The sequence below is a fragment of the Curtobacterium sp. MEB011 genome, from assembly GCF_030209655.1.
GTDB classification, from domain to species: Bacteria; Actinomycetota; Actinomycetes; order Actinomycetales; family Microbacteriaceae; genus Curtobacterium; species Curtobacterium poinsettiae.
On record NZ_JARVRN010000003.1, the window covers coordinates 57410 to 171723 of the forward strand.

Here is a 114314-nt window from a genome sequence, read left to right on the forward strand (position 1 = left end):
GATCACGTTCCGCCGGGCGGCGTTGTCGCGGTGGTGGTCCGGCGTCGACAGGTCCCGTCGTTCCGGCCACTGCACGATCGCGATGAGCGACGCCGCCTCGGCCGGGGTCAGGTCGCTCGCCGACTTGCCGTAGTAGTGCTGCGCCGCCGACTGCACGCCGTAGGTCTGGTCGCCGAAGTAGGCGATGTTCAGGTACGCCGCCAGGATCTGCCGCTTCGTGTACTGCTTCGCCAGGCTGATCGCGAGCTTCATCTCGGCGAGCTTGCGCTGCGGCGTCCGCCGGGTCGCCTCCTCGTACCCGGCCTCGCGCTCCTCGGCCGTGGGCAGTTCGCTGGCCTGCTGGATCTTGATGTTCCGCACGAGCTGCATCGTCAGGGTCGAACCACCCGACCCGCCCTCGGTCCCGGACGTGGCGACGCTCACGAGCGACCGGACGACGGACGTCGCGTCGACACCGCCGGTCTCGTAGAACCGCTTGTCCTCGCCGTCCACCGCGGCGTGCTCCAGGTGGTCGCTGATCTGCTCGAGCGTGAGCTCCTGGCGGTCCTGGTCCCACACGTTCGCCAGGTGCACCGGCTCGCCGCCGCGGTACGCCCAGATCTGGTTGCGCTGCGGGAGCTGCCCGATCTCGATGTCCTCCGGCAACGACTCGAACACCCCGATCGCCGAGGTCGTGCCGACGCCGGCGACCGCGATCACCGGCGTCACCCCGACGCTCACCAGCAACCCGGCGAGCACACTGCCACCCACGAAGCCGAGCGCGGCTCCCCCTGCACGTCGCATCGTCATGTCGTTCCCCCTCGTCCGCGCCACCGTCGGCGCGGTCCCGAGAGGCTCGCAGTCCTGCTCGGGTGGCCGCCGGGACTTCCCCGCGGAACACCGTCGTGTCCGCTGGGAAAGTGCCGGGGTCGGTCGCCGCTCGGCGCTCGCCGCCCGTGCGGAGCATGATCGGCGCATGGAGTACTCGACGGCGATGCTCACCGAGGAGACGTGGCCCGACTTCGCCGCGCTCGTCACCCGCAGCAATGGCGTGTGGGGCGGGTGCTGGTGCATCGGCTTCCACCCGGACGGCCCGCGCGGCAAACCGGACCCCACGGTGTCCCACCAGGAGGCGAAGCACCGGCACGTGCGCAACGGCACGAACCACCAGGTGCTCGTCTACGCCGACGGCTCGGCGGTCGGCTGGTGCCAGTTCGGACGCCCGGCCGAGCTGCCGACGATCCTGAACCCCGGCGCCTACGCACGCGACGCCTCGACCCCGCCGGACTGGCGGATCGGCTGCGTGTTCGTGGAGTCCCGGCACCGCGGCCACGGTGTCGCACGTGCCGCGGTCACCACGGCCCTGGACGAGATCCGCCGGGCGGGCGGCGGGACGGTCGAGGCCTACCCGGAGCAGACGGTCGAGCGGAAACCGCAGCGCGGGGCGTACCTGCACACCGGACCGGAAGAACTGTTCACGCAGTTCGGGTTCGTGCGCGACCGCCGCATCGCGAAGTGGCGGTGGGTGATGCGCGCCACCGTGTGACCGATCGTCCCTGCTCGCTCCGCACCACCGGCCGCGCACGCGTACCCTGGGTGCCGTGACACGCACCGCTCCGGTACGACCGCACCGCCTCGCCCTGATCGGCGCCGCCGTGGCCCTGGTGATCGGGGTCGGACTGCTCGTCTCCCCCTGGGACGGGCCGGTCATCGTGCTCGCCTGGGCGCTCATCGTCGCCGCGGTCGTCCTCGGCGCCATCACGCTGTTCTTCGTCCGGGCGCCAAGCAGCTAGTCCCCGCCGCCGGGGCACTTGTCCCCTTTTCTCCCGACTGTCCGAGCGCGGCAACGGGTCTACGGTCTGTCCCGTGCGGCAACGACGCCGCACGATGACGAATCGAGCATCATGCAACGACGGATGAAGCGGATCCTCGCGCTCGCCCTGAGCGTCGGAGTCGTGGGGGCACTGGCTCCGGCGATCTCGGCCCGGGCAGTCGCCACGAGCGACACCCCGGACTTCGGCAGCAACGTGAAGGTCTACGACCCCACGGTGCCGGCGTCGACCATCCAGGCCGACGTCGACGCGGCGTTCACCAGCCAGCTCCGGAGCACGACGGCGCAGTTCGGCACGCAGCGGCACGTCTTCCTGTTCAAGCCCGGCAGCTACGGCCGCATCTGGGCGAACCTCGGCTTCTACACGTCGGTCGCCGGGCTCGGCAAGAACCCCGACGACGTCACGATCAACGGCGCGGTGAACGTCGACTCCGGGTGGAACGCCGGCGACGAGAAGAACGCGACACAGAACTTCTGGCGGTCGGTCGAGAACGTGGCGATCGCGCCCGAGAGCGGAACCGACCGGTGGGCGGTGTCCCAGGCCGCCCCGATGCGCCGGGTCCACGTGAAGGGCAACCTGACGATGGGTCCGTCGAACCAGGATGGTGGACAGGGGTACTCGTCCGGCGGCTACATCGCCGACACGAAGGTGGACGGCACGGTGACCTCGGGGTCCCAGCAGCAGTGGTACACGCGGAACTCGACGATCGGGGCGTGGCAGGGCGGCAACTGGAACATGACCTTCTCAGGGGTCCAAGGCGCCCCGGCGAACGACTTCTCGAAGAGCTACACGACGCTCGCCACCACGCCGACCACACGGGAGAAGCCGTACCTGTACGTGGACTCGTCGAACAAGTACCACGTGTTCGTCCCCTCGCTCAAGCAGAACGCGAGCGGTGTCACGTGGCCGAACACCGCCGGCACCGACCTCCCGATGCGGAACTTCTACGTCGCGCACCCGGGCGACTCGGCCGCCACGATCAACGCCGCACTCGCACAGGGACTGAACCTGTTCTTCACGCCGGGCACGTACGAGCTCGACTCGCCGATCGCCGTCACCAGGGCGGACACCGTCGTGACGGGAATCGGCTTCCCCACCCTCGTTCCCACCAGGGGCAACGCCGTTCTGACGTCGACGGACGTCGCCGGGGTGAACGTGTCGAACCTCGTCGTGGACGCCGGTGCGCAGAACAGTGCACAGCTCGTCCGCCTCGGCAGCGCTGGGTCGCACGTCGACCACGCGGGAGATCCGCAGAGCATCCAGGACGTCTTCTTCCGCGTCGGTTCGAGCGTGCAGGGCAAGGCGACGACCACCCTGCAGGTGAACGCCGACGACACACTGGTCGACCACATCTGGGCCTGGCGAGCCGACCACGGCGGCGCACCGACGGGCTGGAACGTCAACACCGGCGCGACCGGGGTCGAGGTGAACGGCAACGACGTGCTCGCCACCGGGCTCTTCGTCGAGCACTACCAGAAGTACGAAGTGCTCTGGAACGGTGAGAACGGCAGGACGATCTTCTTCCAGAACGAGATGCCGTACGACGTGCCGGACAACGCCTCCTGGCAGAGCCCGACCGGCTCGGGCTACGCGGCCTACAAGGTGGCGTCCTCGGTCACGAAGCACGAGATCTGGGGCGGCGGCGTCTACGCCTTCTTCAACACGAACCCGTCCGTGCACGCCGACCGGGCGTTCGAGGTCCCGCAGACCGCTGGCGTCCGCGCCCACGGGCTCGTCACCGTCTCGCTCGGCGACACGGGCACCATCTCGAGCATCATCAACGGCGTCGGCGGCGCGGTTCCCACACCGGCCGGCAACACCGCACCGAACCGACTCGCGTCGTACAACTGATCGGGGTCTGAGGGAGCGGGTGGTCCTGGCCGGGTGACGGCCGCACGCCCCCGCACCAGCACCGCCCGCACCGGCGCCGGATACGCTCGGCGCATGACGGACCAGGGGTGGCACGAGGACGTGCTCGGAGCACCGTACGAGCGGCTCGAACTGCCGCTCGGCACCGACTCCGAGGGCCCCGTCGTCGCCACCCTGGTCCGCCGACGGCACACCCCGACGGACCTGCTGCTGCACGGTCGCGGGCCCCTGCACGGGGTCGATGTGCTCTACGTGCACGGCTGGTCGGACTACTTCTTCCAGGTCGAGCTCGCCAAACGCCTGGAGCGGCTCGGCGCCCGGTTCCACGCGCTGGACCTGCGGAAGTACGGTCGGAGTCTGCGTCCGCACCAGACCCCGGGCATGGTCGACGACCTGGCCGTGTACGACGAGGACATCGCCGCAGCGCTCGACGCGATCTCGGCCGAGCACCCCGGCTCGGACCGCCGCAAGCTCGTGCCGATGGGCCACTCCACGGGCGGCCTGACCCTGTCGCTCTGGGCGGCCCGGCACCCGGAGCTCGTGCACGGTCTCGTGCTGAACAGCCCGTGGCTCGAGTTCCAGGCCACCGCGGTGGGGCGGGCCATCGTCGCACCGGTCATCAGGCTCGGCGCGCGCCGGAACCCGCTCGCGCCGATGCCCGCCGTCGACCCCGGCTTCTACACGCGCACCGTCTCGGCCGAGGGTGAGGGATCGTGGACCTACGAGCAGCAGTGGCGGCCGGAGCGCGGCTTCCCCCTGCACCCCGGGTGGCTCGCCGCGGTCTTCGACGGTCAGGCAGAGGTCGAGAAGGGGCTCGGCATCACGGTCCCGACCCTGGTGATGCTGAGCGACAAGAGCATGCTCCAGCCGCGGTGGGACCCGGGGATGGCGCGGGCCGACGTCGCCCTGAACGTCGACACGGTGGCGCACCGTGCGCTCTCCCTCGGTGACGAGGTCACGGTCCGCCGACTCGCGGGGGCCCTGCACGACGTCGTCCTGTCCGCGCCGGACGTCCGGGAACGGGCGTACGACACCATCGGGCGCTGGGCGAGCACACTCCGGTAGTCCCGCGACGCTCCGCGAGGCGTGCGGCTCAGCCGGTCAGCCCGGCCACCGCGGCCCGGGTCGCCGCGGCGACCAGTGCATCCGACGGTTCCGCGGCGGCATCGGCCCGGCTCGTCATCACCACCAGCACGATCGGTGCTCGTCCCGGCGGCGTCACGACCGCGATGTCGTTCCGGACCCCGTAGGACGCCGTGCCGGTCTTGTCGGCGACCCGCCACGACGGGTCCACCCCGGCACGGATCGTCGCGTCCCCGGTCGTGTTGCCGAGCATCGCGTCGCGGAGCACCCGCCGGTCGGCAGCGTCGAGGACGTCCCCGAGCAGCACCGCCCGCAGGTCGGCCGCGAACCGCTCCGGCGTCGTCGTGTCACGCCGGTCGCCCGGCGTCGCCTGGTTCAGGTCGGGTTCGACCCGGTCGACGCTCGTCGTCCGGTCCCCGATGCCGCGCAGCCACCGCTCGACGGCGTCCGGGCCGCCGAGCCGCTCCACGAGCAGGTTGGCCGCGGTGTTGTCGCTGGACCGGAGCGCCGCGTCGATGAGCTCCCGGACCGTCATCCCGGTGTCGACGTGCTCGCTCGTCACGGGCGCGTACTCGAGCAGGTCACCGCGGTCGTAGTGCACGACCGTCGCCAGGTCGGCGTCGGACGAGCCGTCGAGGACCGCCGCCGCGATGAACACCTTCACCGTCGACGCGAACGCGAACCGCTCCCCTGCACGGTGCACGAGGGTCCGGCCGCTGCCGGTGTCGACCGCGGCGACGCCGAGCCGAGCGTCGTACCGCCGCTCGAGCGACGCGAAGGCCCGCGCGGTTGCGGGGTCGGTCGCCGGGTCGGTCGCCGGCGCCGCTGCACCCGGAGCAGACGCAGCGGCAGAAGCAGGAGCCGACGCACCGCCCGGCTCGCCGGAACACCCCACCAGTCCGACCAGCACCAGGGCCGTCAGGGCTGTGGTCGTCGTCCCCGTCCCACCTCGCACGCCCCGAGCCTGCCCGACGACCGTGCAACTACCCTGAGCGGCATGCCAGCTCCTGCCGTCCGACTCACGCGCCTGGACCCCACCGGCACCGACCGCCAGGAGCTGCTCGCGTTCCTGACGTCCGAGGAGTTCCCGTTCCACGTCCGACGGCGCATCAGCGCGGCCGACGCGGCGAGCGCCGTCGACTCCGGCGCCTACCGCGACGACGAGCACGACACGTCCTGGCTCGACCACGACGAGCTCGGACGCATCGGGCTGGTCCGCCTCGAGGACCTCGCCGACCCCGTCCCCCTGTTCGACCTGCGCCTGGCAGGTCGGTTCCGGGGCCGCGGCCTCGGGGTGCCCGCCCTGCGTGCGGTGACCGACCACGTGTTCACGACGATGCCGGCGATCACGCGCTTCGAGGGCCAGACCCGCGAGGACAACACCGCCATGCGCCGGGTCTTCGTCCGTGCCGGCTGGGTGCAGGAGGCCCACTACCGCGAGGCGTGGCCCGTCGACGGCGGCCCAGCCGTCGGGTCGGTCGGTTACGGCGTGCTGCGTCGCGACTGGGAGACGGGCGAGACCACTCCGGTGCCGTGGGACGACGTCGCGCGGTGAGCGTCTGACGGCAGCCGCCAGCAGGCGGACGGGAGGCCCGTGGCGGCGCCGCCACGGGCCTCCCGTCCGTTCGTCGGTCGCGTCTCAGGACCGCGACAGGCGCGTGACGGTGGCGTGCGCGCCGTCCGCGATGAGCCCGTCCAGGGCGTCGCGGTAGGCGGCGACGAACCGTTCGTCGTCGACCAGGTCGCCGAAGACCTGGCGGTTCGCGATGAAGGCGAGGCGGTCCTCGCGCTGGGTCAGGGCGATGCGGTGCAGGGGCTCGGCGAGCCGGTCGACGATCTCGATGGGCTCGCCGGACTCGTCGGTGCCCTCGTCGTAGCGGGCCCACGACGCGACGATGCCGGCGGACAGCGTGACGGGCCGACCGGCGGCCAGGTTCTCGCGCACGACGGGGAGCAGCCACTTCGGGATCCGGTCGCTCGACTCGGCGCAGAGCCGGGCGAGGGTGTCGCGCACCTCGGGGTTCTGGAAGCGCTCGATCAGGGTCGACTCGTACTCATCGAGGTCGATGCCGGGCACCGGGTGCAGCGTCGGTGCGCCCTCTTCGTCCATGTAGCGGCGCAGGAAGGTCGCGATCGCCGGGTCCTGTGTGGCCTCGTGCGCGTAGCGGTAGCCGGACAGGTACCCGAAGTAGCAGAGCCCCTGGTGGCTGGCGTTGAGGAGCCGGAGCTTCATGAGTTCGTACGGCTCGACGTCCTCGACGATCTGCACGTCGGCGTCCTGGTAGGGCGGCCGGCCCGCGGGGTGGTCGTCCTCGAGCACCCACTGGAAGAACGGTTCGGCGACGACGGGCCAGGCGTCGTCGATGCCGAGCTCGTCGCGGACCCAGGCGCGGTCCTCGTCGGCCGTGACCGGGGTGATGCGGTCGACCATCGAGTTCGGGAACGCCACGTGCTCGTCCATCCAGTCGGCGAAGGCCGGGTCCTGCAGCCGGGCGTAGGCGGTGAACATCGACCGGGCGACGTGCCCGTTGCCCTGGATGTTGTCGCAGGACATCACCGTGAAGGGTTCCAGCCCGCGGTCCTTACGCCGCTGCAACGCCGCCACGACCAGTCCGAAGACGGTGCTGGGCGGGCCGTCGCCGCGCAGGTCGGCGGCGACACCCGGCTCGTCCGCGACGAACTCGCCCGTGACGTGGTCGAAGTTGTAGCCGCCCTCGGTGATGGTCAGGCTGACGATCTTCGTGTCCGGGTGCGCCATCTTCTCGACGACGGCGTCGGGGTCGTCGACGGCGAGCAGGTACTCGACGATGCTGCCGACGACGCGGGACTCGCGGGTGCCGTCCGGGTGCTTGAGGACGAGCGTGTACAGGCCGCCCTGCTCGGCCATGGCGGTCGCCATCCGGCGGTCCTGCTCGAGCACGCCGACGCCGCAGATGCCGTACTCGCGGGCCTCGCCCTGCTGCAGGAGCCGGTCGATCACCATCGCCTGGTGCGCGCGGTGGAACCCGCCGACGCCGAAGTGGACGATGCCGGCGGTGATCCCGGCGCGGTCGTAGGTGGGGACGGCGACACCGCTCGCGGCGATCTCGTCGAGGGTCTCCGGGGACAGGCGGACGGGCATCGGGTACTCCTTCGTACGACGGTGGTTCGTCGGTCCAGTCTGGCACCGGACGCCTCCGCCTGAACACCGGTGCAGCACAGACGTTCCGCGCCGGGGGACGAACCTGGGGAAGCACCGAGCCTCATTGCACCGAGTGCATCGATGCACCTAGTGTTCCCTCTCGTGACCATCGTGACCGACCGCCGTGCCGCCCTCAAGGCGAAGCACCGCGCGGCGATCCTGCAGGCCGCCCGCGACCTGATCGACGAGCGCGGCGGACGCGACTTCAGCGTGGACGACCTCGCCGCCCGGGCCGACATCGCCCGGCGCACCGTGTTCAACCACTTCGCCTCGCTCGACGAGGTCCTGTTGGCCGTCTGCGAGCAGGAGCTCTCCGTCATCATCGACCGGTTCCTCGCCGACATGGCCCGGACGCCGGTGGGCGACGGCAGCCGGGCGTCGATGTTCGACGAGCTCGAGTCCGCGGCCCGCGGCGCCGACCTGGCCCCGGCGATCGCCGGCATGTACCGGATCCTCGGCGACCCCGGCAAGGACGACCCGAAGGCCGCGGTCCTGACCCAGACGGCGTTCTCACGCGTGACCGAACGGCTCCGGCACGAGGTCGCCCGTCGCTACCCGGCCGCCGACCCCCTCGATGCAGCGCTGCTCGTCGAAGGCCTCATGAGCGGCATCGTCGTCATCGCGGAGCACTGGCTGGCGACGTCCGGCCCCGACCTCGACCAGCCCGCCCTCGACGCGTGGGACGACCTGCTCGCCCGACTCGTGCACAGCGTCCGCAGCGGCTACATGGCCGACGACTGACACCACCCCACCTCCTCGTCCCCCAGGGGTCCACCGGCGCACCCCGCACCACCAGCACCTGACAACGAAAGGACCGCAGGCACTCCGCATGGCCGGTCTCCTCTACCGTCTCGGACGGTTCTCCGCACGACGCCACTGGCTCGTGATCATCACCTGGGTCGTGATCATGGCCGTCGCGGGCGTCACGTACACGCTCTTCGCCGGGACGATCTCGTCGTCGATCACCATCCCGAACACCAAGACCAGTCAGGTGCAGGACCAGCTCGCCGACAAGTTCCCGTCGGCGAACGGCGGCAACGGCACGATCGTCTTCGAGACGAAGGACGGCAAGGCGTTCTCGTCCTCGCAGCAGTCCGAGATCGACGACTTCCTGACCAGCCTCGAGAAGCTCGACGGCGTCAAGGACACGACGAGCGGCTTCGCGACGCAGGACCGGCTCGACGACCAGCGGCAGAAGATCGTCGACGGTCGCGACCAGATCGAGTCCGGCCGCGCGAAGATCGAGACCGGCCAGGACCAGCTCGACGCGCAGAAGGCGCAGCTGGAGTCCGGCAAGCAGAAGATCGCGGACGCGCAGGCACAGCTCGACGCGCAGAAGGCCCAGGCGCAGGCAGCCGGCGGCGCAGCCGTCCCCGCCGCGCAGGCGCAGGCCGCAGCGGCCCAGCTCCAGCAGGCCCAGGCGCAGATCGACGCCCAGCAGGCCCAGATCGACGCCGGCGAGCAGCAGATCGCCGACGCCCAGAAGAAGATCGACACGAACAAGCAGAAGCTCGACGACAACGAGCAGGAGCTCGAACAGGGCTCGGACCTGCTCGACCTGTCGAAGGACATCCGCTTCGTGTCGGACAACGGCAGCGCCGCGATCGGCACCGTCCAGTTCACGACGTCGACCTACGAGGTCCCCGCCGACACCAAGACCGCCATCGCGGACGACGCCGAGTCGGCCGACATCCGGGGCGTCAACGTGTACGTCTCGAACGACATCGCGCAGGGTGTGCCGTCGATCCTCGGACCGGGTGAGATCGGTGGTGTCATCATCGCCGCGATCGTGCTGCTCCTGATGCTCCGCACGGTCATCGGCGCCGCGGTCCCGCTCGTCAGTGCCGTCCTGGGCGTGGGCGTCGCCTCGCTCACCGCCCTGTCGTTCTCGAGCGTGGTCGAGTTCATCTCGGTCACGCCGGTGCTGGGGGTGATGCTGGGCCTGGCGGTCGGCATCGACTACTCGCTGTTCATCCTGAACCGGCACCGGACCCAGCTGAAGCAGGGCATGCAGGTGCACGAGTCGATCGGGCTCGCGAACGGCACCTCGGGCAACGCCGTGGTGTTCGCCGGTGCGACCGTCATCGTCGCGCTGCTCGCCCTGAACATCACCGGCATCCCGTTCCTCGGCCTGATGGGCACGGTCGGTGCGGTCGCGGTGCTCTTCGCGATCCTCATCGCGACGTCCTTCACGCCGGCCCTGCTGTCGCTGATCGGCATGCGGATCCTGCGGAAGAAGGAGCGCGCGAAGATCGGCAACACCGACTCCACGCGGATCCCGAACAAGCCCATGTCGAGCTGGCGCGCGGTCATCACGCTCGTCCTCGGCGTCGCGGTGCTCGGCACCATCGCGTTGCCGGCGACCCAGATGCGCCTCGGCCTGCCGAGCGGATCGTCCGAGGCCGTCGATTCCAGCCAGTACAAGGCCTACAAGACGCTCGAGAAGGAGTTCGGCGCCGGCCAGAACGGCCCGCTGCTCGTCGTGGCGACCCTGCCGGAGTCGATCAGCAAGAGCGACGTCACCGCGACCGAGGTCACCATCGGCCAGGCGATCGCGAAGAACGACGACGTCGAGGCCGTGCTGCCCATCGGTGCGTCGAAGGACCGTGACATCGTCGCGTTCCAGGTGAAGCCCTCGGGCGGCCCGGACAGCGTCTCGACCGAGAACGTCGTGAAGGACCTGCGCGAGCAGACCGTCTCCACCGACGACGGCAAGGTCACGCTCGGCGTCGCGGGCAACGCGTCGGCGAACATCGACGTGTCCGAGAAGCTGTCGAACGTGCTGCCGCTCTACCTCGTGGTGGTCGTCGGACTGTCGCTGATCATCCTGATCATCGTGTTCCGGTCGTTCCTCGTGCCGATCACCGCCACCGCCGGGTTCATCCTGTCCGTGCTGGCGTCGTTCGGTGGTCTGACCGCGATCTACCAGTTCGGCTGGCTCGGCTCGGTCTTCGGTGTGCACGACCCGGCACCGATCCTGAGCTTCCTGCCCATCATCGAGATCGGCATCCTGTTCGGTCTGGCGATGGACTACCAGCTGTTCCTGGTGTCCGGCATGCGTGAGGCCTACGCCCACGGCGCGAGCGCGAAGGTGGCCGTCCAGCGCGGTCTGCACGCGGGTCGCGCGGTGGTCACGGCAGCGGCGATCATCATGATCTCGGTGTTCGCGGGCTTCATCTTCTCGGACTCGTCCACCATCAAGCCGATCGGCTTCGGGCTGGCGTTCGGTGTGCTGATCGACGCCTTCGTCGTCCGCATGCTGCTCATCCCGTCGGCGATGCACCTGCTCGGCAAGAGCGCCTGGTGGTTCCCGAAGTGGCTCGACCGCATCGTGCCGGACGTCGACGTGGAGGGCGCGAAGCTCGAGCGCTCCCACCCGGTCGCCGGGCACGAGGGCACGCACACCGGCACCCACGCACTCCCCGTGGAGCCGGACGCGACGACGCACGACTCGGGGCACCCGCCCGCGCACCGCGCGTAGTCGACGCACCAGCGCAACCACCCTGGAGGCCCGGTGCCGGTCCACGAGACCGGCACCGGGCCTCCAGGCCGTTGCGCCCACCGCCCCGACGCATGCGTCCGCACCTGATGCGTCCGCAACGCGACAGAACACGCGTCGATCGACTGGTGTCCTGTCGATACCTGTCCCTGCATGAACGCGCCACCACCGCGCCTCAGACCACTTCGTGCACGAACGAAGTACCCTGGGCGCATGACCCAGACCGCACCGGACCCGCTCGCGCTCGACCGGCAGCTCTGCTTCGCGTTGGCGGCGACGAGCCGCAGCGTCATCGGGCTGTACCGCGACCTGCTCGAACCGATGGGCCTGACCCACCCGCAGTACCTCGTGATGCTCGCCCTGTGGGAGCGGGACCCGCGGTCGGTGCGCGAGATCGCCGGCGAGCTGCGACTCGACTCCGCGACGCTGAGCCCACTGCTCAAGCGGCTGGAGGCCTCCGGCTACGTCCGCCGCACGCGCAGTGCCGCCGACGAACGCCAGCTCGAGGTCTCGCTGACCACCGCCGGACACGCCCTGCGCGACCGCGCCCAGGCGGTGCCGCTGGCCATCGCCGACCGGCTCGGGTGGCCACTCGCTCGCCTGGAGTCCCTGAAGGACGAACTGACCGAGCTGCTGGAACGCGTCGACCAGGTGTGATCCGCGACCATCAGTGCCATAATAGTTCGTGCACGAACGAAAGGATGCACCGTGGGACGCTTCGGCCAGTGGTACGAACGATGGAACACGACGCTCATCGACAAGATGGGCCCCTCGCAGATCGGCGCCGGCCGCCCCGAGGGCATCGACGACCGGACGATCGACCGGGGCTGCCCCCTGTGCGGCAAGCCCCTCTCCCAGCACCAGGTGATCCGGCCAGAGGGTCAGGTGCGCTCGTCGACGCTGGTGTGCCCGCGCGACTGACGGCGCTGCCTGAAGAACTGCTCCGAGACGGAATTGCATCGGACAACTCGTCGTTCCCCCTGACGTGAAGCTCTTCGAACCCACCAACATCGGTGCCCTGTCCCTGTCGAACCGCGTCGTCATGGCCCCGCTCACCCGCACCCGCGCCGGTGAGCACGGCGTCCCGAACGACCTGCTCGTCGAGCACTACCGGCAGCGCGCCGGCCTCGGCATGATCATCACCGAGGGCACCTGGCCCGTGCAGGAGGGCCGTTCCTACCCCGGCCAGCCCGGCATCGAGACCGACGACCAGATCGCCGGCTGGCGCCGCGTGACCGACGCCGTGCACGCCGCAGGCGGCACGATCGTGATGCAGCTCATGCACGGTGGCCGCGTCTCGCACACCGACATCTCGCAGACGCCGCGCATCGTCGGCCCGTCCGCCGTCGCCGCTCCCGGCCAGACGCACCTGGCCGACGGCTCGAAGGCCGACATGCCCGTCCCGCACGCGCTGACCACCGCCGAGGTGCAGGAGGCCGTGCAGGGCTTCGTGCAGGCCGCCCGCAACGCGATCGCCGCCGGGCTCGACGGGGTCGAGGTCCACGGTGCCAACGGCTACCTGGTGCACGAGTTCATGTCGCCGGTGTCGAACACCCGCACCGACCAGTACGGCGGCTCCCCGGAGAACCGCGCGCGCTTCGCGATCGAGGTCACCACGGCCATCGCCGAGGCCATCGGCGCCGAGCGCACCGGCATCCGCCTGTCGCCCGAGCACGGGATCCAGGGCGTCATCGAGGACGACGCCGACGACGTCCGCGCCACCTACACGGCCGTCGCCGAGGGCCTCGCGCCGCTCGGGCTCGCCTTCGTCGACGTCCTGCACGCCGAGCCGACCGGCGACCTGGTGCAGCACATCCGCCGGACCACCGGCGCCCCGTTCATCGTGAACTCCGGCTTCTCGTCGCTCACCACCCGCGACGAGGCCATCACGCTCGTCGACGGCGACCACGCCGACGCCGTCGCCGTGGGCCGCGCCGCGATCGCCAACCCGGACCTCGCGCACCGCTGGGAGCACGACGCCGAGCTCAACGAGCCGCGTCCGGAGCTCTTCTACGGCGCGACCGCCGAGGGCTACACGGACTACCCGTCGCTCGCCGAGGCGCGCGCGACCGTCGCGTAGTCGACGCACCGACAGAACGGACGGAACGGACGGGAGGCCCGTGGCGAAATCGCCACGGGCCTCCCGTCCGTTCTGTCGGACTGAGCGCTTCATCAGTCGATCGTCTGTCGAAATGCAGGACCGTCCCAAGTTGAGGGACGAAGTTGCTCGGACCATGCCGCAGCCATCAGCATCGCACAGCGTGATCGGTGGCCAGCGGACGCTCGAGGCAACTGAAGGGGCACCCCCGTGCACATCTCGCGCCGAACTGCGCTCATCGGCATCACCGCCGCCGTCCCGCTCGTCACGACCACGCTCGCGGCCCCGGCCGACGCGGCGACCCCCTCCGGCTCGGCCGGCTCCCCCGGGTCGACCGGCTCTTCCGGCTCGGCCGACGCGGGTGTCCTGGCCGTCCAGCGCTGGCTCAACAAGACCTTCGGGCACGTGCACGGGTGGGTGCAGGTGGACGAGGACGGACTGACCGGCAGCGGCACCGTGCTCGGGATCGTGCAGGCTACCCAGTCGCTCCTCGGCATCTCCCCCGTCGTCGCGACGTTCGGTCCGACGACACGGCAGAAACTCGAGCAGCACGGGGACGTCGGCGCCGAGACGGGCGACGACGCCGAGACCTGGCGCCGGCTCGTCCAGGCGGGACTCATCTGCAAGGGCGCGTCGACCGTCTCGCTCACCGGCGAGTTCGACGCGGCCACCGTCGCGGCCGCCGAGGCCCTGCGGTCCGACCTGGGCGCAGCTCCCGGCGGGCTCCCGCTGTCGGCCCACCTGTTCGGCGCACTCCTGACCGTCGACCCGGTGCGGCTCGCCTCCGGCGGGTCCCGATCGGTCCGCACCGTCCAGCAGTACCTCAACCGCACGTACGCCGAGGCGGTCGGCGGCGCGTACGGCAGCACGAGCGGAGTCGTCGACACGAGCACGTACGCGGCAGCGATCCGCGCCGTGCAGGTCGCGGTCGGCGTCACGGTCGACGGAGCCTGGGGTCCGGGGACGGCTGCTGCGCTCCGCGCCGCGGGACCGAGCGTCGTCGGCGTGGGGGCCACCGGCGCCTGGGTGCTGCTCGTCAAGGCGCTCCTGGTGCTGAACGGTGAGCGCGTCGTGTTCAGCAGCGCCTACTCGGCGGCGGACGCTGCGGTGGTCCGTGCGTTCCAGCAGTTCCAGGCGTTCCCGCCCGCCGAGCAGACCGGGACGTGCGACGCCGGCACGTGGGCGGCGCTGGCAGCGAGCACGGGCGACCCCGACCGGGCCACGACCGGGGCCGACACCGCCGTGCGCCTCGACGACGCGCGCGCTGCAGCCGTCCGTGCATCCGGTGCCACCGGCGTCGGCCGCTACCTGACGAACCACCAGCGGTCGGGGGCGCTCGACAAGGCCCTGACGCCCGACGAGCTGCGCGTGATGGCGAGCGCCGGGCTCGGGCTGTGGCCGATCTTCGAGGAGGGCGGGTTCGCCGCCTCGTGGTTCACCGAGGAGCAGGGTGTCAAGGACGCCCACCGCGCCCACGACGCCGCTCGGGAACTCGGGATCCCCAAGCAGACCACCATCTACTTCGCCGCCGACTTCGACGCCACCGCCGCACAGGACGAGTCGCTCGTGGTGCCGTACTTCCGCGGCGTCGCAGCCGGCCTGCGGGACCGGGGGAACCTGTACAAGCAGGGCGTCTACGGATCCCGTGCCACGTGCACCGCAGTGAGCAGTTCCGGACTCGCGCACTTCTCGTTCGTCGCCGGGATGTCGCCGGCGTGGGCGGGCAACCAGCTCGAGCCCCTGCCGGGCAACTGGGCGCTCAACCAGATCCAGAACCGCACGGTCGGGTCGGGGAACGGGTCCACCGAGATCGACGCCGTGGTGGTCTCCGGGCGCGACCCGGGCGTCCCCGCGGCACGCCTGGCCGGCTGACGACTGCTGACCGGGATCGAGCACCGCCGTGACCACCACGACCCCGCGTGACGACGAACCGCACGCAGTGTTCCCGCACCGTGCCACCTACGTCTTCTCGAACTTCGAGGAGGCCATCTCGATGGACTGCTACTGCGACGAGGGCGCCGACCACTTCGGCGTCTACCCGTTCTACGACGAGGTCATCAAACCGATCATCGACGATCTGACCCGACGCTTCCGGCGCCGGTTCGGGAAGGAAACCCCGTGAACACCGCACACCCCACCACCTCGACCTCCGCCCCTCAGCGCGCCCGCCGGAGCGCCGCGACCGCGCTCGCCCTCGGCCTGCTCGCAGCGGGCATCGCACTGCCCACGTCGGTGGCGAACGCCGACACCCTGTCCACCTCGGCTGAACCGACGGGTTCCACGATGACCATCTCCCACGACGGTTCCGGTCCCGCGGCGTCGACGGCGCAGCTCGACACCCTCGGCGCGCTCATCCTGCGTCGACTCGAGCTCGCCGACCCGGTGGCCGAGTCGAAGTGGCTGAGCGGCAAGCCGGTCGCCGACCCGGTGCGCGAACAGGCCGTCGTCGACGAAGCGGTGACCCTGGCGGAGCAGCAGGGCGTCGACCCCGTCCTGGTGACCCGGGTGGTCCGCGCACAGATCGCCGCGAGCAAGGTCGTCCAGCGCGGCCTCATCAACCACTGGACGCACAACCCGTGGACCGCACCGACGACGGCACCGGACCTGGCGACCATCCGGCCCCAGCTCGACGCGATCGACACCGACCTGGTGACCGCGCTCGGCCAGGTGCAGACCGTGGCCCAGGACCACCGGTGCGCGCACCTGGTGGACGCGGAGCGGAAGCACCTCGACGTCGGACTCGACTCGCTGCACCGGAAGGGGATCGACGTGGCGTGGAACACGTTCTGCGCCGCCTGACCCGAACGGGGTGACGGGCCGCAGGAGTGAGCGGCCCTAGGATGTGGTGTTCACTGACCGCTCGATCCCGGGCGAGGAAGGACACCGCGCCAGATGAACCAGCGGCAGCTCGCCATGGAGGCGTCTCGACGAGCCATCATCGACGCCGCAGGACAACAGTTCGCGGCCTTCGGCTACGAGGCGACCACGTTCTCCCGCGTGGCCGAGGCCATGGGCAAGCCGAAGTCGGCGATCGGGTACCACCTGTTCCCGTCGAAGAAGGACCTGGCGACGGCGGTCATCGAGCTGCAGCAGCAGCGCTGGCGTGAACTGTTCGACGCGCTGCCCGCCGAGCCCGGGCTCGAGCGCCTGACGGTGTTCCTCCTGACCACCGGGATCGACGTCCGCAGGGGCTCGGTCGCGGGCGGCGCCGTGCGGCTCCTGCACGAACTCGGCAAGGCCGGCGTGCCGGTGCCGCGCGGCTTCGACTGGTTCGAGATGACGCGCGGCGAGCTCGTCAGCGCCGGAGTGGCGGCCGCTGACGTCGACGCGGCCGAGGTCCAGCCGTCGGTCCTGCTGCTCCTCAACACGACACTGGGCATGGTGGACGGTTCGACACAGCTGACCGACGACGAACTCGTCGCGCAGCTCAAGGCCCTGTGGTCGCCGCTCTTCACGTCGTTCGGCATCGAGCGCGCCCCGGAGATCATCGACGCGGCCCGGCCGTACTCGCCCGGTTCCTGAGCGGTCGTCCCGTCCGGCGCACCCGTGGTCGGCCTGCACCGTACAGTGCACCATGACCGAAACAGCGCCAGCGAACCAGTTGCTCCACCTCGGGGTGCTCGCCGACTCCCGGAAGGCCGACGAGCGCCGCCTGCCGATCCACCCGGCCCACCTCGAGCGCATCGATCCGGACCTTCGCCGAGCGATGACGCTCGAGCGCGGGTACGGCGCTCGCTTCGGCGTGCCGGACGACCAGCTCGAACCACTCGTCGGCGCGATGGCCGACCGTGACGAGGTCATCGCGACCGCGGACGTCGTCCTCCTACCCAAGCCCATGCCGTCCGACCTGGCGGACCTGCGTGACGGTCAGGTGCTCTGGGGGTGGCCGCACTGCGTGCAGGACCGGGAACTCACGCAGCTCGCCGTCGACAAACGACTGACGCTGATCGCGTGGGAGGCGATGAACCACTGGCGTGACGACGGCGGCTTCGGCCTGCACGTGTTCCACAAGAACAACGAACTCGCCGGCTACTGCTCGGTGATCCACGCACTGCAGCTCTGCGGGTCGACGGGCGACTACGGGCGCCGGCTCACCGCGGTCGTCATCGGGTTCGGTGCCACGGCCCGCGGTGCGGTGACCGCCCTGAACGCACACGGCATCCACGACGTCCGCGTCCTGACCAACCGGGACATCGCGGCCGTCGGTTCACCCATCCCCTCCGTCGACATCCTGCACTTCGGGCAGACCGACGTACCGCCGTTCGACAGCGTGGTCAGCACCCCGGACGGGCCGGTCCCGCTCGCGCCGTACCTGGCCGAGAACGACATCGTCGTGAACTGCACGCTCCAGGACCCCAACGCGCCCCTGGTGTTCCTGCGCACCGAGGACCTGGCGGCCTTCCGTCCGGGGAGCCTCGTCGTCGACGTCTCCGTCGACGAGGGGATGGGGTTCAGCTGGGCGCACCCGACGTCCTTCGCACAACCGATGACCACCGTCGGCGGCACCACCAACTACTACGCGGTCGACCACAGCCCGTCGATGCTCTGGAACTCGTCGACCTGGGAGATCAGCGAGGCGCTGCTGCCGTTCCTGCGGACCGTGATGTCGGGCGCCGACGCCTGGGCCGGGTCGGAGACGATCCGCCGGGCGATCGAGATCGGGGACGGACACATCCGCAACCCGGCGATCCTGGCGTTCCAGGGCCGCTCCGCCGAGTACCCGCACCACGCCGCGGGCTGACCCTCGCCGAGATCTGGCCCTCGCCGACCGGAACAGAGAAGGGCCCCGGTGGTGTCCACCGGGGCCCTTCTTCGTACTGTGCGCTCGAAGGGACTCGAACCCCCAACCTTCTGATCCGTAGTCAGATGCTCTATCCATTGAGCTACGAGCGCGTGGCCTTGCGGCCGTGGAAGACTCTACAACAGGTGCGGCCCGGGCGCCAATCGAGGCGCTCCGGCCCCCGTGCCCGGCGTGTCGCGAGCAGCCTCCGACGGCCGCGCGGTCACCGTGCCGCGGGCTCCTCGTCGAACACCTCGGCCAGGAACACCCGGAGCGCCTGCCACGACCGGCGGTCGGCGCGCTCCTGGTACTGCGCACCGTGGTCCGGGGCGTCGGTGCCGGGCACCGCGAACGCGTGCATCGCGCCCGAGTACGTCACGACCTGCCAGTCGACGTCCGGCGCAGCCCGCATCTCGTCCTGCCACGCGTGCACGGCCTCGTCGGGCACCACGGGGTCGGCGCCCCCGGTGAGGACGAGCAGCTTCGCCCGGATGTCGGCGGCGTCCGAGGGGTCGTGCGCGATGAGCCCGCCGTGGAACGACACGGCACCGACCAGGTCGGCCCCGGTCCGTGCGAGTTCGAGTGCGGTCGAGCCGCCGAAGCAGTACCCCATGACGACGACGCGGGCGGGGTCGACGTCCGGGTCGGCGAGCAGTCGCTCGAGTCCGGCGGTGGCGCGGGCCCGCAGCAGCGGCAGGTCCTGGTAGAAACCGCCGGCGACCTGGGCCGCGGTGTCGTCCCCGGGGCGGACGCCCGCACCGTAGACGTCCGCGCCGAACGCGACGTAGCCCAGTCGGGCGAGCATGGTCACCCGGGCTTCGACGTGCTCGTTCACGCCGTGCCAGTCGTGCACGACGAGGACGGCCGGACGACGGCCCGCGATCGCGGCGTCCTTCGCGAGCACACCGAGCAGTTCGGTGCCCTCGTGGTCGTAGGAGACGTCGTCGACACGGATGTCGGCGCCGGCGGGTTCGGGAACGGTCTGCAGGACGTCGTCGGTGGTGTTCACGTCGCCCGACGCTACGCCGCCCGTCGGGCTCAGGCCTCGATGTTGTCCCAGCCGTCGGGGCCGACCGATCCCGCTGCGTACTCGTCGAGGGGCGCCTTGCCGGCCTTCCACGCGTCGAGGAACGGCCCGACGACCTTCCAGCCCTGCACGGCGCTGTCGCCGCGGACCGACAGCGTCGCGTCACCCTCGAGCACGCCGGCCAGCACCTCGCCGTAGGCACTCAGGCGCCCGGGGTTGAAGGTCACTTCGAGGCTCGTGTGGTCGATCGTGTACGGGTCGCCGGCGCCGTTGACGTTGAGCTCGAGCTGCATCTCGTCCGGGGCGATCCAGATGCGCAGCCGGTCGGGCAGTTCGGTGCCGGTGAGTCCCTCGGGCACGTGCGGGGAGTCCTTGAACGTGATGACGATCTCGCGGCGCTGTGCGGCGAGCGCCTTGCCGGAGCGCAGGGTGAACGGGACGCCGGCCCAGCGCCAGTTCGCGATCTCCAGGGTGAGCTGGGCGAGGGTCTCGGTGCCGAGCGACGGGTCCACGCCGTCCTCGTCGACGTACGACGGCAGCTGGCGGTCGCCGACGGTGCCGGCGGTGTACCGGGCGCGCTTGCCCGCGGTGACGACGTCGCCTCCCCAGGGCCGGACGGCCCGCAGCACGAGCTCCTTCTGGGTGCGCAGGTCGTCGGCCTTGATCGAGGCGGGGGCCTCCATCGCGACGACGGCCATCACCTGCAGCAGGTGGCTCTGGATCATGTCGGTGAGCGCGCCGGCCTTGTCGTAGTAGCGCGCGCGACCCTCGAGCCCGAGGGTCTCGTCGTAGACGATGTCGACGCGCTCGACGTGCTGCGACGACAGCAGGGGCTCGATGATGCGGTTGGCGAAGCGCAGCCCGAGCAGGTTGAGCACGGTGGAGCGTCCGAGGAAGTGGTCGACCCGGTGGATCCGTTCCTCGGGGATGAACGAGTGCAGCAGGTCGTTGAGCTTCGAGGCGCTGTCGGCGTCGGTGCCGAACGGCTTCTCGAGCGCCAGCCGGGTGCGGGCGGGCAGGTCGAGGTGGGCGAGCTGCTCGCAGCTCTTCTCGGTGACGGCCGGCGGCAGCGCGAAGTAGATCGCCGGGTCGTGGTCGCACACTTCGAGCAGTGCCCGCAGGTCGTCCGGGTCGGTGACGTCGGCCTTCCGGTAGGTGGAGGCGTCGACCACGGCCTGCAGTCGCTCCGGCAGCGCCGTGTCGCCGGAAGCGCCCTCGTCCTCCTCGTTCTTCGACGCCTGCGCGTTCTCGAAGGACTCGCGCACCTGCGCCTTCCAGTCGGCGTCGGACAGGTCCTCGACACCGGCCCCGACGAGCTGGACGTCCCAGTCGTCCTTCACCTGGAGCAGGGTCGCGAGGCCGGGCAGGAGCAGGCGCTTGGACAGGTCGCCGCTGGCTCCGAGGATGAGCAGGCTGGTCTGGAGGCTCGACATGCTGCAGACGGTACTCATCGGCCCCGGTGGATGACCGGGCCGCTACGGTGGTGTCATTCCGGCGCGAGGGAGCACCATGAGCAATGGGTACGAAGGGCGACGCCTCCGTGTCGCCGTGGTCGGGACGGGCATGATCGCCGGCGTCCACGCCCGGGCGGCCCGGGCCTCCGGTGCCGAGGTCCTGGGTGTCCTCGGGCGGAACGCCACCCGCTCCGAGCAGGTGGCTTCGCAGCTCGACCTGCCCCGTGGCTACGCCTCGCTCGACGAGGTCATCGCCGACGCCCCCGACGTCGTGCACATCTGCACCCCGAACGACCAGCACCACCCGCAGGCGCTCGCGGTGATCGCGGCCGGCATCAACGTCGTGTGCGAGAAGCCCCTGGCGATCGACCCCGCCCAGGCCGCCGAGCTCGTCGCCGCCGCTGCCGACGCCGGTGTCGTGGCCACGGTGCCGTTCGTGTACCGCTACCACCCGATGGTCCGCGAGATCCGGGCGCGCATCGCCGACGGGGAGCTCGGCCGGCTGCTCGCGGTGCACGGCCACTACCTGCAGGACTGGATGCTCGACGAGGACGCCTCGAGCTGGCGGGTCGACCCGACCTCGAGCGGGCTGTCCCGCGCGTTCGCCGACATCGGCTCGCACTGGTGCGACCTGGTCGAGTTCGTCACGGGTGAGCGCTTCGCCTCGGTGTCCGCGGCGACCGACATCGTCTACCCCACCCGGCCTGCGGCGTCCGGTCCGTCGTTCTCCGGCTCCCCCGACCCGGACCCGGTGGCGGACGCGGCGGAGCGTGCCGAGGTCACCACCGAGGACACCGCCGTGGCGACCTTCCGCACCGCCACGGGCCGCATCGGCAACGTCGTGATCTCGCAGGTCGCGTCGGGCCGCAAGAACCGCCTGTGGTTCGAGGTCGACGGCACCCGTGGCAGCGCGGCGTTCGACCAGGAGCAGCCCGAGTCCGCGTGGTTCGGCAACGAGCGCGGCGCGCAGATCGTCGTGCGCGACCCCTCGCAGGGGTACCCGGACCAGCGCCGGCTGGCGATCGTGCCGGCCGGACACCCGCAGGGGTACCTCGACGCGTTCGCGGCCTTCGTCGCCGACACCTACACCGCGGCCCGCACCGGGGTGGCACCAGACGGACTGCCGACCTTCGCGGACGGCGCCCGCTCCGCCGACATCATCGAGGCCGTGATCGGCAGCGCGGCCGAGACGACCTGGCGGGAGATCCGCTGAAGCTCGGCATGGTGGATGTGAACGTCGTGTGACGAGTTGCGACGGGGTCTGGCGAGTCGCCTGTGCGTCTTCGTAGGTTCGACGGCGATGAACACTTCCCACACCACCGGATCCGCCGGTGCGACGACCCGACGGCGCCTCGGCGCCGGCGCGGCCCTCGCCACCGCCGGGGTCCTGGTCGCACTGTCCGTCCCGTCCGCAGCCGTCGCCGCCGAGGGCGACACGACGATCGACATCATCGACGTCAACGACTTCCACGGTCGCATCGAGTCCGAGGGCACCGCAGCCGACAAGGCCGCGGGCGCCGCGAAGCTCGCCGGCGTCGTGCAGTCGTACCGCGAGGCCAACCCGAACACGATCTTCGCCAGCGTCGGCGACAACGTCGGGGCCTCGACCTTCACGTCGCTCATCCAGCAGGACGCCCCGACGATCGACGCCCTGAACGCCATGGACCTCGATGTCAGCGCGATCGGCAACCACGAGCTCGACAAGGGCCAGAGCGACCTGACCGGCCGCATCGAGGACCGCGCCGAGTGGCCCTACGTCTCGGCGAACATCGTCAAGGCCGGCACCACGGACCCCGCGTTCACGCCGTACTCCATCGTGGAGAAGGGCGGCGTGAAGATCGGCTTCATCGGCGCCACCACCGAGGACCTCATCCCCGGGCTCGTCAGCCCCGGCGGTGTCGAGGGCCTCGCGATGGCCCCGATCGTCAGCCAGGTCAACAAGTACGCCGAGCAGCTCACCGACGGCAAGGACGACAACGACGAGGCCGACGTGCTCGTCCTGCTCGTCCACGAGGGCGCACCGACGAACGTCCTCGCCGACGCGACGGGCTCTGGTGTGTTCGGCGAGATCACCTCGGGTGTCTCGTCGAAGGTCTCCGCCATCGTCTCGGCGCACACCCACGCGACGTACAACCACTCGATCGCGGGCCCCGACGGCACGAAGCGTCCGGTGATCCAGGCCGGGTCCTACGGCGTGGCCTTCGGGCACCTGCAGCTCACGGTGGACGCCGACAAGCAGCTCACCGGCATCACGAGCGAGGTCAAGTCGGTCAACGGCGAGACCCGTGTGCCGACCGACCCCACCTCGGTGAACGCGGTGGCCGACATCGTGACCGCCGCGAAGGCCGTCGCCGACGTCGAGGGCAGCAAGAAGCTCGGCACGATCACGGGTGACCTGCGTCGCGCCGTGCAGTCCGACCGCACGACCGAGAACCGCGGTGGCGAATCCGTCCTGGGCAACTACATCGCCGAGGTCCAGCGCAGCGCCACCGAGCGCAACGGCTCACAGGTCGCCTTCATGAACCCCGGCGGACTCCGCACCGACATGATCGCCGCGTCGAGCGGCGCCGGCGACCCGGACGGCACCGTCACCTACAAGGAAGCCGCGCTCGTCCAGCCGTTCGCGAACACCCTGGTCACCGAGGACATGACGGGCCAGCAGATCAAGAACGCCCTCGAGCAGCAGTGGCAGCCGGACGGTCTGCCGCGTCCGTTCCTGAAGCTCGGCGTCTCGGACGGCTTCGCGTACACCTACGACCCGTCGAAGGGCCGTGGCGACCGCATCACCGGGATGACCCTCGACGGCGAGCCGATCGCGCTGACCGACACCCTCAAGGTGACCGTCAACTCGTTCCTGTCGACCGGTGGTGACAACTTCGGCGCCTTCGCGACCGGCACGAACATCGCCGACTCGGGCCAGGTCGACCTGCAGGCCCAGGTGGACTACTTCCTCGCCAACCCGACGGTCACGCCCCCGACCGACCAGCGCGCCGTCGGGGTCACGGTCACGCCGACCCCGTCCGACGGGTTCCAGCCCGGCGACGAGATCGAGCTCGACCTGTCGTCGCTCGTGTTCAGCAGCGAGGACCCCGCGAAGGCCGGCACCGTCTCGGTCAGCGCGGACGGCAAGGAGCTCGCGTCGGCCGCCATCGACCCGACGATCATCGACACGAACGACGAGCAGGGTCGCGCGACCCTGACCGTCACGGTCCCCGACATCGAGGCGCCGGCTGCACGCGCTGCCGCCCGCACCGCCGGGTCCGTTTCGCTCGCCGCCGTGGCGGAGCCGGTCGCCACGACCGACGCACCGCTCGTGGTCTCCCTGCCGGGTGATCAGACCGTCACCCTCGCCGTGACGATCCCGGTCGCCGCGGCGGTCGACCCCACCGATCCGACGGACCCGACCGACCCCACGAACCCGACGGACCCGGCTGACCCGACCCCGGGCACCGGTGGCGGGGTCACCCCCGGCCCCGGCGCGGGAACCGGTGACGACGCCGGCATCGGCGGCGTCGGCGGGACCGACGACGACCCGCGCGCCGGTGGCGACCTCGCCTACACGGGTGCGGACCTGACCGCTCCGGCGATCGCGGCCGGCTTGCTCCTGCTCGCCGGGACCACAGCACTCGTGGTCCTCCGCCGCAACCGTGCACGACGTGCTGCGATGGTCCTGACGGACTGACCCCGCGCCTCCCGAGCGCACACCGCAACGGGCCGTCTCACCATGGTGAGGCGGCCCGTTCGCGTCGGTCAGGAGGCCCGGGGCGCGTCCGGCGCACGCGTCGCGCGAGCTGTCCGCCACGGTTGCTGTCCCATCCCGGTCGAACACTGCGGATCCGCGGATCCACGCGGTACTCTCGGGGTTGTCGCACCGCGACGCGTCGTGCCGGGTCGCTTTCAGCAAGTCGGCGGTGGTTCCGTTCGACAAGACTCCGCGACGCGGGCGTCCTCCGCCTCCAGGGAAACGGCGGAGGGCGCCCACCCCTTCTGCGTCGGTGGGTCGTGTCGGCGACTCAGCTCAGCGGAACAGCTGCTCGGCGATGTACGACCCCTTGCGCGGTGCCGGCGGCACGGCGAACACCGCGGAGCCGATGTGCGAGACGTACTCGTTCAGCCGGTCCGAGGCGCCGAGCTTCCGCTGCAACCGCGTGAAGTGGTCCGGGTCGTTCACGTAGGCGATGAACAGCAGCCCGGCGTCGAGCTGGCCGTACTCGTTGAGCCCGTCGGTGTAGTTGTACGGCCGGCGCAGGATCTTCACGCCGCCGTTCGCCTCGTGTGCGGCGAGGGCGATGTGCGACGTCGCGTCGATCTTCGTCGCACCGTCGTCGTCCTTCGCGTGGAAGTCCGGGGTGGTGTGTTCCTGCCCGCCGGAGAGCGGCGCCCCCTGGATCTTCGTCCGCCCGAACACCCGCTGCTGGTCGCTGACGACGTCGGCGTCCCAGGTCTCGATGTTCATCCGGATCTTCCGCACCACCTGGTAGCTGCCCCCGGCCATCCACCCGGCGTCGCGGTCGAGCCAGACGAACCGGTCGTGGTCGGCGTCGGTCGTGATGTTCCGGGTGCCGTCCTTGAACCCCATCAGGTTGCGGGGCGTGCTCTGGTCCGGCCCCGCCGATGCCCGACCGAAACCGAGCACGGTCCAGCGGACGGTCGCGGTGCCACGGGCCATCCGCGCCAGGTCGCGCACCGCGTGGTACGCCACCTGGGGGTCGTCGGCGCAGGCCTGCAGCGACAGGTCGCCGCCGGTCAGGCCCCGCTGCAGGTTGTCGCTCGGCAGCGTCGGGATGTCGGCGAGCGACGCCGGACGCCGGTCGGCCAGCCCGAAGCGCTCGTCGAAGACGCCCGGGCCGAGCCCCACCGTGACGGTCAGGGACGCCGGACCGAGGTCGAGCGCCTCGCCCGTGTCGGCACCGACCCCGTTGCCGTGGGCGGGTTCGACGCTGCCGACGGTCTTGCCGGCCTGCAGCTGGGCGATCGCGGCCGACCAGCGGGCCAGGAGCACCTGCAGCTCGGTCGTCACGGTCGTCGACAGGTCGAACGTCATGTAGACGCAGTGCCGCTGCGGCGTCGTGCGGATCCCGCCCTGTGGCTGCCGTGCCGCGGTGGCGTAGAACGGGTGGCTCGTGGACAGGTCGATCGACTCGTCGCCGTTCGTCGCCGCCGTGAACGGGTTCACCCCGGTCGCCGCGGTGGCGCCGCCGATGCCCGCGGCCGCGCCGACCCCGGCACCGGCCACGGCCAGGCCGGCGCCGAACAGTCCGCGGCGCGAGACGTTCGCCCGGGGTCCCTCGTCCGGCTCGGTCACGCGGTCGCGACCTTCTCGGCCAGGCGGGACAGCGGGTCCTGCAGCGCCTGGATCTGCTGCGAGATCGTGTTCGCGTCGGACTTCTTGGTGGCGGCGTCCCAGCTGGCGAAGCCGCCCAGGTCGTCGGCGTCGCGGTAGCCGTCCATCAGCGTGTTCGTGGCGTCGAACTCCTTGGCGATCTGCTTCGTCAGGGTCGGGTCGAGCTTGGTCAGCCCCGGCTTGAGGTACGCGAAGGCCTGACGGGCACCCTCGACGTTGGCGGCGAGGTCGACCAGGTCGATGTGGCTGTACGCCTCTTCCTCGCCGGTGATCTTGTTCGACTGCACCTCTTCGAGCAGTCCGGCGGCACCGTTGGCCAGGTCCTCCGGCTTGTAGTCGAGCGTCGGCACGAGCTTCGCGAGCAGCTGGACGTCCTCGGTCAGGTCCGCGGCGGTCTGCTTCGTCGACGCGGTGATCTTCCCCGCCTGGAACAGGTCCTTCTCGACGGCGTGGAACCCGCTCCAGCCGACGGCCGGGTCGAGGTTCGAAGCGCGCATGTCGATCAGGTAGTCGAGGTTGCCCGCGTTGTCGGTGGCCTTGAAGCCCTTCTTGACGAAGCCGTCGACGTCGCTCTCGACGTGCTCGTAGAACGGACGGGCGTTCGCGTAGTCGGTCTTCGCCGCGTCGAGGTCGCCGGCGTCGACGTGCTTCTGCAGCTGCTCGACCGCGGCGACCATGTCGGTCACCTGGCCGTCGACGTAGGTCGCGTAGCCCTTCGTCCCGTCACGGAGCAGCGTCGAGGCGCTGCTGTTCGCGGTGGACGCGGCCTTGCCGGTGACGGTGAAGTCCGTCAGTTCGGTCTCGGCACCGGGGCAGTACACCTGGTACTTCCCGCCGGTCAGCGTGGCGGTGAACCGGACGGGGTCGAGGCCGGGTGCCAGGTTCTCCTTCTCGCCGAGGATCCGCTGGTCCTGCAGCAGCTCGACCTCGGTGATCGCGGTCGACGACTCGTTCTTCACCGTGAAGGTGACGGGGCCCGCGGGGACCTTCGTCGCGGACACCGCGCAGGCGTCCTGCCCGTCGTTGGTGAGCGTGACGGTGACGCGGGAGACCTTCGCGTCGGTGCCGGAGCCGCCGGTCTCGGCGGACCCGCCGGAGCATCCGGAGAGTGCGAGGGCGGTGACGACGCCGAGGGCGCCCAGGGTGATCAGGGGTCGGACGGGCTTACCGAAGGACATGGTCGGTGCTCCTTGCAGGGTCCGCGGCCGGAGGGCCACGAGCGGGGACGGGTTCGGGGGTGCGGGTCGTGGGGAGCCGCCGACGACGGCGGTCACGCAGCGCCAGCAGCGCCTGTGCGGCGGCCGCGGTGCCGAGGGCGATCGGCAGCCAGGCCTTCCAGAGCAGCAGGTCGGCTGACCGGGCGTCGGCCGCGGCCACCGAGGCGGCCGACCGCTCGACGCGGGCGTCGGGGACGGACCAGACGGTGCGGTCCAGGGTCGTGGTGCGTGCGGACGGGAGGCCCCCACCGCTCAGCGTCAGCACGTCGCGTTCGTCGCGGGTGGCGTCCAGGACCCCACCCCGGACCGTCCACAGGGTCACGGTGTCGCGGACGGCCCAGCGGGCCGCGAACGGGCCGGGGTTCGTCGACGGGGAGACCCCGACGGGCAGTCGGCCGAACAGTGTGACGAGGTCGTCGAGGGTCAGCCTCGACGGACGGTCAGCACCACTCCCCTGCGCACCGGTTCCGTCCTGCACGACGCGCCACCGGTCGGCGGCCACGCCCGCGCGGGTGACGCGGCGGTGGGCCGACGTCGGCAGGGCGAGTCGGGCCTCCTGGCCGGTTCCGGTGCCGGCCACACGGAGGACGCCGGACGCACCGTCGACGCTGGCCGAGACGGAGCTGGCGTCGCCGCTGACCGCGGTGGTGCGGGGCAGGTCGACACCGCCGGTCGGCACGGCGATCGCGAGCGCCGCTGCCGCCACGGCGAGGGTGCCGGCGACGACGGCGCGCACCCGGGGCACACGGTCCGGCGACGGACGCCAGGCGCGCGGCCACAGGGTCAGGGCCAGTACCGGGACGACGTAGAGGACCCAGCCGAGCACCTCGATGACCCGTGGGTCCGGCGGGATGCCGAGCACGCCGGTGACCAGGGCGCCCTGCACGGAACCGTTCGGGGCGAGCCACGACAGGTCGACGGTGCGCTGCTGGCCGATGACGATCCAGCCGGCCTCGTGCGCGCGGCGGAGGACGGTCAGCACCAGGCCGCCGGCGACGAAGACCAGGAAGACCCCGGTGCCGGTGAAGAACCGCGACAGGTTGAGGCGGACGCCACCGGTGTAGATGCCGAAGCCGACGACGACCGCGGCGGCGATGCCGATCACGGCGCCGAGCGCGGCGAGGCCGGTGTCCGACGACGCCTGGAACGTGGCGAGGAGGAACACCGAGGTCTCGAAGCCCTCCTTCAGGACGGCGAGGAACGCCATGCCGGCGAGCGCCCAGGCGGTGCCGCGGCCGAGCGCGGCGGTCGCACTCGCTTCGAGGTCGGCGGTCAGGGTGCGCGCGTGCGTGCGCATCCAGACGATCATGCCCGTGACGAAGACGACGGCGACGATGCCGATGACCGCCTCCATGCCCTCCTGCTGCGCCTGCGGCAGCGCCTGCTCGACGGCCTGCAGCCCGAAGCCGACGGCGATGCTGAGCAGCACCGCGAGCCCGACGCCCGACCACATCGGGGCGAGCGGGACGCGGTTGCGACGCAGGAACGCGGCGATGATGCCGACGATGAGCGTGGCTTCGAGGCCTTCACGGAGACCGATGACGAGAGTGGCGAGCATGACGAAGGTGAGGCTAACCTAACCGCCGAACGGCCCGCCAGTCGTGCGACGTGATGTTTGATGGTTCTCATGAACCTGCTGTCCGTCGACGGCCTGGCGTCGGTCACGAACGTGCTCGACCTCGCCGGGGTCTTCGCGTCCGCCCTGCTCGGCGGCTCCATCGCCCGCGCGATGGACTTCGACCTGTTCGGGTTCCTGGTCGTCGGGTTCGTCTCCGGACTCGGTGGCGGGATGCTCCGCGACACCCTGCTGCAGAACGGGCCGCCCGTCGCACTGGTCGACCCGCTGTACGTGCCGGTCGCCGTCGCCGGGGCGCTCATCGCGTTCCTCGTGTCGTTCTCCGAGATCACCTGGGACCGCCTGTTCACCGTGCTCGACGCCGCCGTGATCGGGTTCTGGGCGGTCGTCGGCGTGCAGCGGACCTACGACGCCGGCCTCGACTGGCCCGCCGCGATCATCATGGGGACCATCACGGCGGTCGGTGGCGGGGCCATGCGCGACCTGCTGCTGCGACGGGTGCCGGCGGTCTTCGGCGGGAACGCGCTGTACGCCACCGTGGCCGTCGCCGCGTCGGCCACGATGGTGATCGCCTCGGCCCTCGGGTCGCCCTCGATCGGCATCCTGCTCGCGATCACCCTGTCGCTCGGGCTCCGCTGGGGCGCGGTCCGCCGCGGCTGGGGCCTGCCGAACGGTCGTGACTGGCAGCCGAAGTCGACCCTGGGTTCGCTGCTCCGGCGCGGTCGGAGCCTGCGACCGGACGCGCTCCGACTGCTCCGTCGACCGGGGCGTCGGACCGGTGCCGGCAGCGTCCGGGAAGATCATGAGGACTGAGGGGCTGTCATCCGCGGCTCCGCGACGGTACGATCAGTACCGCCGGGTATCGTCCTGGTGGTTCTGCCGGTGCGATCCCGGTGAACGCTGTCCGCACAGCACCGACGCGACCCGAACGCGGCGGTTCCGAGCAGACGTGGGGATGGGGGCTTCGCTGATGCCGCGCGGGATCAGACGCGCGGCGCGGCAGGTCTCCTCCACGATGCTCTCCCCGACGACCACCAGCACAGGTCGGAGCACCAACCGATGAGCGACGACGCTTCCCCCGCCCAGCGCATCCCGCGCGCCGAGGTCCGAGAGCGCCTGCTCGCCGCCGGTGCGGCCGTCTTCGCCGAACAGGGGGTCCACGGCGCCCGGCTCGACGAGGTCGCTGCGCGCGCCGGGTTCAGCAAGGGTGCGGTCTACTCGAACTTCTCGTCGAAGGAAGACCTGCTCGGACAGGTCATGCAGCGGTCCACCAACGTGGTGCTCGGCTCCCTGCGGCAACTCGTGCACGCCGACATCGACTCCGTCGACGTCGGGAACGTCCTGCGCGTCGCGTTCGGTCAGAACGACCAGAGCGAACAGTTCGCGCTGCTGTCGACGTTCCGCGGGTACGCCGTCCGGCACCCGGAGTTCCTGCCCGAGTTCATCCGGCAGCGCCGGGTGCTGCAGGACGGCGTGCTCGAACTGGTGCGGCTGTGGCTCGGTGGCCACCCCGAGGTCGACGTGGGCATGACGCCGGAGGAGCTCGCGAACGTGCTCATCGCGGCGAACGTCGGCCTGGTGTTCGACGCGCCGGCGCTGCCGGGGGTCAACCCGGGCGAGCTGGTCGCGACCCTGCTCGAGGCGGTCATCCGCCGGCGCTGACGCTGCCGCGGCCCGCGGGCGGGCGTGGCGGTCGGGCGCGGCGGTCGGGCGCGGCGGTCGGGGCTTCGCACCGTGCGAGGTTCGCAACCCCGTGCCCACTCGACCGCCCCGTGCACGCCCACAGCCCCGCACCGAGCCACCAACCACGCACCACCCGACCAACCCCGCACCGTGCAACATCCGCCGAGCCATCGCCCAACGGAGCCCGCACCGTGCGAGGCTGGCACCACGCGCCCGCGCCGGCGTCAGGCCGTGCGACGATCCCGACGGCGGGGCTTCGGCCCGTCGTGGGACCAGGCCGAGGACGGCAACAGGCTCGGCGGCAGCAGCCGCGACCGCACGACGCGCACGCTCGGCACCGACTCGTCGAGGGCGACACGGGCCTGTCGGACGTGGCTGCCCAGCGCCGCACCGTCCGCCGATGCGGCCCCGTCGGCGGCGAAGCGCTCACGGTCGACCGCGTCGACGGCGGCCTCCAGGTGCGGCACGACCGACGCGGGCAGTCCGGGCCGCAGGCGTCCGAGCACGGCTCGGGCAGTCCGGGCCACGGCGGCGGCGTCACCCGGCGGCGCGAGGCCCGGGGCGTACCCGTGGTCGGCGACGTCGTCGAGCAGTTCCCGCCACGCCTGCACGGCAGGTGACCGACCGGCGGCGATCGCCGACAGCCGGGAGCGGCGACGAACGGCACGCACGAAGCCCGGGGCGACCAGGACCGCGAGCACGAGCAACAGGCCCACCAGCAGACCGACGGGGCCACCGCCGCCGCCGGTGCTGGACGCACCCGCAGCACCCGGAACCGGGGACTCCGACGGAGTCGACGACGCCGACTCTTCCGCCGGGGTGGTCTGCTCGGGCGCCGGCAGCGGGGTCTCCGGCGCCGCTGCCGTCGGGGAGGCCGAGGGTTCTTCGGACGGAGCGGCCTCGTCGGAGTCGGGCGTCGGCTCGAACGCGACCCAGCCGGCGCCCTTGATGTACAGCTCGGGCCACGAGTGCAGCTGCCGGTTCGACACCGCGTACTCGCCGTCGGGCTGCGGCGACCCGGCCCGGTACCCCACCGCGATGCGCGAGGGGATGCCGAGCGTCCGGGCCATCACGGCCATCGCGGACGAGAAGTGCACGCAGTACCCGTCGCGGACGCGCAGGAACGTCGAGACGACGTCCATGCTGTCACCGTCGTAGCCCTGCTCCACCGGAGCGGTCTCGGAGTACGTGAACAGGTCGCTGCGGAACCACTGCTCGAGCGCCCGTGCCCGGCCGTAGTCGTCGGTCGCGGCTGCGGCGACACGGGTGGCGGTGGACGAGATGTTCGCCGGCAGGTCGTCGGGCAGGGCGAGGTCGGTGCGGAGCTGCTCGCGGCTGGGCTTCCGGAAGCCACGGCCGTCGGAGCGCGCGAGCACCCCCGAGGCGGCGACCGCGTCGAGGTAGTCGTTGGCGAAGGTCGAGGCGCCGTACGCCTCGTACATCGCACCCCGGGCCGTCGCGGCGCCGGTCGACCGGACGGTGCTCGAGTTCCCCATCCAGCGCCACTGCGACAGGTCGAGGTTGGTGGACTGCGACTCGATCGAGACCGCACCTGACGGCACCGGCAGGTAGGTGCTCGACAGCCCGGTGATCCGGACCGTCACGTCGCCGCGGCTCGCCAGACGCGGGTTGACGCCCTCGGCCCACTGCTGTTCGTCGGCGGTGTCGGCTTCGGCCGCGTTCGTCACGGTCGGCACCCAGTCCCCCGTGCCGAACTCGTCCAGGTCGGCGAGCTTGAGGTACTCGGGCTGCCCGTCCGACGAGCGGTACCGGAAGACCTCGAGCTCGCTCGGGCGGCGCAGGTCGTTGCCGAGTTCGAGCAGGGTGCCGGGCCGTCCGGGCTGGATCGGGGACTGGATCGCACCGGTGACGCCGGAGAGCCAGCTGGCGTTGAGCGGCACGATCGTCGGCAGTCCGATGGCGACGACGAGCCCGATGGCACCGACGACGGCGGCGGGCAGTGCGCGCTGCACGGGGCGCACCGACAACCACAGCAGGGCGAGGAACGCCACCGACGTGGCGATGACGAGCGGGGTGCCGGCGGGCTGGCCGGTGATGACGCCCGGCACGATCAGGATCACCAGGGCCGGGGCCGCGGCGAGCGACGGGATCCGCGCGATGGCGGCGAGGAACAGTGCGACCGCCGCCACCCACCCGATCGACGCCGTGACCACGAGCCGGATCGCGTCGGTCTGTGGCAGGGGTGCCGGGTTGAGGCGGATCGCGGCGAGCGTCTGCCCGAGGGCCCCGTCGGCGTCGAGCCACCCGAGCGGCTGGATGTCGTTGACCAGGGCGGCGGCGCACGAGCAGGCGATGACCGTGCCGACCAGGACGACGAAGCGGATGCCGGGCGTCTGCCGGCGCACCGCGAGCATCACCGCGACGAGCACGGCGACGACGACGACACCGGACACCCACCAGGCGATGCCCTGCACGAGCGGCCGGATGGCGAGGGCGGCGAGGAGCACGGGCACCGGCGCGAGGGCGACGACCCAGGCGCTCGGGACGTCACGCAGGTCGTCCCGCTCCAGGATCTCGCGCACGTCCACGCGGCCACGCACCGGTGCGGTCGCCCCGGTCACCGCGCTGCTCCGGACGGAGTCGCACCGGCGACCGGCACCACGAGGGTCCACCAGCCACCGCGGTCGAGGATGCCCCGGACGGCAGGGTCCGGCGGCACGATGGTCGCCAGGATGCCGCGGCTCGACCCACTCGTCGCACTGACGAGCTCGGCGGCTTCCTCCGCGGTGCAGGTACCGGTCACGACGGCGGTCATCCCGTGCACGTCTCGGCCGCGGACCTCGGGCAGGACGTCGGTCACCTGTCGCGCATCGGAGCGGAGCCGGACGTCGGCGAGCCCGACGAGCACGTCGGTGAGCCCGCCGACGTCGCCCGCGTGCCGGGTCGCGCCTTCGGGGCCGTCGAACACGAGCACGACGCGGGAGGTCCGGGCGGCGAGCGCGCGGGCGACACTGGCGGCCACCACCACGGCGTGCTCGAAGGCCTGGTCGCCGCCCAGGTCGGAGAGCTCGGCGAGGTCTTCCCGACCGAGGCGCTGGTAGGACTCGCGCCGGACGTCGAGCGCGATCACGGCCTCGGGCGGCTGGGCCTGCGTGGTCTGGCGGACGTGGAGTTCCCCGCGGCGCGCACTCTGGGCCCAGTGCACCCGGCGGATCGGGTCACCCGGTCGGTACGGACGGAGTTCGCTGTCGTCGGCCGAACCGCCCTGTCCGACCCGGCCCTCGTCGGCGGAGACGGCACCGGCGAGCGCTCCGGCGTCGATCGCCCCGAGCGGCGCCGAGGCCGGCACGACGACGATCTCTTCGGCCGCGACGACGGGACGGTCGATCCGGAGCAGGCCGAAGGGGTCCTCGACCCGGATCGTGACGGGCCCGACCAGCGAGCGGCCGCGGTGCATCGCGAGCGCTTCGACGTCGAGCACCGCCGGCGGCAGGCCAGGTCCGACCTCGGCGTAGGTCTCCGCCTCGGCCAAGCTGGCGAAGGCGTCCTCGAGCTGTTCGCGGACGAGCAGCGTCGCCCGCGGGCCGAACGGCAGGCTGGTGCCGCCCAGGGTGATGCGTTCGCGGTAGACCTCGCCCACCTGCACGATCGCCCGGGCGGTGCTGCGGCTGCCTCGCAGCGGGGTCGCGACCACGAACGCCATGACGATGCCGAGCACGACGAGCACGAGCAGCAGGAGCCCTGCCGTGACCGCGACGCTCGTGGAGCCGACCAGGCCGCCGCCGACCAGGCCGATGCCGACCGCGATGACCGTCCAGCCGCGGACCGTCGGACGCGGGAACGGGGTCCGGCGTGCCAACGAGAGCCCGCGGCGACCGAACCGGGCGGCCGTGGACCGCGCGGCACCGACGCGTCGCAGCAGCGACGGCGGTGCCGGTGGACGCGCCATCAGGAGCGGACGGGGGTGGCCGTGAACGGGATGGCGGTGTCCGAGACGATGCGGACGACGATCTCGCGCACGGTGTCCTCGCCGGTGCCGCCGAGCCCCCGGGCGACCGGCACGAGCCGGTGTGCGAGGACGATCGGGGCGAGCGCTGCGACGTCGTCGGGGGTGACGAACGGCCGGCCGGCCAACGCAGCGTGTGCACGCGCGGCCTGCGCGAGGTGCAGCGTCGCACGGGGGCTCGCACCGAGCACCAGGTCGGGGTGCGTGCGCGTCGACCGGACGATCGCGATGATGTACGCCTCGACGTCGGGGGCGATGTGCACGTGGGCCACGGTCTCGATGATCTGCCGCAGGGTGGTGACGTCGACGATCGGCCGCAGGCGCGACAGCGGGTCGCTGCCGCCGCGGTTCGCGAGCATCTGCCGTTCGGCGTCGACGCTCGGGTAGCCCATCGCGATGCGCGCCATGAAGCGGTCGCGCTGGGCTTCGGGCAACGGGTACGTGCCCTCCATGTCGATGGGGTTCTGCGTCGCGACGATCATGAACGGACGGTCCAGCTGCCGCGTCACGCCGTCGACGGTGACCTGTGACTCGGCCATCGCCTCGAGCAGGGCCGACTGGGTCTTCGGGCTGGTGCGGTTGATCTCGTCGCCGATGACGACGTTCGCGAACACCGGGCCGGGCGAGAACCGGAAGGTGCCGGACGACTGGTCGAAGATGTTCACGCCCGTGACGTCGGACGGCAGCATGTCCGACGTGAACTGGATGCGGTTCACCGACCCGCCAACCGAGGCGCCGAGCGCCTTGGCGAGCACGGTCTTGCCGACCCCGGGGACGTCCTCGACGAGCAGGTGCCCCTCGGCGAGCATCACCGTCAGGGCTGTTCGGATGGCTTCCGTCTTGCCGTCGATCACCGTGGCGACGGAGGCCACGATGTCGTCGCCCACCGATCGCACGTGTTCGAGCGGGAAGGCGGGGTCGGTCGGTTCCGGCACGCAGGGCTCCATCGTCACAGGACAGGTGTCGTGCATGCTACCCCGGCCCGGTGACAGCACCCGGCACGGGTGCACCGACTGGTCGTTCCGCGCACCGGTGGCCGATCCGCGCAGGGTGCGGCCGGGAGGCACTGCGCACCACGAGCGGATCCGTCACCCCGTGCGCGGAACGGCTCACGGGCCTCCAGGCGGTGTGCGGGTCGGCCGCCGGAGGGTCAGGCCCGGTGCGGCAGTGCCGCGTCCGCGGCGCGCAGCACGCGCGCGGCGACCGCGACGCCGTCTTCGCGCCCGAGCTCGGTGTCCTCGTGCTCGATGTTCACCCACATGTCCGGGTCGATCGCGCGCAGGGCCTCGAGGAACGTCGTCCAGTACGCCTCGTCGTGGCCCTTGCCGAGCGCGACGAAGTCCCACGCCGACGGCTTCGGCCACTCGTTCGCCCACTCGTCGCCGCCCAGGTTCGTGCGTGGCTCGTCGGTCGACAACCGGCGGAACGAGTTGTCGAGCACGCCGTTGATCGCGGCGTGCGGGTTGATCCGGACGTCCTTCGCGGCGGCGTGGAACACCAGCGGGCCGAGGTCGCGGGCGACCGCCACCGGGTCCATGTGCTGCCAGAACAGGTGTGAGGCGTCGAGCTCGACCCCGACGTTGGTCAGGCCGCCGCGTTCGACGAGCTCGCGGATCGTCGCCGGGTTGAACACCAGGTTCTGCGGGTGCAGCTCGAGCGCGACCTTCACGCCGTGCTGCCGGGCCAGGGCGTCGATCTCCTGCCAGAACGGCACCGCGACGCTCCACTGGTGTTCGAGCACGTCGAGCGCGGCCGAGTTCCACGCGTTCACGATCCAGTTCGGCCGCGTCCCGCCCGGCTCCCCCGCCGGAAGCCCGGACATCGTGACGACGCGGTCCTGTCCGAGGCGGGCCGCGAGGCGGATGCTGCGGCGGACGTCCTCGGCGTGGGCGGGACCGATCGCGGGGTCGGGGTGCAACGGGTTGCCGTTGCAGTTGAGGCCGGCGATCGAGACACCCGTCCCCGCGAACTGCGCGAGGAAGGCGTCACGGGCGTCGTCGTCGACCAGGATCGCGTCGAAGTCTGGCACGTGCACCGGGGGCAGGAAGCCGCCGGTGTTCAGCTCGATGCCGGTCAGGCCGTTGGCCGCGATGACCCGGAGTGCGTCGGTGAGGGGGCGGTCGTGCAGGATCGCGTTGTAGAGACCGAGCTTCATGCGCGGACACCCTCCGTGGTCGGGACGACGGCGTCGGCCACGTCGACGGACGCACCCCCGGCCGCGGCGGACCGTGCCACCGCGTCGAGGACCTCCATGTTGTGCACGCCGTCGTCGAACGTGGCGTTCGCGGGCAGGGCGTCGGGTACGTCGCCGGACAGCCCGGCGACCTCGTCGAGGAACGCCCGCGCCTGGTACTCGAACATCTGGTTCTGCCCCCAGCCGACGCCCGGGGCGTCCATCGCCATGCCGCCCGCGACGTAGGGGTGGTCCGGGCCGAGCACGACCTGGCGGTACCCGCCCGTACGCGAGCCGTCGGACTGCAGCGCGAGGCCGATCTCGGAGGCGCGCTCCTGGTCCCACCGGGCGGCCCCGCGCTCGCAGAACACCTCGATGACGAGGCCGTTCGGGTGCCCGGCCGCGACACGGGAGGCCTCGAGCGACCCGACGACCGTGCCGTCACCGAAGCGTGCACTGAACGTGGCGTAGTCGTCGTTCCCGACGGCCGCGGTCGCACCGGTGAGCGGGACCGCCTGCCCCCGCAGGGCGTGTCCGGCGGCCACGGGTCGCTCGGTGATCGACGTGGTGAACGTCCCACCGTTGACGCTCCGGACCGGTCCGGCGAGGAACTCTGCGACGTAGGACAGGTGGGAGCCGACGTCGGCGAGCGCCCCGGACCCGGGCTCCCCCGCGAAGCGCCACGAGAACGGGACGTCGGGCGAGGCGCCGTAGTCGGTCCAGTACCGACCGGAGACGTGCAGGACCCGGCCGAGCGTGCCGTCCTCGACGAGCTCCTTGATGGCCGCGAGCCCGGGAGCGCGACGGTAGGTGAACCCGATCCGCCCGAGGACTCCGCGCTGCTCGGCCTCGGCAGCGGCGGACGCCATGGCGCGGGCGTCGTCGAGCGAGTCGGACAGCGGCTTCTCGCACAGCACGTGCTTGCCGGCGGCGAGCAGCCCCTCGACGATCTCGCGGTGCAGCGTGTTCGCGACGACGACGCTCACCACGTCGATGTCGTCCGCTGCCGCGATGGCCCGCCAGTCGGTGTCGTGCCGCTCGTAGCCGAAGCGCCGTGCGGCCTCGGCGGCGAGGGGCTCGTACACGTCGCCGACCGAGACGAGCCGGACCGGCGGCAGTGTCGAGGTGAAGAGGGAGGGTGCGTTCCGCCACGCAGCCATGTGGGCCTTGCCCGCCATGCCCGCGCCGATGACGGCGACGCCGATGCTGTCGCTCATGTTCTCTCCTTCGAGAAGGTCGCTGGATCCGATTCTGGAACGTTCCAGAACGTGTCGGTAGACTGTAGCCGCACCAGCCCATGTCCTGTCAAGCACCGTGCCGGAAAGGCTCAGCGTGACCCCTCGCCCGCCGACGATCATCGACGTCGCCGCACGCGCGGGCGTCTCGAAGTCCCTGGTGTCGATGGTGCTGCGCGACGACCCCGGGGTCTCCCCCGCCCGCCGCTCCGCGGTGCTCGCCGCCGTCGCGGAGCTCGGCTACCGCCCGAACCGCGCCGCCGCGATCCTCGCCGGCACCCGGACCCGCACCATCGGCGTCATCGTCGACGACTTCCGGAACCCCTGGTACGTCCCGATGCTCGACGGCATCCGCGAGGCCCTCGCCCCGCACGGACTCCGCCTCACCCTCGCCGACACCCGCGCCAACGCCCACCTCGGTTCCTCGCCCTTCGACGACCTGGTCTCCCTGCGGGTCGACGGCGTGGTGCTCGCCGCCGAGGGCTTCCCCGACATCGTCGTCCCCGCGGACACCCCGGTCGTGGTCGCCGGTGCGCGTGAGGACGTCCCAGGCGGACTCGACGTGGTCGCCTCCGACGAAGCCGCCGGCGGACGGCTGGCAGCGGATCACCTGATCGGGCTGGGTCACCGCCGCATCGTCCACGTCACCGGCTCGGGAGGCCCGGCTGCGCTCCGCCGGGACGCCACCGTCGCGCAGCTGGTCGCGTCCGGCATCGAGCCGCTGGTCTCCGGCTCCGGCCCCACCTCGGAAGCCTCCGGCTACGAGGGCACGCGGCTCGCACTCCGGGAGCACCCCGACCTGACCGCGGTGTTCGCCGCGAACGACGTCATGGCGATGGGTGCGATCGCCGCCGTGCAGGAAGCCGGACTCCGCGTGCCGCAGGACGTCTCGGTGATCGGCAACGACGAGACCCCGCTCGCCGCGTCACCCCTGCTGCGCCTGACGACGGTCGACCCGCACAACGACGAGGTCGGGCGCCTGGCGGCTGCGCGGTTGGTGGAGCGGATCGGCGCGGCTGCGGGAGCCCCGGCGGGTCCCATCCGGACGCTCGTGCCGCCGACGCTCGTGGTCCGGTCGACGACGGGGCCGCCGCGCGCCTGATCGCGCTCGAGCCGCGGAACCTGGTTCCGGCGGGGTCGACCGCCGTGCGAGGCGCCCGGGAACGACGAAACCCCGGTCCGATCGGACCGGGGTCTCGTGATGCTGTTCGTACAGTGCGGAGACGGAGGGATTTGAACCCTCGGTCCCCTCAAAGGGGACTCCACCTTAGCAGGGTGGTGCACTCGGCCGGACTATGCGACGTCTCCAAGCACTCTCGCGAGCGCTCCGACCATCATACAGGAGGACCGCGCCAGTCTCGACCCGACGCACGCCCGCGCGTGGCTCGGGCCGGACAGCGCGGTCCCCCGAAGTGGGGACACATCGGGGTTGTCGGGGCGTACCCCACTGCATAGCATCGTCGGGACGCGGCAATCACGTTCCGGGGTTCGTCCCCGTCGTCGCGACACAGCACCCGACGTCGTTCTCCGCGCGGGCCCGGCGCGCCCGATCGCGCGGCGCCCGGCGGGGAGCGGCTTCCCCGGGGGCGCGGCCCACCACCGCGCCCCCGTTCCTGCGCTCGGGGGCAGGCAGCTACCGAGCCGAGACTCGTCCCCGCGGACAGTCCACGGGCGTTGAAGGCCGCAAAGAGTCCGCCCGACCGAGACTCGGGGCCAGCGAGGGCCCGCCCCGCGCCTCAGTACCCGAACGCCTTGGAGCAGGTCTGCTGGTCGGCGGACTGGCCCTCGAGTCCGTCGATGGTCTCGGGCGTCGCCGAGGGGGTGCGGGGCGCAGCGGACGACGGTGCTGCCGGGGTCGCGGGCGTCGCCGGCTTCGGCGCAGCCTCCGGAGACGACGGTGCAGCGGTCGGCTGCGTCGGACCCGTCTGCGTCGGACTCGTCTCCGACCCGATGCCCGTGCTGTCCGCCCCGAGCGAGAACGACTGGTCGGCCTTGATCTTCGCGAACAGCTGGTCGGCCAGGTACGTCGTCGGCTGGACCTTGCCGGCGTAGACCCCGGTGCCGCCCGTGGTGCCCGGGTACTGCACGAAGTTCACCTGCGCCAGCGGCAGGTCCCGCAGCGCCAGGCCCATCTGCACCATCGTCCCGATGTCGTTCAGACTCTGGGACAGCTGCATGTTCGACGCCGCCGCCCGGGCCAGCTTGTACAGGCGGGCGGGCGAACCGAGGGTGTCGTTCGACTTCACGGTGCGGAGCAGCGACGACAGGAACACCTGCTGGCTCGAGATCCGGGCGAGGTCCGACCCATCGCCCACGCTGTGCCGGGTGCGCAGGAACGCCAGGGCATCGTCACCCTGCAGCGTCGAGGTGCCGGCGGGCAGGTTCAGCCCCGTGTACGAGTCGGTGATCGGCTGGGCGACGCAGACCGGCACGCCGCCGATCGCGTTCGACATCTCGATGACGCCCTTGAACGACACCGCCGCCGAGTACTGGATGTCGAGCCCGGTCAGACCCGACACGGTCTGGGTGACGCAGTTCAGGCCGCCCTCGCCGAACGAGGTGTTGATCGGCTGCGCCGCCATCGCCGGGGCGGTGCCCGTGCCGTCGGTCTTCTTGCAGGCCGGGATCGGTGTGACGAGGTCACGCGGGATGCTCACCGCGGTGGCGTTGGTGTGGTCCGCCGAGACGTGCAGCAGGATATTGACGTCGTTGAGGGTCGCGTCGCGCTCCCCGAACGCAGCACTCTGGTCGGGGTCGTTGTCGGTGCCGACGACGAGCATGTTGAACCCGCCCTTGAAGGCGCTGAGGGGCTTGGGACCACCCTTCGCCTGCGGCGCGGGCTGGCCCTGGATCTCCACCCCGTCACCGAGGTCGTCCGTGACCTGCTTCGCCGCGATCGCCGTGACCGAGACCGAGCTCACGAGCGCCACCGCGACGACGGCGGAGACCGTCTTGGCCACGGTCGCGAGGGGGCTCGAGCGCCGGAGACGTCCGTGCCGTGCGATCCCGGACGCTCGGTTCAAGCGGTGGGATCGGTCGCGGACGTCGTTCACGGGCACTCCTGTCGTCGGTGGACACGCCGGGGACGGCAACCGGTCAAGGCTGCCACGACATTTCCTGACGATCCGGTGCGAGGGACACCGGCGATGCTCGGTGAACGGCATCGCGACCAGCGGATCCGCGGCGGTCGGCACGGACCTGAACGGATCCGCAGCCGACGCCGCGTCAGGCCGACACCACCACCCGGAAGCGGTCCGGCAGGGCGATCAGGGCGGTCGAGAGTTCGAGGAGTGCGGCGGCGCAGTCGTCGAGGGCATCGCGGCCGGCGGCGTCCACCGCTCGCTCCACGATCTCGACCCGTCGGCGCCGGTCGACCACGGCGTCGATCCCGTTCGCCAGGGCGACGTCATCGGTGAAGAACATGTCGAGCACGATGCGCTGCGACAGCAACCAGTCGCCGCTCACCGACGATCCGCGGCGCCGCAGGTACCAGGACCCGAGCTCGACGAAGGCACCGGCTTCGGTCCAGCACTCGCGGAGCCAGGCCTTGTCGAACCGGTCCTGGTAGCCGACGGCGCTCGACGGAGGATCGGCGAGCATGGTCTGCGCGATCCGGAGGCGCTCGGTCATCTGGTCGACCGACCAGTGCGAGATCACGACCCCGACGTACCGCTGGACGGTCGCCAGCTGGAGCGATTCGAGGGTCACCAGGGCTTCGCGCACAGGCGTCCGCGACACCCGCATGTCCGATGCCAGGGTGTCGAGCCGCAGCCGCTGCCCACGGCGGTACTCGCCCCGCAGGACGTTGTCGAGCAGGCGCAGGAACACCGCGTCGCGCAGCAGGCTCCGGCGCAGGCCGTGGGGATCGAGGTCGCCGGCCGCGGCGCGCATCGGGGTGTGCTCCATCACCCCAGGGTCACGCACGGGCGAAGCCCCCGGGGAGCGGGCGGCCGCTGTCGTGGATGATCGTCGCCGGTGTCGGACTGTGGAGGAGTGCCATGCAAGCACAGTGACAGCGCTGCGGCGGCGGCGCTAAACACTCTGCATACAGAATGTCAGGCCGCCGCCACCGTGCTCACTTCCGGTCGGACTTCGCATCCCCGGTGAGCACCGAGAGCGGTTGGGTGACGTCCTCCAGCCCCTTCCGCGCGGCGTCGACCCCGAAGATCAGGGCCACCACGCCGCCGCCGATCATCACCGCGGATCCGAGCAGGTACCCCCAGAACAGCGGCTCCCGCGACGACCCGTCCCCGATGAAGGCACCGTAGATGGCCGGGGCGACCGCACCGAAGATCTGCGCCAGCGCGAAGAAGTACGAGATGGCCTGCGACCGCAGCTCGAGCGGGAAGATCTCGCTGACCGTCAGGTACGCACTCGACGCACCGGCCGAGGCGAAGAAGAACGAGACGCACCAGAACGCGACCTGCACCGTGGCCGAGATCGCGTCGGCCCGGAACAGGAACGCCGACGTGGCGAGCACGAGCCCGGACACCAGGTACGTCAGGAAGATCATCTGGCGACGACCCCAGGTGTCGAAGAAGCGCCCGAGGATGATCGGCCCGAGCAGGTTGCCGATCGCGAACGGGAAGAAGTACACCGCCGTCTCCGCTGTCTTCAGGCCGAAGAAGTTCGTCAGCACGAGCGCGTAGGTGAAGAAGATCGCGTTGTACAGGAACGCCTGCGTGATCATCATCGTCGCGCCGACGAGCGTCCGCGTCGGGTACTGCTTCAGCAGCACGCGCGCGATGGTCAGGAACCCGACGCGGTCGGTCGGTGTGACCGTCATCGCCTTCGACTGGTCGACCTCGGGCAGCGGCTTGCCGGTCGCCTGCTCCACCGACGCCTCGATGCGGGAGACGGTGGCCTCGGCTTCTTCCTGACGTCCGTGCGTCATCAGCCACCGCGGACTCTCCGGGATGTGCCGGCGCAGGAAGATGATCGCGATGCCGAGCACCGGGCCGAGGAAGAACCCGATGCGCCAGCCGATGTCCTCGGCGAAGTACGACGTGTCGAGCAGGTAGATGTTCGCGAACGCGCCGAGTGCCGCGCCGCCCCAGTAGGTGCCGTTGATGGCGATGTCGACGTGCCCGCGGTACTTCGCCGGGATGAGCTCGTCGATCGCGGAGTTGATCGCCGCGTACTCGCCGCCGATGCCCAGCCCCGCGACGAACCGGAAGGCCGCCAGGAACCAGAAGTCCTGCGCGAGGCCCGCGATGCCGGAACCGATCAGGTAGATGGCCAGCGTCAGGATGAACAGCTTGCGGCGGCCCAGCCGGTCGGACATCCGCCCGAACACCAGGGCGCCGACGACCTGCCCGACCAGGTAGATCGTGCCGAGCAACGTCACCTGTTGCGTCGACAGGTTCAGGTCGGCCTGGAACCCGGCGTTCGAGACGATCTGGATCTCGAGACCGTCGAGGATCCAGGACACGCCGAGTCCGACGACGACGCTCCAGTGGAACCGGGTCCACGGCAAGCGGTCCATCCTGGCGGGCACCAGGCTCTTGATGGTTGCGTTCGCGCTGCTCACGAAAGGGGACCGTACGCCGAGATCGCCGATGTGGTTCAGATGCGGTACGAGCAACCGGGGGCGGAGCCGGATCCCCCTACTTCGAATCCGGCTCCGTCGCCGGGATCTCAATGATCGCAAGTGCGATGGAAACCCACAAGCGGACGGACGGGAGGCCCGTGGCGGGGCCCGCCACGGGCCTCCCGTCCGACAAGGCGTAACGTCCAGAACGTGACCCGACCTGACATCCGCACGGTCGGCGAGCTCCGCACCTCTGGTCACGTCCAGAAGACGGTCCGCGCCGAGATCCGCGACAACCTGCTCACCGCCCTGCGCCAGGGCACCGATCCGTGGCCCGGCCTGCACGGCTTCGAGACCACCGTCATCCCCCAGCTCGAACGCGCCCTGATCGCCGGGCACGACGTCGTCCTGCTCGGCGAGCGCGGCCAGGGCAAGACCCGCCTGCTCCGCACCCTGCAGGGCCTGCTCGACGAGTGGACGCCGGTCATCACCGGCTCCGAGCTCGGCGAGCACCCGTACGAACCGATCACGACGGCGAGCATCCGACGTGCCGACGAGCTCGGTGACGCCCTGCCGATCAGCTGGCGGCACCGCGACGACCGCTACGTCGAGAAGCTCGCGACGCCGGACACGAGCGTCGCCGACCTGATCGGCGACGTCGACCCGATGAAGGTCGCCGAGGGTCGCAGCCTGGGCGACCCGGAGACCATCCACTTCGGGCTGGTCCCGCGCGGCCACCGCGGCATCGTCGCGATCAACGAACTGCCCGACCTGGCCGAACGCATCCAGGTCGCGATGCTCAACGTGATGGAGGAACGCGACGTCCAGATCCGCGGCTACGTGCTGCGGCTGCCGCTCGACGTGCTCGTCGTGGCGAGTGCGAACCCCGAGGACTACACGAACCGCGGCCGGATCATCACGCCGCTGAAGGACCGCTTCGGCGCCGAGATCCGCACGCACTACCCGATCGAGCTCGACGACGAGATCGCCGTCATCCGGCAGGAGGCGCAGCTGACGGCCGAGGTGCCCGACGCGCTGATCGAGATCCTCGCCCGCTTCACCCGGGCGCTCCGTTCGTCGAGCGCCGTCGACCAGCGCAGCGGCGTGAGCGCCCGGTTCGCGATCGCGGGTGCCGAGACGGTGTCCGCCGCCGCCGTGCACCGCGCAGCACGCCAGGGCGAGGACGAGGCGGTCGCCCGCCCGATCGACCTCGAGACCGCGGTGGACGTCCTCGGCGGCAAGATCGAGTTCGAGAACGGCGAAGAGGACCGGGCCGACGAGGTCCTCGAGCACCTGCTCCGCACCGCGACCGCCGAGACCGTGCGCTCCCGGTTCAGGGGTCTCGACTTCGCGGTGCTCGTGGACGCGCTCGACGGCGGCACGATGGTCACCACGGGCGAGCAGGTCAGCGCCAGGGCGTTCCTCGAAGGCCTGCCGTCGATCGGCGAGTCCGACCTGTACGACCAGGTGTGCGACCGGATGGGTGCCACGAACGACGGCGAACGCGCCGGCGCGATCGAGCTCGCCCTCGAGGGCCTGTTCCTGGCCCGGCGCATCAGCAAGGAGTCCGGCGGGGGCGAAGCCGTCTATGGCTAGGCAGAACCGACGCCTGACGCGCGACACCCGCTACGGGGCCTACACCGACGGGCCGGACCCGCTCGCGGCCCCGGTCGACCTGGCCGAGGCACTCGACGCCATCGGGCAGGACGTGATGGGCGGCACGTCGCCCGAGCGCGCGATGCGGGAGTTCCTGCGACGCGGTGGCCGGACGCAGCGCGGCCTCGACGACCTGGCCCGCCGGGTGGCCGAGCGGCGCCGTGAACTGACGAGCCGGAACAACCTCGACGGCACCCTGCAGCAGGTCCGCGAACTGCTCGACCAGGCGCTCCGTGCCGAACGCGGCGAACTCGCCCGCAACGTCGACCTCGACGACGGCGACCGGGCGCTGGCCGAACTGCAGCTCGACAGCCTGTCGCCCTCCCCCGCCGCCGCGGTGCAGGAGCTCAGCGGCTACGACTGGACGAGCCCCGAGGCCCGGCAGAAGTACGACGAGATCAAGGACCTGCTCGGCCGCGAGGTGCTCGACCAGCGCTTCGCCGGCATGAAGCAGGCGCTCGAGGGCGCCACCGACCAGGACCGGGCCGCGGTCAGCGCGATGATGCAGGACCTCAACGCCCTGCTCGAGGCGCACGCCCGCGGTGAGGACACCCGGCAGCAGTTCGACGACTTCATGGACCAGCACGGCGAGTACTTCCCGTCGGACCCCGCGAACGTCGACGAGCTGCTCGACGACCTGGCAGCCCGCGCGGCCGCAGCGCAGCGCATGCGGAACTCGATGACCCAGGAGCAGCGGGACGAACTCGACTCCCTCGCCCAGCAGGCGTTCGGCTCCCCGGACCTGATGGGGCAGCTGTCCCAGCTCGACGGGAACCTGCGGTCCCTGCGGCCCGGCGAGGACTGGGGCGGGTCGGAGCGCATGGACGGCGAGCAGGGCCTCGGGCTCGGCGACGGCACCGGGGTGTTCCAGGACATCGCAGACCTCGACGCGCTCGCCGACCAGCTCGCCCAGTCCGGCCCCGGCTCGGAACTCGACGACCTGGACCTCGACGCGCTGTCCCGGCAGCTGGGCGACGAAGCGGCGGTCGACGCGAAGACCCTGCAGCGGCTCGAACAGGCGCTCCGGAACTCGGGGGCGATGCGCCGCGGTGCCGACGGGCAGCTCCGGCTGACCCCGAAGGCGATGCGGCAGCTCGGCAAGAGCCTGCTCAAGGACGTCGCCCAGCGGATGTCCGGTCGCCAGGGCGCCAGGGACCTCCGTCGCTCGGGCGCCGCGGGTGAACTGTCAGGGGCGTCACGGCAGTGGGCGTTCGGCGACACCGAGCCGTGGGACATCCCCCGCACGATCACGAACGCCGTGGTGCGGACGGCGGCCAGCGGCCGGCAGGGAGCCGGCGTGCACCTGAGCATCGACGACGTCGAGGTGCAGGAGACCGAGGCCCGCACCCAGGCCTGCGTCGCGCTGCTCGTCGACACGTCGTTCTCGATGGCGATGGAGGACCGCTGGGTCCCGATGAAGCGCACGGCCCTGGCGCTCCACACCCTGGTGTCGACCCGGTTCCGCGGCGACGACCTGCAGCTCATCGCCTTCGGTCGCGAGGCCGAGGTGATGGACGTCGAACAGCTCGTCGGTCTCGACGCGATGTGGGACAAGGGCACGAACCTGCACCACGCCCTGCTGCTCGCCAACCGGCACTTCCGCAAGCACCCCACGGCCCAACCGGTGCTCCTCATCGTCACGGACGGCGAGCCGACCTCGCACCTCGAGCCGAACGGGCAGGTCTGGTTCGACTACCCGCCCGACCCGGTGACGATCGCGCTGACCGTCCGGGAGCTCGAGAACGCCGGACGCCTCGGCGCCCAGACGACGTTCTTCCGGCTCGGCGAGGACCCGGGGCTCGCCCGGTTCATCGACGCGATGGCGAAGCGGGTGGACGGCAGCGTCGTGGCGCCGGAGAACGACGACCTCGGGGTCGCCGTGGTCGGCTCGTACCTCGGCTCGCGTCGCGGGGCCGGCGGCGCGCTCTTCCGCGACGACTGGGGGCTCTGAAGCCAGCCACGGACAGCCGGGAGGCCCGTGGCGAGACCGCCACGGGCCTCCAGTCCGTACCTGGGTACGTCTAGAACAGCGGCCAGGGCACGGCGGGGCCGTGACCGGGCGGCGGCGGGAAGATCCCGACGGCGCGCAGGGCCGCGCAGCGCGCCCGGAGCGTGTCGATCTCCTCGTCCGTCAGGTGCTCGGCGAGCTCGTCGCCGAGACCGCCGCGCAGGGCTTCGGACACGCGGTCGAGGCCCTCGAGCTCGTCGGGCCCGAGGGGCTCGCCGATCCAGCCCCACAGGACCGTCCGGAGCTTGTGCTCGACGTGGAAGGTGAGCCCGTGGTCCACGCCGAAGCGGTGGCCGTCGGGCATCGCGAGCACGTGCCCGCCCTTGCGGTCGGCGTTGTTCACGACGACGTCGAAGACGGCCATCCGGCGCAGGGCCTCGGAGTCCTCGTGCACGAGCGTGACGGGCTGGTCGCGCTCGTCGATGGCCTCGAGCACGGGCAGCCAGGGCGAACCGTCCGCCTCGGCGAGTTCGGGTGCCACCAGGTCGACGGCGTCCTGCTCGGGGTCGACGTCCTGCCAGCGCTGCACCATGCCGGGGCCGAACGGACCGTCGCCCATCCACGTGGGCGGGACGACGCCCCAGCCGAACGCCTCGGAGACCAGGTGTGCGGCGATCTCGCGGCCGGCGAGCGTGCCGTCCGGGAAGTCCCACAGCGGGCGCTCGCCCTCGATGGGCTTGTAGACGACGGTCGCGCCGTCGAGGTCGGCGAGGAAGGTGGCGTTGGACGCCTCACGGATGCGCGCCCGGACGGAGAGCGATCCGTCGCTCATGCGTCGCCGGGCGGACGACCGGCGGCGACGACCTCACGCGTGCGCTCGACGAATGCCCGGGCGGTGCCGACCGGGATCTTCACCTGGAACAGCTCGGCGGGTTCGGGGATCTCCACGACGGCCTCGATCTCGACGCCGTCTTCGCTCTCCTCGGACACGATCTCGACCTCGTCGTCGATCGGGTACGCCTCGATGACGACCTGGGCGGTGGACGGGTCGAAGCCCAAGCTCAGCGCTCCGGCGCGGAACTCGGCCTCGACCGGCTGGTCGAGGGGCTCCGGGTCGCGGAGTTCGGCGGGCACCGACGGCGGCACGCTGAAGCGGTTGTCGTCGACGGTCGCGACCTCGTCGAGGAGCTCGTCGATCTTGTCGGCGAGCACGGAGGTCTGCTCCTTCTCGAGCGCGACGCTGGTGACGCGTCGACCGGAGCGGGCCTGGATGTAGAAGGCGCGCTCACCCGGACGGCCGATGGTGCCGACGACGAGGCGGTCCGGCCAGTCGAAGCCGTGGACGATGGTGGGCATACCCGCATTGTAGGAGCGGTCGGCTCCGCCCGTTCAGGGTCGCGCAGGTCCGCCGGGCGCGTCGGGTACCGGACGCCCGGTGCCGGTGTGCGCATCGGGTTCCGGATGCCCTGCGCCGCCGCCGACCGCGGCCTCCCCGCTGGGAGCCGGGGCGGTGCGCAGCCAGGACAGGTCGCCCGACTCGGTGTTCGTCGCGACGACCTCGGGGCGGTGCTCGCCGTACCGCACGACCGACACCGAGGCCGGCCCGACGCCGATGCGCTGGAACAGGTCCAGGTGCATGCCGAACGCGTCGGCCAGGACGCTCTTGATGATGTCGCCGTGGCTCACCGCGACCCAGACAGCGCCGGGTCCGTGCTCCGCCTCGACCTCGGCGTCGATGCGCCGGACGGCCGCGACGGCACGGGACTGCATCGTCTGCATGGACTCGCCGCCGGGGAACACGACGGCGCTGGGGTTCGCCTGCACCGTGCGCCAGAGGGGCTCCTTCGCCAGGTCGGCGAGCTTCCGGCCCTGCCACTGCCCGTAGTCGGCCTCGGTGATGGCCCGCTCGATCAGCAGATCGGACGCGCCGGACTGCCGGTCGGTCTGGCGGCCGGGCTGCCGGTCGGGCTGCCGGTCCAGGATCGCGCGGGCGGTCTGTCGGCAGCGCTCGAGCGGACTCGACACCACGGCGACCACGGGCACCGCGGCGATGCGCTCCGCGGTCCGCTCGGCCTGGGTCCGCCCGACGGCGTCGAGTCGCACGCCGGCGGTGCGTCCGGCCAGGACGCCGGTGGCGTTCGCGGTGGTGCGTCCGTGACGGACGAGGAGGACGGTCGCCATGCGCCCGATCCTAGGCGCGCGGACGTGCTGCCCTCGACGCGTTGCCCGTCAGAAGCGGCGCGGCGGCCCGCTGGTCGGTAGCGTCTGGCGCATGCCGTTCTTCCGCGACGCTCCGCGCCCGACCACCCCAGCCCCGCCGTCCAGGGTCCAGGCCGCGTGGTCCGACTCCGCCGGGCACTTCGCGACCCGGTGCCTGCAGCTGATCATCGTCGTGGTGGTCGTCGCCGGGGTCGTCTGGGCGAGCAACATCCTGAGCGTCGTCACGATCCCCGTGCTCCTCGCGCTCATCATCGCGTCGGCGATGCACCCGGTCGTGTCGTGGCTGCGCAAGCACCGCGTGCCGTCGGTGCTCGCCACCCTCGCCGTCCTGATCGGCGTGCTCGCGATCCTGGGCCTGATCGGCTGGCTCATCGTCGTCGCGGTCGAGAACCAGTGGTCGCAGCTGCAGAAGTCGGCGGTCGACGGGTTCCAGCAGCTGCAGGAGTTCGCGAAGAACCTGCCGTTCTCGATCTCCGACAAGCAGATCGACGACGCCGTCGCGTCGGCGTCCGACTTCGTCACGAGCGCCCAGTTCGGCTCCGGTGCGCTGGCGGGCGCGTCGGCCACCGCGAACTTCCTGACCGGGCTCGTGCTGATGATCGTCGTGCTGTTCTTCTTCCTGAAGGACGGCCCGAGCATCTGGGAGTTCCTGCTCCGTCCCTTCACCGGTGAGCGCTACGCCCGCGCACGTCGTGTCGGTGACCGGGTCGTCTCGACCCTCGGCGGCTACGTCCGCGGCACCGCCACCGTCGCTGCCGTGGACGCGATCGGCATCGGGGTCGGCATCGCGATCGTCGGCGTGCCCCTGGCCCTGCCGCTGGCCGTCATCGTCTTCATCACGGCGTTCATCCCGATCGTCGGTGCGACCGCTGCCGGCATCCTCGCCGCCCTCGTCGCGCTCGTCGCCCTCGGCCCGGTGCAGGCGCTCATCGTGATCGGCATCGTGGTGCTGGTGAACCAGCTCGAGGGCAACCTGCTGCAGCCCGTCCTGATGGGGCGGACCCTCAAGCTGCACGGCCTCGTCATCCTGATCGGCCTGACCGCCGGCACCGTGCTCGCCGGCATCACGGGCGCGATCATCTCGGTGCCGCTGATCGCTGCGGCCTGGGGCGCCATCCTTGTGTGGGACGGCCCGAACACCCCGGCTCGCCCCTGGCGGAAGAAGCGCAACGAGGACGTCACCGCGCACGAGCTGCCGCAGGGCTGATCCGCGGCGCCGATACGTGGGGCGCGTTGCGGACATCCACTTCGCGCAACGGCCTGCCACCCAGCAGTATGGAGGAGTGCTCGTCTCCATCGTCTACATGAGTCGTGCCGTCGTGCCCTTCGACGACCAGGCCATGGCGGTGCTGCTCGCTGAGTCCCGGCTGCGGAACGAAGCGCTCGGGGTCTCGGGGCTCCTGCTCGCCAAGGGCGGCCGGTTCATGCAGCTGCTCGAGGGGCCGGCGTGGAGCGTGCAGGACCGGTACGACGTGATCGCGAAGGACCGGCGGCACGGTGAGGTCAAGTCGCTCGTGCGCGAGGACATCGAGCGCCGGCGCTTCGACGGCTGGTCGATGGCGTACCGAGCACTCGACGACTCGGACATCCGGTCAGAAGCGGGCTTCAGTCCCTTCCTCTCCGGGACGATGGACTTCCCGCGCTCGTTCGACCGGACCAGTGCGGCCTGGCTGCTGAAGTGGTTCCGCGATCGCGAGCTGCACGACCTCTGACCCGTCGGCTGCGCCGCGCCGCCCGGCCACCGCACCGTGCGCCCACCGCCACCCGGTGCGAGCTTGCCCGCCCCGTGCGCGCTTACCGCGCCGCACCACGCAACCAACCCCGCACCCAGTCACCACACACGCACCATGCGCACCGCCGGACGGGAGGCCCGTGGCGGGTCCGCACCGCGCCTCCCGGCCGCCGCACCGTGCGCCCACCGCCACCCGGTGCGAGCTCGCCCGCCCCGTGCGCGCTTACAGCGCCGCACCACGCAACCAACCCCGCACCCAGTCACCACACACGCACCGTGCGCACCGCCGAACCGGAGGCCCGTGGCCGACCCGCACCGCGCCTCCCGGCCACCGCACCGTGCGCCCACCGCCACCCGGTGCGAGCTCGCCCACACCGTGCGCGCTCACAGCGCCGCACCACGCCACCAAGCCCGCACCCAGTCACCACACACGCACCATGCGCACCGCCGAACCGGAGGCCCGTGGCCGACCCGCACCGCGCGCGATCAGGTGAGGGCGAGCAGGTTGTTCACCTGCTCGTTCACCCCGGTCAGCGTCGAGACCGGCTTGCCGTTCGCGTAGACGTCGTCGAAGGCGGGCTGCAGCAACGCCTGCACGTCGGCGGGGTTCTTCGTGACCGGGAACAGGAACGTCGTTTCCTCCTCGACCTGCCGGGTGAACGCCGAGACGTCCAGGCCGCGCTTCCGGAACGACGCCACCGCGGCCTCGGTGCCCGCGGGACGAGCGGGGAACACGATCCCGCTCCGACCGACGATCCGCTGCGCCTCGTCGCTGCCCAGGAACGCCACCCACTTCGCCGCGGCCTCGGGGTCCTTCGCCTGCTTCGTGATCGAGTCGCCGAGCCCGTTGAACATCGACGCGCGGTGTCCCGCCGGACCGATCGGGGTCGGGGCGACGGCGACGTCGAGGTCGTCCATGCCGAGGTACGAGCCGATCATCCACGAGCCGTTGAACGACAGCGCGCACTTGCCAGCGCCGAGCTGGACCTCGGGCCCGGTCGTGGTGGAGAACACCCCGTACTTCGCCATGTAGCCCTTCTCGGCCAGCCGGTAGTACCAGGCGAGGGTGTCCTGCACGACCCGCTCGTCGTAGCGGAACTTGTCGCCCCAGGGGTTCTCGTTCGTGTAGAACCAGTCGACCGACCCGGTGAACGGCGACCACTGGGTCTGTCCGAAGCCGTCGCCGCCCGATCCGTTCGACGAGATGCCGTAGACGGCGACGTCGTCCTTGTCGAAGCCGTCCTCGTCGCCGCGTCGGCCCTTCGAGTCCACCGTCAGCCGGGCGAGCATCCGCTCGAACGTGCCGCCGTCGTCCGGGTTCCACTCGAGCGACCCGAGTTCCTCCGCGGAGACCCCGGCCTTCGCCATCGCCTTCTTGTCGTAGAACATCGCGACGGTGTCCCAGTCCTTCGGGGACCCGTAGCGGTGGCCGTCCTGGCCCTTCCACAGTTCGGCGAGCCCGGACTGGTAGTCGTCGTCGCGGATGCCCTTGGTCGCGTCGAGTTCGTCGAGCTTGTAGAGCACGTCGAGGTCGGCGTACTGCGGGAACTTCGTCAGGTGGTCGGTGAAGACGTCGGGCGCGGTGCCGGCGATGAACCCCGCGGTGAGCTTGGTCCAGTAGTCGTTCCACCCGAGCTGGGTGATCTTCACGGTGATGTCCGGGTTCGCGCGGTGGAAGGCGTCGGCGACGGCCTGGTAGGCGGGTTGCTGGTTCGCGTCCCACAACCAGTAGCTCACGGTCCGTGCACCCGATCGGCTGGTCGCGCGCCGACCGGGCGACGAGCAGGCGGCGAGCGCACCGAGGGCCAGGGCGGAGGCGCCGCCGGCGAAGAGGGTGCGGCGGGTCAGTTGGTTCGTCATGGTGTTCGTCCTGTCCGACAGCCGGGTCACTTGATCCCGGAGAAGCCGATGGAGTTGACGATCCGCTTGGCGAAGACGCCGAACAGCAGGATCATCGGGAGCGCCGCCACCAGGGTCGCGGCCATGAGCCCGGCCCAGTCGGTGCCGGACTGCGGGGTCTGCGACTTGAAGACGCCGAGCGCGACGGTCAGCACCCGCGAGCTGTCGGTGTACGACACCATGAGCGGCCAGAAGTAGTCGTTCCAGCTCGTGATGTACGTCAGCACGGCGAGGGTGGCGATCGGGGCCGCCGCCATCGGGATGACGAGCCGGAAGAACACGCGGACCTTGCCGGCGCCGTCGATGAGCGCCGCCTCTTCGACCTCCTTCGAGATGCCGAGGAAGAACTGGCGCAGGAAGAACACCGCGAACGGGGTCATGAACATCGTCGGCAGGGCGATGCCGAGCAGGTTGTCGACGAGCCCGAGCTGCTTGATGAGCGTGAAGTTCGGCAGCAGCGTGAAGATCGCGGGGACCATCAGCCCGGCCAGGAACACCCCGAACACCTTGTCGCGGCCGGGCCAGCGCAGCCGGGCGAAGGCGTAGGCCGCCGCTGCCGAGAAGAACACCTGGCCGACGGTGACGAGCGTCGACACGAGGATCGAGTTGAGCAGGTACCGCCAGAAGTTCAGCGCGGCGCCGGAGCCGCCCTGCGCCAACGCCTCTTCGGTGGACTGCAGGCCGAAGACCCGCTCGAACCCGCCCAGGCTGAACCCGACGGGCAGCAGCGAGGTGGGGTCGGAGTTGATCGCGGTGTTCGACGACAGCGCGGTGCGCAGGATCCAGTAGAACGGGAACAGGGTGACGACGATGACGAGGATCATCGCGACCCAGGCGAGCACCCGGCCGAGCGACGGGCGGCGACGGTGGCCGGCGCCCATCCGGGGCGGGCGGGACGTGGTGACGGAGCGGGTGAGTGTCGTGGTCATGGCGCTTCCGTTCAGTCCAGGTCGGACTCACCCGAGCGGGTGAGTCGGTACTGGATGATCGTGATGATGCTGAGGACGATGAGGAGCGCGACCGAGACCGCGGACGCGTAGCCGAACTGGAACCGACCGAACGCCAGGTTGTAGATGTAGTTCTGCACGACGTTCGTGGCGTTCGCGGGGCCGCCCTGCGTGGTGACGGCGACGGTGTCGAACACCTGGAACGACCCGATCACGGTGATGATGAGCACCAGGGACAGGATCGGGCGGAGCAGCGGCACCGTGATGCGCCAGAACATCTTCCACTCGCTCGCACCGTCGATGCGCCCGGCTTCGTACACGGTCTCGGGCAGGGACTGCAGGCCGGCGAAGATGAGCAGCGCCGTGTAGCCGACGTGTCGCCAGACGTTGATGAGCGCGATCGAGGGGATGCCCCAGACGTCGCTCTGCAGGAACGGGATGCGGTCGAGGCCGAGCGCTGCGAGCATCTCGTTGCCGATGCCGAGCTGGGTGTCGAGGATCCAGAGCCAGACCAGGGCGGCGACGACGTTCGACACCAGGTAGGGCGCGAGCACGATACCGCGCACGAACGTCGACTTGGTCAGCCGGTGCATCATCACGGCGATGAACAGCGCGACGACGGTCTGGATGACGATGTTGATGAGGACGTACTCGATCGTCACGACCATCGAGTGCCAGAAGATCGAGTCCTGCACCAGTCGGGCGTAGTTCTGCAGGCCGGTGAACTCGGGCTCGGTGAGCAGGTTGTACGACGTGAAGCTCAGGTAGATGCCCCGCACGGTCGGCCAGGCGAGGAACACCGCGAACCCGACGGCTGCCGGGGCGATGAAGACGAGCGCGAGCCACAGGTCGTTCCTGGGGCGGCGCCGCGGGGCGGTGGTGCGGGCACGGGCGAGGTCGGCGGACCGACTCCTCCGTCTCGTGCTGGCGGTCGTCAAGGGTGACGACACAGGGCTCTCGGTTGCCATCGCGACTCCTTCGTCTGCGGTGGACTGACGTGCAGCAGTCCGTGAGCCGGGAATCTACACGTGGGGACCACGGCTCGCAAGAGGCTTTTTCCGGGCTGTGGACAGGGGTTGTCACGTGTAGACAGCGTGTGTCAGGATGGCGCTCGATCGCATCGGAGCGACCCGCTCGGCGACGCATCCCACACCCCTGGAAAGGTCACTGATGATCTCTGTCGGAATGGTCGGCGCGGGCCAGTTCGCCCCCCAGTTCGCCAAGCTGTTCAAGCTCCACCCCGACGTCGACCGGGTCTACGTCACGGACCTGGTCGACGAGCGGGCGTCCGAACTCGTCGAGACGCAGCACCTCGACGGCACCTTCGACGACTTCGACGCCGTCCTCGCCTCGGACGTCGACGCCGTCGCGATCTTCACGCAGCGCTGGACCCACGGCCCGCTCGTGGTCAAGGCCCTGCGCGCCGGCAAGCACGTGTACTCCGCCGTACCGATGGCGATCTCGGTCGACGAGATCCGGGACATCATCCAGGCGGTCCGCGAGACCGGCCTGACCTACATGATGGGCGAGACGAGCTACTACAACCCCGCGACGGTGTTCGCCCGCAAGCAGGTCGCCGCCGGCGCCTTCGGTCGGGTCTTCTACGCCGAGGGCGACTACGTGCACGACATGGACCTCGGCTTCTACGCCGCGTACCAGTACAGCGGCGGCGACGAGTGGAAGCGCACCGCCAGCTACCCGCCCATGCTCTACCCGACGCACTCCGTCGGCGGGGTCCTCGGCGCGATCCCCGGGCACGCGGTCAGCGTCAGCTGCATCGGCGTGAAGGACGACCGCGGCGACGGCGTCTTCGACAAGGACGTCAGCCAGTTCGACAACGACTTCTCGAACGCCACCGCCCTGTTCGAGCTCGACAACGGCGGGGTCATGCGCATCAACGAGATGCGTCGCGTCGGCTACCCGTCGCACATCCGCGAGTCGCGCTTCCGCTACTTCGGCACCGAGGCCAGCTTCGAGCAGCTCGCGAAGACGAGCGTGTGGCAGGACAAGGAGGACTCGTACGACATCAGCGACAAGATCGACACCCAGGCGACGATGTCCCTCGACGACCCGCGCCTGGCCGACGTCGACCCGTCCCTGCGTGACGCGTTCGTGTCCGGCTACGCCGAGGTGCACGACACCGACCGTCTGCCCGCCGAGTACGACGGCGTGCCGACCGGGCACGAGGGCAGCCACCAGTTCCTGGCCGACGACTTCGTCCGCGCCGTCGTCGACCGGACCCTGCCGCCGGTGAACGCCTGGACCGCCGCGCGCTTCACCCTGCCGGGCATCATCGCCCACCAGTCCGCGCTGCAGGGCGGCGCCCGGCTCGAGGTGCCGGACTTCGGCGACGCCCCGGAGACGACGAACGCCGGAGCGACGAGCGCGACGCCGACGAGCGCACCGACGTCAGCCGGCAGCACGTCGTCGGCTACGATCGCGTCCGAGTAACACGCGTCGCTCGGGTGCCGGTCCGTCGTGGCCGGCACCCGAACGACGCTCCCGGACCCGACGAAGGTGGCACCCGTGACCGTCCCGACGAACCCGAGGGCGGTCACCCGCGCGGACGTCGCCCGCTACGCCGGTGTCAGTACCTCCGTCGTCAGCTACGTCGTGCACGACGGCCCCCGCCCCGTCGCCGCCGCCACCGCCGCACGTGTCCGCGAGGCCATCCGCGTCCTCGGCTACCGCCCGAACGCGAGCGCCCAGGCCCTGCGCACCGGCTCGTCGAAGATGCTCGGCCTGATCGTTCCGGAGCTCGACAACCCGTTCTGGTCCGAGCTCGCCGTCGCCGTCACCCACGCCGCCGCAGCACGCGGCTACGACGTCCTGCTCGCCAACAGCGACGGCGATGCCGCCCAGGAGCGTGAGCGGCTCCGCAGCCTCTCCGCCCGCCAGGTCGACGGTGTCATCGTGACGAGCATCATGACCCACCCGGACCTGTCGACCGTCACCGACCCCGGCCTGCCGATGGTCCTGCTCAACACGTTCTTCGAAGTCCCCGAGTACGCGAGCATCGGTGTCGACGCCCTGCGCGGCGCCCTCGACGGGACCCGCCACCTGGTCGAGCACGGCTACCCCTCGATCGGCCTCGTGATGGGGCACACCGGCTCGATGGAGCTCCGCGAGCAGGGCTGGATGCGTGCCCTCCGCCAGGCCGGCCTGCCCGACGGCCCCATCGTCCGCACCGACTTCACCCGGCGCGGTGGCTACGAAGCCGGACTCCGCATGTTCGCCGACGAGACCGGACCCCGAGCCGTCTTCGTCAGCTCGGACATGCAGGCGATCGGCGTCATGCGGGCATTGTGGGAGCTCGGTCTGCGGGTCCCCGAGGACGTCGCGATCGTTTCGTTCGACGGCGCGGCCGAAGCGGACTACACGAACCCGCAGCTCACCACGGTCCGGCAGCCGATCGAGACGATGGCGGTCGCCGCGGTCGACCGCGTGCTCGGCCTCGACGCCGACAACCAGTGGCACCGTGACCTGGTCCCCGCCGAGTTGGTCCTCGGCGCGAGTTGCGGGTGCGATGTGCGTCGCTGACGCACCCAAAAGCGGACTGGAGGTTCGGGGGCGGGGCCGCAACGGGCCTCCTGTCCGTCAGCTGGTCGCGTTCAGGGCGCCGGCTCCATGACGGCGCGCAGGCGCGCGGTCGGGATGCGCTGCTGCGCATCCACCGTCACGGCGGCGGCCTCGACCGCGTCGCCGCTGTCGGCGTCGACGAAGCGCAGGCCCGACGGCCGCTCGGACGGGCGGTGCCGGTCCGCCCAGCTGCCGAGGGCGAGCAGCACGAGCGACAGGTCGCGGCCGGCGCCGGTCAGGACGTACTCCTCGCGGGCACGGGCTCCCTCGGGCTTGTAGGTCGTGCGCTCGAGCACTCCCCCGTCGACGAGTGAGGCCAGGCGTGCGGTCAGGACCTCGCGCGGGATGCCGAGGCTCTGCTGGAACTGGCTGAAGCGGGACGAGCCGCCGAGGGCGTCGCGGACGATCATGAGCGTCCACTTCTCGCCGAGGACGTCGAGGGAGCGTGCGATGGGGCAGCGCTCGTCGCCGCCGAGGATGCCGAGCATGTGTTCATCCTAGCTGGGTTCGATTTCCGGACACAACGTGCTAGGTTCGGTTTCCGCACTCATCTTCTCTTCTCTGGAGCACCTATGACCAACCTCACCAACGCCGTCGTCCTCGTCACCGGAGCGAACGGCGGCCTCGGCGCCGAGTTCGTCCGCCAGGCACTGGAGCGTGGCGCCACCAAGGTCTACGCGACCGCCCGCAACCCGCGCACCTGGGACGACGAGCGCATCGTCCCGCTCGCCCTCGACGTCACGAGCCAGGAGAGCGTCGACGCCGCAGCCCGCGCCGCGGCTGACGTGACCGTCGTCGTGAACAACGCCGGGATCGCCGGCTCCGACCCGCTCGTCGACGTCTCCGTCGAAGAGGTCGAGCGCATCTTCGCCACCAACGTCTTCGGCGCACTCCGCGTCGCCAAGACCTTCGCCCCCTCGATCGCGAACGGTGCACTGATCGATGTGCACTCCGCGCTGAGCTGGGTCGCCCTCGCCGGCGCGTACTCGGCGTCGAAGGCTGCGTTCTGGTCGATCACGAACTCCCTGCGCCTCGAGCTCGCGCCCCAGGGCACCCAGGTCGTCGGCGCCCACCTCGGCTACACCGACACCGGCATGATCGCCGACCTCGACGTCGAGAAGTCCGACCCCGCCGACATCGTGCGTTCGATCTGGGACGCGGTCGAGGCCGGCGAGCACGAGGTCCTCGCCGACCAGGTCAGCCGCGACGTCCGTGCCGGCCTGAGCGCCCCGCTCACCGCGCTCTACCCGATGCTCGCCAGCGCCTGAGACCTGTTCCCGTTCGGGCGCTGACGGTTCTGGTTCACGATCACCCGGATTCCTGAACCAGAACCGCCACCCGCCCCGATCGCGTCAGCCGCCCGCGCCGCGGTCCGTGATCCGACGGTTCGTGGCGGTGATGGCGGCGCGCTCGTCGTCGGACAGGCCGCCGGCGCGCAGGATCCGTCCCAGCACCTCGCTCTTGCGCTCGATGTAGTCGTCGATGTCCTCGGCCTCGGTGGCTGCCCGGCGCTTCACGGCGGCGTACTCGTCGCGGAGCGCCGGGTCGGCACGCAGCACGTCGCGCACGGCCAGGTGGTTCCGCAGTGCGAGCGACCCGGCCGCGACGACGTAGGTGTTGGTCGGGGCGAAGCGGTCCGGCGCCCGGAACGCCTGCCGCCCCGGGACGCCCAGTTCACCCCGCGGCTCGAAGCCGATGGTCGCCATCGCCGCAACTGCAGCCGGGACGTCGGCAGCGTCCACCACGACGTCGACGTCGAGCACGGGCTTCGCCGCCAAGCCGGGCACGGACGTGCTGCCCACGTGCTCGATGCTCCGGAACCGCACGTCAGCGTCGTCGAGTGCGGCGGCGTACGCACCGTGCAGATGCCGGAACCGCTCGGGCCAGGCAGGTCGGTACTCGACGACCTCGATCACGGGGCCGGCGTCGGCGCGAGGAGCTGGAACATGACGTGGTCGCGCCAGACCCCGTCGATCTTGATGTACTCCGGCGCGAAGCCGTAGCGGGTGAAGCCGGCAGACTCGAGTGCGCGCTGCGAGCCGACGTTCTCGGGCAGCGTCTCGGCCTGCACGCGGTGCAGGCGGAGCACGTCGAACGCGTGGGCCGCAGCGGCGCGGACGGCGCGGGATGCGTGGCCCTGGCGCGTCCGGTCAGAGCGGATCCAGTAGCCCATCGCGCACGACTGCAGCGCACCGCGGGCGACACCGCTCAGCGTGATCCGGCCGAGGAGTTCCCCGTCGGTCGACTCGATGACGAACGGCACCGCGTTGCCGGCCCGCTGCGCGGCGAGGGCCTGCGTGATGACGTCCCGCTGCCCGGACTCCGTGTAGTACGACGGCGCTCGGGCCGGTTCCCACGGACGCAGGAACTCGGCGTTCTCGGTGATGACCGCAGCCAGGACGGCCGCGTCGTCGAGGCGGAGTGGGCGCAACCGTGTGTCCATCGCGGAGGTTCACCAATCGGTCTGTGCAGAGAGATCCCGCCAGTCGGCGTCATCCCCTGTGGGGACTGCATCCGGACGACAGCGAGGTGTGCGTTACATCACGGTAGCGGCAAGGGCTCTGTGGCACGGCGGTCCTCTGAGCCCGCTTACGTGCTCGACGACCTCCGATCGGTCCGCCTCCAGGTGAGGTCTTGAAGGCATCGTGGATCCCCCAGGTGATCGAGGTCTCCTCACTCTTGATTCAGCTCACACTGCCGAAGACCGACCTCGATGCGCCAGATCTCGAGTGCACCACCCAGCCGAGTGCGGCCGCTCCAAACGACATCGCCGCAGCTAGCCAGAAGATTGCCGGGGAGTACCCCGGCACCACGAGCGGCAACAATGCGCCGAGAACCGTCCCCACCTGCGTCACCGCCATGTACGCGCTCGCCCCAGCCCCCGCATCCGACCCTCGAACGTCAGAGAGCAGCAACAGGCCGACACTCTGGAATCCGGCTCCGACGAATGAGTAGAGAGCTTGCACGATGAAGAGTGCCCAGATGCCGGTCGATGAGGCCATCAGGACGAACACGGCGATGGAAACGCTAGCGACGACGACGGAGGCGAGAGCAGATCCCTGCCGTCGCATAAGCATGCCGAGAATTGGCAGCATCGCAAACTCCAGCAGTGACCCGACCATGAAACTCGCCGAGATCAGTGACGGCTCGATACCACCGGAAGCCGCAACCAAAGGAAGGTAGAGCCCTCGAAGAGTGTCCACCGACTTGAGTAGAGCGACAACGACCAGCGCGGCGCAGACCACCAATGCTGGCGGACGCCGAAGCGGTGAGCGCGTCGCCTCCCCCAAAGCCCTAGGCGACGGAGCCACCTTGCCTCGAAACACTGAGGACACCGGTCCGGTCAGGCACAGGCTCGCGACGAGTGCCGCTACGAGAAGAGGGTCCAGGTGCAGCGCTACACAGACGCTGTACAGGAGGAGACCGGCGATGTAGCCCGCGATGAGCACTCGCCTGAACCGCAGGACCATCGTCGTCGTGATCTCTCCACCCAGGGCAGTTCCAGCTCGCCCGAAGATCTGGGGCACGACCGCACTCACGCAGAGCATGAGCACTCCGCCGGTGTAGAGGACCTCAGGCTGGTCCGCCGAGCGCGCCACGAGGAGAGTCCCGACCGGCACACAGCAGAGCGTTCCGATCAACGCCAGCCGCGGGTACCCCGCCCGGCGGATCCTCGGGACGAGCACAGTGTTGTAGAACACTGCCACGAACGCATTGGACACGAAGAACACGGCTATGGCGGCCTTCGAGAGGCCTGCACTGTTCAAGGCGAGTGGGAGTCCGACGGCCGTGAGCCCTCCGAACATCGCGTTGAAGAGCAGAACCAGTTCGTAGGGCCGAGATCCCGGGCGACCCGATGGGCTTGGCGCAGGTGCATGCTCGTGACCTTGTTCCCCCTCTCCGCGCCTCATCGGCTACCTGTCCGATCGACTCGATGAGCGAGTCGTGAGGCCTCCGCGGTCACGAATTCAGACCAATGGGCAAGGAGTGGTCTGAACCGCTGCGTTATGACTGCCCGATCGAATTGACCTTCGTTGAAGAGAGTCGCCATGCCGAGAGACGAGACGAGACCGGGGTCGTGCTCCGAACGGCTGCGGTGGACGCATGGGTCGAGGACCACGTCGTCAGCGCCAATCGGAATCTCCGGGACACCGAAGTAGACAATCCGCTCCGGGCCGGGCTCCGTGCGTCGTAACGGAGCGCACGGCGTCATCCGTCGAAGCTCCGCTTCGAGGAGCTCGCCTTCGACTTGCTCGCTCCGGACCGAGGGACGGACTGCGCGGTAGAACTCCACCCACACATCGTCGTACTTCCGTTGCATCGCCCGGAGATTGCTATCGTTCTCGGCCGCCTTTTGCGTCGAGCTCAGATCAGCGACTTCAGGAATCTCCAAAGCCCAGGCCGCCCGTTCCCACCTGACCTGACATCCGGAGGCAAGAAGACGGTATCCGAGATCGATGTCCTCGACTCCATAGCTCCTGAAGTTCTCGTCAAATCCGCCGACATTGGAGAAGGCGGTCGCAGCCACCGCTACGTTACGGCCCCAGAACAAGCGCCACGGCATCATGATTTCGGCAGGGTGAACTGCGGCTGCGAGGGCCAGCTCTCGGTAGTCCGCAACGCCGGGGATACCGAAGAAGCGATGCGGCTGGAAGTCGGCGCCAGCGTCGCAGAAGACCCTTGCGACGTAGGAGGCGTACGGCGGCGCGACGTCATACCCGTACGTTGGCCCCATCGCAACGAAGTCAACCGACGATGCTCGCTCTGCTGCTGCAAGGTATGTCTCCACCAACCGCGGTCCGGGCAACGTCCCGCAGTCAAGGAACACGAGGAGCGCGCCGCTCGCTGCGCTCGCCCCCAGGTTCCGTGCCGCCGCCAGTCGAAATCCGTCACGCTCCTGCCGAACGTGCGTCAGCGGGAACGAGAACGTCCCCTCGACTGCATCAACAACGGGGTGTTTTGAACCATCGTCAGCCACGACGACCTCGAACGAAGACGACGTCTGCCTGTCGAGTGCCTCGAGTGTCTGGGAGAGTTCCCTCGATCGGTTGAAGGTCGGGATGACGACCGACACCTCGGTGCGCGTCATCCCGCTTCCTCGTCCATGAATCTCTTCGCGAATGCCCTGGTGGCATCGAAGACGTCCATCTGTTCGAGGATCTCGGCGCGCGTGAACCAGCCGCACGCTTCCACCTCTGCAAGGTCGACGGTGGTCGTCAAACCCGCGCCTTCTCTCACGGACAACCGAAAGATGTGATCGATGTGAATATGCGGTTTCCCGATTCGAGAGTCGCCGTGTCCGATGAACTGCGCGGATACCGCGATCGGTGCGGGCAGTTGCACGTCAATAACACCTCCGAGTTGCAGGTCCCACTGGACTGCGGGGTGAATTGCTTCGACCCCGGTCTCCTCAAGAACCTCACGGAGGACTGCGTCGTGTGCAAGTTCGCCGTCCTCGACGTGCCCTCCCGGAGGTAACCACCGCCGCAGCTTGCGGTGGGCGACGAGCAACAGCCGCAACTGGTCCGGCGTGGTCACGTATCCGGAAGCAGTGTCGTGACGCTGGTAGTCGTACATTCCCTCAATGACGCTCACGCTGACGTTCCCATCGTCTCCTCAATCGCGCGCTCGATCCGGCCGAGGTCCGACTCGGTCAACCCCTCATGCGTTGGGAGGGTCACAAACTCGGCCAGAGCTCGTTCCGCATTCGGCGTGTCAGCGGATCTGTACTCCGCGAAGAGCGGCATGCGGTTCAGCGGTACGCCTCCGAATCGGAAGATGTCTGACACGATGCCTCGACTGTGCAGGACACGGCCAACGCCCGTGGCGTCGGAACCACGGGGCCCCTCGACCACCAACGAGTAGTGATTCGGCGTTCCCGACTCGACAGGCCGTGGTCGGTAGTCGTGGCGCAAACGACGAACTGCCTCAGCGAGACGTGCCGCGTTCGCCGTCCTTGCCGCTATCTTGCGGTCGAGCTTCAGCAATTGCTGCCTTCCCAGAGCCGCCGCGATCGCTGATGTTCTGAAGTTCAGCCCGAATGCGTGCCCGTAGGTCCCCGCCAGAGCCGCAAGAGACGGATGGGCAGGGTCGATCTTCCCGAAGTCACGGATCTCCCGGACACGACGCGCGAGGTCGACGTCGTCTGTAAGGATGAAGCCTCCTTCTCCGGTGGACACCATTTTTCGCTCCTGAGTGCTGAAGAAACTGGCATGGCTGGTGCGGCCGGCCAGTCGCCCGTTCCCCTCAACGGTCCCGTGCGCGTGCGAAGCGTCTTCGATCACTGGAATCGCCCAGTCAGAAGCAAGGCTTTGCGCCTCTTCGACGTTCGTCGGATATCCCCACATCGGCACCGTGACAATCAGCCGAGTGCGGGCGGAACGCGCGAGCTCGAGGCCCCGCAGGTCCAGGCCGAACGTCGTCGCAGCGATGTCCACGAACACCGGGCACGCCCCCGAAGCGATGATCGGAAGCACCGTCATCACCGGAGCAGTCGGTGGAAGAATCACCTCGTCACCCGGGCCGATGCCGTACGCATAGAGCAGGACTTGCAATGCCGCCGTACCGCTCGAGACAGCAAGCGCGAACGCCGATCCGAAGTACTCAGCGAGCTCGGTCTCATAGACTCGAACCAGGGGCGAGGTTCCCGAGAGCGCTCCTGACTGTACGGCCGCCACGACTGCCGACACGTCTCGCTCATCGATGTCGATGTTCCGGTTCTCAAGCAGCTTCAAGGACATTCGCCGCCTCCATCCTGTCCATCAACTCGTACATCGGCAAACAGGCAGCCAAATTCGGAGCCATTTGAGCATGCGAGGTTTTGTCGTTCAGAAAAGATTCGAACTGCAGAGTGAAGCCATTGCGCCTGTGACCGGTCGACACCGGACTCGGTCGCCAGCTGCTTCGCCACCACTTCGGGCCGACCCCGAGAGGATGAGTGACTCCTTGAGTCGATATCTCGATCTCCAGCAGCGAGTTGATCGTGATCATCGAACCGTTGTCAGAGATTGCTTGGAGACTCCAATCGAAGAACGGAGCGGACGACGAGGCGACCAATTCAAAGGTGAAGGGGTTTCCAGATCGTCGGCTCACGAACTGTTTGTTGAGTGACATGAGTACCCCAACCTGACTGTCGTACGCAGTGAAATGCTCGTCATCACTCGCAGGCGCACCAGCCTCGAAGACGACACCCAACGCATGGATCACTTGTGATAGAAGAAAATCCCGGCGGTGATTGTTCTGCAACCAAAGCGGCTGGTCGGGTTTGTTGTTCAGATGGTTGATACGCATGTACGCCAGGTTGCCAAAGGCCGCGTCCTGCATGGCCTGGAGTGCTATCTGCACTGGCTCGGAGTAGCTGAAGTTGAGCCCCACCCGGGTAGGCGTGCCCGACGTGCGATTCAGCCGCAGGAGTTGTTGAAGGCCACTCGTCGTCAACGTAGGAGGCTTCTCGACGAACGTCGGGATCCCGCGCGGGATAGCCATTTCCAGAACACGCTGGTGCACTGTCGGAGTCGACGCGACGATCAGTGCATCCGGTGTAACTGAGCCGAGGAGCTCTTCAACTGATCCGAATTGAACTGCTTTCAACTTCTCCGCAGCTCGGGAGCGCGCGACCGGGTCGGTGTCACAGACCCAATCGATACGCACGTTCGGTATGGTCGCGAGGCTGGGCACGAGATTCGTCCAGGCCTGCTCACCAACCCCGATCACCGCAATTTTTTTCATACTCGCCATTGAGTCCCCCTCGTGGTCAGTGAAGGTACCACAACGTGCCCCCCCCATCAGGGCACGCTAGCATGAGCTCCGGTTCGCATCGAATCAGTTCTCGACGAATCGAGGAACGGAGGGATTCCCTTGCGGGTGTTATTCTTCCCTTGGGGTGGCGGGAACGGGCACGTCGGCCGACTTCTGCATATCGCGCGTGAAGCAAACGGAGCCGGCCATTCGTGCGCGATGGCGGTCTCGACTCAGAAGCACGTCGATCTCGTCGCACGGTCCGGTGTGCATCCCGTCGTGTACCCAGAGGGTCTCATCTCGGCCGGTTATTGGGACCGCTGGACCGACCCGGCGTACTTTTCCTTGTCAGTCGAATGGGACGCGAGCACGCTGCGAGCGTTCAACGCAAACCTCGCGGTGCACGACGGTCGCCCATCAGTGGGATCGGCCGCGGCGCGGTTCGGCATACCCGTGACGTCCGTGCTCCAATCGCTGCATCTTCCCGGGCACCGGTACGCCGGGCGAGCGTCCGAGCAGATCTGGACAGACATGGCGGATTCACTCGGCGCAGGGCGACTCGTCGACGGCCGTGAACTCTTGGCAGTAGGCGGCGTTGGTGTTCCGAGTGTGCCGCAGATCGATCAGGTACCGAAGGGCTTCAGGGGGAAGGTCACGTACCTCGGACCGTTGACGGGTCGACAGACGCCTTCTGGTCCAACGTCGCCAGACGGCCATCGAACGCTCTTCTACGGCGTCGTTCCCGAGTCCGACGACGTGGACGCCTTTCTTGGCGCTTTCGCTGATCTCGGCCCGTCACTGTCCGTGGCGTGGGGGCGAACGCCCCCGACGCGGCTGGCGCGGACGTTACGTGCGATCGGTGTCGATTGCTTGGAGCTGGCCTCCGACGATGTACTTGCTTCGTGCGACAGCGTGGTCTTTCACGGCGGCCACGGCACAACTTTGCTGCTCCTTCAGTTCGGCCTCACCGGGGTTGTCCTGCCTGGGGGAAGCCCCGAGCGGTTGGCGAATGCGCACGCCCTCCGGCGCCTCGGGCTTGCTCAAATCATCGAGACCAGCGGTGAGACGTCGTGGGCGGCACACGATGCGGGCACCGTCCGACCCGATTGGCGGGGAGTCCGCGCTCGACTGGACTCGCTGCGCATCGATGAGTCAGCACGGGCAGCTGCTCATCGTTGGAGAAAGACGTTGGCAGGAGCTCCTACCGAGAGTCCATGGACCAAGGTGCAAGCAATCGCAGCGCAGCCGCGAACAGTGGTGGATCGCTAGCACGTTCTTGGGCTGTTCGGACTCCGAACGGCCGCCGCGGAGGGTGTGGGATTCGAACCCACGAGACATCTCTGCCCACCTGTTTTCAAGACAGGCTCCATCGGCCGCTCGGACAACCCTCCAGTGACGCGACCACGTGGCGAGACGTGATCGCGTCCCTGGAAGTCTACCGGGCCTCCAGGCAGGGGTGCGCGCGGAGGCGGACTAGCGCGGAAGCGAGTCGAGCGCCGCTGCCAAGCCGTCGTCGGCGATGCCGCCGGTGAGCTCGTTGCCGGCGTCGACGACGTCGTCGGGGGCCTGGCCCATGACGATGCCGCGACCGGAGGTCGAGGCCCAGCGGAGCATGTCGATGTCGTTGCGGCCGTCTCCCGCGGCGAAGACGCGGGAACGCGGGATGTCGAGCCACTCGCGGACGCGTTCCATGGCGGTGGCCTTCGTCACGCCTTCGGGAGCGATGTCGAGCCACGACGTCCAGCCGACGGAGTAGGAGACCTTGTGCAGGCCCATCTGCTCGACGATCTGCAGGAAGTCCTCGGTGTCGTGGCCGGGCGAGATGACGACGACGCGGGTGGCCTCGACGCCGAGCAGCTGCTCGAACGGCACGTGCTCACCCTCGACGGTCATCGTGTCGTCGGGGAAGTTGCCGGACAGCAGGAAGTGACCGGTCTCGTCCTCGACGCCGAACGCGGCGTTCTCGAGCGCACCGTGGATGGTCTGCAGCACCTCGGACGGATCGAACCGCTCGACGTGTTCGCGCACGTAGGAGCCGTCGGCGCGACGGGCCAGGACGAGCGCACCGTTGGCACAGACCAGGTACTTCGGCCGGATGCCGAGGGTCTCGAGCAGGGGCACGGTCATGCCCTCGCTGCGGCCGGTCGAGAGCATGACCTCGTGGCCGGCGGCCTCGGCGTTCCGGACGGCGGCGACCACCGCCTGTGTGATGACACCGTCCTCGCGCATGGTGGTGCCGTCGATGTCGAGCGCGACCAGCCAGCGCTTGGTGCGCGCGGGTGCCTCAGCGCCCGCGCCCTGCTCGGATCCGTCCACGAACCGCCCCTGGGTGCTCATCGGGGCTCGATCACCTCGACGCCGCCCAGGTAGGGGCGCAGGACCTCCGGCACGACGACGGAACCGTCGGCCTGCTGGTGCGTCTCGAGGATCGCGACGATCCAGCGGGTGGTGGCGAGGGTGCCGTTCAGGGTGGCGACCGGGGCGGTCTTGCCGCTCTCGGTGCGGTAGCGGATGTCGAGGCGGCGGGCCTGGTAGGTCGTGCAGTTCGACGTCGAGGTGAGCTCGCGGAACGTGCCCTGCGTCGGGACCCAGGCCTCGATGTCGTACTTCTTCGCGGCGCTTGTGCCGAGGTCACCGCCGGCGACGTCGATCACGCGGTAGTGCAGCCCGAGGTCCTGCAGCATCTGCTCCTGGTACCCGACGAGCTTCTCGTGCTCGGCCTCGGCCTGGTCGGGGTGCACGTAGGTGAACATCTCGAGCTTGTTGAACTGGTGCACGCGGAGGATGCCGCGGTTGTCCTTGCCCGCCGACCCGGCCTCACGCCGGTAGCAGGTCGACCAGCCGGCGTAGCGGTGCGCGGTCTTCTCGATGTCGAGGATCTCGTCGGCGTGGAAGCCGGCCAGGGCGACCTCGCTCGTGCCCGTCAGGTACAGGTCGTCGGCCTCGAGCCGGTAGACCTCGGCAGCGTGCTCGCCGAGGAACCCGGTGCCGGCCATCGTCTCGGGGCGCACGAGCGTCGGGGTGATGAGCGGTTCGAAGCCCGCGGCGATCGCACGGTCGAGGCCGAGCGACATCAGCGCGATCTCGAGCCGGGCGCCCATGCCGCGCAGGAAGTAGAAGCGTGAGCCGGAGACCTTCACGCCGCGCGGGATGTCGATGATGCCGAGGTGCTCGCCGAGGTCGGCGTGGTCCTTCGGCTCGAAGTCGAACTCGGGCTTGGTGCCGACGGTGCGGAGCGTGACGAAGTCGTCCTCGCCGCCCTCGGGGACCCCGGGGAGCACGACGTTCGGGATGCCGCGGACGACGGTGTTGAAGGTGTCCTCGGCCGCGGTGACGGTGGCCTGCGCCTCCTTCACCTTGGCGGCGAGGGCCTGGGCCTGCTGCACGAGCGCGGCCTTCTCGTCCTTCGGGGCCTTGGCGACGGTCTTGCCGAACGCGTTCTGCTCGGCGCGGAGCGACTCGAACGAGGTGATCGCGCTGCGGCGGGCGGAATCGGCGGCCACGGCTTCGTCCACGACGGCCTCGGAGGCACGGCGTGCCCGCTGTGAAGCCTTGATGACGTCCGGGTTGTCGCGGAGCAGCTGTGGATCGATCACCGCTCCATCCTAGACAGGGGCAACCGCACGCAGCCTCGATCGGTAGCGTGGACGTATGTCGAGCCCTTCGGAGACCGCGCCCGCGGACCAGGACGCCCTCCCCACCGAGCAGCGGACGGCCGCGGTGGTCTACAACCCGGTCAAGGTGCACCTGCCGACCCTCAAGCGCACGGTCCAGGAACACCAGGAGCAGGCCGGTTGGGCCGAGACCCTGTGGTTCGAGACCTCGGAAGAAGACCCGGGCGGCGGCATGGCCCGCGAAGCGATCGAGGCCGGTGCCGACGTCGTCGCGGCGGCCGGTGGTGACGGTACGGTCCGTGCGGTCGCCGAGGTCGTGCACGAGGCCGGTTCGACCCTGGCCCTGCTGCCGAGCGGTACCGGCAACCTGCTCGCGCGCAACATGAAGCTGCCCCTCGACGACCTGGCTGCGAGTGTCCGGACGATCTTCCACGGCGACGACCGCAAGATCGACTTCGGCATGCTCAAGGTGGAGCGTCCCGGCGGCGAGCGCGAACGCTTCGGCTTCCTGGTGATGGCCGGCCTCGGGCTCGACGCCCGGATGCTCGTGAACACCCGGCCCGAGCTGAAGAAGAAGGTCGGCTGGCTCGCCTACGTCGACTCGCTGTTCCGCTCGGTGCGCGACGCGAACGCGTTCGAGTTCCGCTACCAGCTCGACGACGACGGCAACCACTCGCTCCGGGCGCACTCGCTCATCGTCGGCAACTGCGGCATGCTGCAGGCCGGCGCGATCCTGCTGCCCGACGCCGAGATCGACGACGGCGTGTTCGACATCGCCGTGATGCGTCCCCGCGGGTTCTTCGGCTGGGTCCGGATCGGGGCGCGGGTGTTCTGGGAGAACGGGATCCTGCGGGCGTTCCGCCGGTCGAACCTGGGCAAGACCGCCGTCGGCAAGAAGATCGTGTCGCGTTCGCGCGAGGAACGGCCCCTGCGCTACCTGCGTGGGCAGGAGTTCACGGCGCGGCTCGAGCGCCCCGACGAGTTCGAGATCGACGGCGACCCGGTGGGCGAGGTCATCGCCTTCCGCTCGCGGATCGACCCGATGGGGCTCTCTGTGCGGGTGCCGGACCCGGCGGACGACCGCCACGGCTCGCGCCAGGTGCCCTGAGCCTGACCCTGTCGTGCGGGCCGCGGGCCGCGCTACCGCGCCCCGGGCTCGCCGGACACGATGGCGCGTAGCCAGTCGCGCGCCTCGACGAACGCGGCGTCCGAGTAGCGCGCCGGGACCTCGGGGCGGGCACCGTCTGCCCGCGGGTACGACCCGAGGAACGTCACGCGCGGGCTGAACCGCCGCAGGCCGAGCAGGGCGTCCGCCACCCGCTCGTCGCGCACGTGCCCGTCGAGGTCGATGACGAACCGGTAGCGGCCGAGCTCGTCACCGATCGGCCGTGACGACAGCAGCCCCATGTTGATGCCCCTCGTCGCGAACTGTTCGAGCATGTCGACCAGGGCGCCGGGGTGGTCGGCGGGCAGCTCGACGATGACGCTGGTCTTGTCGGCTCCGGTCGGTTCGGGCAGCGCGAGCGTCTTCGACACGAGCACGAACCGGGTGACCGCCGAGGCATTGTCGCCGATGGACGATGCGAGCACGACGACGTCGTGGTGGTCGGTGATGCCGGGCGGCGCGACGGCGGCGTCGGCGGTGGGGTCCGCCTCGAGCAGGGCGAGCGCCGCGGCGACGTTCGACGACGCCGGGATGTGGCCGTGGCCGGGCAGGTTCGCCTCGAGCCAGTTGTGGGTCTGCGCGTAGGCGACCGGGTGTGCGTTCACGGTGCGGACGTCGGCCAGGGTCGTGCCGGGTCGGGCGACGAGCACGAAGTCGACGGGGACCAGGTACTCCCCCACGATCCGCACACCGGGGATCCGGGCCAGGGCGTCCTGCGTGGCACTGACCCCGCCGTCGACGCTGTTCTCGATCGCGATGACGGCCCCGACGGAGCGGCCGGACATGACGTCGTCCAGGGCCTCACCGACGTTGTTGACGCTCCGCCAGGGCTTGCCGGCGGCGGCCTCGACGAGCTTGAGGGCCGCCTCGGTGAAGGTGCCGGCGGGTCCGAGGTAGGAGTACGTGTCGGACGGCGCGGCGGGGTCGGTCATGCGGCGAGCCTATTGCAAGCACCACGACCGACGATCGTCCGCAGCGCACCGCGCAGGGCCGCTCAGTCCGTCGCCGCACCCGTCAGCCGCTGCTCGCAGATCGCGGTGTCGTCGTCCTCGCGCGGGTAGGTCAGCGCCGCGAACCGCCCCTCGGGGTCGAGGCGCGTCAGGAGCGACGCCGCGATGCCGTCGAGCTGCGCGACCTGCTCGTCGGAGAGCGCGTCGATGACCACCCGGCGGGCGGTGCGGACGTGGTCCGGAGCGGCGTCGACGATGGTGGCGTAGCCGGCGTCGGTCAGCCGGACGTCGGTGGCCCGGCGGTCGGAGGTCGACGGGCACCGGGTGACGAGCCCGCGCTTCTCGAGCCGGGACACCACGTGCGACAGCCGCGGCAACGAGGCGTTCGTGGCCGAGGCGAGCGCGGACATCCGGAGGGTCCTGGTGTCGGTCTCGGAGAGCATCGCGATGACCATGTAGTCGAAGTGCGTCAGGTCGGCGTCACGCTGGAGCTGCTGGTCGAGCGCCGCCGGCAGGAGTTCCATGACGGCCACGAGCTTCATCCACGCGCGCAGCTGCTCGCGGGTGAGCCACGGGGTCTCGTCGATCATGGCCTGATCATACCGAAAGGTTGTCCCTTTAACCAGTGGTGCGCGCCGCGGCCGAACCAGACGGCCCACCTGCGCGACGCGACCGCAGCACCCCGACCACGAGCACGACCACCACGACGACGACGAGCGCCCCCTCGACGAGCAGCAGCCGCGTGCCGTAGTCGAACGGCAGCACAGTGGGGTTCTTCTGCCCGTGGTCCTTGGCCGCGATCTCCGGCAGCACCACCAGGGCGAGCACGCTGCCGAGCACGATCGCCGCCTGCACGACGACGAGCACCCAGGCCCGCAACGAGCGTCCGGCCCGACGCAGCAACAGCCCGGCACCGACCACGAACGGCGACAGGATCGCGTCGTGCAGCACCACCGCCGCGAGCAGCCACACCCCGAGCCCGCCGATGCGGTTCGGCGTGACGGACGTCACGAGCACGTACGCCCCGAACGCGATGACCAGCACACCGATCACCACGAGCACGATCCGCGCGGCCTTCACCGGAGCACCTCGATCTTCTCGATCCACTTGGTCTGCAGCACACCGGGCCGCCCCGGAGCGATGATGCGCGCCGGGAACCCGTGGTCCAGATCGAGTGTCGCGCCGTTCAGTTCGAGGGCGACGAGCGTCGTCGGGTCCTCGGCGTACTCCGGCCCCATGTCCATGATCCGGTAGCCGCCGTGCCGTTCCAGGCTCGTCACCCGCACGTGCGATCCCTGCGGCGCCTGCACGGCGTCGAGCAGGTCGCGCATCCGCACGCCCTTCCAGGTCGCCATCTGGCTCCAGCCCTCGACGCACGAGATCGGCAGGTCGACCTGCGCGGTGCCGAGCGCGACGAGTTCCGCCCGGACGAACGTCCGGCTCACGTCGTGGCCGACGACGGTGAGCGTCCAGTCGGCGGCGGTCGCAGTGGCGAGGACGCCGGCCGCCCGCGCGGTCCGGTTCACCGGCAACCCGTTCGCGCCGATGCCGCGGCCGCGGGCGCCGAACACGTTGAACGGTTCCGCGAGCTTCGAGGACTGCCCCGCCGTGAGCGCGACGACACCGACGGTCGCCGCCGTCACACCGGCGAAGAACCCGCGTCGGGCGATGCGCTGGCATCGTCCGGTGGCGGCTTCCGGCGTCGGCCTGGAGGCCCGGCTCGCCTCCCCCACGTCGGCCGCCGGCTGGGCGGGACTCGGCTCCTCGGACACCTCGCGGGTCTCCGGGGCCGTGTCCGGTCCGGTGGGACGGGGCTCGGCGCCGCCGGAGGCGGCGTCGACGCCGTCGATCCAGCGGAACACGCGGCCCAGCAGGCCGGGGGCGGTGGACCCGGTGGTCTCGGAGACCGCAGCGCGCGGGGCGGACGCTGGATGAGCCTCCAGACCGGGTGGGAGCAGTTCACTGCCGGACGCGGGGTCCGCGATGAACCGGCCGTGCACGTCGTAGGAGTCGCGCTTCCGCCAGTAGCGGGCGATGACCGGCAGCTTGGCGGCGATGTGGATGGCCAGCGAGCCGATGATCACGTAGGCCAGGGCGTTGTGCACCTGGCGGAACGGGAACGGCCACGGGTACCACTGGTACGTGTTGAGCAGGCCGGTGACGACCTGGATGATCGACGCGGACACGAGCACCGCGATCGACAGCCGCTCGAGCAGGTGCAGCACGCCGCGCACCGGCGGCACCTGCACCAGGGCGGGCATGACGGTGTTGAGCTTGGCGAGCAGCAGCGGGATGATCGCGATGCCGGTCGTGATGTGCAGGCCCTGCGTGAACTGGTACAGCTGCGTCGGACGGGTCGGGAACCGCATCCAGCCGAGCGGTTCCTGCAGCAGGTGGCTGTAGATCCCGGTGCCGAAGCAGATCAGGAACGCGATGCCGAGCAGACGCCCGAGCACCACCGCCGAGCGGGCGTTGCGGTTGGGGGACGCCAGAGCTGCTCGTCCGTCGTGCAGCAGGCGCTGGAGGCCGGATAGCCTCGACGGACCATGAGCGACCGACTGCGTGCCCTCCGACCGTCCCTGGCCGACGGCACCGCCGCCCGGATCGGCACGGTGCTGGCCGTCGTGGGAGTACTCGCCCTGTCGGGCGTCATCGCCGTCGGCGTCACGCATCTGGGGTTCCTCCGATCGGGCCATCGTTCTGCATTCGTTGCGTGGACGCTGATCGCTTGGACCGTCTTCGTCATCGCCGTGCTCGCGGTGCGCTTCGTGCCCGTCCGGTGGATGACCACCATGGTCATCGGCGGAGCGGTGGTGATCGGCATCGCTGCCCTGGTCGGCCCGCCGAACACGAGCACCGACTCCGCTCGGTACGCGTGGGACGGCATCGTCCAGCATGCCGGTGTCTCACCGTACGCGCACACCCCCCAGTCCGCGGCACTGTCCGGTCTGCGACCCGACTGGTTGTTCCCCGACAAGGTGGACGGCACGTGCGACCCGCTGAAGCCCCGGTTCCGCGGACTCGGCGACGGCGCCGACGGGCACTGCACCGCGATCAACCGGCCGGACGTCACGACGATCTACCCGCCGATGGCGCAGCTGTGGTTCGCGGCGGTGCGGTTCTTCGTGCCGGCGACGGCGCAGTACCTGCCGTTCCAGGTCGCCGGCCTGCTCGTGTCGCTCGGCGTGACCATCGGGCTCGTCGTGGTGCTCCGCCGGATCGGCCGTCCGACCTGGTGGGCGGCGCTCTGGGCCTGGTCGCCGCTCGTCGCGTCCGAGGCGGTCACCAACTCGCACGTCGACGTCGTCGGCGCCGCACTCGCCACGGCCGGTGTCGTGCTCGTCGCGTTCGGCAGGCCGATCTGGGGCGGGATCGCGCTCGGGGCCGCGACCGCGACGAAGCTCATCCCGGCGATCGTGTACCCACCGTTGCTCGGCCGCGGGCGGGCGTGGTGGGCGATCCCGATCGGCATCGCGGTGTTCGGGCTGCTCTACGTGCCGTACGTGCTGACGACCGGACTCGACGTGCTCGGGTACCTGCCCGGCTACCTGAACGAGGAGGGCTACGAGGACGGCTCCCGCTTCGCGCTGGTGTCGCTCGTGGTCAAGGGCGACGCCGGGACCCTGGTGGTCGGGCTCCTGGTCCTGCTGGCGGCGTTCGTCGCGTGGCGGTTGTCGGACCCGGCGCGCCCCTGGTCCGGCGAGGTCCTGATGATCGGCGTGACGTTCCTCGCCGTGACCCCGCGCTACCCCTGGTACGCGCTGCTGCTCATCCCGTTCGTGGTGCTGTCCGGGCGGTGGGAGTGGTTGTCGATCGGTCTGGCCATCGCGCTGCGCGGGGTGTGGCCGTCGGCGGACGCCTACCGGTGGTGGCTGCTCGCGGCCGTGGCGGTCATCGTGGTCGTCACGCTGCTGCGGACGAGCCGGTCGGACTGGCGCCGGTGGTGGGAGCGGCTGACGTTCCGGCGCGTGGAGCACGTACGCTGACGACCATGGCACCCGCGACCCTGCTCGGCACGACCGGCTCCGTGGACCCGGCTCCCACCGGGCTCGTCGACCGCTTCGGGCGTCGCGCCGTCGACCTGCGGGTGTCGCTCACCGAGCGCTGCAACCTGCGCTGCACGTACTGCATGCCCGCCGCCGGGCTGCCGTTCGCCCCCGACGAGGCCCTGATGACGGCGACCGAGATCGAGCGGCTGGTCCGGGTCGGTTCGGCGCGGTTCGGTGTCCGCAAGGTCCGGTTCACCGGCGGCGAGCCGATGCTGCGGCACGACCTGGTCGACGTGATCGCCCGGTGCGCCGCGCTGCCCGACGCCCCGGAGCTGTCGCTCACCACGAACGCGATCGGCCTGGCCCACCGCGCCCAGGGCCTGTACGACGCCGGACTGCGGCGCGTGAACGTGTCACTCGACACCGTCGACCCCGACGTCTTCACCACCGTGACCCGCCGCCCGTTCCTCGACAAGGTCATCGCCGGGCTGTCGGCCGCGCACGACGCCGGGCTCGACATCAAGGTGAACGCGGTGCTGCTGCGCGGGATCAACGACGAGGCCGCCCCGGAGCTCCTCCGCTGGTGCCTGGAGCGTGGCTACGAGCTGCGGTTCATCGAGCAGATGCCGCTCGACCCCGACCACGCCTGGGACCGCACCGAGATGATCACCGCGGCCGAGACCCGCGCGCTGCTGGCGACGTCGTTCGTGCTCACGCCGGACGACGCCCCGCGCGACGGCGCCCCGGCCGAGCGGTACCGCGTGCACGATGCCGTCACCGGCGAACCGCTCGGCACCGTCGGGATCATCGCGAGCATCACCGAGTCGTTCTGCGCCGACTGCACCCGCACCCGGCTCACGGCCGACGGCCACGTGCGCAGCTGCCTGTTCTCCGACGAGGAGACCGACGTGCTCGGGCCGATGCGCTCCGGGGCAGACGACGACCAGGTCGCCGAGCTGTGGCGGCTCGCGATGTGGGCGAAGCCCCGCGACCACGGTGACGACAGCGACGAGCTCGTGCACCCGACCCGCGGCATGAGCGCGATCGGCGGCTGAGCCATGACCACGATCCGGTTCTTCGCCGCGGCCCGGGCTGCCGTGGGTGTCGACTCGCTGACCACGTCGGGCGCCACCATCGACGCGGCCCTCGGAGCGATCGACACGGCTGCCGTGGCAGACCCTGCGCGCTGGAGTGCGTTGCAGGAGCGCTGCTCGTACCTGGTCGACGGTGTGACCACGCGCGACCGGGCGACCTCGCTGTCGGGCGTGGAGGTCGTCGACGTCATGCCGCCCTTCGCCGGGGGCTGAGTTCGGCGGCTGAGCGGCGCGCCCGTTCCTTCCCAGAACACCCGCGATGCCTGGTGCTTCCGGGCATACCTGGTGCGAACTTCCGACCAGGTACGCCCGATTCGACCAGGCACGCCCGGAACGACCAGGCTCCCGCCCCGCGCCCGCCCCGCCCGCGCCCTACGGCGAGACGGACAGGACGATGAACGCGGCGAAGATCACCAGGTGCACCCCGCCCTGCAGTCGCGTCGCACGACCGGGCAGCACCGTGAGCACCGCCGCGACGATCGTCAACGCGAGCAACACGATCTGCGACGGCCCGAGCCCGAGCAGCAGGGTCCCCGGCATGAACAGCGACGCGACCGCGATCGACGGGATCGTCAGCCCGATCGACGCCATCGCGGACCCCATCGCCAGGTTCAGGCTCGTCTGGATCCGGTTCCGTGCGGCGGCCTTCGACGCCGCGATGCCCTCCGGCAGCAGGATGAGCAGCGCGATGACGACACCGACGAACGACGGCGGGAACCCGACGGCGGCGACCCCGGCCTCGATCGCGGGCGACTCCACCTTGGCGAGTCCGACCACGGCGACGAGCGCGACGACGAGCAACCCGAGCGACACCATCGTGGTGCGGCCGGACGGGCGTGCGGCGTGGGCGTCCTCGGACTCGACGAGCACCCCGCCGGCACGGTTGACCGGCAGGAAGAAGTCGCGGTGCGCCACGGTCTGCGTGACGACGAACAACCCGTAGAGCACGAGTGACGCGATCGCGACGAACACCAGCTGCGTGCCGGTGAAGGACGCGTCGTCGGTGCCGGTGGTGAACGTCGGCAGCACCAGGGTCAGCACGGCGAGCGCGGCCACCGTCATGGTGGCGGCGCTCGCGCCCTCCTGGTTGAAGCGCACGGTGTTGTGCCGCAGGGTCCCGATCAGGATCGCGAGGCCGACGAGCCCGTTCATCGTGATCATCACCGCCGAGAACACGGTGTCGCGCGCCAGGGTCTCGGCCTGCGCACCGCCGGAGCTCGACAGCGAGATGATGAGCGCGACCTCGATGATCGTCACGGCGACGGCCAGCACGAGCGACCCGAACGGTTCCCCGACCCGGTGCGCGACGACCTCGGCGTGGTGGACGGCCGCGAGCACCGTGACCGCGAGCACGACGGCGACGACGACCACCACGGCGGTGCCGAGTCCGTAGCGGCCGTACGAGAACGCGAGCACGACGGCCGCCAGGATCGGCGTGGCCACGGGCCACACCTTGGGGAACCAGGAGGTCATCGGACCATTGTCTCAACCGCGGGGCGCGTACACCGCCACCTCGGCCGCGGGGACGTCGATGCGCACCGCGTCGCCGGGGACGATGCCGAGCGCGGTCAGCCGGGCGAGCGTCAGGTCCGCCACCAGGTCGCCGGCGCGGACGCGGACCAGTCCGTCGCGCGGCTCGAGCGACGAGACGGTGCGCGCGGCTCCGGCGCCGTCCCGCGTCAGCACGGCGGCCGTCGGGTGGAAGGCGGCCAGGGCGGGCCGGCCGGGAGGCACGGCGTGCGTCCCCGACGTCAGCGCGCCCCCGCCGTCGATCGCGATCCCACCCCCGGTGGCGGTCCCGCGCACCAGCGCGAGCCCGGAGAACGTCGCGGCGAACGCGCTGGTCGGACGACCGAGCACGGCCGCGGGGGTGCCCTGCTCGACGACCCGACCGCCCTGGAGCACGACGACGCGGTCGGCCAGGGCGACGACCTCGACCGGGTCGTGGGTGACGAGCACGGCGGGCCGGCCGGCGACCGCGGTCCGGAGCGCTGCGCGGACCTCGTCCTGCGCGCCGACGTCGAGCGCCGAGGTCGGTTCGTCGAGCAGCAGCACCGCGGGGTCGGTGGCGAGCGCGCGGGCGATCGCGACGCGCTGCGCCTGACCGCCGGAGAGCGTCCGGGGGTCGCGGGCGGCCAGGTCGGCGACCCCGACGGCGTCGAGCGCATCGCGGGCACGCTCCCGGGCGGCGGCGCGACCGGCGCCGGCGGCACGGGGTCCGAAGGCGACGTTCCCGACGACGTCGAGGAACGGGAACAGGTCGGGCCGCTGTGCGACGAGCCCGGTCCGGCGGCGGTGCGCGGGGACGGTGTGCCGAGGGTCCGACACCCGGACGCCGTCGAGTTCGATCCGGCCGGCGTCGATCGGCAGCAGTCCGGCCAGGGCCTCGAGCACCGTGGACTTGCCGGCACCGTTCGGCCCGATGACCGCCACGCACTCCCCCGCACGGACCTCGATCGTGACGTCGACGTCCCGCGACCCGACGACGACGTGCGCCCGGACGGCCACGGTTTCCGCGCCCGTCACGCCAGTGCTCCGCGGGTGCGGATCGACGACGCCCCGATGACCACGACGGCGACCACCACGAGCACGACGGCCAGGGCCACCGCGGTGTCCGGGTCGACCTCGCGCTGCAGGTAGACCTCGAGCGGCAGGGTCCGGGTGACCCCCTGCAGGCTGCCGGCGAAGGTCAGGGTCGCGCCGAACTCGCCGAGTGCCCGGGCGAAGCAGAGCACGAGCCCGGACACGATCCCCGGCAGGACCCGCGGCGTCGTGACGGTCAGGAAGGTCCGGGTCGGCCCGGCGCCCAGGGTCGCGGCGACCCGCTCGTACCGGTCGCCCTCGACACGGAGCGCTCCCTCGACCGAGGACACCAGGAACGGCATCGCGACGAAGGTCTGGGCGATGACCACCGCGGTCGTGGTGAACGCGATGTGCAGCCCGTGGTCGTCGAGGAACGCTCCGACCACCCCGAGCCGACCGAAGGCCGCGAGCAGCGCGAGGCCACCGACCACCGGCGGCAGCACGAGCGGCAGGAGCACGACCGCCCGTGCGACACCGACCCAGCGTGAGCGTGACCGCGCGAACAGCACGGCGAGCGGGTACCCGAGGACGAACGCGACCCCGGTGGCCGCGAGCGCCGTGCCGAGGCTGAGCCCGAGCGCGGTCAGCGACGCGGTGGAGGTCACGAGCCCGACGAACGACGACCAGTCCACCCGACCGAGCATCGCGAGCACCGGCACGACGACGAACAGTCCGCCGAGCACCGCGGGCAGCGGGAGCCACCACGCGACCGGCGGCCGTCCGTCAGTGCGCGGCGCCACGGGTCAGGGCTTCCCGAAGCCCGCGGCGGACAGCACGCGCTGCCCGTCAGTGGAGCGGACGTACTCCGCGAACGCCTTCGCGAGCTCCGGGTCGGCGGACTGCTGGAGCACGCCGATCGGGTAGGTGTTGACGGCGTCCCCGGACTCGACGAAGGGCACGCCGTCGACCTTGCCGTCCGCGCCGCGCACGTCGGTCACGTAGACCAGCCCGGCGTCAGCCTGCCCGGACTCCACCTTGCCGAGGACGTCGGTGACGGACTGCTCCTCGCTGACCGGGCGCAGGTCGACATCGGCGGCTCGCTCGACCTTCGCGGCCGCGGTACCGCACGGCACGGGGGCGGCGCACGTGACGAGTTGCACCCCCCGGGCGCGCAGGTCGTCGAGCCCCGAGATGCCCTTCGGGTTGCCGGGTGCGACCGCGATCTCGAGCGTGTTCGTGGCGAAGTCCTGCGGCGATCCGCTCGCCAGGTCGTCCGACGACAGCTTCGCCATGTTCGCCTCGTCCGCCGACGCGAACACGTCGGCGGGAGCGCCGTTCTGGATCTGGCTCACGAGGTCACTCGACCCGGCGAACGAGAACCGGATCGAGGCGCCGGGGTGCGCCTGCTCGTACTCCTTGCCCAGGGTCGTGAAGGTCTGCTGGAGCGACGCCGCGGCGAAGACGGTGATCGAGCCGGTCGGTCCCTCGGTCCCGGAGCCCGACGGCGTCGACGCGCCCGGGCCCGTGTCCGCAGCGGTGCAGGCGGCGAGCCCGGTCGAGACGGCGACCGCGAGGGCCAGTGCGGCGGCGGACCGGAGGCGACGACGACTCATCGCTCGTCCTCGTGTCGGGTGGGCGCCTCGACCGCGACCATCGTGGCCTTCACGGACGCCACCGCGACGGACCCGATCTCGAGCCCCAGGTCGCGGACGGCCTCGGCGCTCATCAGGGACACCACCCGGTGCGGGCCGCACTGCAGTTCGACCTGCGCCATCACGGTGTCGACGACCAGGTCGGTGACGATCCCGACGAAGCGGTTGCGGGCCGAGCTCGTCACCGCCGCTGCCGGGTCGGTCAGCTCGGAGCTGCGTTCCCGGGCGTACGCAGCGACCTCGCGCCCGTCGACCACCGCCCGCCCCGCGTCGTCCGTGGCGCGGGTGAAGGTGCCGCCGTCGACGAGCCGACGCACGGTGTCGTCACTGATCCCGAGGAAGGCCGCAGCGTCCCGTACCCGCAGTTGCGTCATGATCCACCGATCCTAGCCGCGGATGCGGCGGCCAGGGCAGTGCTGGTGACCGGGCTGGGTCAGGACCGGTGCTCGATCGCCACGGGCAGCCCCTCGCGACGCCAGGCCTCGAACCCGCCGTCGAGCACCGCCACGAGCCTCCCGGCCGGCTGTCTGGCCGCCCATGCGTCCGCACGGGGTCCGCGTGCGCAGTAGACGACGACCTCGTCCCCGCCGGTGTCGTCGGTGACGGCACCGGCGACCACGCCGGCCGCGCGTTCCTCGGCGGTCCGGACGTCGACGACGACCAGCGGGTCCGCCGGGTCCGCCACCCGGGCGGCCAGGGCGGACGGCGCGATGCGCGGCGGCGTGGCGGCGGCAGCGGTTGCCGGGCGACGCGAGGCGGGGCCGCGACGGACGGGGCTCTCGGTCCAGCGCCAGCGGCGGGCGTCGACGGTCAGGACGCGGCCGAGCAGGGGGTCGCCGGTGCCGGTGACCAGCGCGAGGACCTGCCCGGCCATCACCGCGCCGACCGCACCGCACAGGGCGGGGACGACCCCGTCGAGGGCGCACGACCCCTCGTCCGGCAGGGCGTCGGGGTGCAGGTCGTGGAAGTCGACACCGTCTCGTCCGGCGTCGCGGAAGACGCTGACCTGCCCGTCGTGGCCGAGCACGGTGCCCCACACGAAGGGCACACCGGCTGCGGCGCAGGCGTCCGAGACGGCGCGGGTGACCACGACCGAGTCGGCGGCGTCGACCACGACGTCGTGCCCGGCGACCAGGTCCGGCGTGAACGACCCGACCACCGCGACCGCGTCGAGTTCCGGGTCGACGGCGACGGCCCGGGCGACCGCGACCCGCGCCTTCGGCGAGCCGACGTCGGCCGCCGTGAAGAGCGTCTGCCTGGCCAGGTTCGAGGCGTCGACGACGTCCGGGTCGACGACCGTGAGCCGACCGATCCCGGCGAGGTACGCGACCACCGGCGCCCCGAGCCCGCCGGCCCCGACGACGAGGATGCGCGATGTGGCCAGGCGTCGCAGCCCGGTCGTCCCGACGTCGGCGAGCGCCGCGGTGCGCGAACCGAGCTGCGCCCGCCCCGGGGACAGCGCGGAGACAGGGGCGACGAGGGGTTCCATCCCGTCATTCTGGCCCGTCGCACCGAACTCGTGCATGTGAGAGTTCAGCGCCCGGACGCGGCGGATCCCCAGAGCAGATCGGTACGGTCGCGGGCGTGAGTTCCCCGCGTACCGGCACCGTCCCGATCCGACGCACGACGTCGGCTTCGTCGGTGCGCGCACGCGCCTGGGCGCTCGTCGTCGCCGCTGTCCGGGCCCTCGCACGGACGCCCGAGATCACCGTCGGCGCGCTCGGTGTCGTCGTCGTGGCCGCCTTCGCCTGGGTGCCGTCGGTCTGGTACGACGAGGCCGCGACCGTCGCGAGCGCACAGCGGAGCTGGCCGGCGCTCTGGGCCGAGCTGCAGAACGTCGACGCGGTGCACGGTCTGTACTACGCGGTGATGCACGTGTGGTTCACCCTGGTCGGGTACTCCCCCTTCACCCTGCGGTTCCCGAGCGCACTCGCCATCGGGGTGTCGGCCGGACTCGTCGTCGCCCTGGGCCGGCGGCTCGGTGGCGTCCGCCTGGGCGTCGTCTCCGGCATCGTGTTCCTGCTGCTGCCCCGCGTCGCCTGGGCCGGCGGCGAAGGACGCCCGTACGCCACCGTCACGACCTTCGCCGTCGCGCTGACCCTGGTCGGCATCACCGCGGTCCGACGCAGCCGGTCCGGGCACCACGCGACCCGGTGGTGGGTCGTCTACGGGCTGCTCGCCGTGCTGGCCGTGCTGTTCAACGTGTACCTGGCCCTGGCCGTCGTCGCGCACGGGGTCGTGCTGCTCTGGACGGCCGTCGCGGATCGTGCCGCGCGGCGCGACGCCGTGCTGTCCGAGCGCACCGGTCCGGTGCCGGCGCCGATGGTGGACCGCGCGGCGTTCGTCCGCTGGGGCGTCGCCGCCGTCGGGGCCGCGCTCGTGGTGTCACCGTTCATCGTCCTGGCGGCCGGGCAGGCCAAGCAGGTCGGCTGGATCACCGGCGTCGGCTGGGCGACGGTGCGACAGGTCGTCGCGACCGCCTGGTTCGGGGCCGTGTGGCCGTACGCGGCGCTCGGGTGGGTCCTGATGGGCGTCGCCGTCGTGCTCGCCGTCCGCGCGTCCCGGGGCCCCGCCCCCGCGGCCCGTGAAGCGCTGCGCATGCAGGCGGTCCGCGTCGCAGTCCCGCTGACGATCCTGCCCACCGCGCTGCTGGTCGGCGCGACCGCGGCCGGCGAGCACCTGTACACGCCGAAGTACGCCAGCCTGAGCCTGCCGTTCGTCGCGCTGCTCATCGGCCTGGCGATCACCGCGATCCGTCCCCGCCGGTGGGTGGCGCTCGCGGTCGTCGGCATGCTGCTGGTGTCGGCGCCGACGAGCACGACCGTCCGCCTGCCCCACGCCAAGCAGGACTCGCACTGGGCGAACGCGGCGGCGATCATCGATCGTGAGCGGGATTGGCGCACGGACCAGGAAGAGGGCGTCGTCTTCGGCAGCGTCTGGGGGCACCCGACCACCACCGCGCAGGTCATCGCCGACACCTACCCCGACGCGTTCACCGGCATGCGGGACCTCGCCGTCACGGAGACCGGCGCCGCACGCGGGCAGCTCTGGGACGTCAACGGCGACGTCGCGGAGACGGTACCCGCGCGGCTCTCCGGCATCGACACCGTGTGGTTCGTCGGCGGCAAGTCACGGAACATCCGGCCGCAGGTCACCGAGACGCTCGTGGCTCAGGGCTTCCACGTCGTGCGCTACTGGCACACCGGCACGGTCATCCTCTGGAAGTACAGCCGCTGACGGTGGGACGCCGACCGTCGGCCGACCGGGTCGAGCGTCGGGTCAGTGCACCACGCGTGCGCCGTGCACCGGTCCGGTGGCACGGAGTGCGACGAGCCCTGCGGCACTGAGCTCGACCTGCAGCTCGAGCGCGGCGTCGCGGTCACCGACCAGGAACGCCACGGTCGGGCCGCTGCCGGACACCAGGCCGGCCAGGGCACCGGACTTCTCACCGAGCTCCAGCGTCGCCGCGAGCCGCGGTTGCAGCCGCATGGCGGGCGCCTGCAGGTCGTTGTGCACGCAGTCCGCGAGCAGGTCGGGGTCGCCGGCGCGCAGGGCCTGCAGCACGTTCGCCTCGACCACGGGGTGCGAGGGCGCCGGGGAGATGTCGGCGCGGTACCGCTCCCGGTGCTCGTCGAGCGCACGGTAGACGGCGGGGGTCGACAGGCCGTCGTCGCTCAGGGCGAGGACCCAGTGGAACTCGCCCTTGGCCAGCGCCGGGCTCAGCTCGTCACCGCGCCCGGTGCCCACGGCGGTGCCGCCGGCGAAGGCGAACGGCACGTCGGCGCCGAGCTGCGCGCCGAGCCGGAGCAGCTCCTCGCGACCGAGCGCGGTGCCCCAGAGCGTGTCGACCGCGAGCAGGGTCGCGGCCGCGTCTGCGGAGCCACCGCCCATGCCGCCGGCGACGGGCACCTGCTTGTCGATGGTCAGCCGCACCCCACCGCGGTGTCCGGCCGCGTCGGCCACGAGCCGGGCCGCACGGATCGCCAGGTTCGACTCGTCGACCGGCACGGCACGCGTGTCGATCGGGCCGGTGAAGGTGACCGAGAAGTCGTCGGCGGCCTCGGCGGTGACGTCCTCGTACAGGGACACGGCCTGGTACGCCGTGGCGACGTCGTGGTAGCCGTCGTCCTGCAGCGCCCCGACGGACAGGAACACGTTGATCTTGCCGGGGGCGCGCGTCCGCACGCGGGTCGGGGCGGCCAACGTGGTCATGCCCCCAACCTATCCCGCTGCAGCTGCCGTGAAGCCCCGCGCCAGGTCGGCGGTGATGTCGTCGATGTGCTCCAGGCCGATCGACAGGCGGATGAGTCCGTCCCCCACCCCGGCGGCCGCCCGCTCGGCGGAGGTCATCTGCACGTGGGTGGTCGATGCCGGGTGCACGACGAGCGAGCGGACGTCCCCGAGGTTCGAGACGTGGTCGAACAGCTCGAGCGCCGCGACGAACCGCCGGCCTGCAGCGACCCCGCCGGCCAGGTCGAACGACAGCACCGCCGACGGCCCCTTCGGCACGTAGCGCTGCTGCAGGTGGTGCCACGGCGAGTCCGGCAGGCCGGCGTAGTGCACGTGCTCGACCTGGTCGTGCGCGTCCAACCAGGTGGCCACGGCGGCGGCGTTCGACACGTGCCGGTCCATGCGGAGCGACAGGGTCTGGACGCCCTGCAGCACCAGGAACGCGTTGAACGGTGCGATCGCGGGCCCGAGGTCGGCGGAGAGCTTCGAGCGGGTGCGCTGGATGAACGCCCGCCGCCCGAACTTCTCGGCGAAGTTCGTGTTCGCGAACCCGGACTGCTCGGCCGTGGCCAGCTGCGGGTAGGCGTCCGCGTGGGCCGCCCAGTCGAAGTTCCCGCTGTCGACGATGAGCCCGGCGATGGCGCTGCCGTGTCCGGCCAGGTACTTCGTCGCCGAGTGCACGACGATGTCGGCACCGTGCTCGATCGGGCGGACCAGGTACGGCGTCGCGATGGTGTTGTCGACGATGAGCGGGACACCTGCCCGGTGCGCGACGCCGGAGACCCCGGCGAAGTCCAGGACGTCCCCGCGGGGGTTCGGGATGGACTCGCCGAAGAACGCCTTCGTCTCCGGACGCACCGCCGCCGCCCACTCGGACAGGTCGGTCGGGTCCTGCACGAACGTGAAGGTGAGGCCGAGGTCCCGCAGCGTCGACGCGAACAGCGTGTAGGTCGCGCCGTACAGCGAGGCGCTCGACACCACGTGGTCGCCGGCGCGTGCGACACCGAGCACGGCCAGCGAGGTCGCCGCCTGCCCGGACGCCAGCGCCAGCGCGCCGATCCCGCCCTCGAGGTCGGCGATCCGGCGCTCGAGCGCTGCCGCCGACGGGTTGTTGACCCGCGTGTAGGTGTGGCCGGGGGCGTCGAGCATGAAGCGCGCGGCCGCGTCCTCGCCCGAGGGGTACACGTACGCGGCGCTCTGTGCGATCGGCGGCACGTTCGCGCCCCAGCCCGGGTCGGCCTTGAAGCCGGCGCGGATCTGGCGGGTCTCGAAGGCCCAGCCGTCCTCGGTGCTCACGAGACCGGCTCCGAGACACCCGCGGCGGTCGGGGTGGTCGGGGCCGTCGTCGGCGTCGGGGCCGTCGGCCGGACGAGTGGGATGACCTGCTCGCCGAACCGGTCCATCTCCTCGAGCTGTGGCGAGAACTGCAGCAGGAGCGTGTCGACGCCGGCGTCCTCGAACTCCTTGATGCGGTCGGCCACCTGCGAGGGGGTGCCGACGAACCCGGGGCGCAGGCCGCGGTTCGACACCGAGTAGTCCTCGAGCGAGGGCACGTGCTCGAGCTGCGACTTCGAGATGAAGTCCTGGTACGACTCGTACGCCGTGCCGTGCTGCACGTCGGTGATCCGGGCGAGCTCGGCCTGCGCCTCTTCCTCGGTCTCCCGGACGATGACGTAGGCGGCCATGCCGAACGCCTCGAACGGCGGCAGCCCGGCGTCGACGCGGCGGCGCTTCATCTCGTCGATCTTCGCGCGGAGCTCCGGGGCCGTGCCGCCGTGGGTCAGGTAGGCGTCGGCGTACCCGGTGATCGCGGCCTTGCCGGCCTCGCTCTCACCACCGGCGTAGATGCGCGGCGTCACGCGGGGCTTCGGCTCGAGGTGGGCGTTCTCGATGTCGTAGTACTCACCCGAGAACGAGTACGGGGTCTCGCGCCACAGGCCCTTCATGACCTCGACGAACTCCGCGGTGCGCTTGTACCGGTCGTCGTGCTCCGAGAAGATCCCGCCGTACTGCTTCGCCTCCTCCGCCCACCAGGCGCTCACGACGTTGAAGGTGAACCGGCCGCACGAGATGTCGTCGATCGTCGCCGCCTGCTTCGCCGTCACCGCGGGCAGGTGGTAGCCGGGACGCATCGCCGCCATGATCTCCAGGCGCTCGGTCGTCGCCGCGATGGCCGCCGCGAGGGACCACGCCTCGAGCGAGGGCGCCGCCGTGCCCTTGATGTCGTTGAGGTTGAGCTCCGGCACGAGCGTCAGGTCGAAGCCGATCCGTTCGGCGCGCTGCGCCAGGCGCTTCACGTAGTCGAAGGTGACCGGCATGTTCTCGTTGTCGACGTTGCGCAGCCAGCCGCCGAAGAGCGGGGTCCAGTATCCGAATCGCACGTGGGTTCCTTGGGGGTGTGGGAAAGGGGACTGGAGGCCCGTGGCGGGCCCGCCACGGGCCTCCAGTCCGGTGGTCCTTGCGGTCTCAGGCCGTGAGCTCTGCGGCGTACTCGGCCGCCAGCAGGCCGCCGAGGTACTTCGCGATGGAGCGCGGGCCGGAGGCCGGCGCGGACTCCTCGACAGCAGGGTTGTAGTTCGTGTTCGTGTTGATGTCGTAGACGACGGTGCGGCCGTCCGTCGTCTCCATGAACTCGACGCCCGCGATGGTGATTCGCTGGTCGGCGAGGAACGTGCGGAGCTGCTGGACCAGCGGGTGGCCAGCGGTGATCTCGGTCCGGACGGCGAACGCCGGGGGCGCACCGGCGGTCTCGGTACCGGGCACGTCGCAGACGGCGCCGGCAATGGCCTGGGGCACCTCGCACGCGTCGGCGGGGCACAGTTCGAAGCTGCCGGCGCTGGTGTCGACACGGACGGCGTAGACGAACTCGCCGCCGACGAACTCGACGCGGGTGATGAAGGGTTCGCGAGCCGTCAGGTACTCCTGCAGCAGCGTGATGCCGTCGACCGGGGCCTCGAACTCGGGGCTGTCGACGTAGGCGTCGAACTCGGCGAGCGAGTCGAAGCGCCGCACGCCCAGGCCCTTGCCGCCCTGGTTGTGCTTCGTGATGAACGGGACGTCCTGGCCGTTCGTGAAGTCCTTCGCCGCCTGCTTGAGCGTCGTCGTGCCGAACACGGCGGTGGTGCGGGGCACGTCGAAGCCGGCCTGCTGCAGGAGGCCGTGCTGGGCGACCTTCGACACCTCGAGCTCGAGCACGTGACTGCCGCCGACGACCTGGCGACCCGCTCGCTCGAGCCACCCGAGGACGGCGCGGGTGTACTCCTTGCTGTGCTCGTGGCCGCGGGTGTGGGAGCTCGCGGACATGCGGCTCCAGTACACGCCGGGTGCCGGCTCGGCCGCGAGGTCGATCTGCCCCTCGGTCAGCAGGATCTCCTCGACCGGGACGCCCTCGGCCTCGAAGGCGGCGGCGAGCGGCGGGAACCACTCGGGGTTCTCGTGGATGACGTACACGCGCGGAGTGCTCACGCCCCCACCCTAGGCACGGTATACCGCACGCGGCCAAGTGTGTGACGCGGCGTTGCTTCTCGGCGGCGGGGCGGTGCGGGTCGGGCGGGCGGGGCGGGTCGCACGGTGCGCGCTTGTCCGGTCGGTGCGAGGTTGGTCGCTCGGTGGCGGACTGTAAGGCGGCACCAAGCGGTCGACGATGCACGGGCTCACCAACCTGGCACCGTGCGGGGTCGACCAAACTCGCACGAGCCGAGCGAACGCGCACCGTGCGAGGTCGTCAGCCGGCGAAGGTCTGCTGTCCGACGACGCCGAGGAGCTCGAGCTTCTGCGCGTCCTCTGATCCTGGAGGCGCGGTGAACAACAGCAGTGCCTGCGCCTGGTCGTCGGTGTGCAGCACCTGGCAGTCGACGGTGATGCGCCCGAGCGCCGGCTGCACGATGGTCTTGTTGTCCGACCAGCGGGTGGCCACCTCGTGCTTGGCCCAGAGGTCGCGGAACTCGGGGCTGCGCGTCTGCAACTCGGCGACGAGTTCGGTCGCCCGACGATCGCCCGGGCCCGCGAGCCCCACCGCCGCCCGCAGCGACGCCACCACGACCCGGGCCAGTCGCTCGTGTTGCTCCGGCGCGTACTTCGCGAGCTCGTTCCCGGTCACGAACCACCGCCACGCCTGGTAGCGCTCGTTGCCGGGCAGGCTGACGGACGACCCGAGCAGTGCCGCCGCGAGCCGGTTCTCGACCAGGGTCTCGCCCAGGTGGCTGACGACGATCGCCGGGGTGTCCTCGAGCCGGTCGAGCACCCGCAGGATCGCCGGGTCGACGTGGTCGGCGCGGTGCATCCGGGTCGGGGCGTTCTGCCCGGCCAGGTGGAACAGGTGGTCGCGCTCGTCGAGGCTGCACCGCAGGGCGCGGGCGATCGCGGCGATCATCTGCTCGGACGGCTGCGGGCCACGCTGCTGCTCGAGTCGCGTGTAGTAGTCCACGGACATGCCGGCGAGGGCAGCGACCTCTTCACGGCGGAGCCCCGGAGTCCTGCGTCGCGGGCCCTGCCCGAGGCCGACGTCCTCGGGGCGCAGCAGCTCGCGGCGACGGCGGAGGAAGTCGGCGAGTGCGGCACGGTCCATGGGTCGATCATGGTCCGGTTCGTGGCGAGGTGCCAGGGATCGCCGATCCCCCGATGACCGCGCTCTGGTTGTGACCCCGTCCGCGGAGCATCGTGGTGGTCATGGACATCACGAACTCCACCGTCTTCATCCCCGGCGCGACCTCGGGCATCGGTCTCGCGCTCGCCCAGCGCCTGCAGGCCGCCGGCAGCACCGTCGTCATCGGCGGCCGTCGCCAGGCTCTCCTCGACTCCCTCGCCGCCGAGCACGGCTTTGGCACCGTGCAGATCGACGTCGCCGATGCGTCGTCGATCGAAGCCGCTGCCACCTCGGTGCTCGAGGCCTACCCGTCGCTCGATGCCCTGATCACCATGTCGGGGATCATGCGCGACGAAGACCTCCGCGACCCCGGGCACATCCACGATGCCCTCGAACTCGTCCAGACGAACCTGGTCGGCACGATCCGGCTCATCGACGCGTTCCTGCCGCACCTGCTCGCCCAGCCCTCGGCCACCCTGATGACCGTGACGTCCGGTCTCGCGTTCGTCCCGCTCACCGCGTCGCCGACGTACAGCGCGACGAAGGCCGGTGTGCACGCCTACACGCAGGCCCTGCGCCAGCAGCTCGTCGGTTCGTCGCTCGAGGTGCTCGAGCTCGCCCCGCCGGCCGTCATGACCGACCTGATGGGCGGCGCCGACTTCGGTGGGATGCCGCTCGACGCCTTCGCCGACGAGGTCATGGCGCTCATCGAGTCCGGTGCTGCACCGGAGATCCTGGTGCAGAACGTGCACCCGCTGCGCTTCGCCGAGCGGAACGGCAACCACCAGCAGATCCTCGAGATGATGGCGTCCCGCGAGCACTGACCCGGGTGCCTCGAATGTCGCGGTCAGCTGGTACGCAGGCGTCGCGGCGGGGCGGTCACCGGGCGAGGGACGGACTACTCCGCAGCCGCCAGGACCGTCCGCCCGAGCCGCACGAAGTCGTCCACACCGATCGCCTCGCCCCGGGCGGTCGGGTCGATGCCCGCCGCCGTCAGCACCTCGGACGCGTGCGCACTGCCGCCGAGCACCCCGGACAGGCTCTGCCGCAGCATCTTGCGCCGCTGCTGGAACGCGGCGTCCACCAGCGTGAACACCCGCGACCGCAGACGCTCGTCACCCGGGGGCTCGTGCCGGTCGAAGGCCACTAGGACGCTGTCGACGTTCGGCACCGGCCAGAAGACCTGCCGGCTGACCAGCCCGGCGGTGCTCCACGACCCGTACCAGGCGGCCTTGACGCTCGGCGAACCGTAGACCTTGCTGCCGGGGCCGGCGGCGAGCCGGTACCCGACCTCAGCCTGCACCATCACGAGCGACCGCTCGATCGACGGGAAGGTCGCGAGCAGGTGCAGCAGCACGGGCACGGAGATGTTGTACGGCAGGTTCGCGACGAGGTGCGTCGGCTCGACGTCGAGGTCCGTGGCGGCGACGGTCATGGCGTCCTGCTGCACGACCGTCAGTCTGGCGTGGGGCTGCATCGACGACACCGTCGACGGCAGTTTGGCGGCCAGGCGCTTGTCGATCTCGACCGCGGTGACGGGGGCGCCGGTCTCGGTCAACCCGAGTGTCAGCGACCCGAGCCCCGGGCCGATCTCGAGCACCTGCGCCGACGGGGTGACGCCGGCGACGGACACGATGCGCCGCACGGTGTTGGCGTCGTGCACGAAGTTCTGGCCGAGCTTCTTCGTCGGGGTGACGTCGAGTTCGGCCGCGAGTTCCCGGATCTCTGCCGGGCCGAGCAGGGCACCCACGACTACTCGTCCACCGTCACGGGCTCGGCGTCCCACGCACCGTAGACGAGCTCGGTGTTCGAGGCGATCTGGGCCGCGAGCATCGAGGCATCGGTGCCCAGGGTGTCTGCCATCGACCGCAGGGTGAGCGGGATGAGGTACGGCGCGTTCGGACGACCACGGAACGGGGTGGGCGTCAGGAACGGCGCGTCGGTCTCGACCATGATCAGGTGCCGCGGGGCAACGACCAGGGCTTCACGCAACAGTGCGGCGTTCTTGAACGTCACGGTGCCGGCGAAGGACATGTACCAGCCGCGCTCGGCGCAGAGCCGGGCCAGGTCCGGTCCGCCGGAGAAGCAGTGGAAGACGGTGCGTTCCGGGGCACCCACGCGGTCGAGGACCTCGACCACGGCGTCGTGCGCATCGCGGTCGTGGATCGTCAGCGCGAGGTCGTGCTCCTTCGCGATGCGGATGTGCTCCTCGAACGAACGGACCTGGGCGTCGCGACCGTCCTCGCCGGTGCGGAAGAAGTCGAGGCCGGTCTCACCGATCGCCCGGACCCGCGGCAGCGCGGCGAGCCGTTCGATGCCGGCGAGGTGCTCGTCGAGCAGCCCCTGTTCCTGCAGTACGGGCGCTTCGTTCGGGTGCAGCGCGACGGCCGCCAGGACCCGGGGCTCCCGAGCGGCGATCGACGCGGACCACTCCGAGGTGGCGAGGTCCGTGCCGACCTGCACGACACCGCGGACGCCGACGCTGGAAGCACGGTCGAGGTGCTCGCGGTACTCGAGCGGACCGTCACCCCCGTCGCCGACACCGTCGGCGATCTCCATGTGGGTGTGGTTGTCGTACACCGGCACGACGAGCGCCTGGGGCAGCGGCGGGTACGTCAGGTCGCGCTTCGAGGCCCCGGACGCCCCGTCACTGCGGGACCGGACGTGCGACTCGGCGTCGGTCACTCGGAGACCTGCTCGATCCGGGGGAACAGCCCGCTCTCCAGTGGCACCACGTGCGACGCACCCTGCCACTCGTACGCGCGGTCGACCTGCTGCTCGGCGACGGACCCACCGGCGCCGATCGAGGCCCAGAGCTTCTCGGTCGCCTTCGGCATGACCGGGGACAGCAGGACGGTGACGGTGCCGAGGCCGCGGAGCGCGGTGGTCAGGACCGTGCCGAGGCGCTCGCGCTCGGCGTCGTCCTTCGCCAGGGCCCACGGCGCCTGCTCGGTGATGTAGCCGTTCAGGGCGTCGACGAGCTCCCAGACGCTGGCGATCGCCTCGTGCGGGGCGAAGGCGGCGATCGCGGCGTCGGCACGCTCGGTGACCGAGACGGCCAGGGCATCGATCGCCTGGTCGGACTCGGTCAGCGCACCGCGCGCCGGGACCTCGCCGTCGAAGTACTTCTGCAGCATCGCGACCAGCCGGGACGCCAGGTTGCCGTAGCCGTTCGCGAGTTCGGCCTGGTAGCGCGCCGAGATGTCTTCCCAGCTGAAGTTGCCGTCCTGCCCGAAGGTGATGGCGCGCAGGAAGTAGTAGCGGAACGCGTCGGACCCGAACGTGTCGGTGATCTCGGACGGCGCGATGCCGGTCAGCTTCGACTTGGACATCTTCTCGCCGCCGACGAGCAGCCAGCCGTGGCCGAAGACGCGCTCCGGCACGGGCAGCCCCGCGGCCATGAGCATCGCCGGCCAGATGACGGCGTGGAACCGGGCGATGTCCTTGCCGACGATGTGCACGCTCGGCCAGAGGCGCTGGAAGGCCTCGTCGTCGTCGGTGCCGTAGCCGAGCGCCGTGACGTAGTTGAGCAGGGCGTCGAACCACACGTACAGCACGTGGTCGCTGTCCCAGGGGATCGTGATGCCCCAGTCGAAGCTGGAGCGCGAGATCGACAGGTCGCGCAGCCCCTGCTTGACGAACGAGATGATCTCGTTGCGGACGCTCTCGGGCTGGATGAACAGCGGGTTCGACTCGTACAGGTCGAGCAGGCGCTGCTCGAAGTCGGACATCCGGAAGAAGTAGTTGCGCTCGGCCAGGACCTCGACCGGGATCGAGTGGATCGCACAGACCTGCTGCCCCTCGTACGCACCGGTGCCGGCCACCAGGTCGCTCGGCTGCTTGTACTCTTCGCAACCCACGCAGTAGAAGCCCTCGAACTCACCGGCGTAGATGAAGCCGTCGTCGTAGAGCTTCTGCAGGAACGCCGTCACGCCACGCTCGTGGCGCTGGTCGGTGGTGCGGATGAAGTCGTCGTTCGCCACGTCGACCGTGTCGAGCAGTGGCTTCCAGGCGTCGTTGACCAGGCGGTCGGCCCATTCCTTGGGCGAGACGTCGTTCGCCGAGGCGGTGCGCAGGATCTTCTGCCCGTGCTCGTCGGTGCCGGTGAGCAGCCAGGTGTCGTCACCACGCTGCCGGTGCCAGCGCGCGAGGAAGTCCGCGGCGACCTCGGTGTAGGCGTGCCCGATGTGGGGCACGTCGTTCACGTAGAAGATCGGCGTGGTGATGCTGAACGAGGACCCGGCGGACATGCGGACCATCCTACGGGCGCTCCGAACGCTGATGACGCGTGCGGCGGTGGACTGTGGAGAACCGGGTCCGGGAGGCCCGTGACGGACCCGCCCCGCGCCTCCAGACCGGCGGACGCGAACGTGACGAGCCCCGCTCAGCGCGCCGCGAGCGCCCCTTCGTACAGGTCGCGCTTCGACAGCCCAGTCGCGTCCGCGACCGCCGCGGCGGCCTCCTTCATGCGCATGCCGGCGGCCACCCGCTCGAGCACCAGGCGCACCCCGTCGTCGAGCGTTGCCTCTTCGGTGGCCTCGGCGGCCCCGGCGACGACGATGCAGATCTCGCCCCGCACGCCCTCGGACGCCCACGTGACGAGTTCGTCGAGCGGCCCGCGGCGGACCTCTTCGTAGAGCTTGGTGAGCTCACGGCAGACCGCGGCGCGGCGGTCGCCCCCGAACCCGATCGCCATGTCGGCCAGGGTCTCGGCCAGCCGGTGCGGCGACTCGAAGAACACCATGGTCCGCTGCTCCCCCGCCAGCGCCTGGAAGACGCGGCGGCGTTCCCCGGCCTTGCGGGTGGGGAACCCCTCGAACGTGAAGCGGTCCGTCGGCAGCCCGGACACGGCGAGCGCCATCAGCACGGCCGACGGCCCGGGCAGCGCGGTGACGGTGACCCCGGCTGCGGCTGCGGCCTCGACGAGCGGGAAGCCCGGGTCGCTGATCGCGGGCATGCCGGCGTCGGTGAGGACGACGACGTCCTCGTCACGGGCGAGCTCGACGACCTCGGACGCCTTCGCCCGCTCGTTGTGCTCGTGCAGGGCGATGAGCCGCGGACGGTTCTCGATGCCCAGGGCGCGCATCAAGTGGATGGCGGTCCTGGTGTCCTCCGCCGCGACGACCGTGGCGTTGGAGAGGGTCTCGACGAGACGGCGCGAGGCGTCCCCGAGGTTGCCGATGGGGGTTGCTGCGAGGACGATCACGCACCCATTGTCCCCGCACGGCGACGCCGGCGCGGCCCGGCGCAGCCACACCGGCGTCGTCCAGCGCGGCCGCGCGGCGCGTGCACGCCCGTCGCAGCGGGGACAGAGGTCGATCCGTAGGATGCTCAGCGATGACCAGCGAGCTGACCGACGACCGCACGGCCGTGCCCGACGGGCCGATCGGCTCGCGCCTGGACGACTGGTGGGGGCGGGTGCTCTCCACGTCGCAGCGGGTCGCCGTGTGGCGGTGGACGGGTCCGCTCGCCGTGACGCTCCTCGCCGCCGTGCTGCGGCTGGTGAACCTCGGCAACCCGCACTCGCTCGTGTTCGACGAGACGTACTACGTCAAGGACGGCTGGTCGATCGTGCACCTGGGGTACGAGGGCACCTGGCCCGCGAACCCGAGCGGTGACGGCGCCCCGACGACCGACGACCGGTTCGTCCGCGGCGAGACGGACGTCTTCACGAGTGCCGCTGAGTTCATCGCGCACCCGCCGCTCGGCAAGTACCTGATCGGCCTCGGGATGCTGCTGTTCGGGGCGGACAACTCGTTCGGTTGGCGCTTCACGGTGGCCGTGCTCGGCATCGCGACGGTGTTCCTCACCGCGGTGATCGCCCGGTCGCTGTTCCGCTCGACGATGATCGGCACGCTCGCCGGCTTCCTGCTCGCGATCGACGGGCAGGCCATCGTGATGTCGCGGGTGACGCTGCTCGACGGCATCCTGACGTTCTTCGTGATCCTGGGCTTCGGCGCGCTGTTGCTCGACCGGCGGCACAGCCAACGACGGCTCGACGCGTGGGTCGCCGACCGCGCCGCCGCCGGCCGGACCACCCTGTGGGGGCCGGTGCTCTGGTGGCGACCGTGGTTGTTCGCGATGGGCCTGGCCCTCGGGCTGGCGGCGGCGACGAAGTGGTCGGGGATGTACTTCCTGGCGTTCTTCGCCGTGTACTCGGTGCTGAGCGACATGATGATGCGCCGCCGGGCCGGGGTGGAGTTCTGGTCGTCGAGCGCGCTGCTGCAGCAGGCACCGGTGTCGTTCCTGCTGACCGTGCCGATCGCCGCGGTGACCTACGTGGCGTCGTGGACCGGATGGTTCGTGTCGAAGGACGGCTGGGACCGCAACTGGCTGTCGTCGGGCGGCGAACGGTGGACGGGGCTCCTCGCCTGGGTGCCGGACAGCCTGCAGAACTGGTGGCACTACCAGTCGGAGATCTACGCCTTCAACATCGGGCTGCACACCCCGCACTCGTACCAGGCGAACCCGCTGCTCTGGCTCGTGATGCAGCGCCCCACGTCGATGTTCTACGTCGGCACGGACGCCGGGCAGGACGGCTGCTGGGCGGACCGCTGCGGCGAGGCGATCACCGGCATCGCGAACCCGTTCATCTGGTACGCCTCGGTCATCGCGACGGTGGCGCTGCTCGTGCTCTGGGTCCTGCGCCGGAAGTGGGAGTACGGCTTCGTCCTGCTCGGCGTCGGGGCGGGGTACCTGCCCTGGCTGATGTACGTCGACCGGACGGTGTTCCAGTTCTACACGATCGCCTTCGAGCCCTACATGGTGATGGCGCTGGCCGCCGCGATCGGGTTGGTGCTCGGCAGACGGAGCGACGAACGGTCACGCCGGTCGCGGGCGATCCTGTGGATCGGCGTGTACCTGGGCGTCGTCGTGCTGGCCTCGGTCTACTGGTACCCGATGTGGACGGCGATGCAGGTGCCGTGGGACTTCGTCCGGTCGCACTACTGGATCCCCAGCTGGCTCTAGCCGGCAGGTCCGGCCGGTCCGGCCGCGCCCGTCGCGGTGGGCGCGCTGGTGGCGACCACCGCCGGTCTGGAGGCCCGTGGCGGCGCCGCCACGGGCCTCCAGTCCGCAGTGGTCAGGACTGCGCGTGCAGCGCGCGTTCGATCGACTCGCGGTCCAGCGGGTCGCCGAGCATCGGCGCGGTGTCGTCCGTGCCCGGCAGGACCCCCTGGATCAGGAGCTCCGCGTAGCGGCGCCACGCGTCCGGGTCGTGCTCGCGAGTGGCGTCGGCGACCGCGCCGACCATCGCCGTGAGCATCGGCAGGTCGCGGTAGTCGAAGCCCGTCCGGACGACGCCGGCGGTCTCGGCACGGCCGATGATCGCGGCGACCTGACGTTCGAGCCGATCGCGCTCCTGCACGATGGACGGGCGGGCCTTGCCGGCACGGACGATGGCGTCGGCGAGGGCACGGTCGCGGGCGCGGAACGCGAAGACGCCCATCAGGTAGACCCGGAGTGCCTCACGCGGGTCGGACACGTCCGCGGCGCGCGCTGCGGCGTCGTTCATGGCCTCGAACTTGGTGGCGAGCAGCGCCTCGATCAGGGAGTCCTTGTCGGCGAACCGGCGGTAGACGGTGCCGACGCCGACACCGGCCTCGTGCGCGATGTCGTTCAGCGTGACGGAGAGCCCGCGTTCCGCGAAGCACTTGCGTGCCGTCTGCAGGATCAGCTCGCGGTTGCGCGCAGCGTCGGCGCGCAGCGGTCGCTCGAGGTCGGACGCGGACTCGGTGGTGCTCACGATCTGACCGTAGTTGCACTTTCTGGGAACAAGTGGATGCCATCCTTCCGTTTCGGTCTACACTGGCCACAAACGGATGCCTCGCATCCGGTTTCGTCACCACCACACCACCGGAGTGCCCGACGGCGCGCACCTCCACCTCACCCTCCAACCTTCTCGAGGAGGCTGCCGTGACGGCAGAACACACCGTGCCGACCCCCACCGGGACAGCACCCACGGCTCCGGGCACCACCCCCGCCAAGAGCAACCACCGTTGGATCGCCCTGGCGGTCATCGCCCTCGCACAGCTGATGGTCGTGCTCGACGCGACCATCGTGAACATCGCCCTGCCCTCGGCCCAGGCCGACCTGGACTTCGGCACCGACCAGCGACAGTGGATCGTCACCGCGTACTCGCTGGCCTTCGGTTCGCTGCTGCTGCTCGGCGGGCGCCTCGGCGACCTGTTCGGACGCAAGAACACCTTCATCATCGGGCTCGTCGGCTTCGCCGTCGCCTCGGTGCTCGGTGGCCTGGCCGACTCGTTCGGCCTGCTCGTCGCGGCCCGCGCACTGCAGGGCGTCTTCGGCGCGCTGCTCGCCCCGTCCGCACTCGGCATGCTGACCACCACGTTCCGCGACCCCAAGGAACGTGGCCGCGCGTTCGGCATCTTCGGCTCCATCGCCGGCTCCGGCGCGGCCATCGGCCTGCTGCTCGGCGGCGTGCTGACCGAGTACGCGTCCTGGCGCTGGTGCCTCTACGTCAACGTCGTCTTCGCCGTGCTCGGCGTGATCGGCGCCCTCGTCTTCATGGAGAAGCCGCCGATGGTCGAGCGTCCGCGCATCGACGTGCTCGGCGTCATCACCATCACGCTCGGTCTGGTCGGCGTCGTCTACGGCTTCTCGAACGCCGAGACGAACGGCTGGGACTCCCCCGTCACGATCGCCATGCTCGCCGGTGGTGTCGTGCTGATCGCCGCGTTCGTGTTCATCGAGACCCGCGTCGCCCACCCGCTGCTGCCCCTGCGCGTCGTGCTCGACCGTGACCGCGGCGGCTCGTTCATCGCGATCGGCCTCGTCGCGATCGGCATGTTCGGCATCTTCCTGTTCCTGACCTACTACCTGGAGCAGACCCTGGGCTTCAGCTCGCTGCAGACCGGTCTCGCGTTCCTGCCGATGCCGCTGTCGATCATGATCTCGGCGACGCAGATCGGTGGCCGCCTGCTGCCGCGCGTCGGGCCGAAGATCCTCATCTTCGCCGGTGGCCTGGTCGCCGCGACCGGACTGCTCCTGCTGCTCCGCACCGACCTGGACAGCTCCTACGCGGGCACCGTCCTGCCGGCGCTGATCGTCATCGGTCTCGGCATGGGCACGATCTTCTCGTCCGCCATGAACACCGCGACCACCGGGGTCGCCCGGGCCGACGCCGGTGTGGCCTCGGCAACCGTCAACACCATGCAGCAGATCGGTGGCTCGATCGGCACGGCCCTGCTGTCGACGATCTTCGCCGACGTGGTGTCGAACAGCCTGTCCGGGCTGTCCGCCGCCCCGACGAAGCTGCAGCAGGCCCAGGCCACGCTCGACGGGTACCACGTGGCGTTCGGCATCTCGGCCGGCGTGCTCGTGCTCGTCGCCCTGGCCGGCGGACTGCTCATCAACCGGCAGTCGGTCCGGCTCGAGCGGCTCGCCCGCGCCGGGTCCGCGACGACCGGGAGCATCCCCGCCGCCGCGCACTGACGCTCGCGCTGCGCTGCGGCCCGCTCCGGTACTGCCGGGGTGGGCCGTTGTGCGGGGGGGCTGCGGCGACACCCGTTTCACGACGATCCACCTGTCGAACAACGCGTGCATCGTCGACGGATGCGCACGCACTCGGTGCCCGCGCATGTTCCGACGGACCACTCGTCGAACGACTGGTGGACCGTCGGTCACCGCCCACACACGCACCCCCGGTTGCGCCGTGTGTCCACGACTCTGGCCCACGTCAGGGGTGCGGATTATGGTGGCCCGCATGGCCCCCGTCCTGACCTCACCACTCGTGTCGACGCAGTGGCTCGCAGACCACCTCGGTGCTGACGAGCTCGTCGTGCTCGACGCCTCGGTGCACACGGTCGGGGCCGGGTTCGACACCACCTGGCTGCCCGGACGCGACGCCCACGAACAGCGCGGCCACGTGCCCGGCGCCCGCTTCGCCGACCTGATCGACGCCTTCTCGGCCGCCGACGCCGACGTCCCCTTCACCCGCCCCGGTGCCGAGCGCTTCGAGGCCGCCGCGGGGCAGCTCGGCGTGACGAACACGTCGACCGTGGTCATCTACGACGACAGCGTCGGTGAGTGGTCGGCGCGCCTGTGGTGGATCTTCCGCTCGTTCGGCTTCGACTCGGTCGCGGTGCTCGACGGCGGCTTCACGAAGTGGCGCGACGAAGGCCGGCCGGTCCGCGTGGGTGCACTCCGCGCGCCGGCGGCGCCGTCCGGCCCCGACGCCGGCGCGTTCCTGGCCGGCGAAGAACGCGCGCTCTGGGCCGACCACGACCGCGTGACCCGTGCCGTCTCCGGTGAAGAGCCGGCGTCCCTGGTGTTCGCCGCCTCGTGGGCTGCCCTGGGCGACGACCACCCGCCGATCGTGCCGGGCAGCACCCCGATCACGGCGGACTCGCTGGTGGACCCCGAGACGAACGCCTACCTGCGCGGGGCCGAACTCGAGCGGGCCTTCGCCGCGGTGATCGGCGCCGACGAGATCGTCACCTACTGCGGGGTGGGCAGCGCCGCGTGCGTCGACGCCCTGGCCCTGACGGTGCTCGGGCACGACCGGGTGCAGGTCTACGACGGCTCGCTGGCCGACTGGTGGCGGCACGAGCAACTGGCGTCCTGACCGATCCGATCGCGGAACGACGGCCGCGCCTGGCCGACGGCCGCCGACTGACTGCGGCCGGCTGACTGCCGCCGGCCGACGGCCGCGCCGCACTACCGTTGCACCATGAGCACCAGACGCGCGGTCATCCTCGGCGGCACCGGCGGCATCGGCTCGGCGGTCGCACGCGAGCTCCTCGACGCGTCCGGCCGGGGCGGCGACGACTGGCAGGTGGACGTCCTCGCCCGCCGGGGCGGCCCCGCAGCGGACGCCCTGACCGCCTCCGGCGCCACGTTCACGTCCGGCGACCGCCGCGACCGGTCCGTCCTGCGCGACCTGCTGCGCCCCGGAGCCGACCTGCTCGTCGACACCGTCGGCCTGACCCGTGACGACGCCCAGCAGCTCCTGCCGTTCCTCGACGACGTCGGCTCGACGGTCTTCGTGTCGTCCAGGTCGGTGTACGCCGACGAGCAGGGGCGGCACGCGAACTCGCTCGACAAGCCGGTGTTCGGCGGCGCGGTCACCGAGATCCAGCCCACGGTCACCGCCGGCGACGGCGACCCGACGAGTCGTGACGGCTACGGCGCCGCGAAGGTGGCGGCCGAGCAGGTCCTGCTCGACCACGGTGCCCCGGTCACGGTGCTCCGCCCGTCGAAGGTGTACGGCGTCGGCATCGGCCGCCCACGGGAGTGGTTCGTCGTCCGCCGTGTGCTCGACGGCCGGGAACGCATCCTGCTCGCCGACCACGGCCGCGGCGTCGACCACACGACGGCGGCGAGCGGCATCGGCTCGCTCGTCCGTGTGGTCGCGGACGCGCCGGACCGCCGGATCCTCAACGTCGCGGACGCCTCGGCCCCGACCGCGCTCGAGATCGTCCGCACGATCGGCGGGCACCTGGACCACCGGTTCGACGAGGTCCTGCTCGACGAGGACGCGCCCGCCTTCGTCGGCGGCACGCCGTGGTCGTCACGACCGCCGTTCGTCCTCGACACCACGGCGGCACGTGCACTGGGATGGGAACCGCCGGAGTTCGCGACCGCCGTCCTCCCCGAACTCGACTGGCTCGTCGAGACCGCCCGCGCCACCCCTGCGGACGGCGACGTGCCGTGGGCCGACGACCCCTTCTGGGAGCACCTGTTCGACTACGGTCCCGAGGACGCCGCACTCGCACTCCTCTCCCTCGACCTGGGCTGACACCGTGTTCCGGTCGGAGGTCCTGTTCATCGGCGGACGCTCCGGCGTGGGCAAGTCGACGGCGGCCGAGGCGCTGCACGACCTGCTCGTCGCGGCGGACGTCCGGCACGCGGTGATCGAGGGCGACCTGCTCGACCTGGCCCACCCGGCACCGCACGTCGAACACCCCGAGGCGCACCTGACGGAGCGGAACCTCGCCGCGCTCTGGGCCGGCTACCGGGCGATCGGACACCACCGGCTCGTCTACACGAACACCGTGTCCGTGCTCGAGCACGAGCGCCTCGCTGCGGCGATGGGCGACGACCCGCTGGTGCGTGTCGTCCTGCTCCGCGCCGCGGACGACACGACCGCCGAACGGCTCGCACGACGGGCGGGTGGCGCGGTCCCGCAGGCGCAGCTCGCGCACAGCACGCGGACGGCCGGGAGGCTCGACTCGGTCACCGCGGACACCGTCACCCGGGTGGACACGGACGGCCAGAGCCCCGCCCAGGTGGCCGCACGGCTCGCGTCGATCACGGGATGGCTCCCGCGCTGATCCCCCTGTGCGGCCTGTGCACAGGGGGCAGCTCGTCCACAGATCCCCCCGAGCGGTGGTCCGTCCAGTCGCCCGAGGGCACGCTGGAGCCATGAACGACAACCGCCTCGGCACCTCGGTCAGCCCCTACCTGCGGCTGCACGCCGACAACCCGGTCGACTGGCGCGAATGGGGCCCCGAAGCCTTCGCCGAAGCACGCGAGCGCGGGGTCCCGGTGCTGGTGTCCGTGGGGTACGCCACGTGCCACTGGTGCCACGTCATGGCGCGCGAGAGCTTCGCCGACCCGGAGATCGGCGAGCTGCTCCGGCGGGACTTCGTGTCGGTCAAGGTCGACCGCGAAGAGCGCCCTGACGTGGACGCGAGCCTGATGGCCTCGGCGAGTGCGTTCACGCAGCAGCTCGGCTGGCCGCTGACGACGTTCCTGACGCCCGACGGCCACGTCTTCTTCGCGGGGACGTACTTCCCACCCACTCCCGTCGGGCAGGTCCCGGCGTTCCGGCAGATCCTGGCAGCGGTGCTCGACGCCTGGACCGAACGTCGGCACGAGGTCGACGCGAACGCCTCGGCCATCGCGACGGCGATCCGGCAGGGTGCCGCGGCGGACGCGACCGCCCGCTCGGGCGAGAGCGGTGCCGGAGCCGACCCGGGCCTCCCGTCCGTCGACACCATCCGGGCCGTCACGGACCAGCTGTCCCAGGCAGAGGACACCACCTACGGTGGTTTCGGCGGCGCGCCGAAGTTCCCGAGCACACCGTTGCTCGAGTTCCTCGCCGACGCGGCGGCCGACGGCGACGCCGACGCCGACGGGTTGCTCGACCGGTCGTTGCACGCGATCCGCGCGTCCGAGCTGACCGACGCCGACGGCGGCGTCTTCCGGTACGCCACCAGGCGCGACTGGAGCGTGCCGCACTACGAACGGATGCTCTCCGACAACGCGGGGCTGCTCGCGGTCGCCGGTGCCGAGCAGGCCCGTGGCATCGCCGACTTCCTGCGGGACACCCTGCGCCGCGCCGACGGGGCGTTCGTCGCCGCACAGGACAGCGAATCGACCATCGACGGCCGTCGGGTCGAGGGCGAGTGGTACCGCCGACCGATCGCCGAGCGCGCCCAGCTCGACCCACCACCGCTGGACGACCAGGTGCTCACGGGGTGGAACGGCCTGGCGATCCGTGGGCTCGCGATCGCCGGCGCACGGCACGGTGATCCGGAACTCGTCGCGCTCGCCCGGGGTGCGGCCGACGCGGTCCTCGCCGCCCACGTGCAGGACGGCCACGTGTCGGTGCGGTCCAGCACACCGCGCGGGGTGTCCTCGGCACCGGCCACCGTCGAGGACGTCGGGCTGCTGGCCGAAGGGCTGCTCGAACTGGCCCTGGTGACGGGCGAGGTCTCCTACGCGACCGTCGCACGCTCGCTCGTCGACGACGGTCTGGCCGAGCGCTTCGACGTCGACCCGGTGCTGGCCGCTGCGGGGACGGTCACCGGCGAACAGCCGCAGACCGCGATGCGGTCCGGCACGGTGGCGCTGGCATCGGCCGCCGCGACACTCGGGGCACTGACGGGCGACCAGGAGCTGCGGACCACCGCGGCACGACTCGTCGCCGACCGGGCCCGCACCGGGACCGAACGCCCCCTGGGCCACGCGGACGCCCTCGGTGTCGCCCTCGCCCTGCAGCGGCCGTCGCGGGAGATCGTCGTCGTCACGAGCAGCACCGACGATCCGATGCAGGCCGTTGCACACCGTGCTCGGCGCCCCGGCACGGTCGTCGCCACCACCACGCCGGATCAGGCCCGCGACTGGGCCGCGGCGGGGTTCTCGTTGTTCGAGGGACGCGATGTGCTCGACCCCGCTGCGTACGTCTGCCACGACCGGGTGTGTGACCTGCCGTCCCGGTCGGCGGACGCGCTGGCCGGGCAGATCGTCTGACGCCCCTCCCGCCCGGCGCGCCTGTATCCTGGAATGCTCATGTCTTCTCCGCTGCCCGTCATCACGTACCCGCCCGAACTGCCGGTCTCGCAGCGGCGGGACGACATCGCGGCTGCCATCCGTGACAACCAGGTGGTCATCGTCGCCGGGGCCACCGGCTCGGGCAAGACGACCCAGCTGCCGAAGATCTGCCTCGAGCTCGGTCGGGAGCACATCGGGCACACCCAGCCCCGTCGGATCGCAGCCCGGACCATCGCGGAGCGTGTGGCGGAAGAACTGGGCGGCGGCGAACTCGGCGGACTCGTGGGCTACCAGGTCCGGTTCACCGACAAGGTCAGCTCCGAGACCCGCGTGAAGCTGATGACCGACGGCATCCTGCTGAACGAGATCCACTTCGACCGCGACCTCAAGCGGTACGACACGATCATCATCGACGAGGCGCACGAGCGGTCCCTGACGATCGACTTCCTGCTCGGCTACCTGAAGCGGCTGCTCCCCCGGCGCCCCGACCTGAAGCTCATCATCACGAGTGCGACGATCGACCCGGAGTCGTTCTCGAAGCACTTCGACGACGCCCCCATCATCGAGGTGTCCGGCCGCACCTACCCGGTCGAGATCCGGTACCGCCCCCTCGTCGCCGAAGACCAGGACGACGACGCCGACGACGAGTCGGACTCCCGCACCGGTGACAGCGGCAACGCTGCCGACGACCGCGACACCCTGCAGGGCATCACCGACGCCCTCGACGAGCTGGCGCAGGAGGACCCGGGCGACGTGCTCGTGTTCCTGTCCGGCGAGAACGAGATCCGCGACGCGCAGGACGCGATCGAGGGCAAGCGCTACCCGGGCACCGAGGTCCTGCCGCTGTACGGCCGGCTGTCCGCCGCCGACCAGCACCGCGTCTTCGAGCGCCGGCACACCCCGGGCGTCCGCCGTCGTGTCGTCCTCGCCACGAACGTCGCCGAGACCTCGCTCACCGTGCCCGGCATCAAGTACGTCATCGACACCGGGACGGCGCGCATCTCGCGGTACTCCCCGCGAGCCAAGGTGCAGCGTCTGCCGATCGAGGCGATCTCGCAGGCCAGCGCCAGCCAGCGCTCCGGCCGAGCGGGCCGCACGAGTGCCGGCATCGCGATCCGGCTCTACTCGGAGGACGACTTCGGCCGTCGCCCCGAGTACACCGACCCCGAGATCCTCCGGACGAACCTGGCCGCGGTGATCCTGCAGATGATCTCGCTCGGCTTCGGGGACATCGAGTCGTTCCCGTTCCTGCAGCCGCCGGACAGCCGGGGCGTGAAGGACGGCCTCGACCTGCTGCGCGAACTCCGCGCCGTCGACAAGGACGGCCGCATCACGAAGTCCGGGCGGCAGCTGACCCGGCTGCCGATCGACCCCCGCCTCGGTCGCATGGTGCTCGAAGCCGGGCGCCAGGGCGTCGGGCGCGAGGTCATCGCCATCGTCAGCGCCCTGAGCATCCAGGATCCCCGCGAGCGCCCCCTCGAGAAGCGTGCGCACGCCGACCAGCTGCACGCCCGCTTCGCCGACCCGACGAGTGACTTCCTGACCCTGCTGAACCTCTGGAACCACATCGAGGAGCAGCAGGAGGAACTGTCGTCGAGCGCGTTCCGGCGGCTGTGCAAGGCCGAGTTCCTCAACTACCTGCGCATCCGCGAGTGGCAGGACCTGTACCGGCAGCTGTCCCGCGCCGCGAAGCAGGTCGACGTCCGTGTCGGGCAGGCACGCTCCGAGGACGGCGACGCCGTGCACCGGGCCCTGCTCTCCGGACTCCTCAGCCAGATCGGGTTGCGCGACCGCGAGAAGCGCGACTACCTCGGCTCCCGGAACACCCGGTTCGTGGTGTTCCCGGGCAGTGTGCTCGCGAAGAAGCAGCCCGACGCGGTGATGGCCGCCGAGCTCGTCGAGACGAGCCGGCTCTTCGCCCGCACCGTCGGCCGGATCGACCCCGCGTGGGTGGAGCCGCTCGCCGGTGACCTGCTCAAGCGCACCTACGGGGAGCCGCACTGGGAGAAGAAGCAGGGCGCGGTCGTCGCCTACGAGCGCGTGACCCTGTTCGGCGTCCCGATCGTGCAGCGCCGCCGCGTGCAGTACTCGCGGATCGACCCGGAACACTCCCGCGAGCTGTTCATCCGGCACGCCCTGGTCGAGGGCGAGTGGGAATCGCAGCAGGCCTTCGACCGCGCCAACCGGAAGCTCCGCAAGGAACTCGAGCAGCTCGAGGAGCGCACCCGTCGCCGCGACATCCTGCTCGACGACGAGAACGTCTACGAGTTCTACGACGCCCGCATCCCGGCCGACGTCGCGACGACCCGCGACTTCGAGGGGTGGTGGCGGACCACCCGCCGCGAGCAGCCGGACCTGCTCACGATGCGCCGGTCGGACCTGCTGGACGAATCCGCAGCCGAAGCGGCCGAGGACGACGTCGAGTACCCGACCCAGTGGCACAGCGGCGACCAGCGCCTCGCCATCCAGTACCGCTTCGAGCCCGGCGCCCAGGACGACGGCGTGAGTGTGCAGGTCCCCCTCGCGCTCCTGCCCCGGATGCGCGAGGAGGGCTTCGACTGGCAGGTCCGTGGCCTCCGGAGAGAACTCGTCACCGCGCTCATCAAGTCGCTGCCGAAGCAGATCCGCAAGAACGTGGTGCCGGCGGCCGACTGGGCCGAGAAGATCGTCGCCGAACTGCCCGACGACGCCCCGACCGAGCCGACGGAGTCGTTCCGCGCCACCCTCGCCAAGGCGATCCAGCGCATGACCTACGTGCCGGTCTCCGAGTCCGACTTCGACCTGACCCGCGTCCCCGCACACCTGCTGCCGACATGGGCGGTGGTCGACGAGCGCGGTCGCCGGGTCGAGACCGGCAAGGACCTGTCGGCCCTGCAGACCAAGCTCAAGGACCGGACCCAGCAGAGCGTCGCCTCCGCCACGGCGAAGGGCGCGGGACGGTCAGGAGGCGCGGCTCGCGTCGCGTCCGCCGGCGCCGGTCGCCCGCTGGAACAGTCCGGACTCACCGCCTGGCCCGACCAGGACCTGCCGCAGACCCTCGACACCAAGCAGGCCGGCGGCGTCATCCGGGCGTACCCGTCCCTGGTCGAGGAAGGCACGGGTCCGAAGGCGACCGTCGGCGTGCAACTGCTCGCCACTCCCTCCGACCGCGTCGTCCGGATGCCCGCCGGGGTCCGCCGTCTGGTGATGCACGCGGTGCCGTCGCCCGTGTCGTACATCCAGTCGCACCTGACCGCGCAGGAGAAGCTCGCGCTCGCCGCCAGCCCCTACCCGTCGACCGCCGCGCTGTTCGACGACGTCCTGGCCGCCGTGGTCGACGCCGGCATCCGTCGGGCCCACCCGGACGGCATGGTCTTCACGAAGGCCGGGTTCGAGGCCGTCCGCGATGCCGTGTCGGCCACCGTCGTCGACACGATGTTCACCGCGGTGTCCGAGGTCGCGGCGGTGCTCGCCGCGCAACGCTCCGCCGAACGAGCGCTCAAGCAGGCGAACTCGATGTCGCTGCTCGCCGCCCTGAGCGACATGCGGCAGCAGATGGAGCGCCTGGTGTTCCCAGGGTTCGTCGCCGTCGCGGGGCTCGACCGCCTGCGTCGGATCCGCGTGTACCTGCAGGGCATCGAGGCGCGCGTGCAGAAGCTGTTGCAGAACCCCGGGCGCGACGCGACGTGGATGCGCGAGGTCACCGTGGCGACCGACCGCTACACCGATGCCGGCGGTGTCTTCCCGCCCGCGGTCGGGGCGCACCCGGAGCTCGTGCACGCGCGGTGGATGCTCGAGGAGTTCCGGCTCAGCCTGTTCGCGCAGGAACTCGGGACCGCCGAGACCGTCTCGTTGCAGCGGATCACGAAGGCCCTGACCGCGGCGCGCTGATGGGTCTACCGTGTCGGCCATGATCGGCACACTCGACGTCGTCGTCCTGGACTGCCCGGACACCCGCGCCCTCGCCCGCTTCTACGCCGAGCTGCTCGGCGGGGAGATCGTCGGCTTCGACGAGGACTGGGCGGAGCTCGCCCTCCCGTTCACCGACCACCGTCCGATCCTGGCGTTCCAGCAGGTCGACGACTACCAGGCGCCGGAATGGCCCGGGCAGACGGTCCCGCAGCAGAGCCACCTCGACGTGAAGGTCGACGACCTGGACGACGGCGAGGCCGCGGTGCTCGCGATCGGTGCGACGGCCACGGGGTCAGGCACGGAGACGTTCCGCGTCTACCTCGACCCCGCGGGCCACCCGTTCTGCCTCATCCGGCCGTCGGACTGACCGGTTCGGTCGCCAGGCCCTCGACCACGGTGACGTTCGGCAACGCGGTGAGTGCGGCGCCGGGCAGGAACAGCTTCGCGGCGCGGCGCCCGGCGCCGATGACGACCTCGGGGGCGTCGAGGACGCGCGCGTCGATGTAGAGCGGCCACGACGACGGCAGTCCGATCGGCGTGATGCCGCCGTACTCCATGCCGGTCAGCTCGACCGCCTCGTCCATCGGGGCGAAGCTCGCCTTGCGGACGTCGAGCAGCTGCTTCACGACCCTGTTGACGTCGAGCTTCGTCGATGCCAGGACGACGCAGGCGGCGTAGCGGACCTCGTCGCCGCGCTTCCCCGCGACGACGATGCAGTTGGCACCGCCGGCCAGCGGGTAGCCGTACGCCTCCGAGAACGCGGCGGTGTCGGCCAGGTCGGCGTCGATCGGTGCGCCCTCGATCTTCGTCAGGACGTCGCTCGGCAACGCGACGAGGGCTTCAGCGACGGGGATCGCGAGGAATCCGGTGGCGACCAGGGCGGGAACACGTTCGAGCGTCGGCATGGCTCCACCGTAGGGAAGCGATTCCGCACGAGGGTGGAGCCATGACCGAACTCCGGGCGATCGACGTCGACCAGTGGGCCCGCCGCGAGCACTTCGAGCACTACCGGCAGCGGGTGCCGTGCGCGTACGAGGTGACCGTCGAGCTCGACGTCACCGCCTTCGTCGAACGCGTCCGTTCGACCGGCCGACGGACCTACGCGTCACAGCTCTGGGCCATCGCGACCGTGGTGAACCGGCACGACGAGTTCCGGATGCAGCTGCTGGACGACGGCTCCCCCGCCGTGTGGGACCGCGTCCACCCGATGTTCACCGTGTTCCACCCGGACACCGAGACGTTCTCCGCCCTGGTCGTGCCGTACGACGACGACTTCGGCACCTTCCACGATGCCGCGGTGTCGACGATCGAGCGGTACCGCGACGACACCCGGATGTTCCCGCAGGACGACCGCCCCGGCAACGTGTTCGACGTGTCGACCCTGCCGGGGGCGTCGTTCACCGGGTTCTCGTTGCAGGTGCGTGACGGCTGGGACCACCTGCTGCCGATCATCACGCTCGGCGGGTACCGGACCGCTGGTGACCGGACGCTGCTCCCCCTGGCGCTGCACGTCAACCACGCCGCCGCCGACGGCTTCCACACGACCCGGCTGCTGCGCGAGCTCGAGGAGCTCTTCACCGACCCTGGCTGGCTCGGCTGACCCTGCCCGTCCTCGGACCGCATCTCCTACGCTGACCCCATGACGCCACAGTCGGAGCCCCTCGCCCGGAAACGCATCGGGCTCGTCGGCGCGGGCGGCATCTCCGTCGCGCACCTGCCCGGGCTGCTCCGCCTGGGCGATGTGGTGGTGCACGCTCGCGAGGGCGCCCACGAACTCGTCGACGCCTTCGCCGACACCGCCCGTGCCGAGGGCAGCACGATCACCGTCGCCGACAGCCTCGACGAGCTCCTCGCCGCGGTCGACGTCGTCGACGTCGTGGTCCCGACGCACGCCCACGCCGAGGTGGTCCGCGCGGCGATCGCGGCCGGCAAGGACGTCGTCTCCGAGAAGCCCCTGGCCCGGACCGACGCGGACGCGGCGGACCTGGCGGCCCGCGCTGCGGACGCGGGCGTCCAGCTCTACCCGGCCCAGGTGGTGCGCTGGTTCCCCGCGTACGCGCGCCTGCACGAGGCCGCGACCACGGGCCTCCTGGGCGACCTGGCGGTGTTGCGGTTCTCGCGATCCGGCGCCTTCCCCACCCACGTCCCCTGGTTCGGCGACCGCGCGCTGTCGGGCGGGATCGTGATGGACCAGATGATCCACGACCTGGACATCGCGCGCTGGGTGGCGGGCGAGGTGACCCGGGTGTCGGCGGTGAGCGTCCGCGCGGGGTCCGAGGCGGAGCCGGTCGAGGCGGCGCACGTCCTGCTCACGCACGAGTCGGGCGCAATCAGCCACGTCGCCGGGCTGTGGGGGCCGCAGCACCTGGCCTTCACGACGGAGTACTCGGTGACGGGGACGCTCGGCAGCCTGTCGCACTCCTCCCGGGCCGAGGAGGACACCCGGAGCGACCTGGCGGCGCCGGCGTCCGTCGACGGTTTCCTGCCGCCGGTGGACCCGGCCGCCGACCCGTACGCGCTGGAGCTCACCGACTTCCTCGCAGCGTTCGACGGCGGTCGGCCACCCCGGGTCACCGTCGACGACGGCGTCGCCGCGGTGCGGATCGCGAACGCGGCGATCGAGTCGATCGAGTCCGGCCAGCCGGTCGAGGTCGCACGGTGACGCTCCGGATCGGGGTGCTCTCGTTCGCCCACACGCACGCCATCAGCTACCTCGGTGTTCTGGCGGCCATGCCCGATGTCGAGGTGCGCGGCACGGACCCGGGCGGGGTGTCCACGGGGACGGAACTCGGCGACCTGCGCGGAGCCGAACTGGCACGCGCGCTCGGCGCCGGGTACGCGGACTCGGTCGACGAGCTGCTCGCCTGGGGCCCGGACGCGGTGATCGTCACGAGCGAGAACGCCCGGCACCGCGAGTTCGTCGAGCTCGCGGCGGCAGCGGGGGCACACGTGCTCTGCGAGAAGCCGCTCGCGACCTCGTGGCAGGACGGCCTCGCCATCCGCGATGCCGTGGACCGCGCCGGGGTGCTGCTGATGATGGCGTTCCCGGTGCGCTTCGCCTCGGCGTTCGACCGGCTGCGGGCGACGCGGGACTCGGGCGCACTCGGCACGGTGTTCTCGGTGCGGGGCGCGAACAACGGCATGCTGCCGCTCGCCCGCGACTGGTTCACCGACGTCCGGCTGAGCGGAGGCGGCGCCCTCGTCGACCACGTCGTGCACGTCGCCGACCTGATCGACGGGCTGACCGGAGCGACGCCGGTGTCCGTCACCGCCGTCGCGAACCAGGTGCTGCACGCCGACCGAGCGAACGCCGAGACCGCGGGCCTGGTGACCATCACGTACGACGACGGCACCATCGCGGCGATCGACTGCTCGTGGAGCCGACCGGACACGTCGCCGGTGTGGGGCGGCTTGACGCTCGACGTCGCCGGGACGGGCGGCACGGTGTCGGTGGACTTCTTCGGGGCGGCTGCTCGCGGGCTCGACGCCGTGGGCGGCCGGCCGATCGAGCTCCGGTACGGGCCCGACCACGACGTGCCGATGCTCCGGACGTTCCTGGCGGCCGTGGCGTCCGGGGAGCAGCCGCAGCCGGACGTCGGGGTCGGCCTGCGGACGCTGTCGATCGTGCTGGCGGCGCAGGAGTCGGTGCGGACGCGCCGGACGGTCGCGGTGCAGGCCGCGGGCTAGCCCCGCACCACACCGCGCCACCGTCGCCGCACGCCGCCCCACCCCTGCCCGCCGCCGCGCTACGCTCGTCCCGATGCGCGCAACCGTGCGGGACGTGGCTGCCCTCGCCGGGGTGTCCCCGAAGACCGTCTCCAACGTCGTCAACGGCGGCGTCGTCGTGCGCCCGGAGACCCGTGAACGCGTCGAGCGCGCGATCGCCGAGCTCGACTACGTGCCGAACCTGTCCGCCCGCGGGCTGCGGAACGGCCGCTCCGGAGCGATCGCGCTGACGCTGCCGGAGATGGGCAGCGCCTACTCCGCCGAACTCGCGCAGTCGTTCGTGGAACTCGCCCGCGAACGCGGCTGGGTCCTGCAGCTCGAGCAGACCGGCAACGACCCGACTCTCGAACACGAACTGGTGTCCCGCGCCCGCGCACACCTGGTGGACGGACTGATCCTCAACCCGGTGTCGCTCAGCGCGAGTGTCCTGGCCTCGACCGAGGGGCTGCCGCCGACCGTCGTCATCGGCGAGGTCGAGCCCGAGCACGTCGACCAGGTGCACGTCGACAGCCGTGCGGCGGCCGACCAGGTCACCGCACACCTCATCGCCCGCGGGCACCGGCGCATCGCGATCGTCGGCGCGTCAGCGGAGGGGGCTGCGACGGCGACGAGCGAGCTCCGCGAACACGGGTACACCGCAGCGCTCACCGCAGCGGGCATCACACCCGACCCGTCGCTCCGCGTCCCGCTGCCGGCGTGGACCACGAGCGCCGCGGCGACGACCTTCGCGGCCTGGCTCGACGAGCACCCCCTGCCCGACGCCGTCTTCGCCTTCACCGACTCGATCGCGTTCGGGGTGCTGCACGTGCTCGCCGCCCGCGGGGTCCGGGTGCCCGAGCAGGTCAGCGTCATCGGGTTCGACGACGTCGAGGCTGCCGCGTACGCGATCCCGTCGCTCAGCACGGTGTCGTTCGACCGTCGGGCCTTCGCGACGGCGGCACTCGACCTGCTGACCCGGCGGATCGCGGACCGCAGTGCCGCGCCGGAGACCGTCGTGGTGCCGCATCGGATCGTCGAGCGCGCGAGCGTCGCTGCCCGCTGAGCGCGTCGGCCGAGTCTCGGCCCGGCGGACAGTCGGCGCCCTCGGAACAGCGAGAACTGTCCGTCAGGCCGAGTCTCGGCCGGAACAGCCGTCAGCCGCAGCCGCCAGCACCGCCGACCGCGTCCGCGCATCGCCGAGGATCCGGAAGTGCCCGCCCACCGGCAACCGCACGTTCGTCGCGCCCTGCAGTTCGCTGCCCTCCGGGATGAGCGTGTCGAACACCCCGTACACCGACGTGATCCGCGCGTTGGCATCGAGTTCCCGCGCCAGTCCCGCCAGCACCGGGTCCGCCGCCCGGAACGCCCGCAGGTGCGGCACCGGCGCCAACCGCGCGTAGACCGACCCCGCGAAGGGCGTCGACACCGCGACCATCCGGTCGATCCGCTCGTGCTGGTCGAGCTGCGTCATCGCGTACTTGCCGATCAACCCGCCCTTGCTGTGCGCGAGCACGAGCACGTTCCGCAGGTCCCGTTCCTGCAGGTACGCCATCACCGCACGCGCCGAGTCCGGCACGGGTCGCAGGTTGTGCCGCAGGACCGGCAGCACGTGCACCGGGTGTCCCCGGTCGTGGAGCGCGTCCATCAGCGGCCGCATGAAGTGCCAGGTCTCGTAGACGCCGGGGACCACGACGACGGGCTGCCCGTCGCCGGTCCGGTAGTCGTCCGCGGTGGTCGGGCCGAGGCTCCGGACCTGCCACCGGGCCGCGTACCCCCAGTCGAGTGCGGCCCAGCAGGCACGCCGCACCAGCGGGACACGGCCTGGAGGCCCGGATCGCGTCGTCCGCGCCGCCTCGGTCCCCGACGTGGCCGGCCGGGTCATCGGAGTCCCTCCAGGCGCTCGGCGCTGCGGAACGTCTCGAGGAGTCGTGCGAGCGCGTCCGGCTGCCGTTCCTGCACGTGGTGCGGCCCCGCCAGTTCCACGAAGGTGCCGTCCGGCGCAGCGGCCGCGAGCCGGGCCGACCAGTCGTGCCGCGCGATGGGGTCCTGGGTGCCGCGGACGACGAGGACGGGCTGCGTGACCTCGGTGATCGTCTGCTCGGCCGGGTAGCGGAGCATCGGCCCGAGCTCGCGCAGGTACTGGCGCATGCTCCGGAGGTAGTCGGTGACCAGGACCGTGTTCATCCGGACCCCTCGACGAAGCCGTCGCGGCCCAGGTCGAGCGCCTGCATCGGGAGCGATCGCCGCTCGGCGTCGATCACCGGACCGACGAGCACGATCGCCGTGACGGCGTCGGGGTGACGGCGGGCGGACTCGATGACGACCTGCGTGCCCATCGACTGCCCGACGAGCACCAGGTCATCGTCGACCAGGTGTCGGACGGCCCGCACCACCACGTCGCCGAGCTCTTCGATCGACAGCCACCGACCGGCCGCGGGCAACCAGCCGAACCCCGGCAGGTCGACGCTGATCGTGTGGTGCTCGGCGGCGACGGCGCGCTGCGACCGGGCGAAGGACCGGTGGGACATCCCGATGCCGTGGACGAACACGACGGAGGGGTCGGCCTCGTCGCGGAGCGGCCCGCGCGACGGCATGGTGTGCAGGCGCACGGGCAGCCCGTCGATCCGGACGGTCTCCACAGCAGCGCGCACGAGCCGAGGCTACGCGGCGGTTCGCAGCACCGGGTCAGCCTGGTCATCGGCTGCCCACAGCCGGGCCGTGTGGAGTGCTGGCATGAGCGACACCACTCCCACCAACGGCCACGAACCGGACGGCTCCGTCCCGGCGAACCGGGCGACGACGCCGACCGGCTGGGACGCCACCCCGACGTCGACCGCCACGCTCGACGGGCCCGCGCTCGCGCAACAACAGCAGCCGCAGCCGTACCGCGCCGACACCGGAGCCTGGAACCCCGGCGCCCCGAACGGCACCACCCCCTGGTACGGCGCCGGAGCCCCGGGCAACCGCCGGAGCACCGGCCCGAAGCCCCCGTGGTTCTGGCCGCTGCTCGCCGCCGTCGTCGCACTCGCAGCGTTGCTCGTCGGTGGCGGCGTCGGGTTCGCCGTCGGCCACGCGATCGGCGCCGATCGGTCACAGTCCACGACCCGGGTGCCGGGCACGGACCGGTTCCCGGGCAACGGCACCGGGAGCTGACCGGCGGGTACGATCCGGACCATGCGGAAGACCACTGCCGGTCTGTTCACGTCGGTCGACGGCGTCGTGCAGGACCCCTACGAGTTCCAGTACGACAGCTTCGACGCCGAGCTCGGTGCCGCGATGGGTGCCTTCACGGCCCGCACCGACACCGTGCTGCTCGGCCGGAACAGCTACCTCGAGTGGTCCGATTGGTGGCCGGCCCACCCGGAGGACCCCTTCGGGCAGTGGATCAACCCGATCGAGAAGCACGTGGCCTCCACCACGCTCGGCGACG

Annotated in this window: 103 protein-coding genes and 3 tRNA genes (2 of these 106 running past the window's edge); 47 read left to right on the forward strand and 59 right to left on the reverse strand. The window is 71.0% G+C overall.

The window, feature by feature from the left end; genetic code table 11:
- On the reverse strand, positions 1-789 hold the beginning of the coding sequence (locus QRN30_RS04300) for a transglycosylase domain-containing protein (protein WP_052481901.1). The gene continues 1266 nt to the left of window position 1, outside the view; 789 of the gene's 2055 nt are visible here — the first part of the coding sequence; its start codon is at positions 787-789; its stop codon lies off the left edge, out of view.
- A 166-nt stretch (positions 790-955) separates the two neighbouring features.
- On the opposite strand from QRN30_RS04300, the gene QRN30_RS04305 reads away from it, so the two are divergent.
- The 4 genes from QRN30_RS04305 to QRN30_RS04320 all read left to right on the forward strand — a co-directional run bounded on the left by QRN30_RS04305 (position 956) and on the right by QRN30_RS04320 (position 4745).
- Positions 956-1525, forward strand: a complete 570-nt coding sequence (locus QRN30_RS04305; protein ID WP_042540370.1) for a GNAT family N-acetyltransferase — start codon at positions 956-958, stop codon at positions 1523-1525.
- 55 nt (positions 1526-1580) lie between these two features.
- A complete protein-coding gene (locus tag QRN30_RS04310) occupies positions 1581-1772 on the forward strand; it encodes a hypothetical protein (RefSeq protein WP_284760535.1) in 192 nt (63 codons plus the stop codon).
- A gap of 123 nt (positions 1773-1895) precedes the next feature.
- Complete coding sequence (locus QRN30_RS04315; protein ID WP_284760536.1) at positions 1896-3662, forward strand: pectate lyase-like domain-containing protein; 1767 nt, start codon at positions 1896-1898, stop codon at positions 3660-3662.
- Positions 3663-3755: 93 nt separating this feature from the next.
- Positions 3756-4745: an alpha/beta hydrolase gene (locus tag QRN30_RS04320; RefSeq protein WP_284760537.1), complete on the forward strand. Its 990-nt coding sequence runs from the start codon at positions 3756-3758 to the stop codon at positions 4743-4745.
- Between the two features lie 28 nt (positions 4746-4773).
- Here the strand turns inward: QRN30_RS04320 and bla are convergent, their stop codons facing one another.
- Positions 4774-5718 (reverse strand): class A beta-lactamase, encoded by a 945-nt coding sequence (gene bla / locus QRN30_RS04325; protein ID WP_284760538.1) that lies wholly within the window; start codon positions 5716-5718, stop codon positions 4774-4776.
- Between the two features lie 42 nt (positions 5719-5760).
- Here bla and QRN30_RS04330 point away from each other — a divergent pair, with 42 nt between their 5' ends.
- Complete coding sequence (locus QRN30_RS04330; protein WP_194590718.1) at positions 5761-6318, forward strand: GNAT family N-acetyltransferase; 558 nt, start codon at positions 5761-5763, stop codon at positions 6316-6318.
- 84 nt (positions 6319-6402) lie between these two features.
- On the opposite strand, the gene QRN30_RS04335 is transcribed toward QRN30_RS04330, so the two are convergent.
- Positions 6403-7884: a mannitol dehydrogenase family protein gene (locus QRN30_RS04335; protein WP_284760539.1), complete on the reverse strand. Its 1482-nt coding sequence runs from the start codon at positions 7882-7884 to the stop codon at positions 6403-6405.
- Positions 7885-8046: 162 nt separating this feature from the next.
- Between QRN30_RS04335 and QRN30_RS04340 the strand changes: the two genes are divergently transcribed.
- The 10 genes from QRN30_RS04340 to QRN30_RS04385 all read left to right on the forward strand — a co-directional run bounded on the left by QRN30_RS04340 (position 8047) and on the right by QRN30_RS04385 (position 18282).
- Positions 8047-8685 (forward strand): TetR/AcrR family transcriptional regulator, encoded by a 639-nt coding sequence (locus QRN30_RS04340; protein WP_017888359.1) that lies wholly within the window; start codon positions 8047-8049, stop codon positions 8683-8685.
- An 88-nt stretch (positions 8686-8773) separates the two neighbouring features.
- A complete protein-coding gene (locus QRN30_RS04345) occupies positions 8774-11425 on the forward strand; it encodes an MMPL family transporter (RefSeq protein ID WP_284760540.1) in 2652 nt (883 codons plus the stop codon).
- Between the two features lie 231 nt (positions 11426-11656).
- A complete protein-coding gene (locus tag QRN30_RS04350) occupies positions 11657-12100 on the forward strand; it encodes a MarR family winged helix-turn-helix transcriptional regulator (RefSeq protein WP_284760541.1) in 444 nt (147 codons plus the stop codon).
- Between the two features lie 51 nt (positions 12101-12151).
- Entirely contained in the window at positions 12152-12364 is a 213-nt protein-coding gene (locus QRN30_RS04355) for a hypothetical protein (RefSeq protein WP_017888356.1), read from the forward strand.
- 64 nt (positions 12365-12428) lie between these two features.
- Positions 12429-13523, forward strand: coding sequence for an alkene reductase (locus QRN30_RS04360; protein WP_042540613.1), 1095 nt, complete (start codon positions 12429-12431; stop codon positions 13521-13523).
- A gap of 228 nt (positions 13524-13751) precedes the next feature.
- Positions 13752-15413, forward strand: coding sequence for a glycoside hydrolase domain-containing protein (locus QRN30_RS04365; protein ID WP_284760542.1), 1662 nt, complete (start codon positions 13752-13754; stop codon positions 15411-15413).
- A 28-nt stretch (positions 15414-15441) separates the two neighbouring features.
- Complete coding sequence (locus QRN30_RS04370; RefSeq protein WP_017888353.1) at positions 15442-15663, forward strand: hypothetical protein; 222 nt, start codon at positions 15442-15444, stop codon at positions 15661-15663.
- A complete protein-coding gene (gene aroQ / locus QRN30_RS04375; protein ID WP_240048668.1) occupies positions 15660-16340 on the forward strand; it encodes a gamma subclass chorismate mutase AroQ in 681 nt (226 codons plus the stop codon). The genes QRN30_RS04370 and aroQ overlap by 4 nt, the downstream gene beginning before the upstream one ends.
- A 93-nt stretch (positions 16341-16433) precedes the next feature.
- Entirely contained in the window at positions 16434-17063 is a 630-nt protein-coding gene (locus QRN30_RS04380) for a TetR/AcrR family transcriptional regulator (protein WP_017888351.1), read from the forward strand.
- 52 nt (positions 17064-17115) lie between these two features.
- Positions 17116-18282: a N(5)-(carboxyethyl)ornithine synthase gene (locus tag QRN30_RS04385; protein WP_284760543.1), complete on the forward strand. Its 1167-nt coding sequence runs from the start codon at positions 17116-17118 to the stop codon at positions 18280-18282.
- Positions 18283-18361: 79 nt separating this feature from the next.
- Here the strand turns inward: QRN30_RS04385 and QRN30_RS04390 are convergent.
- From QRN30_RS04390 to QRN30_RS04400, 3 genes are all read right to left on the reverse strand, one after another.
- Positions 18362-18434: transfer RNA gene (locus QRN30_RS04390), tRNA-Arg, on the reverse strand.
- Between the two features lie 110 nt (positions 18435-18544).
- Positions 18545-19330: a dienelactone hydrolase family protein gene (locus QRN30_RS04395; protein WP_042540609.1), complete on the reverse strand. Its 786-nt coding sequence runs from the start codon at positions 19328-19330 to the stop codon at positions 18545-18547.
- A gap of 29 nt (positions 19331-19359) precedes the next feature.
- Positions 19360-20781: a glucose-6-phosphate dehydrogenase gene (locus QRN30_RS04400; protein ID WP_017888348.1), complete on the reverse strand. Its 1422-nt coding sequence runs from the start codon at positions 20779-20781 to the stop codon at positions 19360-19362.
- Positions 20782-20857: 76 nt separating this feature from the next.
- Between QRN30_RS04400 and QRN30_RS04405 the strand changes: the two genes are divergently transcribed.
- Together QRN30_RS04405 and QRN30_RS04410 are read left to right on the forward strand one after the other, a co-directional pair.
- On the forward strand, positions 20858-22015 hold the full coding sequence (locus QRN30_RS04405) for a Gfo/Idh/MocA family protein (RefSeq protein WP_042540607.1): 1158 nt from the start codon (positions 20858-20860) through the stop codon (positions 22013-22015).
- A gap of 87 nt (positions 22016-22102) precedes the next feature.
- Complete coding sequence (locus tag QRN30_RS04410; RefSeq protein ID WP_284760544.1) at positions 22103-24484, forward strand: bifunctional metallophosphatase/5'-nucleotidase; 2382 nt, start codon at positions 22103-22105, stop codon at positions 24482-24484.
- Between the two features lie 336 nt (positions 24485-24820).
- On the opposite strand, the gene QRN30_RS04415 is transcribed toward QRN30_RS04410, so the two are convergent.
- From QRN30_RS04415 to efeU, 3 genes are read right to left on the reverse strand one after another with little or no spacing between them, the layout of a single operon-like run.
- A complete protein-coding gene (locus QRN30_RS04415; RefSeq protein WP_214519546.1) occupies positions 24821-26107 on the reverse strand; it encodes a Dyp-type peroxidase in 1287 nt (428 codons plus the stop codon).
- Positions 26104-27324: an iron uptake system protein EfeO gene (gene efeO / locus QRN30_RS04420; protein WP_284760545.1), complete on the reverse strand. Its 1221-nt coding sequence runs from the start codon at positions 27322-27324 to the stop codon at positions 26104-26106. The genes QRN30_RS04415 and efeO overlap by 4 nt, the downstream gene beginning before the upstream one ends.
- Positions 27311-28921 (reverse strand): iron uptake transporter permease EfeU, encoded by a 1611-nt coding sequence (efeU, locus tag QRN30_RS04425; RefSeq protein ID WP_017888343.1) that lies wholly within the window; start codon positions 28919-28921, stop codon positions 27311-27313. Before efeU ends, efeO begins: the two co-directional genes overlap by 14 nt.
- 69 nt (positions 28922-28990) lie before the next feature.
- Here efeU and QRN30_RS04430 point away from each other — a divergent pair, with 69 nt between their 5' ends.
- Together QRN30_RS04430 and QRN30_RS04435 are read left to right on the forward strand one after the other, a co-directional pair.
- Complete coding sequence (locus tag QRN30_RS04430) at positions 28991-29752, forward strand: trimeric intracellular cation channel family protein (protein ID WP_017888342.1); 762 nt, start codon at positions 28991-28993, stop codon at positions 29750-29752.
- Between the two features lie 246 nt (positions 29753-29998).
- Positions 29999-30601, forward strand: a complete 603-nt coding sequence (locus tag QRN30_RS04435) for a TetR/AcrR family transcriptional regulator (protein WP_017888341.1) — start codon at positions 29999-30001, stop codon at positions 30599-30601.
- A gap of 245 nt (positions 30602-30846) precedes the next feature.
- Here QRN30_RS04435 and QRN30_RS04440 read toward each other — a convergent pair whose 3' ends face one another.
- The 5 genes from QRN30_RS04440 to QRN30_RS04460 all read right to left on the reverse strand — a co-directional run bounded on the left by QRN30_RS04440 (position 30847) and on the right by QRN30_RS04460 (position 37979).
- Entirely contained in the window at positions 30847-33204 is a 2358-nt protein-coding gene (locus tag QRN30_RS04440; protein ID WP_214519492.1) for a transglutaminase TgpA family protein, read from the reverse strand.
- Positions 33201-34532: a DUF58 domain-containing protein gene (locus tag QRN30_RS04445; RefSeq protein WP_284760546.1), complete on the reverse strand. Its 1332-nt coding sequence runs from the start codon at positions 34530-34532 to the stop codon at positions 33201-33203. The genes QRN30_RS04440 and QRN30_RS04445 overlap by 4 nt, the downstream gene beginning before the upstream one ends.
- Positions 34532-35536 carry an AAA family ATPase gene (locus tag QRN30_RS04450; protein WP_056071020.1) on the reverse strand — a complete coding sequence of 335 codons (1005 nt, stop codon included), beginning with the start codon at positions 35534-35536 and terminating at the stop codon, positions 34532-34534. The genes QRN30_RS04445 and QRN30_RS04450 overlap by 1 nt, the downstream gene beginning before the upstream one ends.
- A 203-nt stretch (positions 35537-35739) precedes the next feature.
- On the reverse strand, positions 35740-36744 hold the full coding sequence (locus tag QRN30_RS04455; RefSeq protein WP_274006720.1) for a sugar phosphate isomerase/epimerase family protein: 1005 nt from the start codon (positions 36742-36744) through the stop codon (positions 35740-35742).
- Complete coding sequence (locus QRN30_RS04460) at positions 36741-37979, reverse strand: Gfo/Idh/MocA family protein (RefSeq protein WP_017888336.1); 1239 nt, start codon at positions 37977-37979, stop codon at positions 36741-36743. Before QRN30_RS04460 ends, QRN30_RS04455 begins: the two co-directional genes overlap by 4 nt.
- A 115-nt stretch (positions 37980-38094) precedes the next feature.
- On the opposite strand from QRN30_RS04460, the gene QRN30_RS04465 reads away from it, so the two are divergent.
- A complete protein-coding gene (locus tag QRN30_RS04465; protein WP_284760547.1) occupies positions 38095-39099 on the forward strand; it encodes a LacI family DNA-binding transcriptional regulator in 1005 nt (334 codons plus the stop codon).
- Between the two features lie 116 nt (positions 39100-39215).
- Here QRN30_RS04465 and QRN30_RS04470 read toward each other — a convergent pair.
- From QRN30_RS04470 to QRN30_RS04485, 4 genes are all read right to left on the reverse strand, one after another.
- Positions 39216-39305 (reverse strand) — tRNA-Ser (locus QRN30_RS04470).
- 428 nt (positions 39306-39733) lie between these two features.
- A complete protein-coding gene (locus QRN30_RS04475) occupies positions 39734-40957 on the reverse strand; it encodes an LCP family protein (RefSeq protein WP_284760548.1) in 1224 nt (407 codons plus the stop codon).
- Between the two features lie 265 nt (positions 40958-41222).
- Complete coding sequence (locus QRN30_RS04480; protein WP_056070268.1) at positions 41223-41903, reverse strand: GntR family transcriptional regulator; 681 nt, start codon at positions 41901-41903, stop codon at positions 41223-41225.
- 169 nt (positions 41904-42072) lie between these two features.
- Positions 42073-43527: an MFS transporter gene (locus tag QRN30_RS04485; RefSeq protein ID WP_040420052.1), complete on the reverse strand. Its 1455-nt coding sequence runs from the start codon at positions 43525-43527 to the stop codon at positions 42073-42075.
- A 210-nt stretch (positions 43528-43737) separates the two neighbouring features.
- Between QRN30_RS04485 and QRN30_RS04490 the strand changes: the two genes are divergently transcribed.
- Both QRN30_RS04490 and QRN30_RS04495 read left to right on the forward strand, forming a co-directional pair.
- Positions 43738-45123: a MoxR family ATPase gene (locus QRN30_RS04490; RefSeq protein ID WP_042540591.1), complete on the forward strand. Its 1386-nt coding sequence runs from the start codon at positions 43738-43740 to the stop codon at positions 45121-45123.
- Positions 45116-47134 (forward strand): vWA domain-containing protein, encoded by a 2019-nt coding sequence (locus tag QRN30_RS04495; RefSeq protein ID WP_284760549.1) that lies wholly within the window; start codon positions 45116-45118, stop codon positions 47132-47134. Before QRN30_RS04490 ends, QRN30_RS04495 begins: the two co-directional genes overlap by 8 nt.
- 70 nt (positions 47135-47204) lie before the next feature.
- Here QRN30_RS04495 and QRN30_RS04500 read toward each other — a convergent pair whose 3' ends face one another.
- Genes QRN30_RS04500 through QRN30_RS04510 form a run of 3 tightly spaced genes read right to left on the reverse strand, consistent with a single transcriptional unit; the run spans position 47205 to position 49312 of the window.
- The gene (locus QRN30_RS04500; RefSeq protein WP_284760550.1) at positions 47205-47963 is read right to left on the reverse strand and encodes an SCO1664 family protein; all 759 of its coding nucleotides are present in this window, start codon (positions 47961-47963) and stop codon (positions 47205-47207) included.
- Positions 47960-48487, reverse strand: coding sequence for a DUF3090 domain-containing protein (locus QRN30_RS04505; RefSeq protein ID WP_017888309.1), 528 nt, complete (start codon positions 48485-48487; stop codon positions 47960-47962). Before QRN30_RS04505 ends, QRN30_RS04500 begins: the two co-directional genes overlap by 4 nt.
- Positions 48488-48520: 33 nt before the next feature.
- The gene (locus QRN30_RS04510; protein WP_284760551.1) at positions 48521-49312 is read right to left on the reverse strand and encodes an MSMEG_4193 family putative phosphomutase; all 792 of its coding nucleotides are present in this window, start codon (positions 49310-49312) and stop codon (positions 48521-48523) included.
- Between the two features lie 91 nt (positions 49313-49403).
- On the opposite strand from QRN30_RS04510, the gene QRN30_RS04515 reads away from it, so the two are divergent.
- Together QRN30_RS04515 and QRN30_RS04520 are read left to right on the forward strand one after the other, a co-directional pair.
- Positions 49404-50558 carry an AI-2E family transporter gene (locus QRN30_RS04515; protein WP_017888307.1) on the forward strand — a complete coding sequence of 385 codons (1155 nt, stop codon included), beginning with the start codon at positions 49404-49406 and terminating at the stop codon, positions 50556-50558.
- Positions 50559-50634: 76 nt separating this feature from the next.
- Entirely contained in the window at positions 50635-51063 is a 429-nt protein-coding gene (locus QRN30_RS04520) for a BLUF domain-containing protein (protein WP_017888306.1), read from the forward strand.
- A gap of 506 nt (positions 51064-51569) precedes the next feature.
- Here the strand turns inward: QRN30_RS04520 and QRN30_RS04525 are convergent.
- From QRN30_RS04525 to QRN30_RS04535, 3 genes are read right to left on the reverse strand one after another with little or no spacing between them, the layout of a single operon-like run.
- Positions 51570-52943, reverse strand: a complete 1374-nt coding sequence (locus QRN30_RS04525; RefSeq protein WP_201300413.1) for an ABC transporter substrate-binding protein — start codon at positions 52941-52943, stop codon at positions 51570-51572.
- A 26-nt stretch (positions 52944-52969) separates the two neighbouring features.
- Positions 52970-53911, reverse strand: coding sequence for a carbohydrate ABC transporter permease (locus tag QRN30_RS04530; protein WP_027466099.1), 942 nt, complete (start codon positions 53909-53911; stop codon positions 52970-52972).
- 11 nt (positions 53912-53922) lie between these two features.
- Positions 53923-54897 carry a carbohydrate ABC transporter permease gene (locus tag QRN30_RS04535; RefSeq protein WP_081612346.1) on the reverse strand — a complete coding sequence of 325 codons (975 nt, stop codon included), beginning with the start codon at positions 54895-54897 and terminating at the stop codon, positions 53923-53925.
- Between the two features lie 202 nt (positions 54898-55099).
- On the opposite strand from QRN30_RS04535, the gene QRN30_RS04540 reads away from it, so the two are divergent.
- Positions 55100-56380, forward strand: a complete 1281-nt coding sequence (locus QRN30_RS04540) for a Gfo/Idh/MocA family protein (protein ID WP_396125779.1) — start codon at positions 55100-55102, stop codon at positions 56378-56380.
- Positions 56381-56446: 66 nt separating this feature from the next.
- On the forward strand, positions 56447-57469 hold the full coding sequence (locus QRN30_RS04545) for a LacI family DNA-binding transcriptional regulator (RefSeq protein WP_042540619.1): 1023 nt from the start codon (positions 56447-56449) through the stop codon (positions 57467-57469).
- A 71-nt stretch (positions 57470-57540) separates the two neighbouring features.
- On the opposite strand, the gene QRN30_RS04550 is transcribed toward QRN30_RS04545, so the two are convergent.
- Entirely contained in the window at positions 57541-57996 is a 456-nt protein-coding gene (locus tag QRN30_RS04550; RefSeq protein WP_284760552.1) for a winged helix-turn-helix transcriptional regulator, read from the reverse strand.
- 84 nt (positions 57997-58080) lie between these two features.
- Here QRN30_RS04550 and QRN30_RS04555 point away from each other — a divergent pair, with 84 nt between their 5' ends.
- On the forward strand, positions 58081-58776 hold the full coding sequence (locus QRN30_RS04555) for an SDR family oxidoreductase (protein WP_017888299.1): 696 nt from the start codon (positions 58081-58083) through the stop codon (positions 58774-58776).
- An 84-nt stretch (positions 58777-58860) separates the two neighbouring features.
- Here QRN30_RS04555 and QRN30_RS04560 read toward each other — a convergent pair whose 3' ends face one another.
- The 10 genes from QRN30_RS04560 to serS all read right to left on the reverse strand — a co-directional run bounded on the left by QRN30_RS04560 (position 58861) and on the right by serS (position 68841).
- On the reverse strand, positions 58861-59424 hold the full coding sequence (locus QRN30_RS04560; protein WP_284760553.1) for a GrpB family protein: 564 nt from the start codon (positions 59422-59424) through the stop codon (positions 58861-58863).
- Positions 59421-59939, reverse strand: coding sequence for a GNAT family N-acetyltransferase (locus QRN30_RS04565; protein WP_258373675.1), 519 nt, complete (start codon positions 59937-59939; stop codon positions 59421-59423). Before QRN30_RS04565 ends, QRN30_RS04560 begins: the two co-directional genes overlap by 4 nt.
- A 253-nt stretch (positions 59940-60192) precedes the next feature.
- Positions 60193-61314 (reverse strand): MFS transporter, encoded by a 1122-nt coding sequence (locus tag QRN30_RS04570; RefSeq protein WP_027466093.1) that lies wholly within the window; start codon positions 61312-61314, stop codon positions 60193-60195.
- Between the two features lie 101 nt (positions 61315-61415).
- A complete protein-coding gene (locus QRN30_RS04575) occupies positions 61416-62597 on the reverse strand; it encodes a glycosyltransferase (RefSeq protein WP_284760554.1) in 1182 nt (393 codons plus the stop codon).
- Complete coding sequence (locus QRN30_RS04580) at positions 62594-63103, reverse strand: NUDIX hydrolase (RefSeq protein ID WP_194590736.1); 510 nt, start codon at positions 63101-63103, stop codon at positions 62594-62596. Before QRN30_RS04580 ends, QRN30_RS04575 begins: the two co-directional genes overlap by 4 nt.
- On the reverse strand, positions 63100-64248 hold the full coding sequence (locus QRN30_RS04585; RefSeq protein WP_194590737.1) for a DegT/DnrJ/EryC1/StrS family aminotransferase: 1149 nt from the start codon (positions 64246-64248) through the stop codon (positions 63100-63102). Before QRN30_RS04585 ends, QRN30_RS04580 begins: the two co-directional genes overlap by 4 nt.
- Positions 64229-65245 (reverse strand): Gfo/Idh/MocA family protein, encoded by a 1017-nt coding sequence (locus QRN30_RS04590; RefSeq protein WP_194590738.1) that lies wholly within the window; start codon positions 65243-65245, stop codon positions 64229-64231. The genes QRN30_RS04585 and QRN30_RS04590 overlap by 20 nt, the downstream gene beginning before the upstream one ends.
- A 1306-nt stretch (positions 65246-66551) precedes the next feature.
- Positions 66552-66636, reverse strand: a tRNA-Ser gene (locus tag QRN30_RS04595).
- An 82-nt stretch (positions 66637-66718) separates the two neighbouring features.
- Positions 66719-67582 carry an HAD family hydrolase gene (locus QRN30_RS04600; RefSeq protein ID WP_156463825.1) on the reverse strand — a complete coding sequence of 288 codons (864 nt, stop codon included), beginning with the start codon at positions 67580-67582 and terminating at the stop codon, positions 66719-66721.
- Complete coding sequence (serS, locus tag QRN30_RS04605; RefSeq protein ID WP_017888296.1) at positions 67579-68841, reverse strand: serine--tRNA ligase; 1263 nt, start codon at positions 68839-68841, stop codon at positions 67579-67581. The genes QRN30_RS04600 and serS overlap by 4 nt, the downstream gene beginning before the upstream one ends.
- Positions 68842-68896: 55 nt before the next feature.
- Here serS and QRN30_RS04610 point away from each other — a divergent pair, with 55 nt between their 5' ends.
- Positions 68897-69967, forward strand: coding sequence for a diacylglycerol/lipid kinase family protein (locus tag QRN30_RS04610; RefSeq protein WP_052481911.1), 1071 nt, complete (start codon positions 68897-68899; stop codon positions 69965-69967).
- A 32-nt stretch (positions 69968-69999) separates the two neighbouring features.
- Here the strand turns inward: QRN30_RS04610 and pheA are convergent, their stop codons facing one another.
- The 4 genes from pheA to QRN30_RS04630 form a co-directional block, all read right to left on the reverse strand.
- Positions 70000-70956 carry a prephenate dehydratase gene (gene pheA, locus QRN30_RS04615; protein ID WP_017888294.1) on the reverse strand — a complete coding sequence of 319 codons (957 nt, stop codon included), beginning with the start codon at positions 70954-70956 and terminating at the stop codon, positions 70000-70002.
- A gap of 62 nt (positions 70957-71018) precedes the next feature.
- Positions 71019-71564, reverse strand: coding sequence for a MarR family winged helix-turn-helix transcriptional regulator (locus QRN30_RS04620; RefSeq protein WP_056070231.1), 546 nt, complete (start codon positions 71562-71564; stop codon positions 71019-71021).
- A 28-nt stretch (positions 71565-71592) separates the two neighbouring features.
- Positions 71593-72054, reverse strand: a complete 462-nt coding sequence (locus QRN30_RS04625; RefSeq protein WP_284760555.1) for a hypothetical protein — start codon at positions 72052-72054, stop codon at positions 71593-71595.
- Positions 72051-73433 carry a molybdopterin-dependent oxidoreductase gene (locus QRN30_RS04630; protein ID WP_284760556.1) on the reverse strand — a complete coding sequence of 461 codons (1383 nt, stop codon included), beginning with the start codon at positions 73431-73433 and terminating at the stop codon, positions 72051-72053. The genes QRN30_RS04625 and QRN30_RS04630 overlap by 4 nt, the downstream gene beginning before the upstream one ends.
- An 87-nt stretch (positions 73434-73520) precedes the next feature.
- Between QRN30_RS04630 and QRN30_RS04635 the strand changes: the two genes are divergently transcribed.
- The 3 genes from QRN30_RS04635 to QRN30_RS04645 are packed head-to-tail and all read left to right on the forward strand — an operon-like array spanning position 73521 to position 76270.
- Positions 73521-74960 (forward strand): glycosyltransferase 87 family protein, encoded by a 1440-nt coding sequence (locus tag QRN30_RS04635; RefSeq protein ID WP_082509546.1) that lies wholly within the window; start codon positions 73521-73523, stop codon positions 74958-74960.
- Positions 74961-74965: 5 nt separating this feature from the next.
- Positions 74966-76018: a GTP 3',8-cyclase MoaA gene (gene moaA / locus QRN30_RS04640; protein WP_284760557.1), complete on the forward strand. Its 1053-nt coding sequence runs from the start codon at positions 74966-74968 to the stop codon at positions 76016-76018.
- 3 nt (positions 76019-76021) lie between these two features.
- Positions 76022-76270, forward strand: coding sequence for a MoaD/ThiS family protein (locus QRN30_RS04645; RefSeq protein ID WP_042540574.1), 249 nt, complete (start codon positions 76022-76024; stop codon positions 76268-76270).
- Positions 76271-76429: 159 nt separating this feature from the next.
- On the opposite strand, the gene QRN30_RS04650 is transcribed toward QRN30_RS04645, so the two are convergent.
- From QRN30_RS04650 to QRN30_RS04675, 6 genes are read right to left on the reverse strand one after another with little or no spacing between them, the layout of a single operon-like run.
- Positions 76430-77530 (reverse strand): calcium:cation antiporter, encoded by a 1101-nt coding sequence (locus QRN30_RS04650; protein ID WP_017888287.1) that lies wholly within the window; start codon positions 77528-77530, stop codon positions 76430-76432.
- Between the two features lie 12 nt (positions 77531-77542).
- A complete protein-coding gene (locus tag QRN30_RS04655) occupies positions 77543-78583 on the reverse strand; it encodes an ABC transporter ATP-binding protein (protein ID WP_284760558.1) in 1041 nt (346 codons plus the stop codon).
- Positions 78580-79380: an ABC transporter permease gene (locus QRN30_RS04660; RefSeq protein ID WP_017888284.1), complete on the reverse strand. Its 801-nt coding sequence runs from the start codon at positions 79378-79380 to the stop codon at positions 78580-78582. The genes QRN30_RS04655 and QRN30_RS04660 overlap by 4 nt, the downstream gene beginning before the upstream one ends.
- A gap of 3 nt (positions 79381-79383) precedes the next feature.
- Positions 79384-80193 (reverse strand): molybdate ABC transporter substrate-binding protein, encoded by an 810-nt coding sequence (gene modA, locus QRN30_RS04665; protein WP_262159372.1) that lies wholly within the window; start codon positions 80191-80193, stop codon positions 79384-79386.
- A complete protein-coding gene (locus QRN30_RS04670) occupies positions 80190-80606 on the reverse strand; it encodes a TOBE domain-containing protein (protein WP_017888282.1) in 417 nt (138 codons plus the stop codon). The genes modA and QRN30_RS04670 overlap by 4 nt, the downstream gene beginning before the upstream one ends.
- Positions 80607-80665: 59 nt before the next feature.
- Entirely contained in the window at positions 80666-81721 is a 1056-nt protein-coding gene (locus QRN30_RS04675; protein ID WP_284760559.1) for a ThiF family adenylyltransferase, read from the reverse strand.
- A 95-nt stretch (positions 81722-81816) separates the two neighbouring features.
- On the opposite strand from QRN30_RS04675, the gene QRN30_RS04680 reads away from it, so the two are divergent.
- The gene (locus QRN30_RS04680; protein WP_262117948.1) at positions 81817-83469 is read left to right on the forward strand and encodes a glycosyltransferase family 39 protein; all 1653 of its coding nucleotides are present in this window, start codon (positions 81817-81819) and stop codon (positions 83467-83469) included.
- Positions 83470-83511: 42 nt separating this feature from the next.
- On the opposite strand, the gene QRN30_RS04685 is transcribed toward QRN30_RS04680, so the two are convergent.
- From QRN30_RS04685 to QRN30_RS04705, 5 genes are all read right to left on the reverse strand, one after another.
- A complete protein-coding gene (locus QRN30_RS04685; protein WP_284760560.1) occupies positions 83512-84444 on the reverse strand; it encodes a 4-(cytidine 5'-diphospho)-2-C-methyl-D-erythritol kinase in 933 nt (310 codons plus the stop codon).
- A gap of 9 nt (positions 84445-84453) precedes the next feature.
- Entirely contained in the window at positions 84454-85758 is a 1305-nt protein-coding gene (locus QRN30_RS04690) for an O-acetylhomoserine aminocarboxypropyltransferase/cysteine synthase family protein (protein ID WP_042540559.1), read from the reverse strand.
- Positions 85755-86843 (reverse strand): LLM class flavin-dependent oxidoreductase, encoded by a 1089-nt coding sequence (locus QRN30_RS04695; RefSeq protein WP_056070206.1) that lies wholly within the window; start codon positions 86841-86843, stop codon positions 85755-85757. Before QRN30_RS04695 ends, QRN30_RS04690 begins: the two co-directional genes overlap by 4 nt.
- Positions 86844-86928: 85 nt before the next feature.
- Positions 86929-87927 (reverse strand): ATP-grasp domain-containing protein, encoded by a 999-nt coding sequence (locus tag QRN30_RS04700; protein ID WP_042540556.1) that lies wholly within the window; start codon positions 87925-87927, stop codon positions 86929-86931.
- A gap of 259 nt (positions 87928-88186) precedes the next feature.
- Positions 88187-89029, reverse strand: a complete 843-nt coding sequence (locus QRN30_RS04705) for a helix-turn-helix transcriptional regulator (protein WP_284760561.1) — start codon at positions 89027-89029, stop codon at positions 88187-88189.
- Positions 89030-89130: 101 nt separating this feature from the next.
- Between QRN30_RS04705 and QRN30_RS04710 the strand changes: the two genes are divergently transcribed.
- A complete protein-coding gene (locus QRN30_RS04710) occupies positions 89131-89871 on the forward strand; it encodes an SDR family oxidoreductase (protein ID WP_140448830.1) in 741 nt (246 codons plus the stop codon).
- Between the two features lie 74 nt (positions 89872-89945).
- Here QRN30_RS04710 and rsmA read toward each other — a convergent pair whose 3' ends face one another.
- The 4 genes from rsmA to rsmI form a co-directional block, all read right to left on the reverse strand.
- Positions 89946-90797 carry a 16S rRNA (adenine(1518)-N(6)/adenine(1519)-N(6))-dimethyltransferase RsmA gene (rsmA, locus tag QRN30_RS04715; RefSeq protein WP_140448829.1) on the reverse strand — a complete coding sequence of 284 codons (852 nt, stop codon included), beginning with the start codon at positions 90795-90797 and terminating at the stop codon, positions 89946-89948.
- Between the two features lie 2 nt (positions 90798-90799).
- Positions 90800-91732 carry a TatD family hydrolase gene (locus tag QRN30_RS04720; protein WP_017886955.1) on the reverse strand — a complete coding sequence of 311 codons (933 nt, stop codon included), beginning with the start codon at positions 91730-91732 and terminating at the stop codon, positions 90800-90802.
- A complete protein-coding gene (gene metG, locus QRN30_RS04725; RefSeq protein WP_284760562.1) occupies positions 91729-93297 on the reverse strand; it encodes a methionine--tRNA ligase in 1569 nt (522 codons plus the stop codon). Before metG ends, QRN30_RS04720 begins: the two co-directional genes overlap by 4 nt.
- Before the next feature lie 134 nt (positions 93298-93431).
- Positions 93432-94253, reverse strand: a complete 822-nt coding sequence (gene rsmI / locus QRN30_RS04730; RefSeq protein ID WP_056070187.1) for a 16S rRNA (cytidine(1402)-2'-O)-methyltransferase — start codon at positions 94251-94253, stop codon at positions 93432-93434.
- 131 nt (positions 94254-94384) lie between these two features.
- Here rsmI and QRN30_RS04735 point away from each other — a divergent pair, with 131 nt between their 5' ends.
- Positions 94385-96016, forward strand: a complete 1632-nt coding sequence (locus QRN30_RS04735; RefSeq protein ID WP_284760563.1) for a dolichyl-phosphate-mannose--protein mannosyltransferase — start codon at positions 94385-94387, stop codon at positions 96014-96016.
- A 112-nt stretch (positions 96017-96128) separates the two neighbouring features.
- On the opposite strand, the gene QRN30_RS04740 is transcribed toward QRN30_RS04735, so the two are convergent.
- A complete protein-coding gene (locus QRN30_RS04740; protein ID WP_017886959.1) occupies positions 96129-96791 on the reverse strand; it encodes a TetR/AcrR family transcriptional regulator in 663 nt (220 codons plus the stop codon).
- A gap of 170 nt (positions 96792-96961) precedes the next feature.
- Between QRN30_RS04740 and QRN30_RS04745 the strand changes: the two genes are divergently transcribed.
- The 7 genes from QRN30_RS04745 to QRN30_RS04775 all read left to right on the forward strand — a co-directional run bounded on the left by QRN30_RS04745 (position 96962) and on the right by QRN30_RS04775 (position 107546).
- Positions 96962-98503 carry an MFS transporter gene (locus tag QRN30_RS04745; protein WP_159556076.1) on the forward strand — a complete coding sequence of 514 codons (1542 nt, stop codon included), beginning with the start codon at positions 96962-96964 and terminating at the stop codon, positions 98501-98503.
- 271 nt (positions 98504-98774) lie between these two features.
- Complete coding sequence (locus tag QRN30_RS04750; RefSeq protein WP_159556077.1) at positions 98775-99635, forward strand: sulfurtransferase; 861 nt, start codon at positions 98775-98777, stop codon at positions 99633-99635.
- A 105-nt stretch (positions 99636-99740) separates the two neighbouring features.
- Entirely contained in the window at positions 99741-100808 is a 1068-nt protein-coding gene (locus QRN30_RS04755; RefSeq protein ID WP_017886962.1) for an NAD-dependent epimerase/dehydratase family protein, read from the forward strand.
- A gap of 4 nt (positions 100809-100812) precedes the next feature.
- Complete coding sequence (locus tag QRN30_RS04760; protein ID WP_071250689.1) at positions 100813-101343, forward strand: AAA family ATPase; 531 nt, start codon at positions 100813-100815, stop codon at positions 101341-101343.
- A 91-nt stretch (positions 101344-101434) separates the two neighbouring features.
- Positions 101435-103267 carry a thioredoxin domain-containing protein gene (locus QRN30_RS04765; protein WP_284760564.1) on the forward strand — a complete coding sequence of 611 codons (1833 nt, stop codon included), beginning with the start codon at positions 101435-101437 and terminating at the stop codon, positions 103265-103267.
- Positions 103268-103306: 39 nt separating this feature from the next.
- The gene (gene hrpA, locus QRN30_RS04770) at positions 103307-107158 is read left to right on the forward strand and encodes an ATP-dependent RNA helicase HrpA (protein WP_214585146.1); all 3852 of its coding nucleotides are present in this window, start codon (positions 103307-103309) and stop codon (positions 107156-107158) included.
- Positions 107159-107177: 19 nt separating this feature from the next.
- The gene (locus QRN30_RS04775) at positions 107178-107546 is read left to right on the forward strand and encodes a VOC family protein (RefSeq protein WP_042540251.1); all 369 of its coding nucleotides are present in this window, start codon (positions 107178-107180) and stop codon (positions 107544-107546) included.
- Here the strand turns inward: QRN30_RS04775 and QRN30_RS04780 are convergent.
- Positions 107527-108084 carry a YbaK/EbsC family protein gene (locus tag QRN30_RS04780; protein ID WP_056070162.1) on the reverse strand — a complete coding sequence of 186 codons (558 nt, stop codon included), beginning with the start codon at positions 108082-108084 and terminating at the stop codon, positions 107527-107529. The two genes, QRN30_RS04775 and QRN30_RS04780, sit on opposite strands and share 20 nt — an antisense overlap.
- 41 nt (positions 108085-108125) lie before the next feature.
- Between QRN30_RS04780 and QRN30_RS04785 the strand changes: the two genes are divergently transcribed.
- From QRN30_RS04785 to QRN30_RS04800, 4 genes are all read left to right on the forward strand, one after another.
- The gene (locus QRN30_RS04785) at positions 108126-108779 is read left to right on the forward strand and encodes a CatA-like O-acetyltransferase (RefSeq protein WP_262117956.1); all 654 of its coding nucleotides are present in this window, start codon (positions 108126-108128) and stop codon (positions 108777-108779) included.
- Positions 108780-108818: 39 nt separating this feature from the next.
- On the forward strand, positions 108819-109841 hold the full coding sequence (locus QRN30_RS04790; RefSeq protein ID WP_214533210.1) for a Gfo/Idh/MocA family protein: 1023 nt from the start codon (positions 108819-108821) through the stop codon (positions 109839-109841).
- Entirely contained in the window at positions 109838-110866 is a 1029-nt protein-coding gene (locus QRN30_RS04795; protein ID WP_262117958.1) for a Gfo/Idh/MocA family protein, read from the forward strand. Before QRN30_RS04790 ends, QRN30_RS04795 begins: the two co-directional genes overlap by 4 nt.
- Before the next feature lie 73 nt (positions 110867-110939).
- A complete protein-coding gene (locus QRN30_RS04800) occupies positions 110940-111947 on the forward strand; it encodes a LacI family DNA-binding transcriptional regulator (RefSeq protein ID WP_284760565.1) in 1008 nt (335 codons plus the stop codon).
- A gap of 63 nt (positions 111948-112010) precedes the next feature.
- Here QRN30_RS04800 and QRN30_RS04805 read toward each other — a convergent pair whose 3' ends face one another.
- From QRN30_RS04805 to QRN30_RS04815, 3 genes are read right to left on the reverse strand one after another with little or no spacing between them, the layout of a single operon-like run.
- Entirely contained in the window at positions 112011-112766 is a 756-nt protein-coding gene (locus QRN30_RS04805) for an esterase/lipase family protein (protein WP_350225046.1), read from the reverse strand.
- Positions 112763-113068 (reverse strand): alpha/beta fold hydrolase, encoded by a 306-nt coding sequence (locus QRN30_RS04810; RefSeq protein WP_056070145.1) that lies wholly within the window; start codon positions 113066-113068, stop codon positions 112763-112765. The genes QRN30_RS04805 and QRN30_RS04810 overlap by 4 nt, the downstream gene beginning before the upstream one ends.
- Positions 113065-113535, reverse strand: a complete 471-nt coding sequence (locus QRN30_RS04815; protein ID WP_156463823.1) for an alpha/beta fold hydrolase — start codon at positions 113533-113535, stop codon at positions 113065-113067. The genes QRN30_RS04810 and QRN30_RS04815 overlap by 4 nt, the downstream gene beginning before the upstream one ends.
- Positions 113536-113617: 82 nt before the next feature.
- On the opposite strand from QRN30_RS04815, the gene QRN30_RS04820 reads away from it, so the two are divergent.
- Both QRN30_RS04820 and QRN30_RS04825 read left to right on the forward strand, forming a co-directional pair.
- Positions 113618-114037, forward strand: coding sequence for a hypothetical protein (locus QRN30_RS04820; protein ID WP_214585140.1), 420 nt, complete (start codon positions 113618-113620; stop codon positions 114035-114037).
- Between the two features lie 21 nt (positions 114038-114058).
- Positions 114059-114314, forward strand: partial view of a dihydrofolate reductase family protein gene (locus QRN30_RS04825; RefSeq protein ID WP_056070136.1) — the 5' end (the start) only. The gene runs 293 nt beyond the window's last position; the window shows 256 of its 549 coding nt (coding positions 1-256); the start codon lies at positions 114059-114061; its stop codon lies beyond the right edge, outside the window.

Coding starts and splice junctions, on each gene's coding strand:
- QRN30_RS04305 (WP_042540370.1), top strand. CDS start 956: ATGGAGTACTCGACGGCGATGCTCACCGAGGAGACGTGGCCCGACTTC.
- QRN30_RS04315 (WP_284760536.1), top strand. CDS start 1,896: ATGAAGCGGATCCTCGCGCTCGCCCTGAGCGTCGGAGTCGTGGGGGCA.
- QRN30_RS04320 (WP_284760537.1), top strand. CDS start 3,756: ATGACGGACCAGGGGTGGCACGAGGACGTGCTCGGAGCACCGTACGAG.
- QRN30_RS04330 (WP_194590718.1), top strand. CDS start 5,761: ATGCCAGCTCCTGCCGTCCGACTCACGCGCCTGGACCCCACCGGCACC.
- QRN30_RS04335 (WP_284760539.1), bottom strand. CDS start 7,884: ATGCCCGTCCGCCTGTCCCCGGAGACCCTCGACGAGATCGCCGCGAGC.
- QRN30_RS04345 (WP_284760540.1), top strand. CDS start 8,774: ATGGCCGGTCTCCTCTACCGTCTCGGACGGTTCTCCGCACGACGCCAC.
- QRN30_RS04350 (WP_284760541.1), top strand. CDS start 11,657: ATGACCCAGACCGCACCGGACCCGCTCGCGCTCGACCGGCAGCTCTGC.
- QRN30_RS04380 (WP_017888351.1), top strand. CDS start 16,434: ATGAACCAGCGGCAGCTCGCCATGGAGGCGTCTCGACGAGCCATCATC.
- QRN30_RS04385 (WP_284760543.1), top strand. CDS start 17,116: ATGACCGAAACAGCGCCAGCGAACCAGTTGCTCCACCTCGGGGTGCTC.
- QRN30_RS04400 (WP_017888348.1), bottom strand. CDS start 20,781: ATGTCGAGCCTCCAGACCAGCCTGCTCATCCTCGGAGCCAGCGGCGAC.
- QRN30_RS04405 (WP_042540607.1), top strand. CDS start 20,858: ATGAGCAATGGGTACGAAGGGCGACGCCTCCGTGTCGCCGTGGTCGGG.
- QRN30_RS04410 (WP_284760544.1), top strand. CDS start 22,103: ATGAACACTTCCCACACCACCGGATCCGCCGGTGCGACGACCCGACGG.
- efeO (WP_284760545.1), bottom strand. CDS start 27,324: ATGTCCTTCGGTAAGCCCGTCCGACCCCTGATCACCCTGGGCGCCCTC.
- efeU (WP_017888343.1), bottom strand. CDS start 28,921: ATGCTCGCCACTCTCGTCATCGGTCTCCGTGAAGGCCTCGAAGCCACG.
- QRN30_RS04430 (WP_017888342.1), top strand. CDS start 28,991: ATGAACCTGCTGTCCGTCGACGGCCTGGCGTCGGTCACGAACGTGCTC.
- QRN30_RS04435 (WP_017888341.1), top strand. CDS start 29,999: ATGAGCGACGACGCTTCCCCCGCCCAGCGCATCCCGCGCGCCGAGGTC.
- QRN30_RS04445 (WP_284760546.1), bottom strand. CDS start 34,532: ATGGCGCGTCCACCGGCACCGCCGTCGCTGCTGCGACGCGTCGGTGCC.
- QRN30_RS04450 (WP_056071020.1), bottom strand. CDS start 35,536: ATGGAGCCCTGCGTGCCGGAACCGACCGACCCCGCCTTCCCGCTCGAA.
- QRN30_RS04455 (WP_274006720.1), bottom strand. CDS start 36,744: ATGAAGCTCGGTCTCTACAACGCGATCCTGCACGACCGCCCCCTCACC.
- QRN30_RS04460 (WP_017888336.1), bottom strand. CDS start 37,979: ATGAGCGACAGCATCGGCGTCGCCGTCATCGGCGCGGGCATGGCGGGC.
- QRN30_RS04480 (WP_056070268.1), bottom strand. CDS start 41,903: ATGGAGCACACCCCGATGCGCGCCGCGGCCGGCGACCTCGATCCCCAC.
- QRN30_RS04495 (WP_284760549.1), top strand. CDS start 45,116: ATGGCTAGGCAGAACCGACGCCTGACGCGCGACACCCGCTACGGGGCC.
- QRN30_RS04500 (WP_284760550.1), bottom strand. CDS start 47,963: ATGAGCGACGGATCGCTCTCCGTCCGGGCGCGCATCCGTGAGGCGTCC.
- QRN30_RS04505 (WP_017888309.1), bottom strand. CDS start 48,487: ATGCCCACCATCGTCCACGGCTTCGACTGGCCGGACCGCCTCGTCGTC.
- QRN30_RS04510 (WP_284760551.1), bottom strand. CDS start 49,312: ATGGCGACCGTCCTCCTCGTCCGTCACGGACGCACCACCGCGAACGCC.
- QRN30_RS04515 (WP_017888307.1), top strand. CDS start 49,404: ATGCCGTTCTTCCGCGACGCTCCGCGCCCGACCACCCCAGCCCCGCCG.
- QRN30_RS04525 (WP_201300413.1), bottom strand. CDS start 52,943: ATGACGAACCAACTGACCCGCCGCACCCTCTTCGCCGGCGGCGCCTCC.
- QRN30_RS04530 (WP_027466099.1), bottom strand. CDS start 53,911: ATGACCACGACACTCACCCGCTCCGTCACCACGTCCCGCCCGCCCCGG.
- QRN30_RS04535 (WP_081612346.1), bottom strand. CDS start 54,897: ATGGCAACCGAGAGCCCTGTGTCGTCACCCTTGACGACCGCCAGCACG.
- QRN30_RS04540 (WP_396125779.1), top strand. CDS start 55,100: ATGATCTCTGTCGGAATGGTCGGCGCGGGCCAGTTCGCCCCCCAGTTC.
- QRN30_RS04550 (WP_284760552.1), bottom strand. CDS start 57,996: ATGCTCGGCATCCTCGGCGGCGACGAGCGCTGCCCCATCGCACGCTCC.
- QRN30_RS04555 (WP_017888299.1), top strand. CDS start 58,081: ATGACCAACCTCACCAACGCCGTCGTCCTCGTCACCGGAGCGAACGGC.
- QRN30_RS04570 (WP_027466093.1), bottom strand. CDS start 61,314: ATGTTCGGAGGGCTCACGGCCGTCGGACTCCCACTCGCCTTGAACAGT.
- QRN30_RS04575 (WP_284760554.1), bottom strand. CDS start 62,597: ATGACGCGCACCGAGGTGTCGGTCGTCATCCCGACCTTCAACCGATCG.
- QRN30_RS04585 (WP_194590737.1), bottom strand. CDS start 64,248: ATGTCCTTGAAGCTGCTTGAGAACCGGAACATCGACATCGATGAGCGA.
- QRN30_RS04590 (WP_194590738.1), bottom strand. CDS start 65,245: ATGGCGAGTATGAAAAAAATTGCGGTGATCGGGGTTGGTGAGCAGGCC.
- QRN30_RS04600 (WP_156463825.1), bottom strand. CDS start 67,582: ATGAGCACCCAGGGGCGGTTCGTGGACGGATCCGAGCAGGGCGCGGGC.
- QRN30_RS04610 (WP_052481911.1), top strand. CDS start 68,897: ATGTCGAGCCCTTCGGAGACCGCGCCCGCGGACCAGGACGCCCTCCCC.
- pheA (WP_017888294.1), bottom strand. CDS start 70,956: ATGACCGACCCCGCCGCGCCGTCCGACACGTACTCCTACCTCGGACCC.
- QRN30_RS04620 (WP_056070231.1), bottom strand. CDS start 71,564: ATGATCGACGAGACCCCGTGGCTCACCCGCGAGCAGCTGCGCGCGTGG.
- QRN30_RS04635 (WP_082509546.1), top strand. CDS start 73,521: ATGAGCGACCGACTGCGTGCCCTCCGACCGTCCCTGGCCGACGGCACC.
- moaA (WP_284760557.1), top strand. CDS start 74,966: ATGGCACCCGCGACCCTGCTCGGCACGACCGGCTCCGTGGACCCGGCT.
- QRN30_RS04645 (WP_042540574.1), top strand. CDS start 76,022: ATGACCACGATCCGGTTCTTCGCCGCGGCCCGGGCTGCCGTGGGTGTC.
- QRN30_RS04650 (WP_017888287.1), bottom strand. CDS start 77,530: ATGACCTCCTGGTTCCCCAAGGTGTGGCCCGTGGCCACGCCGATCCTG.
- modA (WP_262159372.1), bottom strand. CDS start 80,193: ATGAGTCGTCGTCGCCTCCGGTCCGCCGCCGCACTGGCCCTCGCGGTC.
- QRN30_RS04670 (WP_017888282.1), bottom strand. CDS start 80,606: ATGACGCAACTGCGGGTACGGGACGCTGCGGCCTTCCTCGGGATCAGT.
- QRN30_RS04675 (WP_284760559.1), bottom strand. CDS start 81,721: ATGGAACCCCTCGTCGCCCCTGTCTCCGCGCTGTCCCCGGGGCGGGCG.
- QRN30_RS04685 (WP_284760560.1), bottom strand. CDS start 84,444: ATGACCACGTTGGCCGCCCCGACCCGCGTGCGGACGCGCGCCCCCGGC.
- QRN30_RS04705 (WP_284760561.1), bottom strand. CDS start 89,029: ATGGACCGTGCCGCACTCGCCGACTTCCTCCGCCGTCGCCGCGAGCTG.
- QRN30_RS04710 (WP_140448830.1), top strand. CDS start 89,131: ATGGACATCACGAACTCCACCGTCTTCATCCCCGGCGCGACCTCGGGC.
- metG (WP_284760562.1), bottom strand. CDS start 93,297: ATGTCCGCCGGGTCCTCGTTCAGCATCACCACGCCGATCTTCTACGTG.
- QRN30_RS04735 (WP_284760563.1), top strand. CDS start 94,385: ATGACCAGCGAGCTGACCGACGACCGCACGGCCGTGCCCGACGGGCCG.
- QRN30_RS04750 (WP_159556077.1), top strand. CDS start 98,775: ATGGCCCCCGTCCTGACCTCACCACTCGTGTCGACGCAGTGGCTCGCA.
- QRN30_RS04755 (WP_017886962.1), top strand. CDS start 99,741: ATGAGCACCAGACGCGCGGTCATCCTCGGCGGCACCGGCGGCATCGGC.
- QRN30_RS04765 (WP_284760564.1), top strand. CDS start 101,435: ATGAACGACAACCGCCTCGGCACCTCGGTCAGCCCCTACCTGCGGCTG.
- hrpA (WP_214585146.1), top strand. CDS start 103,307: ATGTCTTCTCCGCTGCCCGTCATCACGTACCCGCCCGAACTGCCGGTC.
- QRN30_RS04775 (WP_042540251.1), top strand. CDS start 107,178: ATGATCGGCACACTCGACGTCGTCGTCCTGGACTGCCCGGACACCCGC.
- QRN30_RS04780 (WP_056070162.1), bottom strand. CDS start 108,084: ATGCCGACGCTCGAACGTGTTCCCGCCCTGGTCGCCACCGGATTCCTC.
- QRN30_RS04785 (WP_262117956.1), top strand. CDS start 108,126: ATGACCGAACTCCGGGCGATCGACGTCGACCAGTGGGCCCGCCGCGAG.
- QRN30_RS04790 (WP_214533210.1), top strand. CDS start 108,819: ATGACGCCACAGTCGGAGCCCCTCGCCCGGAAACGCATCGGGCTCGTC.
- QRN30_RS04800 (WP_284760565.1), top strand. CDS start 110,940: ATGCGCGCAACCGTGCGGGACGTGGCTGCCCTCGCCGGGGTGTCCCCG.
- QRN30_RS04805 (WP_350225046.1), bottom strand. CDS start 112,766: ATGACCCGGCCGGCCACGTCGGGGACCGAGGCGGCGCGGACGACGCGA.
- QRN30_RS04810 (WP_056070145.1), bottom strand. CDS start 113,068: ATGAACACGGTCCTGGTCACCGACTACCTCCGGAGCATGCGCCAGTAC.
- QRN30_RS04820 (WP_214585140.1), top strand. CDS start 113,618: ATGAGCGACACCACTCCCACCAACGGCCACGAACCGGACGGCTCCGTC.